The following is a 112,702-nucleotide window of genomic DNA, read 5'->3' on the forward strand; positions in this document are numbered from 1 at the left end:
CGAGGGCGCGCCGCTGTACGACCACCCCGACCTGCCGTCCGTCGAGCGGTCGGACCTCATCCCGCAGGCGCTGACGGTCCGCTCGCTCGAAACGCTCTCCGGCTCGCTGTCGGGGCTCCCGAACCGCGAGACTGGCCTGGTGTTCGACCACGCCGACCGCGAGAGCGACGCGGACATCGAGTACGACCTGGTCCCGACGGCCGAAATCGAACACATCACGGATTTCACCGGCCCGCAGCTGAGCTTCGAGTTCGCGGTCCCCGAGTTCGGCGAGGACGCCGTCTCGGGACACATCTCGACGACGGGCGCGCCGTGGGGCCAGCCCCGCTACGCGAACCCGGCGGCGGACATCTCCGAGCCCAACCACCGCTCGGCGCTCGCCGACCGCTACGACGCAATCGGCGACGCGGCGGCCGTAAACACCGTCGTCGCCAGCGTTTCGGAGGCCGTCGCCAGCGTCGACGCGCCCGAAGACGAGGGCGTGACCACGCAGACCTCCGAGTTCGAGGCCGTCGCCCTGCTGGAGAGCGACCCCGAGGCGGTCCCGACCTTCGGCGGGGTCGCCGCCGTCAGGGACGTCCCCGCGGGCGACCACCGGCTGACGGTCAACCGGGCCGGCGCGGCCCCCCACAGCGAGTCGGTGTCGGTCGCCGACGACGGGCGCCCCACGGCGGCCGGCGTCGATGGCGAGATACCGCTGGTCGCCCGCGAGAACGCCCGGAAAGTAGAGATAGACCCCGCTGACGCCGACAGCGAGCTCCGCCGCTTCGCCGTCGAGGACGACTTCGGCGGCCGGCTCTACGACGCGCCGCTCGACGGCCCCGACGCGGCCTACGTCCACCGGGGCGGTGCCTACACCACGGAGGTCAGGGACACCGACGACGCGGTCGGGGCCGCCCGCGTCAACCCCGACCCGGACTCCGACGACCCGGTCCGTCTCGCGGACCCGAACACCGGGAAGGCGTCGCTCGCGACGTTCGTCGCGGACATCGCGGCGGAGACGCAGGCGCAGGTGGCCGAAATCCGGGACGGCGATTCCGACGACGACGATGACGACAGCGACGGGCGGGAGAACGCTATCGGCGGCCTCACCCAGGCGCTCGGTGCCGTCGTCGAGGCGGCCGAGCGGGCCGCCCAGCGGGCCGAGGACGGCGACCGCGGAAACGCGGACCGGCAGCTCGAGACCGTCGCCGCCCGGCTCGAACGGGTCAGTACGAAGATAGCCGAGGCCAGCAACGACATGCCCGACCCGCTGTCGGCGGCCGCCCGGAACCGCCTCGACCAGGCGACGCGGCGGACCGAGCAGGCCCGCGACCAGTCGAAGCTCTGATAGTAATTCTCGTAGGTTATCACCGGATAGCGCCGACGCCAGGGGTCGGCGCGTACCGGCAATCGCTACAAGAATCACTACGAGCCACGGACGGCAACCAGTTTACTCCTGGGACCACAGGGGCCGATATGGCAGACGAACTCGCCTGGGAGACGCTCACGACGGACATCGCCTACAGCTGTCCGGGGTTCGACATCGTCCACGAGGACGTCGAGTTGCCCGACGGCACCGAGACCGACTTCGACTTCCTGCGGGAGGGCGACAGCGTCGTCGTCCTCCCCCTGACGCCGGATGGGGACGTGGTCGTCATCGAGGAGTGGCGCCAGGCCGTCAAGCGGGTCAACCGCGCGCTGCCGGCCGGGAGCATGGAAGCCGACGACGCGGCACCGCGCGACGCCGTCGACCGCGAACTCCGCGAGGAGACCGGCTACGAGGCGGAGCGCGTGCGCCATCTCTACACCGCCGAGCCCGCCAACGGCTACGCCGACTCCGTGTTCCACTACTTCCTCGCGGAGGGGTGTGAACCGACCGCCGAGCAGGAGCTCGACTTCGACGAGTCCATCCGCGTCGAGACGGCGGCGTTCGACGAGCTGCTCGAATCGGTTCGGTCCGGCGACCTGCGGGACGGTCGCTCGGCGGTCGGTCTCATGTACTACGCGCTGTTCGAGCGGTGACCGTCTGAGACATACCGGTCGCAGGAACGATGGCTGTAGAACTACGGCCTGTGTCCTTGCCCGATGTGTCCCGCCGAGTAGCCCGGGAACACAACCCTTAGGCGCTCCCCCCGCCGACACCGTGCAATGACGAACTTCGAGGTCCGCCAGTACGACGCCGCGGGCCGCCTGGGCGAACTGGAGGTCCCCCGCGCCGGCGTCACCGTCCAGACGCCGACCATCCTCCCCGTGGTCAACCCCCACGTCCAGACGGTCGACCCGGCCGACCTGGCGTCAGAGTTCGGCGCCGAGATACTCATCACGAACAGCTACATCCTGCACGGCTCCGACGAACTGCGCGAGCCGGCCTTGGAGCGTGGCCTGCACGACCTGCTGGGTTTCGACGGCGCCATCATGACTGACTCGGGCTCGTTCCAGCTCGCCGAATACGGCGACATCGACGTGACCACGGAGGAGATACTCCAGTTCCAGCAGGACATCGGGAGCGACATCGGGACGCCCGTCGACATCCCGACGCCGCCCGACGTCGACCGCGAGCGGGCCGAGTCGGAACTCGAAACCACGCAGGACCGGCTGGAGCGAGCCGCGGCCGCCGACACCGGCGAGATGCTCGTCTCGGCGCCGGTTCAGGGGTCGACGTATCCCGACCTGCGCGAGCGGGCGGCCAGCCACGCCAAGACCGCCGGGCTGGACGTGTTCCCGCTTGGCGCCGTCGTCCCGCTGATGAACGAGTACCGCTACTCGGACCTCGCCGACGTCGTCGCGGCCTGCAAGCGCGGGCTCGGCGAGGTGGGGCCGGTCCATCTGTTCGGCGCGGGCCACCCGATGATGTTCGCGATGGCCGCCGCGCTCGGCTGTGACCTGTTCGACTCGGCGGCGTACGCGCTGTACGCCCGCGACGACCGCTATCTCACGGTGCGGGGGACCGAGCTGCTGGACGACCTCGCTACCTTCCCCTGTCACTGTCCGGTCTGTACGGACCACACGCCCGACCAGGTCCGCGGGCTGGACGACGACGCCCGCCAGGACCTCCTGGCCCGTCACAACCTCCACGTCACCTACGGCGAGATTCGCACCGTCAGACAGGCCATCCGCTCGGGGAACCTGCTGGAACTGGTCGATTCGCGGGCCCGCGGGCACCCGACGATGCTCGACGGCTACCGCACGCTGCTCGACCACGCCGAGCAACTGGAGCGGACCGACCCGGTCTCGAAGGACGCCTTCTTCTACACCTCGGCCGAGAGCGCCCGCCGGCCCGAGGTACTGCGCCACCAGGAGCGGCTGGACCGCTTCGACCTCGACGCCGACGAGGTGTTGCTGACCGAGGGGGGCTCGAACTCCCGCTACGACGAGACCTGGGGGGTTCTGCCCCCCTTCGGGCCGTATCCCCGCGAACTCGCCGACACCTATCCGCTGACCGCGGAAGTCCCCGAGCGGACCGACCGCGCGGCCTGCGAGGCCGCCGCCGACGGCGTCGCCCGGCTGGTCGCGTTACATCCGGACACCTCGTTCACGCTGGTCCACGACGACTGGCCCGCGACGGCGCTGGACCGGGTGCCCGAGGGGGTTCGGCTGCGGGACCTGCACGCCCGGGAGTGAGCGAACCCCGGTTTCGCCGGCGGCTCTCTGGAGTGGCGCCGGCATCGCCCGGTAAGCCGCGGCGCTCTTGAGCCTCGGCGGTCAACACGTCCCATGAAGAAATCCATCGACGAACACGCCGACCGGTTCTCCGAGCACGCCGCCGACTACGACGAGAGCCAGGACTCGCCGGAGTACCGCGCCTGCGTCGACCTCGTCGTCGGCCACGCCGCTCCCGGCGCCGACGACGTGGTCCTCGATATCGGGACCGGGACGGGCGCTATCGCGCTCAGCGTCGCCGACGACGCCGGGCGCGTCATCGGCCGGGACATCAGCGAGGGGATGCTCGAACGGGCCCGCGAGAAGGCCGACGAGCAGGGACTTAGCGTCGAGTTCGGCGAGGGGCGGTTCCGCGAACCGGGGGTCCCCGAGGGCGTCGCCGTCGACATCGTCACCTCGAACTTCGCGATGCATCACCTCAGCGACGCCGAGAAGCGCGAGGCCATCGACACGCTCGCCGCGCTCGGTCCGCGCCGCATCGTCCTCGGTGACGTGATGTTCTTCGGCGAGCCGAACCCCGAGGACCCGTTCTACAGCCCCGAGGTTGACGACCCGGCGACGGTGGGCGTCCTCGCCGATGCCTTCACCGACGCCGGCTACGGGCTGACGGCGGTCGAGATGGTCTCGGAGCAGGTGGGCGTCCTCGTCGCCGAGCCCCTGGACTGACCGGGCAGCCGACTACTGCTCGGGCTCTTCCAGCCGGCTCCCGTCTCGGGGACAGTAGTCGTAGGCCTCGGAGGTGGCCTGAAAGCCACAGTGGGGACACTCCTGGACGATAGTCGGGCCGTCGCCGCCGAAGCCGCGAAAGAGGAAGGGGACGAACGGCAGGAACAGGAAGACCAGCAGCGTGTCGAAGTACACCCACAGCGCCGCCGAGAGGAGCAGGCTCACGAGCAGACCGACGGCTGCCGTCAGGGTGCGTGACCCGACCATACTCGTCTGTCGCCGCTCGACGGCGAAAAACACCGCGATGTGGCACCCGTCTCTCGATGCCGCGTGAGACTCCCTTTCACACTACGATTAGCTTTAACAGCCAGTGAACGGAACCGTCGAGTATGGTCCCCCATCCTGACGATTCGCGTGGCTGCCCCAAGTGCGGACACACGGAGACGGAGGTCGGTGAAATCTCGACGACCGGCGGCGGCCTCTCGAAGATGTTCGACATCCAGACGAACAGCTTTAAAGTGGTCTCCTGTACCGGCTGCGGGTACTCGGAGCTCTACCGCGATCAGAGCTCCGGGAGCAGCGACATCGTCGACGTCTTCCTCGGCTGATGGCGGTAGTCAGCCCCCTCTTTGCGGTCGTCGGCCTGCTGCTCGCGGTCGGTGTCCCGCTGGTGCTGTACGCGCTCGTGCGGTCCGAGCACGACCAGCGCGAGACGATGGACCGCGAAGACGCCGAGCTGGCGGCCCGGCGGGACAAGTAGCGCTGCCGCCCGGGGCCGCCTGCCCGTCAAAGGCAAGATAGTTGGTCGCCCGCGGCCGACGTGCGGGCATGACCGACTACTTCGAGGTCCACGAGCGCGACGGGGCCGCCCGGGTCGGCGAGTTGCGACTCGCCGAGTCCGTGCCGACGCCAGCCCTGGTCGACGACGTGGACGCAGACACGCCGGGGGCGGTCCACACCGTCCTCGACGACGCCGGGGGCCGCTGGCCGTCCGAGCCGGACGCCCCGGAGGGCGACGACTCGGCGGTGACGATTCTCCCACACCGCGGGCTCCCCGCCGGGACGCCTGACGAAGTGGCCGAGGCCTTCGGTGACGACTACCCGGACGCCGACTTCCCGTCGGGCGCGGTCGTCTCGCCGAAAACCGCCGGCGACCACCCCGCCGATGTCACGGTCCTGTCCGGCGCACCGGGTGTCACCGGCCACGGCTCGGCCTTCGTGGACGCCGTGACGACCGTCAAGGAGGCCGTCCCGGCCGACACCGCGCTGTACCTCCCCGGCGTCGCCACGCCCCGGAACGTCGCCACGCTGGTCTACGCCGGCGTCGACCTCGTGGACCCGCACCGGGCCGTAATTCGCGGGACCGAAGGCCGGTATCTCACCACCGACGAGGCGTACTTCCTGGAGGACCTCGACGAGCTCCCGTGTGCCTGTCCCGCCTGCCAGCAGCCCCGCGAGTCCTTCGACCGGAGCGACTGCGCCGAACACAACGTCCACGCGCTGGCGGCCGAACTGTCCCGCGTCCGCCGGCGAATCCGTGACGGGCGCCTGCGAGACTACGTCGAGGGGCAGGCCCGACAGGACAACTGGCTCACCGCCACCGTCCGCCTCCTCGACCAGCGCTACGGCTACGTCGAGCAGCGGGCCCCGCTGATTCGCCGGGCGGAACTGACCGCCACGACGGAGGACGCCATCCGCCGCGTCGAGATTCAGCGCTTCGCCCAGCGGGTGACAGAGCGTTACACGCCCCGATTCGACGACCGGCCGCTCGTGTTGGTCCCCTGCTCGGCCCGCAAGCCCTACAGCGACTCCCAGAGCCACAAGCAGTACCACGACGCCATCCAGTGGCGCGCTCACGTCGTCTCGATGACCTCGCCCATCGGCGTCGTGCCACAGGAACTGGAGCTGACCTACCCCGCCCAGCACTACGACTCCGTGGTGACGGGCAACTGGTCGGCAAACGAGATAGAGTTCGTCTCACGGGTGCTTGAGCGCTATCTCGAAGACGCAGACTACCCCGAAATCATCGCTCACGTCCCCGGCGAGGGGTACCGGGACATCTGTGAGCGCGTCGCCGACTCGCTCGGCCGGGAGTTTACCTACACCGTCCGGGACCACCCGACGACGGCGGACTCGCTTGGCAACCTCGCGGCGGAGCTGGAGGGGTGGGACACCTACCAGAAGTCCGCCCGCGAACACCGGACCATCAAAGCCATCGCGGACTACCAGTTCGGAGAGGGCGCCGGCGACGAGCTGTTCCCCGACATCGGCACACAGGGCCGCTACCCGCAGCTGCGGGCCGACGACGCCGACGGCGAGCAACTCGCCGCCCTCGCCCAGCAGTACGGCGTCCTCTCGCTGACGACGGCGGGCGCGCGCCGCTGGGTCGACAGCGACGTACCCACGAAGACCGTCGAGATAGAGCCGTTCGTCCCCCACGGCTCCGTGCTCGCCCCGGGCATCGTCGACGCCAGCGACGACATCCGCGTCGGCGACGAGGTCGTGGTGCGGGGCGACGCCGCCTTCGGCGTCGGCCGCGCCCAGATGCACGGCGCCGAGATGCAGTCGTCGACGCGTGGCATCGCCGTCCAGATGCGCCACACTGAGGAGCTGTAGGGACCGAGCCGAAACCGCCTATGGACCGACCGACACGCCGGTACGTTCCCGCGGGGGCGTTCGCGCTTCTCCTCCTCGCCGTCTCGCTGCTGCCCGCGTCCGAGACCGGCGGTCCGACGCCCGGACTGTTCGGTATCGCACTGGACAAGTGGGTCCACGCCGGTAGCTATGCTGTCCTCACAGCCCTCCTCTCGCGGGCCCGCGACAGCCGGACAGTCCGGGCAGTCGCGCTGGCGGCCGTCGTCGCCGTGGGTTACGGCGGCGGAATCGAACTCCTGCAGGGGCTGGTTCCCTCCCGCGGGACGAGCCTAGCCGATATGGGCGCCAACGCCGTCGGAGCGGTCTGCGGCGGCGGTCTCTGGCTGGTGCTCGCCGCCCGAGTCGACGCGCTCACCGAGCGCGTCCGAGCGTAGAGGCTTTACGCGCCCGTGGGCAAAGCGGCGTAATGAGCAAGCCCAGTCCCGACGTCTACGAGCAGGGTAAGGGGATGGACGCCCACAACGCGGTGATGCGCGAGGTCCGCTCGCGCAACGACTCCACCTACGACCCACGCGAGCCGACCCGCGTCTGGCTCGACGAGGACAACACGCCCGACGGCGTCTACCAGAGCCTGACTATCATCCTGAACACCGGCGGCTGCCGGTGGGCCCGCGCGGGCGGCTGCACGATGTGCGGGTACGTCGCCGAGTCCGTCGAGGGCGGCAGCGTGGCCCACGAGGACCTGATGGCCCAGATTCAGCACTGTCTCGACCACGAGGCGGAGAACGCCGAGGACCTCTCGGGGCTCATCAAGATATACACCTCCGGGAGCTTCCTGGACGAGCGCGAGGTGCCCGCGGAGACGCGGCGGGCCATCGCCGACACCTTCGCCGACCGCGACCGCATCGTCGTCGAGTCGCTGCCTGACTTCGTCGAGGACGAGCGCGTCTCCGATTTCGTCGACGCCGGCCTGGAGACGGACGTGGCTGTCGGGCTGGAGACCGCCACGGACAGGGTGCGTCACGACTGCGTGAACAAGTACTTCGACTTCGCGGACTTCGAGGCCGCCTGCGCCGAGGCCAGGGATGCGGGGGCCGGCGTCAAGGCCTACCTGCTGATGAAACCGCCGTTCCTCACGGAGCAGGAGGCCGTCGAGGACATGAAATCGTCGGTGCGACGCTGCGCCGCCGTCGACGGCTGTCACACCGTCTCGATGAACCCCTGTAACGTCCAGCGCTACACGATGGTCGAGGAGCTCTACCACGACGGCGGCTACCGCCCGCCGTGGCTCTGGTCGGTCGCCGAGGTGCTGGAAGAGACGGCCGACGAGGACGTCATCGTCGTCTCGGACCCCGTGGGGCACGGCTCCGACAGGGGCCCGCACAACTGCGGGGAGTGCGACGACCGCGTCCAGCGCGCTATCAAGGACTTCGACCTGCGCCAGGACCCGAGCGTCTTCGAGCAGGTCGACTGCGAGTGCGAGGCGACCTACGAGGCCGTCCTGGCGCGGGAACACAGCTACGCGGCGCCACTGGCACGGTAGTCACGATGTCCGGCCTGACCGATACGACTGATTCGACCGACGCGCGCTTGCCGGCGGGGCTCGCCGCAGTCGGCGCGGCCGCCACGACGGCCCTGCTCGTCGCCGTCCCGCTCATCGAACTCCTTGCGACCGAGTTCTCCGCGCTCGTCGCGCTCCCGCTCGGGCTGCTGGCCGGGCTTGCCACGCTCGTCGGGGTCGCGTTCAACTTCGGGGACCTCCACCCCGTGCGGCGCCGGGCGCTGCTCGCGTACGCGGCCTTCGGCCCGGCCGTGGTCCTGGTACTGCTTCTCGCCTACGTGAACGTCGGCCGCGACCTGTTCACCGTCGAGGTGGCCGTCGGCGTCGGCCTGGCCGCGACGGCCGCGGTGTACGTCGGACTCGGGCTCTCCGAGCGCGACAGCGGGGCGTAACAGACGGCGACAGCGTGGTGTACGGCCCCGCCGCTCACAGCGTCTCGTCGGGGGCGTGCTTCTCCCGCATCCGTTCGGCCTCCGTCACGTAGCGCTCGCGGGTCGCCGCGTCGTCGACGGTCCCCAGGTTATCGGGGTCGACGGGCATCGATACCGGCGTCTCGCGGTGGTCACCGGTGTAGGAGGTCAGCGCCCGCTCCTTCCGGAACTCCCGCCGGCCGTCCGGGGTGGCGTAGGTCAGGATAATCATGTTCTGTTCGTCGTCCCCGTAGGTCCGTTCGACGAGCCACACGCGGACGGACTCCCCGGCGGCCGCTGTCTCGTCACTGTCCATACCGTCCACTAGGCCGTCGAACGAAAAGAGTATGGTGGACGTTCTCACACCGTGAGACGACCAGTTTCACTTTCACTCCGGTAGGCTGGCGTTTTTACCAACTGGTGTCCTATTGGTTCGTAGGGGCCGCGGACCATGTCACACGCTCCACTGGCCCCATCCTATCCCTTTGGACGAACCGCGTAGCGGCCGCTGGGCGGTTCCCGGCTCCGTGAAAACGGCGTGTACCCTCAGTCGGCGAACCCGGAGAGCACCGGCTGGCCGTCGGTACGGCCGAGGTCCTCGAGCGAGGCCCGCTCGGGGTGGGGCATCATGACCGCGACGTGGTCGCGCTCGCCGGTGACGCCGGCGACGGCGTGTTTCGAGCCGTTGGGGTTGGCCTCGGGGGTGACCTCGCCCTCGGCGTCGCAGTATTTGAACAGTACGCGCCCCTCGGCTTCCAGCTCGTCGAGGCGGTCGTCGGGAATCTCGTAACGGCCCTCGCCGTGGGCGATGGGGAGTTCGATGACCTCGCCCTCGTCGTACTGGCTGGTCCAGGGCGTCTCGGCGTTCTCGACGCGCAGGTGGACGTGCTCACACTGGAAGCGGGCGCTCTCGTTGGTGGTGAACGCGCCGGGGGTCAGCGACGACTCACAGCCTATCTGGGCGCCGTTGCAGACCCCCAGTACCGGCGTCCCCTCGTCGGCGGCCTCGCGGACCTCGGCCATAATCGGCGAGCGGGCCGCCATCGCGCCGGCTCTGAGATAGTCGCCGTAGGAGAACCCGCCCGGGAGCATGATGCCGGTGGTGTCGGCCGGAAGCCCGTCCTCGTGCCAGACGAGCTCGGCGTCAAAGCCCATGGCGTCGAGCGCCTGGACGGAGTCGCGGTCGCAGTTCGAGCCGCCGAACCGGATGACGGAAATCGTCATTCCGCTTGCGTGACCTCCACGGTGTAGTCGTGGATGGTCGGGTTCGCCAGCAGCCGCTCGGCCATCTCCTCGGCGCGGTCTGCGGCCGCGTCGGCGCCGTCGGCCTCGATGTCCAGTTCGAACACGTCGGCCGAGCGCAGGTCGTCCAGTTCGAACCCGAGGCGTTCGAGCGAGCGCTGTGTGGTCTCGGCCTCGGGGTCGAGGACCCCGCGTTTCAGCCGGACCGTGACGGTCGCGGTAAAGGCGGTCATTACTGAGCACCGGGCGGGCGGCGGAGAAAACGCTTGTGTTATTCGAGCGCCGGCACGGCCGTCCACTCGCCGGGCTGGTCGGGCAGGCCCTTCACTCGGAGCTCGACGGTCCCGTCGCGCTCGCGCACGTCGATGCGGCCGTCGAACGGCTGGGCGATGCTGGTGACGACCTGCTCCTCGTGGGCCGACGGGTCGATGGCACAGACGCCCAGCCCGTCGGCGGTCCGGATGCGGGACGTGACCGTGTTGATGAAGCGAAAGACCGGCCGGACGTCCTCGCTGTACACCAGCAGCGGCGTCAGCGTGTAGATGCCAGTCCGAACCGTGTCGTAGCCGCGCGCGTACACCTGCTCGTACTGGCCGGAGTACTCGATACCGATACCGGTCAGGTCGCCCGGCGAGCCGACCGAGGCGACGAAGTCGCCGAGGTCGCCGTCCCGCTCCTGCGTGCAGCTGACGACCCGGACCCGCTCGCGGTCTATCCGGCCGCCCACATCCTCGAAGGTTCTGAGCACCTTGCGGGCGCTGGTGTCGGCGGTGATGATGAGGACGCCGTCCTCGCCCAGCAGGAGCCGGAGCAGGAGTTCGCGGGCGCCTTCGAGCGTCGGCCCGGCCAACAGCAGGTTCGTCCCGGAGGCGACGCTCTCCAGCGGGAGTCCGGGGAACTCGTAGCGGCTGCCGTGTTGGGCCGCCATCTCACTCGACCCCCGCTCCCAGCCGTCGTCGCAGCGACAGTTGCTCCTCGACTTCGTCGGCAAAGCGCCTGAGGTCGTCGCGCTCGGCTCGCGTGTACGACCGCGGCTCGCCGTGGATACAACAGACCGCGCCCAGGGCGTTCCCGTCCTCGTCGGTGATGCGGGCGCCGGCGTACGAGCGGATTTCGAGCTCCTCGAGCCGGTCGACCCCGGTGAACCGGGGGTCCTCCTGGACGTTCTCGACGACCATCACCTCGTCCGTGAGGATGGTGTGGGTGCAGATGGTGTCCTCGCGGGACAGCGTCCGCCAGTTCGCCCCCTCGCAGGCGATGAACCGCTCCTCGTGGGCGTCGACCAGCCCCACGAAGGCCACGTCGATGTCGAAGTGGGAGGTTATCAGCGACGTCAGCCGCTCGAACGTCTCCAGTGCGGACAGCTCGTCGACGTCGTACGCTTCGACGGCGTCCAGTCGCTCGGCCTCGTTCTGCGGGACGGGGTAGGCCGCCTGGGTCGCCTCGGCGGCCGCGGCCTTGACGACGTCCACGAGGCGGTCGTGGGACTGCGGGACCGTCCGCGGGACGTACTCGACTATCTGGTCGCGCCCGCCCCGGGGCAGGTCGGACGGCGGTTCGCTCGTAAAGAAGAGGCAGGGACAGTCCGGGTAGCGCTCCCGGACCATCTCGACCAGGTCGAACCCGTCCCCGTCCGGCAGGCTCGCCGTCGTTACGACACAGCCGACGCTGTCGTCCATGGCGGCCTCGGCGGCCGCGATGGACCCGCACGCACGAACTTCGAATCCGGCGGTATCCAGTGCGTCGACCGTCACAGCCCGTGTCTCGTCGTCGCCGTCGACACAGACGACGGTCGGCAACTCGGCTCTCACGTGCTCGCAATGCAACTGGAGGAACTAAGCTATATCGCCCGCGTAAAACGAAGCCTTTTGCACCGCCCCCGCCGAACGAACTGCCAATGACTACCGAGACACCACGGAGGTGCCGGCTATGAGACACTCGTTCACGGAGATAACTGTCGTCGGTGAGGACGACACGGGGCTCATCGCCGAAGTCACCTCCCTGCTCTTCGAGCGCTCCATCAACATCGAGGACCTGGACCAGGCGGTCCGGGAGGGCGTCTTCCGGATGACGATGCACGTCGACACCGCCGATATGGTGACGACGGAGGAGAAGCTCCGCGAGGACCTGACCGAACTGGGCGAGGAGCTGGGCGTCGACGTGCAGGTCCGGTTCCCCGCCGACCGCGAGACCCAGTCCATCGCCGTCCTCGTGACCAAGGAGTCACACTGCCTTGAGGCGCTGTTCGAGGCGTGGGCCAACGGCGACCTCGGCGCCGACATCGAGGTGGTCATCGGCAACCACGACGACCTCGAACCGCTCGCACAGAAGTACGACGTCCCGTTCCACGACATCGGCGACGAGAAGGGCACCCCCGACGAGGAGCAACTGCTCGACCTGCTCGCCGAGTACGACGCCGACCTCATCGCCCTGGCTCGGTACATGCGCATCCTCTCGCCCGACGTCGTCTTCCGCTACGAGAGCCGCATCATCAACGTCCATCCGAGCCTGCTGCCAGCCTTCCCCGGCGCCTCGGCGTACATGCAGGCCATCGAGGAGGGGGTCCGTATCGCCGGCGTCACGGCCCACTACGTGACGACCGACCTGGACCAGGGGCCCATCATCACCCAGCGGGCGTTCAACGTCCCCGACGACGCCACCGAGGAGGAGCTCCAGAAGCTCGGTCAGCCCCTCGAAGCCGAGGCGCTCATCGAGGGCATCAAGCTCCACCTCAACGACGAGGTGACGGTCCACCGCGGCCGGACGAAGCTCCGGGACCCCGAGAACACCGACGCACAGCTCGGCGCGCCGGAGGACCTCGACGACCAGAACCCCGACCGACCCATCGACGGCCTCGGCGAGTTCGTCGCCGACGGGGACGAACTGGAAGCCGAAGTAGACGATTAATACGCGGTATCGACCGGGAGAGGGCGCCAAAACCCGAAGCGGGTGACCGACAAAGCCCGCGACGGCCACCGCCACTGCCGGGCGTGTCCACGCCCGCACACGCTCCGGTAAGTTCTCTATACCGGTCTAAACGACCGACGGGAGTGACATGGCCGTCCGGACAACCCTGCTGTGATGGCGTTACAATCAGTCGTCGCGGCAGGAACAGTCGGACAGTTCGCCCCGCTCCAGTTCGGGGGTAACCTCCTCTGGCTCGCGGTCGTCTTCCTCGTGCTCGCCCTGGTCGCGGGCGTGCTCGGCGCCCGCGGCGTCGCCGGCCTGAGTATGGACATCGCAAAGTGGCTGGTCATCATCTTCGTCGTCCTCGCCGTCGTCTCGTTCCTGCTGTAGCGGCCCGTCGGGCGGGCGGCGTTTCGTTACAGGTCCCGCACGGCGTCGACGGCCGCATCGAGGGACGGGGCCTCGAAGACGTCGCCGCCGACGTAGGCGTTCGTCCCGGCGCAGTAGAGGTCCCGCGCGGCCCCGATGACGGCCTCGTCAAGCGGCGCCGGTGACTCGTCACAGAGGGACTTCCAGTCGGCGACTCCCTCGGCGGTGGCCCGCTCCTTCGCGGCGCTTACGGCCTCGACCCACGCCAGCTGGGTCCGCTTGTGGTACTGGCGGACGACCTCCTTCGAGACCTGCTGCCCGTCGTAGGCAAAGCGGTTCTCGTCGAAGGTGCCGACCACGTCGGCCACCCGGACTTCCCCGTCGTGGTAGAGGCACTCTATTTTCCCGTCCTCGTGGACGAGGTCGGCCTCGGCGGCGGTGTCGGTGACGAGGCGGTCGACGGCCAGGGCCAGCTCCTCGAGCCGGTCGAGGCTCGCCTTCCCGGCGATGCGCTCGGCCTCCGCCCGGTCGAGATAGCGGTCCTGTTCCTCGTACTTCGTGGAGAACTCCACGATTGGCTCGTCCAGTTCGACGACGCGGTCGGGCCACGAGTCGAACGCCAGCCCGTGGTCGGCGGGGTCGGTCCGCCGGCGCAGCGACGAGCCGGTGCCCACGCGGTTGCGGAAGACGATTTCGAGCGGAATGAGGTAGTTCTCGCCGGCCTCGTCGTGGTAGGCGTCGTAGTCGTACGTCCCCTCGCGCTCGGGCAGGTCCGGGACCTGGGTCAGCGAGATGACCATCTCCTCGGGCGGCGTGCCCGCCGCGAGGGCCTCGTCGAGGTCGAGTATCGCGCCGTCGGGCTCGGTCCGGACCCCCTCGTAGTGGGTCGCCACGTCGCGTTCCTCCAGCAGCTCGAAGTTGTACGCGCCCATCGTACACAGCGAGGCTCCCTTGTCCGGAATCTCGTCTGGCATCTTCCCCCAGTCGAACACCGAGTAGTCGTCCGTGAAGGCAAACGAGCCGCGCCCGAGGTCGGTGGCGGTCGCCGGCTCGTCGACGCGGAACTCCTTGACGCTCGTCATTGCCGGCGCTTTGGGACGGGTGACAAAGACGTTTCTCATACCGCGACCGGCGGCGCGGCCTCAGTCGCCGTCGGCCGGCCGTCTGGCCCGGTCGTCGACGTCCGCTATCGGCGGCATGGCGCGCTTGTGTGCGGTCTCCTTGCACATCGAGACCAGCCGCTGGGCCGTCGACCGGTCGATATCCAGCGCCGCCGCGGCGTCGGTGACCGACTCCCCCTCCTCGACGACCCGGTACAGCAGCGAGTCGATGACGTCGTAGGTCGCCCCGAGGTCGTCGGCGTCGGTCTGACCCGGATACCGGCCCGTCGCGGGCACCTTCTCGACGATGGGGTCGGGGAGCCCGAGGTGGTCGGCGAGCGCCCTGACCTCCGTCTTGTAGAGGTCCCCCAGCGGGAACAGGTCGGCGGCGCCGTCGCCGTACTTCGTCACGTAGCCAAGCAGTAGCTCGGAGCGGTTCGCCGTGCCGACGACCAGGCGGTTCCGCCGGTTGGCGGCGTAGTACGCACAGCACATCCGTAGCCGGGCGACGGTGTTGTGGCGGGCGCGGTCCGGCGTCGGCGTCGGCCCCCGGGGCTCCTCGCCCGCCAGGTCCGGGGCGAGCTGCTGTTCGAACCCCTGGAGCAGCGGCTGGAGGTGGGCCCGCTGGAACTCGATGCCGAGGTGGTCGGCGACGACGCTCGCCTCCATGGTCGCCGAGGCGTCGGTCTTGTGACAGGGCAGGCCCAGGCCGAGGACGCGGTCGGAACCGAGCGCCTGGACGGCCAGCGTCGCCGTCACCGTCGAGTCGAGCCCGCCGCTCATCGCGACGACGACGCCGTTCGCGCCGGCCGCGTCGACGCGTTCTCGAAGGAACGCGCGAACGGTCGAGCCGACCGCCGTCGCGTCCGCCCCGCCTTGAACGAAGGGAGTTGCGTGTTTCTGTGGTCTGTCGTTCATAATTGTGCGAACGTGTTTTTTCTTCGCTCAGATAACTCGGATGGCGATATATACGACTACTCCTTAAACACATGAAACACTCCGGAACACTGCCGTAGTCGCCGGTAGCGGCCACTGCCAACCCGGCCGGTGTCGATGGGAACCGCTTTGTTTCGGGGCGTGTACGGACCGCACAATGCCTTTGCTGGTCGACGTTGGTATCATCCTCGCCGCGACGGTCGCCATCTGGAAGGGCAGCGACTGGCTGGAGGCGGCAAGCGAGCGGCTCGCGGCCTACTATGGGCTCCCCGACGTGGTCCAGGGCGCCATCATCGTCGCCGTCGGCTCGTCGTTCCCGGAGCTATCGACGGTGGTCGTCGCGGCCCTGGGCGGGTCGATGCCGCTGGGCGTCGGCGCCATCGTCGGTTCGGCTATCTTCAACGTCCTCGTCATCCCGGCCGTCGCCGGTATCACCACCGACGGCGACGTCGACTCGAACCGCACGCTCGTCTACAAGGAGGCGCAGTTCTACATGCTCGCCGTCTCCGTCCTGCTCATCACGTTCGCGCTGGCGGTCATCTACTACCCGGCCACGGCGTCGCTTTCGGGGACCGTCACCCGCCCGCTCTCGGCTATCCCGCTTGCGCTCTACGGCCTGTACGTCTTCATCCAGTACCAGGACACCGCCGACCACGAGAGCGACCCCGACACGGCCGCGGGTATCGACGCCCGCCGCCAGTGGGCCTTCCTGCTGGCCGGGCTGGCCGTCATCCTCGTCGCGGTCGAGAACCTCGTCCACTCGGTCGGGGTCATCGGCCGGACGTTCGGCCTCGACGAGTTCCTCCTGGGCGTGACCGTCCTCGCGGCGGCGACGAGTCTGCCGGACACGCTGGTCAGCGTGCGCGCCGCCCGCGACGGCAACGGCGTCACCTCGCTCGCGAACGTCCTCGGGTCGAACACGTTCGACCTGCTGGTCGCCATCCCGGCCGGGGTCCTCATCGCCGGCGCCTGGACCGTCGACTTCGCGATGGCGGTGCCGATGTTCGGCGTCCTCACCGGCGCGACTGTCCTTCTCTTTACCGCGCTCCGGACGGACCTCGCGCTCTCGACGCCGGAGTCGTACGCGCTGCTGGCGGCCTACCTCCTGTTTGTCGCCTGGGTCGTCGCCGAGACGGCCGGCCTTGTCGGTGGCATCTTGCCTAATTGAGCCTGTGACGGGGGTGCGGTTCGCCCGTGTCCGCGTTCGTCCCGGGCCCGGCATGTGAGGGTGGAACCACACGCTTTTCTCGCTCGTCCCCGTCTCTCCTGTAATGTCGGACGCGACGCTGCCGGCGGGCGGGTTCGCCCAGCAGCCGGTCACCGACCAGTCCTTCGAGAACGCGCTGGCGAAGGCCAGAGACGGCAAGCGACTGACCGTGGCCGACGGCGTCGAACTCATCACTACCGGGACCGACGTCGAGGGTATCCACACCGGTCGCAAGGAACAGGTCCTGGAGGCCGCCGACCGCCGCCGCGCGGAGGTGGTCGGCGACGAGGTCACCTTCGTCGCGAACCTCAACAACAACGTCACCACCGCGTGCAACACGGGCTGTCTGTTCTGTAACTTCAAGGACCGCTCCGAGCAGTTCCGCAGCGACTACCAGCAGGACCACGGCGGCTTCACGAAGACCCCCGCCGAGTCCCGCGAGATAGTCGGCGACGCGGTGGACCGGGGTATCTACGAGGTGTGTTCCGTCTCGGGGTTACACCCCGCGCTCGCGCTGGACGACGAGCACATCGAGATGCTCGAAGCCAGCGACCGGGAGGACCTGAACTACCGGCCGGCGAGCGAGTACGACACGGACCCGGGCACCTACTGTGAGCAGATTCGGGCGATGGATGTCGGGGACGTCCACGTCCATTCGATGACCCCGGAGGAGGCCTACCACGCCCGCCGAGGGACTGACTGGTCCTACGAGGAGGTGTTCCGGCGGCTCAAAGACGCCGGGCTGGACAGCGTTCCGGGGACGGCCGCCGAGATTCTCGTCGACGAGGTGCGGGAGGTCATCTGTCCCGGGAAGATAGACAGCGCCGAGTGGCTCGAAGCGATGGAGGCCGCCGCCGACGTGGGCCTCGGAACGACGGCGACTATCATGTACGGCCACGTCGAGAACGCCCGCCACCGGGTCGAACACCTCCGGAAAGTGCGGGCGCTACAGGACCGGACCGGCGCCATCACGGAGTTCGTCCCGCTCTCGTTCGTCCACGAGGAGACGCCGCTGTACGACCGCGGGATGGTCGAGGGGGGCGCCAGCGACGACGAGGACGAACTGATGATAGCCGTCTCCAGACTGTTCCTTGACAACATCGACCACATTCAGTCCTCGTGGGTGAAATACGGGGACAGCGGGGGGCTGAAGATGCTCACCTGCGGCGCCGACGACTTCATGGGGACCATCCTCTCCGAGGAGATAACCAAGCGGGCCGGCGGCGACTACGGGGAGTTCCGCTCCGTGCGGGAGTACGCCGACATGATAACCGCTATCGGCCGCACGCCGGTCGAGCGGTCGACGGACTACGAGCAGCGCCGCGTCGTCGACCCGGAGGCGGACGTACTGGGACCGACGCTGGGCCCCCGCGCCGACGGGACGCCGCTGCTCCGCTGATTCCTGAAAAGGGGTACAGTCGCTCGTCGGTACAAAATCCCCCGGGAGGGCTGTCAGAGGCACACCCGGGTACGTTCTTGAGTAAATCCCGGACGGTATTATAGGTATCACCTAGCTATCTAGGTGCCCGCGGGATAGGCACGCCACACCGTGTCTCTGCGTCCGGCGGCAAACACCGGCGGCCCGCGTCGCTTTCCGGTCAGTCGGAGCTGACCGGCGTCGTCGGGTTCTCGCCCCGCTCCAGCACCGCCCGGAACCGACGGCCGGCCGCCCCCTCGGCGCCGATGGCCCGCTCGATGGCCGGCGGACACCACCCCGCCTCGACGAACCGCTCGTAGACCGGCAGCCGCTCGCACAGCGGGACGCCCGCGGCGTCGGCGACGGCCTCCAGCTCCTTGACCGCCGGCCAGGCGTAGTCGGGGTTGATGTGGTCGTCGGTCACCGGCGACACCCCGCCCAGGTCGTCGATGCCACAGTCGACGAGCTCGCGGGCCGGCGCGAGGTTGGGCGGGACCTGGACCGACACGTCCGCCGGCAGTCCGGCACGGGCCATCGCCGTCGCGCGCCGCATCGTCGCCAGGTCCGGCGACCCGCCGCGCCACCGCTCGTTCTCGACGACCGGCTGGACGATGACCTCCTGGATATGCCCGTAGCGCTCGTGCATCGCCGCGATGGCGAGGATACTCTCGGCCCGGTCGCGCCAGTCCTCGCCGATGCCCACCAGGATACCCGTCGTGAAGGGGACGCCAAGCTCCCCGGCGGTCCGAATCGTCGCGAGGCGCTGGCCCGGCGACTTCGCCCGCGGCCCGCCGTGGGCCTGCACGTCGGCCGTCGTCTCCAGCATCACGCCCATCGAGGCGTTCACGTCCGCGACGGTGGCCATCTGCTCGCGCGTCTGGTCGCCCGGGTTCGCGTGGGGGAGCAGTCCCTCGGAGAGCGCGATTTCGCAGGCCTCGCGCAGGTACTCGTGGACGCTCCCGTGCCCCAGCGAGTCGAGCTGGTCGTACAGCTCCGTGTAGCGGTCGTCGGGGTCGTCGCCGAACGTGAACAGGGCCTCCGTACAGCCCGCCGCGGCCCCGGCCCGGCAGGTCTCGCGTATCTCCTCGGGCGACATGAGCGTCGCCTCTCCCGGCGGGTCGTAGTACGTGCAGTAGGTGCAGGTGTACCGGCAGGCGGTCGTCAGAGGGACGAAGACGTTCCGGCAGTAGCTCAGTTCGGGCGCCGCCTCGACGTCCTCGGGCATCACCGACAGCAGCCGCTCGATGTCCCGCTCGTCGATGGACAGGTCGACGTCGTATTCGCCGGCGCCCGGAATCACGTCCCCGAATCCGTGGCCGACGGACAAAAGCGTCTAGTAACTGTGGCTGGCTCAGAGAGCACGGCTCCTCAAAACAGCCGGAAAGCCCCGCCCAGTGCTGTTTGACCAACTGGCTACGGGTGGGGCTCTCTGGCTGTCTGCGTTCGTTGTCGTGGGTCCACATCTGGCGCCCCCGAAGCGTTGAAACGTCCTAGTACGCTACTGACTAGCATGAGTGTCTCAGGTCTGTGTGAAATCTGCCAGCGGCCGGACGTCGAACACGGCTGTGACCGCTGCGGGCAACTGGTCTGTGAGCGCCACTGGGACCGACAGCTCGGGGTCTGTATCGAGTGCAGCAGTCAGGTCGGCGGCCGCGGGGGACAGGATTCGACGGAGAACCTCCCGGACGGGGTCGACACCTACCGTTTCTGACGCTCAGCGGTACTGGTTGAGCTGGTCTTTCAGCTGCTTCGCCGACCGGCCGGCGGCCTCGAAGAACTTCTCTGGGTCGCCGCGGTCGGCCGCCTCTTCGCCCGCGAAGATGATACCGCGGGAGGAGTTGACCAGCCCGACGCCGTCGGCCAGCCCGTGTTCGACGGCCGCCTCGGCGTCCCCGCCCTGGGCGCCGACACCGGGGACGAGGAAGGGGATGTCGGGGACGAGCTCTCGGATGTCGGCGAGTTCCTCGGGGTTGGTCGCGCCGACGACGAGGCCGACGTTGCCGTTGTCGTTCCAGAGGTCCGCGAGGTGGACCACCCGCTCGTACAGCTTCTCGCCGGAGGCCAGTTCGAGGTCCTGGAGGTCGGCGCCGCCGGGGTTGGAGGTGCGCCCGAGGACGAACACGCCCTTCTCGGCGCGCTGGAGGAACGGTTCGAGCGAATCCCGCCCCAGGAAGGGGTTGACGGTGATGGCGTCGGCCGCGGGGCCGCTGTCGTCGGAGAGAATCTCCGCGTACTGGCGGGCGGTGTTCCCGATGTCGCCGCGCTTGGCGTCGAGCAGGACTGGCACGTCTTTCCCGTGCGCGTACGCGATGGTCTCCCGGAGCGCCCGCCACCCGTCGGCGTCCTCGTAGAACGCTGCGTTGGGTTTGTAGCAGGCGGCGTGTTCGTGCGTCGCGTCGATGATACGGCGGTTGAACTGCCAGCGGGGGAGGTCGGCGTCGGCCACCGCGTCGGGCAGGCGGTCGGGGTCGGGGTCCAGCCCCACCGAGACCACGCTGTCGGCGACCGCGATGCGGTCGGCCAACCGGTCGAAGAAGTTCATACCTACCGGGCCGATGGGCACGGATACAAGCGTTTCCCTCTCCCCCGGCTATCGTTTGTGATAATTCGAACCGGCAGTACTTTATACTGGCTGAGAAACCACCCGCCATGGACCGTTCCCTGGACGTGGGGCACGTCGCCGAGACGCTCCCCGACCTGAGCGAGGCCCTCTCGGACTCGCGGCTCAGGCCCGCCGGAGTCGTCGTCGGTTTCGCCCTGTTGACCGTCGGTGCACTGCTGTCGATGGCCCCGACGACCGGCCAGTGGGCCTTCTGGTCGAACGCTGTCGCCGCCACGCTCGTCTTCGTGAGCGTCCCGCTGTTCTGTGTCGGCCTCGCCGCCCCGGACCCGCCCGAAGGCTCCCGCTTTCACTTCGGTGTTGACCTCTCGCGCAAGCAGCGCCAGGCGGTCGCCGCCGGTTCGCTGTGTATCACGCTCTCGCCCGTGGTCATGGCGCTCGGGTCGCCGCTGGGCATCTCGACCGTGGTGCTGGCGATGGCCGCGACGCTTTCCTTCGTCGGGGCGTCGCTCGTGCTGACCGGCTTCATCGCCTGGACCAGCGAGACGCTGGCCGGCCCGGCGTAAGGGGCCGCCCCTACTGCAGCGACGCCGCGACCGCGTCGACCAGTGCCTTGACCGCGGCCCCACTGTGGGCCACGACGACCCGTCCCTCCTCTTCGACAGTCACGTCCCCGCGCTCGCTCTCGAACGCCGTCGACCGGGAGAGCTCCAGCCGCGCCGTCGTCTCGGTCACGCTGACGGTCCCGAGGGCGTCGCCGTCGGCCGCGATGCGGAACGCGAACGCGCCCTCGGCCGTCGGCTCGACGTCGGGCTCGGCGTCCTCGACCGACACCGCGCCCAGGGGCCCCCGTTCTAACCCCGTCAGCTCCGACGCGAACAGCTGCCCGATGCGTTTCCCGTCGGTGATACGGTCCTCGACCATCAGAGCCCCTCCCTGACCTCGGCGGCGATACCGCTCACGTCGACCCCCTCGCTGCGGGCGTAGACGACTGCCGCCGCGTCGAGGGTCACGCCCAGTTCCGACTGGCGCTTGTTGATGTCCGCGACGGCCGTCTGCTTCTCGACGCCGGCCTCGACGACCGCGTCCAACACCTGTTCGAACGTCGACCGGGACTGGAGTATCTCCTCGCCCGGCCGGAACCCGTCGGGAATCGCCGTCGACGACGCGTCGAAACCCGTGACCAGCGCGTCGTCGTCCCGTTCGAGAAGCCCCTCGCTGGTGGCCACGTCGACCAGCGTCTTGGCCTGGTCCGGTGAGAACCAGTTGCGGTCCAGCGACAGCGCCACGACGAACTCGCTCTCGGCCATCCGGTCGGTCCCCCGCTGGCGAAACGGCGCGGCCACGGCCGTCTTCAGACTCATCTAGTGAACGGGTCGGCGGGTTCGGGGGTAACGGTTGCGATTGCGAGCAGCTACGGCTGGAGTTGAGTACGTCCCCGAATCACGAAATGGTACGACCAGAGGGCGGGACTTTCTGGCTGTTCCTCCCGGTCACGCAGGTGCGTAGGCAGTCGTCGCAGACGCCTTCGGTCCACCGGCCGACCCCGGTAACTAGCATCGAACGCTTCAAGTAGCCGCTCGGCCACGTACCGGGTATGCAAGACCAGGGACGCTCCCCACGCAAGCGGACAGGCGGCCGACGGCGACCGAACCACAAGAAGAAGAAACACGAGCTGGGACGCCAGCCCACCGAGACCCAGGTCGGCGACCAGAAGCTCAAGGTCGTCCACTCGCGGGGCAACACGAGCAAGGTCCGCGCCGTGACGACGAACGTCGCGTCGGTCGCCGACGGCGGCGAGACCGTCGAGGCCACCATCGAGCAGGTCACCGAGAACCCCTCGAACCCCAACTACGCCCGTCGTAACATCATCACGAAGGGCGCCATCGTCGAGACGAGCGAGGGCCAGGCGCGGGTCACCTCCCGTCCCGGCCAGGACGGCCAGGTCAACGCCGTCCTCGTCGAGTAACGCCCCCGTCTCTTTTCCGTTTTCCACCGTCCAGTAGCGACGCTACCCGTCGCGACCGCGCCCGCACCGACTCCGGGACACTCACGAGCAGTACGTACTGATATATACCGCTATTATAAAGCATCTAAGCCGGCTGTAGCCTCGAATCAGTCAAGACTCCCGTAACCGCCATGACCACTCAACCGACGTTCGCTCCGACGCTCGACGCACCGACACGGCGTATCGACTCCAGCGCGTGGGACGACATCTACGTCGTCGGCGACATCCACGGCTGCCGTGGCTCCCTGGAACGGCTGCTCGACGAACTCGACCTGACCGACGACGACCTCGTCGTCTTCGTCGGCGACCTCGTCCGGAAGGGCCCGGACAGCAAGGGCGTCCTGGATATCGTCCGGGAGCGGCCGAACCTGCTGAGCGTGCGGGGGAACAACGAGCAGAAGCTCATCGACGGCCGGAAGACCATCGACGCGCTGACCGACGAGGACTACGACTACGTCGAGTCGCTCCCGGTAGCCATCTCCTGGGACGACGCCCTCGTCGTCCACGGCGGTATCAACCACCGCAAGCCCGTCGTCGAACACACGCTGACCGAACTGCTGAACAACCGGTCGCTCGTCCCAGGCGGGAGCTACGACCGACCTTACTGGTTCGAGACGCGGCGGGAGTCCCCCCGCGTCTTCTTCGGCCACACCGTGCTGGCAGAGCCGTTCGTCACCGACCACGCCGTCGGGCTCGACACCGGCTGTGTCTACGGCGGGCAGCTGACGGCCTACGACTACCGCGACGACGAACTGGTGACGGTCGAGCCCCCCGAGACCTACGTCTCGCGGTCGGCGGACAGCATCGTCGAACCACGGCTCGCGGAGCCCGCGGAGGGACAGTGACAGACGACGTCGGCGTCCCGGCGTACGACCCGGACGGAGTGGACCTGACCGACCCCGACCTCTACCTGAACCGGGAGCTCTCCGAACTGGCCTTCCAGCGGCGGGTCCTCCACGAGGCCCTGGACGAGCGGAACCCGCTGCTGGAACGGGTCCGCTTTCTCTCTATCGTCACCAGGAACCTCGACGAGTTCGTGATGAAGCGCATCGGCGGGCTGAAACAGCAGATACAGGCCGGTGTCACCGAACGCACCGCCGACGGCCGCACGCCGGCCGAGCAGTGGGAGGAGTGCCACGACGCGCTTGCCCCCATGTTACGCCGGCAGGCGGAGTGTTACCGCGAGACGCTCCGGCCCGTGCTGGCCGAGGCCGGCATCGACATACTGGACTACGACGACCTCTCTCCGGCCGAACGCCGGCGGATGCGCGACTACTTCGAGGAATCCGTCCTCCCCACACTGACGCCGCTCTCCTTCGACCCGGCCCACCCGTTCCCGTTCATCTCGAACCGGTCGCTGTCGCTCGCGGTGTTGACCCGCCCCGAGCAGGGCGACCCGACGTTCACCAGAGTGAAGATACCGCCCAACCGGCCGCGGCTGGTGCAGCTGGACGGCGACAGCCGCTACGTCCCCCTGGAGGAAGTCGTCCGGGAGAACCTGGACCTGTTGTTGCCCAACGTCGACATCGTCGACACGGCGCTGTTCCGGCTGACCCGGAACGCCGAGGTACGGCGCGACGAGGAGGTCGCGGAGGACCTCATCGACATGATAGAGGAGGTCCTCGAACAGCGCCGCTTTGCCAGCGTCGTCCGCATGGAGATAGACGCCGAGGCCCACCCCCGCATCCGCGATACGTTACAGGAGCAACTGGACCTCGAAGACCGCGAGATATACGACCTGGAGGGGCCCCTGGACTACCGCGCGTTCGGGGCCCTGACCGACCTCGACCGCCCCGACCTCAAACTGGAGTCGTGGACGCCCCAGCCCCATCCGCGGCTCCGCGACCCGGACTCGACCGCGCTCGCACAGACCGACGCCGAGCGCGCTCGGACCATCTTCGACGACATCGACGAGGGCGACGTTCTCCTCCATCACCCCTACCACGACTTCGGCGACACCGTCCAGCGGTTCCTCTCCGAGGCGGCCAACGACCCGGACGTGCTCGCGGTGAAAGCGGCCATCTACCGGACGGCGAGTGACTCACAGGTCATCCAGTCGCTCATCGAGGCCGCCGAGAACGGGAAGCAGGTGGCGGTGATGGTCGAACTGAAGGCCCGCTTCGACGAGCAGAACAACCTGGAGTGGGTCCGGCGACTGGAGGAGAACGGCATCCACGTCGCCTACGGGACCATCGGGCTGAAGACCCACACGAAGACCGCGCTCGTGGTCCGTGACGACGACGACGGGGTCAACCTCTACTCCCACGTCGGCACCGGCAACTACCACTCCGAGACGGCCAAAGGGTACGTCGACCTCGGGCTGTTGACGGCCGACCGCGACATCGGCCAGGACCTCGTCACCCTGTTCAACTCCTTCACCGGGCCGGCGCTGGACGAGGAGTTCCGCAAACTGCTCGTCTCGCCGGTGACGATGCGGCGGGAACTCACCCGGGCCATCCGTCGGGAGGCCCGCCACGCACAGGCGGGCCGGCCCGCGCGCATCGTCGCGAAGGTCAACGGGCTGGAGGACCCCGACATCGTCGAAGAGCTCTACCGGGCCTCGATGGCGGGCGTCGACATCGACCTCATCGTCAGGGACATCTGTCGGCTCCGGCCCGGTATCGAGGGCATCAGCGAGAACGTCTCCGTCCACTCGGTCGTCGGCCGCTTCCTGGAACACTCCCGGATCTTCTACTTCGAGAACGGCGCGCGGGCGGCCCGGTCGTCGGAGATGGACGACCCGCCCCAGGGCGGCGAACCCGACTACTACATCGGCAGCGCCGACTGGATGACCCGAAACCTCGACTACCGCGTCGAGGCGGTCACGCCGGTCGAGGACCCGGCCCTCAGGCGGCAACTGAAGTTCAACTTAGACCTCGTCCTCGCGGACAACCGCAAGCGGTGGGTGATGGAGAGCGACGGTAGTTACAGCCAGCAGTACCCCCGCGACGGGGAGCCGGTGGTCAACACGCAGGAAATCCTGATGCGCGAGACGCTGAAAGCCCGCCGCCAGGAGGACGTAACCGTCGGGTTGCCGGCGGACTACCCGGTCGACAGCGACATCCTGGTGGGTGGTGACGTGTCGGACGAGCAGGCCGGTAGTTCGACTGCGGCCGACGACGCGCCGGCCACGGACGACGGCGCCTCCGCCTCGGAAAACGCGCCGGACGAAGTGGAAGCGACCGACGGCGGCGCGACCGACACGCTCGAACGGCACGCTAACCGCTGGTATCGGCCGGACAGCCGGACCTACGACTACGCGGTTCGGACGCCGGACGGTGGGCGGCGATATCTGAAAACGAGAGACGGCGCGGTACAGGCGCTCGAACGGTACTACGACTAAGGTCGCGGCGCGGCTTTCTGGAGGGCGCTCTCGGCGATGTTGCCGCCGTAGTCGGCGGTCCGGGACAGGGAGTCGACGATGCGGCCGAGAATCTGAGCGCTCTCGGGGTCGGCCTTGCGGACTTTGCTGTCGATGTCGCGGGCGGTCTCGTCGACCGCCGGGATGCGGCTCTGGGCGTCGTTGGCCTGCTCGACCGCTTCGTCGGAGTCCTCGGTCAGCAGGGCGTCCATCGCCATCTCGGGGACGGTGGTCGCCTCCGATTCGAGCTGGCGGAGCAGGTCGGCGGTGTCGCCGCTTATCTCGCCGATCTCCATCGAGAGGCTCGCTATCTTGGTGGCGTGGTCGGCGATGCGTTCGAGCTGGCGGGCGCTCGACTGGTAGTCGAAGACCGTCTCCCGGGGGAAGCCGATCTCGTTTGCCGCCGTCGGATTGCGGAGGACGGTGCGGAACACCCGCGAGACCATGTACCAGAGGCGGTCGACGTCGTCGTCGCGCTGCATCACGTTCGCGGCGAGGTCGTCGTCGTCCTCGATGAGCGCCTCGACGGCGTCGGAGAGCATGGTCAGGGAGACCAGCCGCATGCGCGTGATGGCGTTGTGAATCGACAGCTCCGAGGAGTCGAGCAGGTCCTGGAGGACGATGCGGTCGGAGGTCTCCTCGATGACTTCGAGGCCGACCAGCCCCTGGGTGGCGTCCCGGATGATACGCCGCTGCTCGGCCGTGATGCGGGTCGCCTCCAGCTGGATGACGTCGAAGCCGCTGACGTACATCGTCATCACCGCACGCGTGAGCTCGTGCGGGTTTTCGAGCCCGTCGATGTCGAGAGCCCCCTCGACGCGGTCCTCGTCGTGTTTCGGTGCGAGCAACAGCAGGTCCTCCTCCGCGTGGAACTCGACGACGCTGCCCGCGCTCACGTCGTTTGATGTTGCCCAGTCTTTCGGTAGCGACACGGTGTACGTCGAACCGCCCGTCACCTGCACCTTGCGAGTTTCCATGTATGTTGGTATAACCCCTCCTCCGTATAAATCCACCTCTATCTATATATTTTCTGTACATGAACCCATAACCGCTGCTTACGGACGCGAAATGGGCTAATAACGGGGGACAGCTTCTCAGATGGTGCCGGGCCTCCGTCCAGAGCTCTGGTCGAAACAATTCCAGAAAACCTTCGATTGGGGCGCTCTATGGTGGTATTCGCGTATTGTCCATAATTCATAGTGTTTTCTATGAGGGCACTTGTCACCCCACGACTATATAGATATACTGAGGCAACATAGTAGGGTATTTATTCAAATCAGCGATTCCAACAAACGATGAGACGCGAGACAGCGCCACGAGTGTCGCGACGCAATTTTTTACTCGGCGCCGGCACGACCGGGGTGGCTGCCCTCTCGGGCTGTATCCAGCGTCGGTCCGAGTACGACGGTGGGGATGGGGAGACCGGGGGGCCAGTGACGGGGGAAATCGCTGTCGCCGGCAGTAGCACCGTCTTTCCGCTCACCAGGACGATGCGAGTCGAGTTTCAGAAGGAGTATCCCGAGGTCGACATCTCGGTCTCCTCGACCGGGACCGGTGGCGGGTTCGGGAACTTCTTCTGTACCGGTGATAGGGCGCTGAACAACGCGAGTCGGCCGATAAAGGACAGCGAAGTCGAGCAGTGCGGGGAGAACGGCATCGAACCGGTGGAGCTGCGCGTGGCCACCGACGCGATGACCGTCGTCGTCAACAACGACGCCGACTGGGTCGACTGTGTCACCGTCGACGAACTGGCCCAGATCTGGGGGCCCGACGGCGCGGACCGGTGGAGCGACGTCCGCGAGGACTGGCCCGACGAGCCCTTCGAACTGTACGGCCCCGCGTCCACGTCGGGGACGTTCGACTACTTCACCGAGAGCATCATCGGCGAGGAGGACGCCCATCGGGAGGACTACCAGCCGACCGAGGACGACAACACCATCGTCACCGGCGTCAGCGGCGACGACCACGGGATGGGCTACTTCGGCTTCGCCCACTACCAGGGCAACAGCGACGCGGTGAAAGCCCTCGAAATCGAGGACCCCGAGACGGAGAACGGTTGTGTCGCTCCGACGCTCGAAAACGCCGCGGCCGGCGACTACACGCCGCTGTCGCGCCCGCTCTTCCTCTACGTCTCCAGGGACGCGCTCCAGCGGCCGGCCGTCAGGGAGTTCTGCCGGTTCTACGTCCGGAACGCGACGAGTCGGGCGCTCGTCTCCGACGCCGTCGGCTACGTTCCCCTGACCGAGGAGCAGCGCTCCATCCAGCGCGGGCGTCTCGAACACGCTATCGACATCGCAAACGGCAGGGCAACAGAATGAGCACCGAAACGCCTGACATCGAATCCGGCCGGTCGACCGCGAGCCGAAGCGGCCGTGAGCAGCTCTATCGGGGGATATTCCTCACGTGTGGCATCCTGTCTGTCCTCACGACGGTCGGCATCATCGTGGCGCTGCTCAGTGACGCCGTCGCCTTCTGGTCAGCCGTCCCGATAACCGACTTCCTCCTTGGGACCGAGTGGAGCCCGGACATCGGTGGCACGTACGGCGTCCTCCCGCTGGTGAGCGGGACGCTCATCATCACCTTCGGGTCGGCGCTCATCTCACTGCCCATCGGCGTCCTCACCGCGATATATCTCTCCGAGTACGCCAGCGACCGGGTCCGGTCGATACTGAAACCGACCCTGGAGATTCTGGCCGGCGTGCCGACCGTCGTCTACGGCTTTTTCGCGCTGGTCTACATCACGCCGCTGCTGGAGGGGGCCTTCCCCACTATCAGCACGTTCAACGCGCTCTCGGCCTCCATCGTCGTGGGCATCATGATTATCCCGATGGTCTCCTCCATCAGCGAGGACGCGATGAGCTCCGTCCCGGACTCGCTGCGGGAGGCCAGCTACGGGCTCGGGGCCACGAAGTTCGAGGTCTCGACGACGGTCGTCGTCCCGGCGGCCGTCTCCGGCATCGTCTCCTCCTTCATCCTCGCGCTCTCGCGGGCCATCGGCGAGACGATGGCCGTCACCATCGCCGCCGGGGCGAAGTCACGGCTCGTCAACCCCCTCGACCCCGGCGCCGCGTTTCTGGACTCCGTCGAGACCATGACCGCCGCGATGATCAACATCGGCAAGAGCGACGTGGACCCGGGCTCGACGACGTACAAGAGCCTCTTCGCCATCGGGCTGACGCTGTTTGCCATCACATTCGCGATGAACGTCGTGAGTAATCTGGTCGCCCAGCGGTACCGGGAGGAGTACGAGTAATGGCGACCGAGAACACCGACGGCTTCGGACGCGTCAGCCGGGTCCGCGGAATCGTCTTCGAGAACCTCACGCTCGCGGCCTCGGCCGTGGGCGTGGTCGCGCTCCTCCTGTTGCTGAGCTACACGATTCTGGACGCCGTCCAGCCGTTCACCGCCTCGACGGAGTGGTATCTCCTCATCTTCGGGGCCGTCGTGGTCCCGACGCTGGCCGTCGGGGCCTACTGCTGGCGCCACCCCGCCGCCGGCACCGTCGGCGTGCAGGCCACCGGGGCGACCCTCGCCGGGACGGCCCTGGCCACGCTGCTTGTCGTCTGGCTCGGCGGCCAGTTGGCACTGCTCGTACTGGTCGCCGTCGTGGTCCCGACCGCGGGGACGCTCGCTTACCTCTCCACGCGACGCCAGGCGCTGACCGTCGGCCTCCAGACCGTCGGCATCGTCGTCGTCGGAGGCGGCATCGCCTCGGTGGGCTCCTTCTTCGCCGGACAGCAGGCGACGCTCGTCTTCGCCGTCGCCGTCGGCCTCCCGGCGGCGCTGCTTGCCCGCTTCTTCCTCGCGAAACCGGCGGTCGGCCACGTCGGGGTGTTCGCAACGGCCTACGGAGTCGTCGGCGCGGTTCTCGCCGCCGTCGCCGTCGAGGTGGCTGCGGTCGCGGGCTTCCCCGTCGACGCCGCCACCGCCAACGGCCTGTACGCGCTGGGCGTCCTGCTCGGCGTCGGCGCCTACGCCGCCCCGCAGCTCCGTGACCGACGGGCCGGGCTCGCCGGGCTCGGCGCGCCGTTCATCCTGCTGGCCGGGGCCGCCGCCGGCGTGGCATTCCACCGGGTGTTCGTCGTCACGACAGGGCTCACCGCGGCGCTGTACGCCGTCACGGCCGTGCTGCCGGCCGCCGCCTTCGGGCTCCACGTCGTCCGGACGGCCAACGAGGGTCGCATCGGACTCGCCCTGCCGGTAGTCACGGCCGTCGGAGCGGCCCTGGCGCTGGGGTTCAACGACCGCTATCTCGTCCTCGCGCCCAACGCCGAACTGGCGTTCGGACTCGCCGTCCCGCTGGGGCTGGTGGCCTATGCCCGGTACGTCTTCGACCGTGACCGTCCGGGCCGCACCGGGGTCCTCGCCCCCGTGGTCGTCGGCGGCGGGCTGCTGGCCGCGCTGGCGGTCGAACGCGGGTTGGGCATCGCCGGCCCCGACAGCTGGCTCGACCGGCAGTTCCTGACCGCCGGCTCGCACTACCAGCCCGAACTTGCCGGCATCCACCCCGCACTGGTCGGCTCGCTGTATCTCATGTTCATCGTCACCTTCGTCGCGTTCCCGGTCGGGGTCGGCGCGGCCATCTACCTCGAAGAGTACGCGCCGGACAACCGGTTCGCCCGCTTCCTCGAGATAAACATCTCCAATCTCGCCGGCGTCCCCTCGGTGGTCTACGGGCTACTCGGCGTCGCCGTGTTCATCCGCTACGGCGGGCTCCGCCTGGGAGCGGTCGTCGCCGGCGGCTTTACCCTCTCACTGCTGATTCTCCCCATCGTCATCATCTCCGCACAGGAGGCCATCAGGTCGGTGCCCGACTCGCTCCGGAAGGCCTCCTACGGGATGGGCGCGACGCGCTGGCAGACCATCCGAAACGTCGTGCTCCCCCGAGCGATTCCCGGCATTCTCACCGGCACTATCCTCTCGCTGGGCCGGGCGGTCGGCGAGACGGCCCCGCTCATAATGGTCGGGCTCGCCGCCGTCAGCAACGTCCCTGGCTCGCTGACGGGCCAGGGGACCGCGATGCCGCTCCAGGTCTTCTCCTGGGCGCTCGAACCCGGAACGCTGTTCCGGGAGAACGTCGCCGCCGCGGGGTCGATGACGCTGCTGGTCGTGTTGCTGTCGATGAACGCCGTTGCAATCATCATTCGGAATAAGTATCAACGTGAACAATGACTAGTAATTACAGCCCACAGACCGCGAACCGGACCCGACTGACCGACGACACCACAATCCATGGCATCTGAAATGAACAGCGAGACGAGCGAGGAGCGCACGGAGGAACCGCTGACGAGCACGGAACCGGACGTGACGACGGACGTCAGCCAAACGTCGTCGCGAACGATTCTCGAAGCGCGTGACCTCGACGTGTTCTACGGGGAGACCCAGGCGTTACAGAGTATCGACCTGCCGATTCCCGAGAAGCAGGTGACCGCGATGATAGGTCCCTCGGGCTGTGGCAAGTCGACGTTCCTGCGGTGTATCAACCGCATGAACGACCTCATCGACATCGCCCGCGTGGAGGGCGAACTCACGTTCAACGGCAAGAACGTCTACGACGACGACGTCGACCCCGTCGCGCTGCGCCGGCGCATCGGGATGGTGTTCCAGCACCCCAACCCCTTCCCCAAGAGCATCTACGACAACGTCGCCTACGGGCTCCGGATACAGGACCGCGACGTCGACATCGACACGGTGGTCGAGGAGTCCCTGAAGAAAGCGGCGCTGTGGGACGAAGTCAAGGACCGCCTCGACGAGTCCGCGCTGGACCTCTCGGGTGGGCAACAACAGCGTCTCTGTATCGCCCGGGCCATCGCTGTCGACCCCGAAGTCGTGCTGATGGACGAGCCCGCCTCGGCGCTCGACCCAATCGCCACCTCGCAGATAGAGGACCTCATCGAGGAGCTGGCCGAGGAGTACACCGTCGTCATCGTCACCCACAACATGCAACAGGCGGCCCGAATCTCCGACAAGACCGCCGTCTTCCTCACCGGCGGGGAGCTGGTGGAGTTCGACGATACGGACAAGATATTCGAGAACCCCGAGAGCCAGCGCGTCGAGGACTACATCACCGGCAAGTTCGGGTGAGACCGGCGTCGTCGCCGGCGGTGCTGTCGTAGCGCGGTCCGCGTCTTCTCTCCGTCATTGACTCAGCTATCCCGCTGACCGGCGAAAACGGAATACTGCGGTCGGATACTCCCGGCGGCGGTCACTCCTCGCTCTCGTATGGCTCACCGACGGCCGCGGGCGTCCGCGTGGAGCCCCAGACAGTGAGGACGACGACAACGGCGGCGTACGGGAACAGGTTGACGAGCCTGTTTGGCACGTCGATGCCGGCCGTCTGGAGCTGAATCTGTAGCATGTCCAGGCCGCCGAAGACGAGCGCCGCGAGGGCCGCCCCGAGCGGGTTGTAGTTCCCGAACAGGTAGGCGACGATGCCGATCCAGCCGCGGCCGCTGACCATCGTCTCGCCGGTCCCGGTGAACGACCCCGCCTGGGCGAGCAACACCGCGCCGCCCAGGCCGGCCATGACGCCGGAGAAGATGACGGCGGCGTACCGAACGCGCGTGACGCTGATTCCGGCCGTGTCGAGCGCCTCCGGGTTCTCGCCGGCCGCCTGAATCCAGTACCCGTACCGCGTGTCGTTGAGGAACTTCCAGGCGGCGACGGCCAGGACGGCGGTGACCATCACCAGGGGGGACGTATCGAAGAGTATCGGTCCCACTACCGGAATCTCCGAGAGCACCGGGACAGTCAGGTCGTTGATACTTTCGAGGCTCGGGCTGTTCCGGCTGTCCCAGACGAGCACCGCCATGAATGGCCCGAACCCGAGACCGATGAACCACAGCGCCAGCCCCGCCACTATCTGGTCCGCTTCGTACCTGATCAACAGGACGGCGAAGGCGACGGCGAGCACCAGGCTGACCAAGACCGACGCGAGGATCGCGAGCCAGACGTCGCCCTGGCCGGGCGAGCCCCCGCTGATAATCCACATCATCGTCGCAGCGGTGGCCGCCCCGAATATCATGAACCCCTCGACGCCGATGTTGAACACGCCGCTCTTCTCGGCGTAGAGCCCGCCGATAGCCGTCAGCGCGATGGGGGTGGCGGCCTGGAGCGAGCGCTCCACGAACCCCGTCGTGACGATTTTCCGAATCTGTAGGTCCATCGCTACCGTCGCCACAGCCAGGGCGGCGACGACAGCGACGATACCGGCGATTCGCAGCCGCTTGCCGGCAGCGTAGTCGGCGACGCTCATCGGTTCTCACCGCCCAGTCCGGTCCGCTGTGCGGCCATGCGGAATAGCTCCGGCACGGAGACGAACAGGATGACGAGCCCGATGACGCCGTCGATGAGCTGGACGGGAACGTCGGTGTAGATGCCGATGTGGGAGCCGGCGGAGTCGAGGCCGCCGAACAGCAATCCGGCCGGAACGATGCCCAGCGGATTGTTCGCGGCGAGCAGGCTCACGGCTATCGCGTCGAACCCGTACGTGCCGATGCCGCTCGGGTCGGTGTAGTAGCCCTGAATCATGATGGCAAAGACCGCGCCGGCGACGCCCGCCACCATCCCCGACAGCGTCATCGTCAGGACGACCGTCCGCTTGGCGCCGACGCCCGAGTACGTCGCCGCCGACTCCTGGTGGCCGCTCGTCACCATGTCGTAGCCGAACCGGCTGCGTTCCATCACGACGAAGATGACCGCGACGGCCGCGAGCGCGATGCCTAACCCGATAATCGAGAACCCGGGGCTGTCGAACACGATGCGGGGCAGGGAGACGTACTCCGGGATTCGCTCCGTGTTCGGCGCCGTGTTCCCTTCCCCGCGGAACGGGTTCTGGACCAGCCACCCGACGACGCCGGTCGCGATGAAGTTCAACATGATGGTGGTGATGATGACGTTCGCGTTGGCGTAGGCCTTCAGCGCGCCGGGCAACGCGCCGTAAGCGCCGCCCGCACACGCCCCCGAAACGAAGCCGACCAGGAGCAGGCCGACACCGCCGACGGCCCCTTCGGGCAACAGCGGCGCCGTCCAGATTATCGACATGATGGTCGCGAAGCCGCCGACGACGAACTGCCCCTGGACGCCGATGTTGAACACGCCGGCCCTGAACGCGACCGCGACCGCGACGCCGGTCAGGATGAACAGCGTCGAGAACCGCAGCGTCCGGGCGATAGCCGACTGCCCGCCTATCGCCCCCTCTATCATGCTGGTGATGAACTGCGCCGGGTCGTACCCGGCCGCTGCGACGATGGTGACGCCGATGAGCAGGGCCAGCGCCGTCGAGGCCGTCGCTATCGCCAGCCGTTCGATAACCGAGGCGCGCAGCATGTGTCCGGCCGCCCTATCGAGTGCATCGGAGAGCCGTTCCGACGCGGGGCTCACGACCGCACACCCCCGTCGGCGCTTTCGGCGTCGTGGCCGGCCATCAACATCCCGAGCTCTTCTTCGGTCGTCCCCTCCGGGTCGACCGTCGCCATGAACTCGCCCTCGTACATCACCGCGATGCGGTCCGAGAGCTTCTGTATCTCGTCGAGCTTCGAGGAGACGACGACGATTCCCATCCCCGCCTCGCGCAGTTCCAGCAGCCGGTCGTGGATGAACTCGATGGACCCGATGTCGACCCCACGCGTCGGGTGGGACGCTATCATCACGTCGGGGTCGTGTTCTATCTCCCGGCCGACGATGAACTTCTGCTGGTTCCCGCCGGAGAGTGACTTCGCCTCGGCGTCTTCGTTCGGCGGCTGCACGTCGTACTCACGGATTATCTCCTCGGCGTGTGTCCGCACGGCCGCCCAGTCTATCATCCCGTTGTCGACGAACGGCTCGACGGTTTGGTTCCCCAGCAAGGCGTTGCGAACGAGGGTGTAGTCCTGAACGAGCCCCTCCGTCGTCCGGTCTTCCGGGATATAGGCGATGCCGGCGTCGATACGCTGTCGGCGGTTCGTGTCGGTGATGTCCTCGCCGCCGAACCGGACCGACCCCGATTCGACGTCGCGGAGCCCGGTCAGTGCCTCGACGAGCTCGGTCTGGCCGTTCCCCTGGACGCCGGCGATTCCCAGAATCTCCCCTTCGCGGACGGTGACGTCGACGCCGCGCACCTGTTCGAGCCCCCGGCTGCCCCGTACGCGGAGCTGTTCGGCGTCGAGGACGGGGTCGCCCTTCGGCGGGTCCCGCGGCGGACGGTCGAACTGCACCTCCCGGCCGACCATCATCCGCGCAAGCTCCGACTCGGAGGTCTCGCCGGTCCGGACCGTGCCGATGGCCGCACCGTCCCGCAGGACAGTTATCTCGTCGGCCGCGCCGAGCGCCTCCCCCAGCTTGTGCGTGATGAATATCAGCGAGTGGCCGGCCTCGGCCAGCTCCGCCATCACGTCGAGCAGCTCCTCGATTTCCTGTGGGGTGAGGACAGCCGTCGGTTCGTCGAGGATGAGGATGTCCGCGCCGCGATAGAGGCTCTTCACTATCTCGACGCGCTGGCGGGCACCGAGGTCGAGTTCCTCTACCTTCGTGTCCAGAAACTGGTCGACTCCGAAGTCGTAGCGCGAGCAGATATCTTCGATGTCGGCACGGGCGGTCGACGTATCGACGAGACCGTTGCTGCTGGGTTCGTGACCCAGGATGATGTTCTGGAGCACGGTCATCGTCTCCACGAGCTGGAAGTGCTGGTGAATCATGCCGACGCCCGCGTCCATCGCGTCCCTGGGCGAGCCGAACGTCCGGGGCTCGCCGTCGACGTGAATCGTCCCGGCGTTTTCCTCGTAGAGCCCGTAGAGGACGCTCATCAGCGTCGTCTTTCCGGACCCGTTCTCGCCGAGGAGGGCGTGAATCGTCCCCTTCTCCAGCGTGAAATCGACGTCGTCGTTCGCTACGACGTCGCCGAACCGTTTCGTGATTCCCGCCATGCGGACGGCAGGCGTGTCCTCAGCAGTCATCGTCCTCCGTGGGAGCGTTCATAAATAACAAATAGATGGTTCGGGCGCCTCAGTTACAGCCGGAGGCGGAACACGGGACCTCGATATCGCCGCTCGTGATGCCGTCCTTGGCCTCCTGGATGTTCTGCGAGACGACATCGGGCATGTCCCCTTCGAACGCCTGCCCGATTACGACGTCGACGCCCTCCTCGTCGAGGCCGAGCGTGTTCGCGCCCGCGACGCTCTCGAAGTTGTCCTCGGCGACCGCCGCAGCGACCTCCCGGGTCCCCTCGTTGATGTACTTGACCGCGGAGCCGATGATGACGTCCTGGAACTCCTCGAGGGTCACGGACTGGTCCGCGTCGACGCCGATGGCGAAGCGGTTGTTCTCCTGGGCGGCCCCGAAGACGCCCTGTCCGGCCGACGCCGCGGCGTGGTAGATTATGTCCGCGCCGTTGTCGTACTGGGAGGAGGCGATGTTGGAAGCGGTGTCCGTGTCGCTGTAATTGCCGATGTACCCCACGTCGACGGTGATATCGGAGTTGACCCACTCCGCACCGGCCTTGTAGGACTCCTCGAACGCGTTGATGAGTGCCCCGTCTTCGCCGCCGACGAAGCCGATGTGTGCGTTACCGGGCTCGGTTGAGTTCCCCTCGTGGGAGAGTTCCTCCGTCGTCATCGTCCCGCCCAGGACGCCGGCGAGGTAGGACATCTCGTGGTTGGCCCACGTGTATCCGGTCACGTTTGGCTCGTCGACGTAGTCGTTGATGAGCATCCAGTTCTGGTCCGGGTAGTCCGCCGCGTTCTGCGTGAGGGCCTCGGTGTGGTTGTACGAGACCAGGACGATGAGGTCGTAGTCGCCGCTCTCGGCGAGAGTCGACTGGGTGGACTGGTAGTTCGACTGCTCGGTCTCCTCGACCTGGTTTATCTCGATGTCGTACTCCTCCTGTGCGGACTGGAGCCCCTCGACCGCCAGGTCGTTGAACGCGTTGTCGTCGAATCCGGCGGGACTGGAGACGATAGCGATGTTCGTCGCCGACTCCGAGTCACCGTCCCCGCCCATGCAACCGGCGAGCGTCGTTCCGGCGACGATAGCGGCTCCCGCCGTGAGTACGGACCGACGATTGACCGTGGCCGTCCCGTCAGTACCGCTCGAATCTCCATTATTGTCTGTTCCGGACATCACACTCCCGCAGATGATGTTCTACGTTAAATAATTAATCGTTAGTATATATGGATATTGAGAGTATACCGTATTCCTTTCTTAAATACGGAACGCAGTCAAACGGCTGTTTACACCGTTTCTGTGTGCTGAACGCAGCTAGTTGGTGATATATAGTCATACTTACCGTCTATCTCTCAGAAAATAAACCCTCTCACGCACGACCGAACGCACTCGCTCTATACACCCACGCTTCGCACCTGTGGAGGGTTAGCCGCCGCCGGTTCTCTATGGCAGTATACGATTTATGCGACCGGCGCACTCACTGACGGTGGCGTCGTAATGGGGACAACAACGGGCCCGAGCCGGATTACTGGGACAGCGTCGCTTCGGTGTCGATACCGTACACCGCTTTCGGGGTCTCGACGTGGGCGGTCCGTACGGCTTCGTCCTCTCCGTTCTCCAGCAGCCATCGGACACGACGGGGGACTGTCTTCGGTCCGAGCACCGCACCGGGCCGCTCCGGGTCGTCGATGTAGTCCGTCTCCATCAGGAACGGCTCGTCCTCCTCGATGGCTACCTCCAGTTCGTCCTTGTCAGCGAGTACCGACTTCGTCGGCCCCTGCAACCGACCGCCGGAGTAGTGCTTGACGACCTGCCGGCGGTTCATCCCCCGGTCTTCGGCCCACTGGGCGACCTGCTCGAAGTCCTCACCGCCCTCGGTGTGGAGCTGGACCGCGAAGTCGCCGGCGGCGGCCAGCTCGAAGGCGTGACACATCACCGCGTTCGAGGCGTCCCAGACGGTGTCGGTGACCTCGTAGTGTGGCCGGCCGGACTTGATAGCGAGAGCGGGGCCGTCCGTGACGTATTCGCTGGCCACATCGAGCCCTCGTTGCATGATATCACGGGCTCCTTCGGGAGTGTAGCCGTCCTCGACCAGCCGCGAGACCAGTCCCGGGTGCACCCCGAGAACCGGCCACGCGCGCCCGGGGAGGATTTCGGTCGCGTCCGCGGCGGCCTCGACCGTCAGGTCGAACGCCTCCCGGAAGGTGGCCTCGTCGGTGGCCGTCTCCACGAGGTGCCACGAGGGCTTGTTGAGCACGAGCAGGTGCGTCCCGCCGTGGTCGGCGAAGTCGTCGACGGCCTCGGTGTTGCGCCCGTTCACCGGGTCGAGATGGAGATGGTTGTCCAGTACCGGCGTCGACTCGATGTCCATACCCGAACTCGGGGGTCGCGGGGCAAAAACGCCACTGCTCTCCGGATTGGCCCGTCCTCCAGAACGGTCCGCAACGCGTCGTTCCCCGCTCATACTCGCTTCCACCCCTTCGAGGAACCTCGCTGCGCTCGACCGCCGGCACTGCTCTGTGGTTCGCTTTGCTCACCGCTTCGCTTCGAGGAACCTCGCTGCGCTCGGTTCCTCGCCTACTCCACGTCGGCCGACAACGAGAGCCCTTCCTGGGCCGCGTTCTGGAGCGCGGCCGATTTCCCGTGTTCACCGGGCGCCAGCGCCACGGTGCGGACGCCGTTGCGGGCGGCGACTTCCAGTGCGGGCTTGAAGTCCGTGTCCCGGGAGGCGACGACGAGTACGTCGATACGGTCGCTGGCGACGGCCTCGGTCGCGTCGACGGCCAGGCGCACGTCCACGTCGCCGCTTGTCGTTATCACTTCGAAGCCGCGGGCCTCACCAGCCTGGATGAGCCCCGGCGAGGCGTTCTCGTCGAGGTAGAGCCGCGTCGCGGCCAGGGGGCCGTAGGACTCGCCGATGGTCCGGACCTCGTCCAGGTCGACGTCGAACTCGCTGCGCAACACGTTCGGTCCGTCGACGTACAGGCCGACGCGCGTTCTGTCGCTGTCGTCGCGAAACCGACTGAGAAGGCTCATGTCGGCTTCTCGCCGGCGATTGGATTTAGCTCTGGTGTTTCGGCCCAGGGATTGGATGTGCGGCGATAAATCAACAGACGCTATATAGAACCGCGCAGCCGGACGCCCGACTCGCCTACCGCCGTATCGACTCGGATGTGCCGAGTGAACCCGATTCTGCCTCGTTCTCGAATGAACTCCCTCGGCCGGCGGCCAGCCGCGAGGAGAACACTGTGCTCGTCCAACAATTTAGGCCGGCCTAAGATTCGAAACCGCTTTAGTGTTTTAGGTAACCCTAAACGATATGCGAAGCAACATTGCCGGCTGCAGTGTCTCGACGCGGGCGGAGGGTGACCGATGACAGATGGCGGCGCCGAACCGACCCGGCGAGCGGCGCTGAAATACGGCGGGACGCTGGCGGCTAGTCTCGCCGCAGCGGGCTGTTCGGAAATCGCCGGGACCGGCGACTCCGAGACGCCGGACGGGGCGTACACGGTCTCGATGTCGCCGATGGGCGAGGTGTCGTTCGACGACCCGCCCGAGACCGTCTTCACGCGGCTCACACATCACGCCGACATGGCCTTTGCGCTCGGCCGGGGCGACGGGCTCACCGCGATGCACGCGCCCGACTACTACGATGGGCTGTGGAACCAGTTCGTCGAGCGGCTTCCGGGCGTGTCGCTCGACTGGACGGGGCTGTACTCCTCGTGGCAACCGAAAAAGGAGAAGCTGTACGGCCTGGAGAGCGACATCCACCTGGCCGACCCGGCGTGGGTGACCAAACAGGACGCCTGGAGCCGGTCCGACATCGACGAGATAGCCGACCGGGTGTCGCCGTGGTTCGGCAACTCGCTCTCGGACACCCACCAGGAGCCTGCCCCGGACTACGCCGAGGGTTACGAGTACTACACGCTCTGGGAGCAGTTCGAGCTGGTCGCCGAGGCGTTCCGGGAACGGGAGCGGTACGAGGAACTCGCGGCGGTCCACGACGACCTGCTGTCGACTATCGAGTCGGACATACCCGACGAGTCAGACCGCCCGTCGGCGGTGATGATTGCCTCCCACCAGATGGACGAGATATACGCCTACGCGCTGTCGAACCCGGGCTTTCTCACGTCCCACACGCGACCGCTCGGGGCGCGTGACGCCTTCGAGGGGTCGGTCGAGTCCGGGAGCGTCATCGATTCCGAGGCGCTGGTCGACGCCGACCCCGACGTGATTCTGTTCCTCGGCGGCTTCGAACCGGAGACGGACCTCACCGAACGGCGCGAGCTGTTCCGGGAGGACCCGGTCGCCTCGGAGATTACCGCCGTACAGGAAGAGCGCATCTACCCGCAGGGCGCGCGGTACCAGGGGCCGATACTCAACCTCTTCCAGCTCGAGATGACCGCCAAACAGCTCTACCCCGACCTGTTCGGCGAGTGGCCGCATTACGAGTCCGGGCCGTACCCGGAGATACCCGAGGACGAACAGCTGTTCGACCGCCAACGCGTAGCCGACGCGATAAACGGGAACCTCTGAGCATGTCTCAGACGACTTCCCCGGAGTACGACTACGAGGTCGCCGTCGTCGGCGGCGGTCCGGCGGGCGCGTCGGCCGGCGTGTTCTGCGCTCGGGAGGGGCTGGAAACGGTCGTCTTCGACCGCGGCCGCTCCTCGCTCAAGCGCTGTGCCCACCTGGAGAACTACCCCGGCTTCCCCGCGGGCATCGATGTCGGGACGCTGTACGACCTGTTGCACGACCAGGTCGAGACGGCGGGCTGTACCATCGTCCCGGATATGGTCGAGTCCCTGCGGCGGCCAGACACGGGCGATGGATTCGTCGTGGACCTGCAGGATGGGGAGCCAGTCACTGCCCGGCGCGTCGTCGCAGCCACGCGTTACGACGGGTCGTACATGCGTGGGCTGGACGACGACGACGCGATGTTCGAGACGACCGAGCACGACGGCGAGACCACCGAGTCGTTCGACCGAGGGTATCCGAACCACGACGGGACGACGCCGGTTCCAGACCTCTACGTGGCGTCGCCGTCCGAGGGGTCACAGCAGGCTATCGTCGCGGCCGGGCGAGGTGCACGCGTGGCCCGCAAAGTCATCACGGACGCGCGGGTCGACGCCGGCTGGTGGCCGGCGGTCGCCGAGGGCGTCGACTGGGTCCGACGCGAGGCCGAACTCGACGACGAGTGGGACGACCGCGAGACGTGGGGCGAGTGGTTCGACGAGTACTACGGCGAGGACGCCCCAGTCGACGTCGACTCGGACCGCTACCAGCGCGTCCGGGCGGCGGTTCTCGACGACAGGCTCTCGTCGTACATCGGGCCCGACGAGCGGGCCTCGCGAGCCGAGGCCGGTCAGGAGCGCCTGGCCGGTCACCTCGACCCCGAGGCCGTCGTCGCCGGCTGTGACGGGCGCGAACTGCTCGATGCGATGGACGACGACGTGATAGCGGCGCACCTCGACGGCGAGGCCGGTCCGCTGGGGGTGAACGCCGATGGCGAGTGAGACGCCGAGCGCTCGCACGACCCGCCGGGAGCGCTGGTTGGGCTGGTTCGACGGCTCGCTCGCGACGCTCTGTCTCGGGAGCCTGGCGGTCGTCGTCGTCGGCGCCCTCGTCCAGGTGAGCTACGGTGCCTACTCGATGACAATCGCGGAGGCCTGGGCGGCCGTGTTCGACCCGGACGTTATCTTCAGTCTCCGGGCGTGGGACGCGTTCCTCTGGGGGATGGCGGTTCCGGAGATGAGCACGGCGAGTCTCATCGTCTGGAACATCCGGCTGCCGCGGGTGTTCGTCGCCGTCCTCGTGGGGATGAACCTCTCCGTCTCCGGGGCCATCTTCCAGGCGGTCACCCGCAACGAACTCGCCAGCCCGTTCATCCTCGGCGTCTCCTCGGGCGCGGGGCTGATGATTCTGCTCACGCTGGTCGTCTTCACCGGGCTGACGGCGCTCCTGCCGCTGGCCGCCGCAGTCGGCGGCGCCTTCGCCTTCCTCATCGTCTACGGCATCGCCTGGAAGAACGGCACCTCGCCGGTCCGGCTCGTGCTGGCCGGCGTCATCGTCGGCACCATCTTCAGTTCCTTCCAGACGGCCCTGTTCTTCTTCGCCGACGACATCGGCGTCGTCCAGAGCGCCGTCGCGTGGACCACCGGTTCGCTGACCGGCACCGACTGGGAGCAGGTCCGGATGGCCCTGCCATGGACGGTCGTCGCGATGGGGCTGGCGCTTGTCGGCTCCCGACAGCTGAACGTCCTGTTGCTGGGCGAACGGACCGCGAAGTCGCTCGGGATGTCCGTCGAGAAGGTCCGCTTTGCTCTCTCGGGGGTCGCCGTGCTGGCCGCCGCCGCGAGCATCGCCGTCGCCGGCATCGTCGGCTTCGTCGGCCTCATCGTCCCGCACATGGTCCGCAACATCGTCGGGAGCGACTACAAGAAGCTCATCATCGGGTGTCTCTTCGCGGGACCGGCGCTGATGGTCGGGGCCGACGTCGGCGCTCGGCTCGGGATGAGCGTGCTCGCGGGGACGGACACCCAGATTCCGGTCGGTATCGTCACCGGGCTCGTCGGGGGGCCGTACTTCCTCTACCTGATGCGTCGACAGGACTCACTGGGGGAAATCTGATATAGGGACACATCGGCCCTCGGACCTCCGAAACGCCGCGGGCTACGTGAGCCAGGGCACCTTCCTCTTCGACGGAACAGTGGCCGAGAACATCCGCTACGGCCGCTTCGACGCGAGCGTCGAGGCGGTACGCGAGGCCGCTCGTGCCGCCAGCGCTCACGGGTTTATCGCGGAGATGCCGGCGGCTACCCCTTGCTCGAAGCGGGCGGCTTCTATGCGACGCTGTGGCGGGCCCGGGCCGGCGACGCCCACACTCTCGCCGCGGACAGTGTCAAAATTTAGGCTAGCCTAAAAACCGGTGCCGTTATATACCTTTTAGGCTAGCCTAAAAGCATGAGTGAGCGGAAACCAACACGGAGAGAGATGCTACAATACGGCGGCGCTGTGGCCGCCGGGGTGGGACTCACCGGGTGTTCGGACCTCGCCGGGCAGTCCGGTCCGGGGACGCCGACCGGGAGCGGGAGCTACACGGTCGAGATGTTCCCCGTCGGCGAGGTCGAGTTCGACGGCGTACCCGAGAGCGTGACCACCTACAACAAGGGCTGGGCGGACATGGTCGCCTCACTCGGGCAGGCATCGAAGCTCCGCACCGACCGGCTGAGCGCACCGACGCTGTTCTACGACCGGTTCGACATCGACTACGATTACGACTACCCCCCACTGTGGCAGGACGGCGGCTGGTCGAAGGAGACGTTCTACGAACGCGACGCCGACGCCTTCCTCATCGACCCGAACCTCCTGACGAACTGGGACGACAACTGGGACGAGTCCGACACCGAGGATATCGCCACGAAGGTCGGGTCCTTCTTCGGCTGTCACAACCGCCGTGTTCGCGGACAGTGGCAACAGGAACTGGGCTACCCCGAGAACGCTCCCTCGATGCTGGAAGCGTTCGATAAAGTGGGCACGGTGCTCGACGAGCGAGCCCGAACCGACGCGTGGCTCGACCTCCACGAGGAGCTGCAGTCGACGGTCCAGTCCCGGCTCCCCGACGGTGATGACACCCCCTCTATCGGACTCATCAACGGCGGTTCCAGCCCGGGCCAGGGCGAGTTCTACGTTCTCTACCTGGAGGACAACGGCTACGAGATGAAACCCTACCGCGACCTCGGACTGGTCGACGACGACGCCTTCGCAGGCGTCGAAACCGGGCAGTACGGCCTCACCGACTACGAGACCATGCTGGAGGTCGACCCCGATATCATCCTCGTCCACTGGGGCATCACGACCGGGTCGGTCACCTCCGGCGGCGACGGCGCCTTCGACGCCGAGCAGTTCCGCGCTGAGTACGTCGAACCCATGGAGAACGACGAGGTCGGCAGCGAACTGACCGCAGTTCAGGAGGGTCGCGTACTGCCGGGTCCCACGGCCGAACAGGGCCCGCTCATCAACGCCTTCCAGACGGAACTGACCGCCCGACTGTTCTTCCCCGAGGAGTTCGGCGAAGTCGACCTCGACGCTCCACTGGACGCCCCGGAATCTGAGCAGCTGTTCGACCGACAGCGAGTCGCGGACATCGTCAACGGAGACATCTGACAATGAACGACGACACCACACGAAACGGACCGACGCGCAGAGACACCCTCAAATACGGCAGTGCAGTCGCAGCGGGCCTCGGACTGGCTGGCTGTTCGGACCTCGCGGGCCAGCCCGGCGACAACGGGACGCCGACCGGGGCCGGCCAGTACACGGTGAACATGGCCCCGATGGGCGAGGTCCAGTTCGACTCGGTGCCCCAGCGATGGGCCGCCTACGACGGCGGATACGCTGATATGGCCGTCGCGCTCGGACAGGCCGACGGGCTGACCGGCGTCGGCGATGCCGACCGCTACTACCGCTACGTCTACGACGACCTCCCCGGCGTCAGCGTCGACGAAACGACCCTGTCGGCACACCCGGAAGTCCGGACGAGAGAGCAGTTCTACGACCTCGAAAGCGACGTGCATCTGTACGACCCACAGATGCTCGTCAACTGGTTCGACTGGAGCGAGTCGGACGTGGCGGAGATTCGGTCGGGCGTCGCCCCCTTCGTCGGGAATCTCATTTTCCGTCGGTCCGACGAGTGGCACGACTACCCCTACTACACGCTGTACGAGGCCTTCGAGAAAGTCGCGCAGGTCTTCCGGCAACAGGCGCGCTACGACGCGTTCGAACGGCTCCACGACGAGTTCATCGAGTCCATCCAGAGTCGGCTCCCGCCGGAGAGTGAGCGGCCGACCGTCTTCCTCACCTACGAGGGAACCACCGAGCCGTCGACGTTCTCGCCCTATCGACTCGACGACGCGGGGACGAGCAAGAAGCAGTGGCGTGACCTCGGTGTCTCGGACGCACTGGCCGAAACCGACGTCGAACAGCTCAGCTCCAGCGAGCGCTCGGAACTGGACTACGAGAACCTCCTGGAAATCGACCCCGAGGTCATACTGGTTCGGGGCCACGAGCGGAAGTCGCCGACCGAGTTCCGCGACACCGTCCTGTCGTACATGCAGGACCACCCCGTCGGAGGCGAACTGACCGCCGTCCGGAACGAGCGGGTGTACCGCGGCGGCTACCTCCATCAGGGACCGATTCACAACCTGTTCCTGACCGAACGGGCGGCGAAACAGCTGTTCCCCGAGGAGTTCGGGGACGTGACCGGCGATGCGGAGCTGTTCGACCGCCAGCGGGTCGCGGACATCGTCACGGGGGAGTTCGACCAGTGAGCGACCAAGACGCGGCAGCACCGACCCGACGGGAGGCGCTGACGGCCGCCGGGACGGCGGCTGCGCTCGGACTGACGGGCTGCTCGGACCTCGTGAACGGTTCCGCGTCCGAGCGACACACGGGGACACGGAGCCAACCGTACTCGGTGACGATTCCGCCTGCCGGGGAGGTCACGTTCGAATCGGTTCCCGATATCTGGGTCGCCGAGAACGCGAGCTGGGCCGATATGGGCGTCGCGCTCGGCGTCGGCAAGCCCAGCGCCGTCGTCCTCACCGGCGAGTACCGGACGTGGCCCTACGACGACATCCCCGGGCTCTCGACGAGCAAGGACGGCATCACCTCGCTGTGGCAGGACGGCATCACGCGAGAGCGGTTCTACGATATCGACGCCGGCGTCCACTTCATCGACCCGAACTACATGACGAACCTGATTCCCAACTGGAACCGGGAAGATGTCGACAACGTCAGCCAGAACGTCGCGCCGCTGTGTGGCAACACGAGTTTCTCGACGTACTCGTGGCACGACAGCTACCCGTACCTGTCGCTGTACGAGGCCACCGAAAAGGTCGCCCAGGTGTTCCAGCGGACGGCCCGATTCGATGCGCTCCGGACCCTCCACGACGACACCATCGCGGCGATACAGGACCGCCTCCCGCCGGAACGCGACCGGCCGGAAATCGCGCTCCTCTCGCCGGGGTCGACGGAACCGGAGCAGTTCTATCCGTACCGACTCGGCGACCGGACGGCCTACAAGCACTGGCGGGACCTCGGCGTGCGCGACGCCCTCGCGGGCTCCGACATCCAGAGTTTCACCTCGGACCGCGGCTCCATCGACTACGAACCGCTGTTGGATATCGACCCGGAGGTGCTCATGTTCTACACGGACAGATACCGGACTGCGTCCGACTTCCGGGACACCTACCTGTCGTTCATGCGTGAACACAGCACGGCGAGCCGTCTTTCGGCCGTCCAGACCGGAGACGTCTATCCGGCTGGCGGGATGTATCAGGGACCGATTCTCAACCTCTCGAAGACGGAGCGAGCGGCCACGCAGCTGTTTCCCGACGAGTTCGACCGGAGCGAGGAGCTGTTCGACCGCCAGCGGGTCGCGGACATCGTCAACGGCGACACGGACCCCTGACGGCGTCGCCCAATCCGGACACAGTACCGACGCCGCCGAATTTTCCGCCGCTCTGGAGCCCCGCTGTCCCGGCCGGAAGGTGATTTGCTATCGCGCTATACGATTTATCTGCTCGGCCGAAATCACCCCAGAAGGCCAACTCGTAAGGTCGCCGGGGGCGACCCACCACCTATGACACTCCGACGACCCCCACTGGCGGGGGTGTACGAGGGCGCGAGCCTCACCGACTTCGGCGGTTGGGAGATGCCCGTCGAGTTCGACTCTATCCGCGCCGAACACACCGCCGTTCGCGAGGCGGTCGGAAAGTTCGACGTCTCGCACATGGGCCAGGTGACGGTGTCCGGGCCGGACGCGCTCGAACTCACCCAGCGGCTGACGACCAACGACGTCGCCGAACTGGCGCCGGGCGACGCCCAGTATGCGGGCATCACCGACGAGGACGGGCGTCTCATCGACGACACCGTCGTCTACCGGTTGCCCGCCGTGTCCGACGACGACTACCTCTTCGTTCCCAACGCCGGCCACGACGGCGAGATGACCGAGCGGTGGGCCAGCCATCTGGACCGATGGGGGCTGGCGGCGACAGTGACCAATCGCACCGAGGAGTACGCGATGATAGCGGTACAGGGGCCCGACGCCGAGACACTGCTCGGGGCCGAGACGGCGCTGGCGCTCGGCTCGCTGGGCCGCTTCGAGGTGGCGAGCGGGGCCGTCGCCGGGGTGGACGCCCTGGTCGCGCGCACCGGGTACACCGGCGAGGCCGGCTTCGAGATACTCTGCCCGGCGGCCGACGCGGCGGCGGTGTGGACGGCCCTGGACTGCCAGCCCTGCGGGCTCGGGGCGCGGGACACCCTCCGCCTGGAGATGGGCTTTCTGCTCTCGGGGGAGGAGTTCCACCACCGCGACGAACCGCGGACGCCCTACGAGGCCGACATCGGCTGGACGGTCGCCCTCGATACGGAGTTCGTGGGGCGGGACGCGCTGGCCGCCCAGGCCCGGGACGGGGTCGACGAGCGGCTCGTCGGGCTGGAGCTACTGGACCGCGGGGTCCCGCGTCACGGCTACGCGGTCACCGACACCGAGGGCGAGGCGCTTGGCCACGTCACCAGCGGGACGATGAGCCCGACGCTGGGGGTCCCCATCGCGCTGGCGTACCTCCCGACCGAGTACGCCGAACCGGAGCGTTCCGTCGAGGTCGTCATCCGCGGCGAACCGAAGGAGGCACGTACCCGGGCGACGCCATTCATCGATAGATGAGCTTCGACGTACCCGACGACTGCCACTATCTGGCATCGCACGAGTGGGTCCGAACCGACGACGGCGCCGCCCGGGTCGGTATCTCAGACTTCGCACAGGACGAACTGGGCGACGTGGTGTTCGTGGAGCTGCCCGACGAGGGCGACGAGCTGACGGCTGGCGAGGAGTTCGGCGTCGTGGAGTCCATCAAGGCCGTCTCGGACATCTACGCGCCCGTCTCGGGGACCGTCACGGCAGTCAACGACGTCCTCTTCGACCGGCCCGAACTGGTCAACGAGGACCCGTTCGGCGAGGGGTGGATGCTCGAACTCGACCTGGCCGACGAGAGCGGGCTCGACGAGCTACTCGACGCCGACGCCTACCGCGACCAGATAGAGTAGGGGCGGGCCGCCGGGGGTCGAACCGGGATAATCATATGCAGGCGGTCGCAACGCTCACTCACCAATGTTCGTCCGCGGGACGGTACGCCGATTTTCGGGACAGCTACCATGACAAGCCCCTACGCCCCACATACAGACGCCGAGGCCCAGGCGATGCTCGACGCGGTCGGCGTCGACGACATCGAGGCGCTGTTCAACGTGCCCGACTCGGTTGCCTTCGACGGCGAGTTCGGTATCCAGTCGCGCGGCGAGCGCGAGGCGCGCCGAGAGGCGGCCAAATTGCTGGGTCGGAACGACGACCTGACCGAGTTCCTCGGCCGGGGGCACTACGCCCACTACGTGCCGAGCGTGGTCGACGACCTGGCGAGCAGGTCGGAGTTTCTGACCTCCTACACGCAGTACCAGCCCGAAGTCACGCAGGGGTTCCTGCAGGCCCTCTTCGAGTACCAGTCGATGCTGGTCGAGCTGACGGGGCTGGACGTGGCAAACTGCTCGATGTACGACGAGGCGACGGCGCTGGGCGAGGCGGCGACGCTCGCCCAGCGGGTCCGCTCCGTCTCCGGCGAGACGGTGCTGGTGCCCGACCACCTCCGGGAGGACAAGCGCGCCGTCCTCGAGAACTACGCCGACGGCCCCGGCCTGTCGGTCGAGTCGTATCCGATGGCCGACGGGCAGGCCGACGTTGACGCGCTCGCCGAGGCCGTCGACGAGGACGTGGTGATGGTGTACGCCGAGACGCCCACCGTTCGGGGCGTCATCGAGGAACGGCTCGCCGACATCGGCGCCCTCGCCGACGACCACGACGCGCTGTTCTGCCTGGGCACGGACCCCGTGGCGCTGGCGCTGCTCGAGCGGCCCGCCGACGTGGGCGCCGACGTGGTCGTCGGCGACGCCGCCTCGCTGGGGACGGGCACCGCTTACGGCTTCGGGCTCGGGATGTTCGCCACGCGCGAGGAGTTCCTCCGGCAGGTACCCGGCCGACTGGTCGGCGCGAGCGAGGACGGCGAGGGCCGCCGCGCGTACACGCTGACCCTGCAGACCCGCGAACAGCACATCCGCAAGGAGCGGGCCACTTCGAACATCTGTACGAACCAGGCGTGGGTCGCCCTGCGGGCCGCGATACACGCGGCCTGGCTCGGCCCCGACGGGCTCGTGGAACTGGCCGAGGACTGCGTGACCCGGCCGCGGGACCTCGCGGCCCGACTGGACGACGTCGTCGGTGTCCAGGCCCCGGTCCACGGCGGCCACCACTTCCGTGAGTTCGTCGCCCGGACCGACCAGCCGGCCCGCGCGGTCGCCGACGACCTCGCCGGGGAGGGCTATGCCGTCCACACCGTCGGCGAGCACCTGATTCAGGTCTCGGCCACCGAGGTGACCGCCGAGGCCGAAGATGGCCTCGTCGGGGCGCTCACGGAGGTGGCGAAATGACGACCTACGACCAGGCGAGCTGGGCCGACGAGGACGGCGAGCGCTACGAACCGCTGCTTTCCGAGAAAGCGACCGAGACGGTCGACATCGAGGACTCGCCCCTGCCCGACGAGCTGACGCGGGACTCGCTTGAGCTGCCAGCCCCCGCAGAGCCGGAGATAGCCCGCCACTACACCCGGCTCTCCCAGATGAACTACGGCGTCGAGAGCGGCCCCGTTCCGCTCGGCTCCTGTACGATGAAGTACAACCCCTCGTTTACCGAGGACATCACGGCGCTGCCGGCGGCCGCCGTCCACCCCGACCGCCCCGACAGCACCGTCCAGGGGACGCTCGCGCTCTGTTACCGGCTCCAGGACTACCTGGGGCGCATCGGGGGGATGGACGCGGTGACGCTACAGCCCCCCGCCGGCGCCGCCGGCGAGTTCACCGGCATCCGGGTCGCGAAGGCCTACCACGAACACAACGACGACGAGCGCTCGGAGGTCGTCATCCCGGACTCGGCCCACGGGACCAACTTCGCCACGGCGGCGATGGCCGGCTACAGCGTGGTCGAACTGCCGAGCGGCGAGGACGGCCGCGTCGACATCGAGGCCCTTGAGGCCGCCGTCGGCGATGAGACGGCCGCCCTGATGCTGACGAACCCGAACACGCTCGGGCTGTTCGAGCGCGACATCGAGGAGATAGCCGATATCGTCCACGACGCGGGCGGGCTGCTGTACTACGACGGCGCGAACCTCAACGCCCTGCTGGGGCGGGCCCGACCGGGCGACATGGGCTTCGACGTGATGCACTACAACGTCCACAAGACGTTCGCGACGCCCCACGGCGGCGGCGGCCCGGGCGCCGGTCCCGTGGGCGTCACCGAGGAGCTGGCGCCGTTCCTGCCGGACCCACACGTCCGCGAGCGCGACGACGGCGACGGCCGCGGCGACTACGAGCACTACCGCCCCGCCCACTCCATCGGCAAGGTCCACGGCTACTACGGCAACTGGCCGGTGCTGGTGAAGGCCTTCGCCTACATCAGCCGCCTGGGCGACTCCGGGCTCGCGGACGCCAGCGCGAAGGCCGTCCTGAACGCGAACTACCTCGCCGAGCGGATACCCTACGACGTGCCCTTCGGCCCGTTCCACCACGAGTTCGTCGCCAGCGCGGGCGAGCAGGACGCCGCCGACGTGGCCAAGGGGATGCTCGACCACGGCGTCCACCCGCCGACGACGAAGTGGCCCGAGACGGTGCCCGAGGCGCTGATGACCGAGCCGACGGAGGGCGAGAGCAAGCGGTCGCTGGACCAGCTGGCCGCCGCCTTCGAGGCCGTCCACGGCGAGGACGACGGGACGCTCGCCTCCGCGCCCCGCCGGACCGCCGCGGGCCGCATCGACCAAGTCTCGGCGGCCCGGAACCCGCGGCTCTCCTGGCAGGCGCTCGATTCTGACGACTGATAATCCCGGCCGCCCATTTATATGGGTGTAGGGGACAGTTCAGGTACTGACGCGCATGTCCGAACAGGCTATCGTTCTCCACGTTCGTCCGACCCCCACCGGCGGGGATGGCCTGTCACCCCTGTCCGAGGGGCTGGACCGACCGGTCCGGACCGCGAACGCCCCGGCGGCGGCGCTCGACGCTATCGACGAGGCCCACGTCGCCGCCATCGTCTGTGAACACGCCCCGGACGAGGGGCTGGACGGGCTGGCGGTCCTCGAAGCGGTTCGAGCCGACCGCCCAGAGATTCCCGTCGTCCTCGTGACCGACGAACCCGACGGCCGCGTCGCCGCCGCGGCGACCCGCCTCGGCGTGACCGAGTACGTTCATCGGACCGACACCGACCCCACGGAGCGGGTCCGGGAACTGGTTCGCGAGGCCTCGACACCTGCGACACGGGGTGGCCGCGAGCGGGAACTGGAGCGTAACAACGAGGCGCTGCACCGGCTGACCGAACTGGCGGCGACCGACGCGCTCTCCGACGAGGAGATACTCGACCGCGTCCTCGAACTCGGTGCCGACCGCCTCGGCCTCTCGCTTGGCTACCTGAGTCGCATCGAGGGGGACGAGTACGAGGTCGTCTCGGTCGCCGGCGACCACGACGTCATCCGGGACGGCGCCGTGACCGAGCTGTCAAACACCTACTGTCGCCGCATCGTCGCGGACGACCGCGAGCAGTTCGGAATCGCCGACGTGGCCGCCGAGGGATGGGAGGACGACGCGGCCTACCGGACTTCGGGGCTGGCCTGCTATCTCGGCGGGAAGGTGGTGGTCGACGGCGAGCTGTACGGGACGCTCTGTTTCGCCGACGAGGCGCCCCGGACCGACCCCTTCTCCGAGAGCGAGCAGACGTTCACGCGGCTGCTCGCCGAGTGGACGAGCCGCGAGCTGGAGCGCCGCCAGCGCAAGGCGGACCTCGAACAGTACGAGAACGTCATCGAGGCCGTCGACGACGGTATCTACGCGCTCGACGAGACGGGCCACTTCCGGCTGGTCAACGACGCCATGACGGAGCTGACCGGCTACGGCGAGGCCGAGCTGCTGGGCGCTCACACGAGCAGGATAAAGTCCGACGAGGTGGTCGAACGGGCCGAATCCATCGTCCGGGAGATGATATTCGACCGGGCGGACGACGAGGAGACGTTCGACCTGGCGATACAGCGGGCCGACGGCTCCTCGTTCCCCGCCGAAGACCACATGACGCTGCTGTGGGACGACGACGGCGAGTGGTTCGAGGGGACGGCGGGCATCATCCGCGACATCACCGCCCAGAAGGAACGTGACCAGCGGCTCTCCGGCCTGCTGGAGACGACGCGGTCGCTGATGCAGGCCCAGACCGCCGAGGACGTGGCCGAGACGGTCGTCGCGGCCGCCGAGTCCGAGCTCGGCTTCGACCTGAACCTCGTGCGGCTCTACGACGAGGAGACGGGGACGCTGAAACCGGTCGCCGCCACCGACGGGGTGCCCGACCGACCGGTGTACGACGCCGACGAGGCGAACCCGGGCAGGGCCTATCAGCGCGGTGAATCCGTCCGCGTCGACGACTTCAGCGAAGTGACAAACTACGACGACCGGGACGCAAACGCCGCGATGTACATCCCGCTCGACGGCCACGGGGTGTTGAGCGTCGCGACCTACAACACGGAGACCTTCAGCGACGCGGACGTCTCGGTCGCCGAGATACTCGCCTCGAACGCGGCGGCCGCGCTGGACCGAGTCGAGCGCGAACAGGAGCTGCTGCGCTACGAGACCGTCATCGAGAACGTCCGCGACATGGTGTACGTCCTCGACGACGACGGGCTGTTCCAGCTCGTCACCGAGCCGCTGGCCGACTGGCTGGGGTACGAGCGCGACGACCTCCGCGGGAGCCACCCGCGCAGCGTCCTCGACGAACAGTCCGTGGCCGTCTTCGACAGGCGCATCCAGGAGCTCCGCGAGGCCGGCGAGGACGGGACGATTCGGCTGGAGACGACGCTGTACAGCGCCGACGGCGAAGAGCATCCGGTCGAGATAGAGGTGTCGCTCATCGACGAGGCCGGCTTCCGCGGCACCGCGGGCGTCGTGCGCGACCGGACGGAGTTAGAACAGACCCGCGAGGAGCTGCGCGACGAGCGGGACCGCTTCTCGTACCTGTTCAACAACCTCCCGGACCCCGTCGTCGAGCTGGAGTTCGACGACGACGCGCCCCTCGTCCGGTCGGTCAACCCCGCGTTCACCGACGTCTTCGGCCTCGACCGACACACCGTCCTCGACGGCGAACTCGACGAGTACATCCTCCCGCCGAACGACGAGGCCAAGCGGGAGGCCGCCCGGCTCGACGAGCGGGGCGCGGAGGGCGAGACCGTCCAGGCCGAAATCCGCCGGCGAACCGCCGACGGCTTCCGGGATTTCCTCTTTCGCGGGGTCCCCTACCGACGGGACGGCAGCGTCTGGAGCTTCGGTATCTACACCGACATCACCGAGCAAAAAGAGCGCCAGCGGCGGCTGGAAGTCCTCAACCGCGTCCTCCGGCACAACCTCCGCAACGACCTGACGGTCGTCCTCGGGCTCGCCGACGAGCTCTACGAGGGGACCGACAACGAGCGCCACCGCGCGTTGCTGGACCGGCTCATCTCGAAGGCCGAACAGATAGCATCGCTCAGCGACCGCGCCCGCGAGATAGAGCGCTCGGTCAGGCGCGACGACGCCGACACGACCCCGGTCGAAATCACCGACGCCGTCGAGTCCGTCGCCAGGCAGTACGGCACCCAGCACGGGCTGTCGATTGCGGTTTCGACGCCGGACGCGCCGGTGATGGCCGCGGACGGCCGGCTACATCGCGTCGTCGACGAACTCATCGAGAACAGCCTCAAACACGCCGGCGACGACCCGACCGTGTCGGTCGAGGTCGACCCCTCGCCCGAGACGGTGTCGGTCACCGTCGCCGACGACGGGCCGGGCATCCCGGACCACGAACTCGACGTGTTGACCGGCACGGAACCGATTACCCAGCTGAGCCACGGGAGCGGGCTGGGGCTGTGGCTCGTCATCTGGGTGATAGAGTCCTACGGCGGGACCGTCCGATTCGAGAACACCGCCGACGGCGCGTCGGTCACGCTGACGCTCCCGCGGACCGATATCTAGGTCGCCGCGCGAATCTTCTCGGCCAGCACGCTGTACTGGTCGGTGCCGGTCCCCTTCTGGACGAAATCGGTCACGCCGGCGTCGGCGGCGTCCGGCCTGACGTCGGCCGGCTCGCGGGCGCTAAAGAGGAGAAAGGGAATCGCTCGCTCCCGCTCCCGAAGCTCCGTACACAGCTCCAGGCCGTCGAGCCGGGGCATCTTGTAGTCGCTGACGACGACGTCGTAGTCGTCGGTCAGCGCCATCTCCAGGGCGGTCTCCGGGTCGGCTTCGCTGGTCACCTCGAGGTCGTCCTCCTGCTCCAGAAATGTCTGGACGATTTCGAGTACGTCTCTGTCCTCGTCGACCAGGAGCACGTCGATACTCATCTACCGAGAATATCGCCTTCTGAAATAAAAACCCACGGTCACTGCATGGCTGAGAGCTCGACGGCGGCCTCGTAGTCCGCGCTCAGCCACGTCGACAGCCGCGCATCGCCCGTCGCCTCGGGCGGGTAGATGGTACAGCGGTCCGGCCCGTCCGCGTAGCGGACCACGGTCAGTGACAGTTCCACGTCAGGTCGGTCGGGAGCGTCCGCGGCCACCCCTGTCTGTTCCAGGCTCATCCTGCATGTGGACTCTCCGAGAGGGACGGTAAAACAGCTTCTAAGACCTCTCAGTACCGCTATATATGGCTATGCGCTCTGTCCGGTGTCGACCTCGCCGTCGATGCGGACGAAGCCGTAATCGCAGTTCCCGCAGTGCCACTTGACCTTCCGCCCGAGGTGCATCGACGTGCTCGCGACCTTCCAGAACTCGCTGTACTCCTCGCACTTCGGGCAGTAGTGCTCCAGTTCCAGGCTCATGGCCGCCTGTTGAACGCCGGTGCAATTGAAGCTCCCGGTTCCGGGAAACGCGGAGCCGCGGTCCCGGAGACGGCAGCGTCGGTGATGTGGGCGCGCCTGGTGCCGAACCGGGCCGTCAGCTCTCCGGGCACACCAGGCCACCCCCCGTGTGGGTCTGTGAACGGCCAGAACGGCCCGGTCGGCTGTTCCGCCGGGGACGAGTCGCCGGTCACTCGACGGAGTCCGCGTCCTTTCAGCCACGAGTGCCGGACCCGAACAGGCAAACCGCCAGCCCGCCTATAGAGCGTATGACCACGGTCGAGAGCGACCAGCTGCCACTCACCGCGCTGCAGGTCGACGCCGACGCGCTCCCGCCATCGCGGACGGACACCGCGACGTTTGGGATGGGCTGTTTCTGGGGGCCGGACGCCCGGTTCGGGGCGATGCCGGGCGTCGTGCGCACCCGCGTCGGCTACGCGGGCGGGACGGAAACGGAGCCGAGCTACTACGCGCTGGGCGACCACACGGAGGTCGTCCAGGTCGAGTACGACCCCGAGACCGTCGCGTACGAGGACCTGCTGGACGTGTTCTGGGCGAACCACGACCCCTTCGGCGGGGCCCACAAGCGCCAGTACCGCGGCGTCGTGCTGGCCCACGACGAGGCCCAGCGTGCGGCCGCCGAGGCGTCGGCAGCCGCCCTGGAAGACCGGACGGGACAGCCCGTCGGGACGGCCATCGAGGCGCTGGACTCGTTCACGCTCGCGGAGGACTACCACCAGAAGTACGAGCTCCGCTCGACGCCGGTACTGGGCGACGAACTCGAAGACGTCTACGGCCCGGCGCTGGTCGATTCGACGGTCGCGGCGCGGCTGAACGGCTTCGTGGCGGGTCACGGCGACGCCGACCGGCGGGCGTCCCTGCTCGCGGCGGTCGAACTGACGCCCGCGGCGCTGTCGGAACTCGAACGGCGGCTGTAGCGGCGGACCGCCATCGCTCCTTCGGCGAGAATATAAGGCCGTGGCAGCCCCAGCAGCGGTATGACCATCTACACCGGCCGCGGCGACCAGGGCCAGACCGACCTGCGGACGATGGACCGCGTCTCGAAGGACTCCCGGCGCATCGAGGCCTACGGGACCGTCGACGAGGTCAACGCCCTCGTCGGCGTCGTCCGGCCGACCGGGCACGACGACATCGACGACGACCTGCGGACCGTCCAGAACCACCTCCACATCGTCCAGGCCGACTTCGCCAACCCCAGCCCCGACGAGGACGACCCACAGATTACCGAGGCCCACGTCGAGGAGATAGAGGCCATGATCGACGAGGCCGACGAGGAGCTGGACCAGCTGGAGTCGTTCATCCTGCCGTCGGGCTCGGAACCGGGCGCGAAGCTCCACCACGCGCGGGCCGTCTGTCGCCGAGCCGAGCGCCGGTGTGTCTCGCTGGCCGCCGAGGAGGCCGGCGTCAACGAAACGGCCATCATCTACCTCAACCGGCTCTCGGACACGCTGTTTACCCTCGCGCGGCTGGTCAACAAGCGCGAGGGCGTCCGGGAGGAGAGCCCGGAGTACTGAGAGTCGAGTCCGGACATCGCCGACTGAGCGGTCACGGATTGCGGGTCAGCGGACCGTTACGGTCGGTTGGCGAGTGAGCGAGGGGCTGTATCGGCGCCCCCAGCGGGGACGGTCAGTTCGCGGTCTCGGCCAGGACGTCCCAGTCCTCCTCGCGGACATCGAAGCCCCGCGAGCGGAGCTCCGAGGCCAGCTTCCCGGCCTCGACGCCGCCGTAGCTTGCGGCCTGCTCCAGGGTGAGGGTGCCGCCGCGGTACAGTGTCAGGGCCGTCGTGAGGGAGGTGTATGACATCGTTTCCTCGTCTGAATCGTACTGCGCACAAGTCTTAAAGTTTCTCTGAGGATAAGTAGCATACCTCGGATATTAGTGCCCGTATAACTGGCTGAAAGAGCGGAATGAGGCCGAATATTTGGCTGTATGTTGTTCTCGGTGTTCCACGGTCGGAACTCCGGCTCGGCGACCCACGGGGCCGGCCCCGGTTCGCAATAGCAAAGTGACCGGCCCGGAACGGTGAGGTATGAAAGCGACCGCGAAGGCACACCCCATTCAGGGGCTGGTGAAGTACCACGGGATGCGCGACGAGGAGCGGCGGATGCCGTACCACGACAGCATCTCGGTCAGCACGGCGCCGAGCCGGACGAAGACCACCGTCGAGTTCGACCCCGCCCTCGACGCCGACCGCTACGTCATCGACGGCGAGACAGTCGAGGGGCGGGGCGCCGAGCGCATCGACTCGGTCGTCGACCACGTCCGCGACCTGGCCGGTATCGACCACCACGTTCGGTTCGAGTCGACCAACGACTTCCCGACGAACATCGGCTTTGGCTCCTCCTCGTCGGGCTTCGCCGCGGCGGCGATGGCGCTGGTCGAAGCGGCCGACCTCGACATGACTCACCCCGAGATATCGACGGTCGCGCGCCGGGGCTCCGCGTCCGCCGCCCGCGCGGTGACGGGCGCGTTCTCGCACCTCAAGACCGGCGTCAACGACCGTGACTGTCGCAGCGAACGCATCGAGACCGACCTCGAAGACGACCTGCGCGTCGTCGCCGGGATGGTCCCCTCCTACAAGGAGACCGAGGCCGCCCACAAGGAGGCCGCCGACAGCCACATGTTCCAGGCGCGCAAGGCCCACATCCAGCGCCAGATATCGGACATGCGCGACGCGCTCTACGACGCCGACTTCGGCCGCGCGTTCGAACTGGCCGAACACGACTCGCTCTCGCTGGCCGCGACGACGATGACCGGCCCCGCCGGCTGGGTGTACTGGCAGCCCCGCACCATCGAGATCTTCAACACCGTCCGGGAGCTTCGCACCGAGGAGGGGATTCCGGTGTACTTCTCGGTCGACACCGGCGCCAGCACCTACGTCAACACCACCGAGGAGCACGTCGACCGCGTCGAGGCCGCCGTCGCAGACTGCGGCGTCGACACGCGGGTCTGGCAGGTCGGCGGGCCCGCGGAGGTGCTGGACGAAGCCGACGCGCTGTTCTGAACTCGGTACCGCTTTCGCCCCGGTCTCGAAGATACGCGGGTGTCGCCCCGCTTTCCGACGCGGTCCCGTCGAAGCGCGTCGACGGGCCGCCGGCACGGAACGTCACGGTTCGCGCCGAACTCGAACCGCTCCCCCGAGACGACGCGGGCCTCGCGTCCAATGCGTTCGCCGAGAACGCCGGCTTCCCCGCACTCAACGTCTCCGTCGCGAAACCGGTCACACTGCTTGAGTGTAACTTCTACCGACTGTGGCCCGCTGACATCACCGGACGGACGTTCGAACCCGACGCTCGACGATTGACGGCGTGTACGATACGGAACTGTGTCTCCCGACGGCGATGAACAACCGATTTATATCCCCTACGCGCAGCAACTGTTCTGCCCACGACACGCCGTGAGGTCGCCTAAATCACACTCTCACTCTCGAGAAAGTAACGCCCTAGTTTCGCTCGAAACTGAAGCCCGCTCCGCCGTTACGCTGAACTGTTAGCACCGAGTTTTCGGATTCCTCAGCGACAGAGGTAGTGATTGAGCCCGTCACAAACTCTCGGAGACTGTTTTTCGTCGGTTTGCCAATTACAGTCACGTCGTAATGCGCAGATTCGTTGACGATCGCCTCGGCCACATCGGCCGCTTCGAGATGCCACGTGTTTAGGTCGATAGTTTCCGGGAGTCGCTCCCTGGCAGCTGCGAACAGTTCTGAAACCCGTGAAACCTCAGCATCGTCTTTTTCTTCGGACACGTGAAAGAGGTCGACAGGTGCGTCCGCGCCCGCCGCGAGAGCGCCGCCGACGACGACGCCTAGACCGGAATGTTTTCCTTCGGCAAGCGGTACGAGGACGGATGAAATCCCTGAGCGGGTTCGTGAGTCCGTGACCGAGACCACATCACACGACGCTTGTTTCCGCATCTGATCGGCCGCGTCGCCTCGAAGTCCTTCACCCAGTAGGTCGGGCGTGTGTTCATCGAGAACGACAAGCTGGATATTCCGCTGCTGTACGACGGAAATCGCTGTCTTGAGTGGGCTGTTCGTTTCTTCAGCGACCAAATGCGCATCAACAGTGTGGTTCTCGTCCAGATGAGTCTGCAGTAACTTCCGACCGATAAGGGTGAACTCCTCGGACCGGGCGGTGTCATCTGTGAGCAAATCCAATACGAGGAGTTCCCCATCTACTCCCTCGGCGATGTTTAGCGCTATCTCGAACGTGAACCTATCGTGACTGCTGAAAATCGGATAGAGAACGCGTGGTGGGGAATCAGGGCCCTCAGATCTCTCAAGGAACTCCTGGAGATTAGCTTCAGCATGAGTCATGACACGTACTGGCCGCTTATCAGTAATAAATCCGTTCTTCAGTTCAGCATTCCGTAGTGCAGAATCGATAAACTGCTGATAGCGCAGACGAGTAAAGAAACAGACGAATATTTGATAAAGGAGTCCGGTAGACTATTCAGTATGTTCCGGAACACAGCGACTGACGTTCACCGGACGCGAACCCGCGCGTGCCGGAGAGGGAGGGTGTAGCGTGCCGGCGTCACTGTTCTCCCATGTGCTCGTTCCTGTGGCCTCACCGGAGGACGCAAAGGCAACGGTTCGGGCTGTTCGTCCGTATGTTGAGTCTTCCGGGGGTACGATGACCGTGGTCAACGTCATCGAGAAGGCCGGCGGTGCACCTGATAAGGCATCGGTCGAACAGCGTGAGGACTACGCGCACGAGATGTTCGGTATCGTTCGGAGAGAGTTGGGGGACTCGAATCTCACGCTCGCCACCGAGATTCGCTATGGAACCGATGTCGCGGAGACGATTATCGAGACAGCTCACGACATCGACGCGACCGCGGTCGTCTTCACACCACGAGGCAGCAGCCGATGGGTCCGCCTGCTGACCGGTGATGTCGCGCTCTCACTGGTTTCGGACAGCGATGTCCCCGTAATCACACTTCCTGAAACCAAAGACGATGACTGAACAAGAACTCGCACGCGACCTCGGTTTTCTCGAGGCGTACACGATCGGCCTTGGAACAATGATCGGTGCCGGTATATTCGTCTTGCCGAGCATCGCCGCCGAACAAGCGGGTCCTGCGAGCATGGTGTCGTTCTTTTTCGGCGGATTGGTGTCTCTGCTCGCGGCGATTTCGCTCTCGGAACTGGCCACCGGAATGCCGAAAGCCGGCGGTAGCTACTACTACGTCAACCGGGCGCTTGGCCCCTTCTTCGGGAGTATCGTCGGGTGGGGGATGTGGGCCGGGCTGACCTTTGCGAGTGCCTTCTACATGATCGGATTCGGACAGTACCTGCTCCCCGGGCTCGGACAGTACGTCGGCTTCCTCGCCGGTTGGGGAGAAATTGGCATCACCGTCGCGGCACTCGTCATGGCGGCGCTGCTGACCGGCGTGAACTACTACGGCGTCAAGGAGACCGGGGCGCTCCAGAACGTCATCGTCCTCACGCTGGTCGGACTTATCATCGCGTTCCTCGGCATCGGCATCGTCGATGGCCCCACCATTCAGGAGTTCAATCCCAACGGGTGGCCGGCCGTCGCAGCCACCATCGGCACCGTCTACGTGACGTTCATCGGCTTCGAGGTGATTGCCACCAGTGCCGAGGAAATCAAGAACCCGAGCCGAAACCTCCCGCTGGCCATGATAGCGGCTGTCGTGACGCCGACGCTGATGTACGTCGGCGTGATGTTCGTCTCGACCGGGACGCTCTCCATCGAAGTGCTTGCGAACTCACAGATTCCGGTCGCGGACGTGGCGACCGAATTCATGGGTTCAATCGGTGCACTGGCGATGATCGTCGGGGCTGTGCTGGCGACAGTGTCGAGTGCCAACGCGAGTATCCTCTCGGCGGCTCGCGTGAACTTCGCTATGGGTCGTGACCAGATTCTCGTGAACTGGCTCAACGAGGTCCACGACCGGTTCCGGACGCCCTACCGGGCGATATCCGCGACGGGCATCATCACGCTGGTGCTCATCGCCATCGGAGTCGGCATCGGGACACTCGCCGAAGTGGCGAGTTTCATGTACCTGGTCACCTACGCACTCGTCCACGTCGCCGTCATCGTCCTGCGACGCGCGAACCCGGACGCCTACGACCCCTCGTTCCGGATTCCCGGCGTTCTGTATCCGGTCGTCCCGGTGCTCGGATTCGTGGCCTGTCTCGCGATTCTGCTCCAGATGAACACCGTAGTGCAGGCTATCGGTGCCGTCATCACCGTCTTCGGTGTTGTCTGGTACTTCGCGTACGCACGTGACCGGGCGCTCAGCCAGAGTCTTCTCGGTGAAGCGATTGCACCGGAACCGACGACAGCCGCGGACGGGCAGGGCAGCTACCGCGTCGTCGTCCCAGTGGCGAACCCCGAGACAGAACGGGACCTCCTCCGGATGGCAGCAGCCAGTGCATACGCAGACGACAGCGAGACCGCCGAGGTCGTCGCTGTGAACATCATCGAGGTCCCACAGCAGACTTCACTGGAACAAGACCTCACGTTCGAGGAAGCGCGCGTTCAACGGCAGCAGGAACTGCTTGACGCCGCCCGAGATATAGCCGATGACCTCGATGTCGGGTTGCGAACGCGTGCAATCGTCGGTCGGGACGCCGGGTCTGCGATTCTGGATGTCATCGAGGAGGAAAACGCAGACCACGTCCTTCTCGGCTGGCAAGGCAAACGGAGCCGCCGTGAACACGTCCTGGGCTCCACAATCGACCCTGTCATCGGCCACGCCCCGTGCGATGCGACGCTGGTGAAACTCGGGCCCGCCAAGGAACGCGCAAACGACATGATGGTCCTCGCAGGGGAGGGGCCACACGCTCCCGTCGCCGCCCGCCGTGCGGCGGAACTCGCCGATGCGGCCGGCGACACGGCGACGGTCACACTACTCAACGTCCAGGAGCCGGGCGAGGACGAAGACGGACTCACGCCACAGGAACGCGGGCAAGCCGTCATCGACGACCTCGTCGACAGAGCCGGAATCTCGGAGGACGATTACGAGAGCCGTATTGCGGTCGGTGAGGATATCGAAGCGACGATTCTCGCGGCCGCATCGGAGTACGATACCATCTGCGTGGGCGCCACACGCTCCGGGACAGTCTCACAGGCCGTGTTCGGGTCGCTGCCCGAGACGATCGGCGAACAGACTGACCGGACCGTAGTCATGGCCCGCGGACCCGAGACCTCTCCAATGTCGGTTCGTGACGCCATCGTTCGAAGACTGGAATCGTAGTCGCGACGGAGTGAAGCGAAAGAGGAATTGTGACTCCCCCTGTTAGTTCCCGTATGGGTCGGCGTCTCGACGAAGTCGACAAGCGCATCATTCACGCGCTAGAGCAGGATGCACGGAATATCTCGGCTCCGATGATCGCCGACGAGATGGATGTCTCCCCGGGGACGATTCGTAACCGCATCAACCAACTCGAAGATGCAGGTATCATCAACGGGTATCACGCCGAAATCGATTTTGAACGGTGTGAGGGCCGGATGACCAACTTATTCATTTGCAACACAGCCGCAAGCGAACGTGAGAACCTCGCCAGGAAGGCACTGACCGTTCCCGGTGTTGTCAACGTCCGCGAGCTCCGAACAGGCCGTGGGAACCTCCAGGTCAAGGCCGTCGGTGAGGAGATGAGCGACCTCACTCGGATTGCCCACCAGCTCAGCAAACTCGGCCTGGAAATCGAGGATGAAGACCTGATTCAGGAGGAGTATTTCACTCCGTACGAACCGTTCGGGCCGGACGGAACGACGAAACAGGGCGCAATGACCGACATGGTATCACTCTCCGGCGGTGCCGAAGTCATTGATGTGACGGTCAGTTCGGACGCACCGATCGTCGGTATGACACTCCGTAAAGCAAACGAGAAATCGTTGCTCGGTGAGGAGGTACTTATTATCGCCATTGAGCGGGAAGATGAGATGATAACGCCGAAAGGGGATACACAAATCCGCGCCGGAGACCTCATCTCCGTGTTCGCTCGGGACGGCGTCCCCGAAGAGACACTGGAATCGTTCGGCGAGACAAATCGCCCGGCGACGCTCTCTTAGTGACGAGATAGATTCGTTTTCTGGCTAAGTTACCGTCTCAGGCACGGATAATGAACGCGCCCGCCAACTGGATACTCTATGAATCTACCGTTCGGCTGGGCTCGACTGGTGCCCTTAGGTCGGGTCCGCGACCCCGGTGATTTCGAAGCGGGCCCCGCCCGACTCGCTGTCGGTGATAGCTATCTCCCAGCCGTGTGCCTCGACGATTTCCGCCACGATAGAGAGGCCGAACCCGGTGCCGCTCTCGGTGCTCGTATGCCCGGCCTCGAACACCTGCTCGCGTTCGCCAGCCGGGATTCCGGGCCCGTCGTCGGCGACGTAGAACCCGTCGTCGAGGTCGCCGACCGTAATCGTCACCTCGCCGCCGTCCTGACGAGCCTGTGAGTCGGGGCTCGTGGACCCGTGTTCCACGGCGTTCCGGACGAGGTTTCCGAAGAGCTGCCGGAGGCGGCTTTCGTCCGCGGAGACGGTACGCGTCGTCCGCACGTCGAGCGTCGCGTCGGCGGTTTCGACCATCGCCCAGCTGTCCTCGAGACAGGACGCAAGCTCGACGGGCTCCGTCTCGTCGATGGCTTTCCCCTGCCGTGCGAGCATCAGGATGTTCTCGATGAGCTCCTGCATGCGCTCGTGGGCGTTCCGAATCGTCTCGATGTGCGGGCTCTCGTGTTCGGTCGCGAGTAAGTCGACGTGCCCGCTCGCGATGTTGAGCGGGTTGCGGAGGTCGTGACTCACGACGTTCGCGAAGTCTTCGAGCTCCTGGGTCCGCCGTTCGAGCTCCTCCTGTGCCTGTTTTCGGTCGGTGATGTCCAGGTACGTCGCCAGGGACTCCTCGTGGGGCTCGCTGCCGAGCGGGGTCGCGGTGAGCAGGAACGTCCGCTGCTCGCCGGCCGCGGTCCGGCGCGTGACTTCCTCCCGGACCCGCTCACCGCGTTTGACCCGTTCGTTTATCCTGCGTGCCTGTCCCGACTCCGGGTCCTCGACGATGAGTTCGTCGAGCGGCGACGTTTCGAGCTGGCGGTCGGTGTAGCCGAACGTGTCCTTGAACGCCTGGTTCGTCCGTTCTACCGCTAACTCAGCGTCGTCGAAGGCGGTGATAACGAGCGGAACGGGGACGGCGTTCAGGAGGCTGGCGAACCGGTCACACTCCTGCTGGAGGTCCTCTTGCACCTCCCGGAGGTCGCTGATGTCCTGGTTGACGGCGACGAACCGGACGATATCGCCGTCCGTGTCCGTGACCGGGGAGATGGTCTGTTTGACGACGTACCGCTCGCCGTTCTTTCGCTCGTTCGTGAGCTGGCCTTCCCAGACGTTGCCGCCGAGAATGGTGTCCCAGAGCCGCTTGTAGAACCGGGCGCCGTGGACACCTGACTGGAGAATGCTGGCGTTGTTTCCGACCGCCTCCTCGGCGGTGTATCCCGTCTGGGTTTCGAACGCGTCGTTGACGTATTCGATTTCGCCCGACCTGTCAGTCCAGTATATCGCGTGGCCGGCGCTCTCGACGGCTTCCCGAAAGGCGCACAAATCCACTCTCGACAGATTGGTAGCGCCTTCCACAGAGACCATTGAGTAACGTAACCCTGTGGATAATCTTAAATTATTTGTAATTGTTCCGTCGGCCGCCGCGGTCACGGCTCGGGAACGGGGCCACAGCGGTCAGTGCTGGCTATGCCGACACGACCCCGGAACAGGATTATCCCTGTTCGGTTCTAACACCGGCTGATGTTAGTCGCCGTCTTCGGTGCCGGCTACGCCGGTCTGACGCTCGCGCGAACGCTCGAACGGACCCTCCCCGCCGACGCCGAACTCGTGGTCGTCGACGAGTCGACTGACCACCTCGTTCAGCACGAACTCCACCGGGTCGTCCGCCGGCCGTCGCTGGCCGACGAAATCACCGTCTCGCTCGCGGACGCGCTCGGCTGCGAGGTCAGGCAGGCGACGGTGACCGATATCGACGCCGACGCCGGGGAGGCGACGCTCGAACCGCCCACCGGGAGCGAGGAGACGCTCTCCTACGACGTGGGTGCGGTGTGTCTCGGCGCCCGGACGGCCTTCTACGGGCTGGACGGGGTCCGAGAGCACGCGACGCCGCTGAAGCGACTCGCCGACGCCCGCGAGATACGCCGTGACTTCCTGGACCTGACCGACGGCGACCGCGCGGTCGTCGGCGGTGCGGGCCTCTCGGGGGTACAGGTCGCGGGCGAACTGGCCGCGCTGGCCGACGAGAGGGGCGTCGACGCCGAGGTCTGCCTGCTCGAACAGGCCGCCGAGGTCGCCCCGGCGTTCCCCGACTCGTTCCAGCGAGCCGTCCACGACGCCCTGGTCGGGGCCGGCGTCACTGTCCGAACCGGGACCGCCGTCGAGCGGGCCGACGCCGAGAGCCTCTCCCTCGCCGACGGTGAGACCCTCGACTACGACCAGTTCGTCTGGACCGGCGGCATCACGGGGTCGCCGGCGCTCGACGACGACCGGCCGGTCGTCCGTGCGGACCTCCGCCTGGGCGAGGCCACGTTCGCGGTCGGCGACGCGGCCCGCGTCGTCGACAGCGACGGCGCGGCCGTCCCGGCCAGCGCGTCGGCGGCCATCCGGGAGGCGAGCGTCGCCGCCGACAACATCGCGGCCCTCGTGGAACACCGCCGCGAGGGAAGCGGCGGGTTCGAGCCGCGGCTCGCGCGCTACCGGTTCGACGTGCCCGGCTGGCTGGTCTCGGTCGGCGACGACGCCGTGGCGAAGGTCGGGCCCACCGTGTTGACCGGTCGCCCGGCGCTGGCGCTGAAGACGACCGTCGGCGCGGGCTACCTGGGGAGTGTCGGCGCGATTCGGGAGGCGACCGACCTCGTCAGGGAGGAACTGGGTATCGACGCCGGAGATGTCGAGGCGGCGCCCGACGACATCGTCGACGTCTCCGGGACGGAGTAAGGACGCGTCCCGGACCCCTCACTGCCCTCTGCGTGCGAGTAACGCGGCGGCGACGGCCGCGACGAGGGCACCGACGGCGGTGAAGCCGGGGCCGTCGCCCGCCGTCGTCCCGGTCGGTGTGGCGGTGCCGGTCGCGCTGACCGCCGCGTCCGGACCGAAGTAGAGCTGTCGGGTCAGATTGCGGGTCACGTAGACGACGCTGCGCGGGGCCGGCTGGTTGAGGTCACGGACGTTGACGCGGACCGTCGTGTTCGTCTGCCCCGCCCGCGTGCTCGCGAAGGGCTCCTCGCTCGCGAGGCCGGCCGTGCGCTCGGTGACGACGAGCACTTCCGGATTCAACTGCAGGACGACCTCGTCGCTCAGTTGCGGGTATCCCGAGTGGTCCCGCGCCGCGACGTTGTCGGCGCCTACGACGTCGAACAGCGTGTCGATGAAGGTATCGCCCCCGGCGACGTACCCCCCGCCCAGCGAGTACAGCACTTTCGGCCGGTCCTCGATGTCGGCGGTGAGGCTCCGGACGGCGTCGACGTTCGCGTTCATCCAGGTGTTCGTCTCGGCCGCGCCCTCGCAGTTGCCCGTCAGTCGGCCGATAGTCGTCGTCTTCTCGGCGATGTCGGCTATCGTCTTGGCCTCACGCAGGTGGTACACTTTCAGGCCCGCGTTGCGGAGGGCGTCCACGTCGCTCGCGCTCGCGTTCGGCGCGAGGACGAGGTCCGGGTTCGTCCCGGCCACCCGCTCGGCGCTGACGCCGAAGCTGGCCGAGACGTTCGTCCGGCTCTCGGCGCCCTCCAGGTAGGTGGCGTACTGGCTGAGCCCGACGACCTGGTCGCGGCCGCCGATCTCCCACATCGTCTGGGCGGCCGAGGGGTTCGTCGTCACCACTCGGTCGGGCCGCTCGTCGAGCGTTATCTCGGTCCCGGTCGCGTCGGTCAGCGTCACCGGGAACGCACAGTTCTGGCCGGACACCTGGGCGCTCGCGGCCGCCGGGGTCGCAAGCGAGGCGAGCACGAGGAGTCCGACGGCGAGTAGCGCGGGTCGTCGCATCGTCTGTCCGGGGGCGGAGTAACAATAAATATTTACCTACTGCAAGGCGGTTTTCAGCCGTGCGAACCCCCGGACGGACGGCCGCGTGGTCGCTGGCGCTTGCGGGGCTGCTCCTCGCCGTCGTCACGGTGAGCGCCGCCGTCGGCCCGGTGTACGTCCCGCCGGGCGACGTTGCGAGGATACTGCTCGACGCCGCCGCGGTGCCGACCGGGGTCGAGTTCTCCGGCGGGGCTGCCGACGTGACGACCGCGCCGGTCTTCGGGTTCGAGGTTTCACCGCTGCAGGAACAGATAGTGATGCAAATCCGGCTCCCGCGAATCCTGCTCGCCGCCGTCGTCGGCTTCTCGCTGGCCGCGGCCGGCACTATCATGCAGGGCATCTTCCGCAATCCGATGGCCGACCCCTCCATCATCGGCGTTTCCTCGGGCGCGGCCGTCGGCGCCGTCGGCTTCATCGTCGTCGGTGGGGCGCTCCCGTTCGGGCTGGGGCTGCGCGGGGCCGCCTTCGCCGGGGCGCTCGTCGCCGCCTTCGGCGTCTACCTCATCGCGACGGAGAACGGCCGGACGCCCGTCGCGACGCTCCTGCTCGCCGGCGTCGCCGTCCAGACGTTCCTCGGGGCAGTCGTCTCCTTTCTCCTGCTCAACGCCGGCGAGAGCGTCCGGCAGGCGCTGTTCTGGCTGATGGGCCACCTCAAGGGGGCGTCCTGGCCCGAGGTGTGGTCGAGCCTCCCCCTCGTCGTCGTCCCGTTCGCGCTGCTGTTGCTGTACGCCCGGGACCTGAACGTCATGCTGCTGGGCGAGGAAGACGCCGGCAGCCTGGGAATCGAGGTCGAGCGGACCAAGCGGATACTGCTCGCCCTGTCGGCGCTGGCGACGGCGGCCGGCGTCGCCGTCGCGGGCATCATCGGCTTCGTCGGCCTCATCGTCCCTCACGTGATGCGGCTGCTCGTGGGGCCGGACCACCGTATCTTGCTCCCCACGTCGGCACTCGCGGGAGCCTCGTTCCTCGTCGCGACGGACACGCTGGCCCGCTCGGGCAGCGCCGAGATACCGGTCGGCATCGTCACCGCGGCGCTGGGCGCGCCCTTCTTCCTCTACTTGCTGCGCCAGCGGGAGGTCCACGAGCTATGACCGACCCACAGACCGACCGCCGGGGCGACTCGGTGCCGATACTCAGCGCCGAGGACATCTCCGTCTCGCTCGGCGGGACAGAGATTCTCTCGGACGTGTCCCTGACCGCCGAGCGCGGCTCGGTCGTCGGCCTCGTGGGGCCCAACGGCGCCGGCAAGACGACCACGCTGCGGACGCTCCGGGCGACGCTCTCGCCCGACAGCGGGACCGTCCGCGTCGCCGGCGACCCAATCGAAGGGCTGTCCTCGAAGCAGGTGAGCCGGCGCGTCGCCAGCACGCCCCAGGCGACGACGCTCTCCTTCGATTTCACCGTCCGCCAGACCGTCGAGATGGGGCGGACCCCCCATCTCGGCCGGTTCGAGCGGGCCGACGGCGACGACGAGGACGCCGTCGCGGCCGCCATGGAACGGGCCGACGTGGCCCGCTTTGCCGACCGGCCGGTCACCTCGCTGTCGGGCGGTGAGCGCCAGCGCGTGTTGCTGGCCCGCGCGCTCGCTCAGGAGACGCCCGTTCTGGTGCTCGACGAACCCACGTCGAGCCTGGACATCAACCACGCCGTCAACACGCTGGAGCTGGTCGCCGGCCTCGCCCGGGAGGGCAAGACCGCCGTCGCGGCCATCCACGACCTCAATCTCGCGGCGCGGTACTGCGACGAGCTCGTCCTGCTGGCCGACGGCGAGGTCCGGGCCGCGGGCGAGCCCCGAGCGGTGTTGCAGTCGCCGACGCTGAAAGGCGCCTTCGACGCCGAGACGCTCGTCACCGACCAGCCGGGCGCCGACGCCCCGCTGGTGACGGCACTGCCCGACCGCGACCCGGTCGACCGGACCGTCCACGTGGTCGGCACGGGGCGACAGGCCGCCGCGGCCGTCGCCCGGTTGACCGCCGCCGGCGCGACCGCCTCGGTGGGCGTCGTCCCGGCCGGCGACGCGGCCGCCGAGCGGGCCCGAGAGCTCGACTGCGAGGCCGTCACCGTCCCGCCGTTCGCCGGCGTCGACGATGGCTCCCGCCAGCGGGCGACCGACCTGGCCCGGGCGGCCGACGCCGTCGTCCTCGCCGGCGATGTCGGCGACGCGAACCAGCCGGTCGTCGCCGCGGCCGACCGGGTCGTCGCCGTCGACGGGGCGGACGCCCCCGCTCTCGGGTCGCGGACGACCGTGGCGACCGTCGACGCGCTGCCCGAGGCCGTCGCCGGACTCCCGGCTTCACCGCCCGACGCGAACCGGCGCGTCGAGTCACGGGAACAGCAAGACCGATAGCGCCCGGGGCCCAACCCCGGCCGTGGACGACACTATCGCGTGGCTCCGCGACCGGCCGTACTACGAGGGCCAGATAGTCGACGAGCGGACGGTGCCAGGTCGGGGGGCGACGACCGCCGACTGCGACCTCGACGCGCGGCTCGCCGACGTGCTCGCCGACGAGGGCATCACCGACCTCTACGCCCACCAGACCGCGGCCATCGAGGCGGTTCGCGGCGGCGACAACGCCGTCCTCGCGACAGAGACGGCGAGCGGCAAGAGCCTGGCCTACACCGTCCCCGCCTTCGAGCGGGCGCTGGACCGGCGCGCGACCACGCTCTACGTCGCCCCCCAGGTCGCGCTCATCAACGACCAGACCGGGACGTTATCGGACCTCGCACAGGGGCTGGGTTTTGCCTCCGGCGTCTCGGTCGCCCAGTACACGGGCCGCCAGTCGAAGAGCGAGAAGGAGGCCATCCGCGAGCGCCAGCCGACCGTCCTGCTGACGACGCCGGACATGCTCCACTACGGCATCCTCCCCCACGCCCACCGGCTATGGGACTGGTTCTTCCAGCGCCTGGAGACCGTCGTCATCGACGAGGTCCACGGCTACCGGGGTATCTTCGGGAGCCACGTCTCGCTCGTGATGCGCCGACTCGCCCGCATCGCCGAGCGGTTCGACAGCGACCCCGAGTGGGTCTGTTGCTCCGCCACCATCGGTAACCCCGTCGACCACGCGGCCACCGTCACCGGCCAGCCCGAGAGCTCCTTCGCGCTGGTCGACGAGGACACCTCCGCCAGCGGCCCGCGCCACTGGCTGCTGTGGAACCCGCCCGAGTACGACACCGGGGAGGGGTGGGGGTCCGGCCGCCGCAAGTCCAGCCACGTCGAGACCAAGCGGCTGTTCGTCGACCTCGTCGAGCGGGGCCTGCAAACCGTGGTGTTCGCGGGCTCGCGCCAGACCGCCGAACGCTACGCGGGCGATAGCGCCGACGAACTCCGCTCCCGGGGCCACCACGACCTCGCTGACGGCGTGGGCGCCTATCAGGCCGCGCTGACGAACGAGAAGCGCCGCGAACTCGAATCGCGGCTCCAGTCGGGGGACCTCCGCGGCGTCTGGTCGACCAGCGCGCTGGAACTGGGCGTCGACGTGGGCGGCCTCGACGCCGTCCTCATCGACGGCTACCCCGGCACGCGGATGCGGGCCTTCCAGCAGGCCGGCCGCGCCGGGCGGGGCACCGACCCCGCGCTGGTCGCGCTCGTCGGCGGCGAGGACCAACTCGACCAGTACGTCCTCCGGAACCCGGCGACGCTGTTCGAGAAGCCAGCCGAGCAGGCCGTCACGAACCCCGAGAACGACCAGCTCCTGCCGGACCACGTCCTGGCGGCGGCGGGCGAGAACTGGCTCTCCCCCGACGACGACCGCCACTTCGGGGGGACGTTTCCGGACGTGGTCGCGGACCTCGAATCGGCCGGCAAACTGGATCGCCGGAGCACGGACGAGGGGGTCCGCTGGACCTCCAACGGCCGACCACACCACGACATGAGCCTCCGCACCGTCGACGACCGCGAGGTGAAGCTGGTCGCGAAGGGCGACGTCATCGCGACGCTTCCTTTCGAGGACGCCCTTCGCGACGCCCATCCGGGCGCTATCTACCACCACCAGGGCCGTCGCTACGAGGTGACCGACCTCGACCTCTCGGCCGGCGTCGCCGAGCTCGACCGGACGTGGGCGGACTACTACACGCGCGTGCTCCACGACAAGACCATCACGGTCGAGGCCGACTTGCGCGAGCGGCCGCTGCCGACCCGCGAGGACGTGCCGGTCCGCTTTGCCTCGGTGACGATGCGCAAACAGATCACGGGCTACGAGCGCCGCGACGGCTCCTCGGGCGAGGTGCTGGGACAGCGCCCCCTCGACCTCCCCGAGACCAGCCTGGAGACGAAGGCGATGTACTACACCGTCCCCGACGACCTCCAATCGGAGATTCTGGCGGGGGCGTACGGGGAGGCGGACGAGGCGGCGCCCGGCGGGACCGATGCGGCCACCGACGGGGGCGCGGCGGGCGACTTCCCGGGGGCCATCCACGCCGCCGAACACGCAATGATATCGATGTTCCCATTCGAATACCTCTGTGACCGGGGAGACATCGGCGGGCTCTCAACGCCCGAACACCCCCACACCGGCGAACCGACTATCTTCATCTACGACGGCTACCCCGGCGGTATCGGGCTCAATCGGGCGGCTTACCGCGACGTAGCGCCGCTTATGCAGACGACGCTGTCGATGCTGCACTCCTGTGACTGCGAGTCGGGCTGTCCAGCCTGCGTCCAGTCGCCCCACTGTGGCAACGCCAACGACCCGCTGGACAAGGGCGGCGCGATACACCTGCTCGACGGGCTGTGCTCACCCTGACGGGTCCTCGTCCGGCGCCGCCTCGTGGACCGTCACCTCTCCGGAGAGTTCGGTCCCCGAGTCCTCACTGAGGTCGATACCGGCGGCCCTGCAGGCCTCGTGTGCGTTCCGGATGAACGCCGCCCGGACCGCGGGCACGCGGTTCTTGCGCTCGACGGGGAGCCAGATGCGCGCAATGATGAGCACGGAGCTCGCGGTCAGTTCCTCGACGGCGACGGTCGGTCTGGGCCGCTCGGCGACGTGGTCGAGGTCGCGTGCGACGTTGCGGATGATACCCTGGACCTCGTCGAGGTCCACGCTGTAGTCGACGCCGAACGTGTAGGAGATGCCGACCGGGTCGGTCACCGTCTCGTTGGTCACCGCCGTCGTCGCCAGTTCGCTGTTCGGGACGATGATGCGCTCGTTGTCCAGCGTCCGCACGCGGGTCACGCGCAGGTCGATGTCGACGACCGTCCCCCGGTTGCCGTTCCACTCGATGGTGTCGCCGACGTTGAGGTCGGGGTCGCTGACGATGAACGCGCCGGAGACGAAGTTCCCGAGCACGTCCTGTGCGGCCAGCCCGACGGCGACGGTGATACCGGCCGCGACGAGGGTCGTCCCGGCCAGGCTCCCCCGAAAGCCGGCCGTGCTCGCGCCGACGATGACGCTTCCCACGACGGCCAGCAGGTGGACGCCGCTGACCAGCGCGCTCTGGACGGTCCGGTTGAACTTGGAGCGCTCAAGCCCCCAGCGGACGCCGGGGACGACCAGCAGGCGACCGGCCGCATAGAGGAGCGCCACGACGGCGAGAAACGTGGCGCCGTCCTCGGCGAGCTGTGCGTACACGGAGACGATATCGACACCGGGGGCGCCGGGCAGCTGCATACCGGCCTTTTGCGGCCCCCACACCATGAATCTCGGGCGCCTGCGGCGATTTCGCCGCGGCGCTACGCCCCCGAGAGCCGCTCGAAGGCGGCCCACGAGGGGTCGCTGTCGGGCGCCGACAGCCGCTCGCCGTCGACGAAGACGCCGTCCCCGTCGGTCACCGAGCCCACCACCGCGGCGGCCGTCCCGCGGGCGCGGAGCGCCTCGACGACGCCCGCGCTCGCGTCCGGGTCGACGGCGCACAACAGCGTGCCGGCGCTCGACACCGTCCAGGGGTCGACGTCGATGGCCTCACACACCGCCTCGACGCCCGGGGCGAGCGGCATCCGTTCGGCCTCGATGTCGAACCGCACCCCCGCGCCGCTGGCCATCTCCACCAGCCCGCCAGCGACGCCGCCCTCCGTCGCGTCGTGCATCGCGGTGACACCGCCGGCCTCGAAGGCGGCCCGGGCGTCCGCGACGGCCGCGATGTCGTCGACGCGCTCCTGTGCGGTCGCGACGGTCTCCGGGGACAGCCCGAGCCGTTCGGGGAAGAGCGTGGCGAGCAGGCCCGTGGCCTCCGCGCCCGGACCGGTGGTCACGACGATGTTGTCGCCCGGTGTCGCGCCGTCCGGTCGGACGACGTCGTCGTGGTCCCCGACGCCCAACACGGTGGCCCCGCCGACCCACGAGGTGTCGATGCCTGGATAGCGGGCCGTGTGCCCGGAGACGATGCTCACGCCGAGGCGCTCGGCGTGGTCCGCGAACCCGGTCCAGCACGCTTCGAGGTCGTCGTCGCTCCAGGACGGCGGCAGTGTCAGGCTGACGGCGAGATGCGTCGGCGCGACGCCGGAGACGGCCACGTCGGCCAGGACGACCTCCAGCGCGAACCGGCCGGCCCGTCGCCAGCCGAGTTCGGGCAGCATCGATATCGGGTCGGTCGCGACGACGACGGCCCGGTCGCCGACGTCCAGCACGCCGAAGTCGACGCCGTGGCGCGGCCCGAGCGCCACGTCCCCGCGGCCCGCGCCCAGGTTTGGATAGATGACCTCCTCGAAGACCTCGCGGTCTATCTTCCCGAAGTCGCTCATTGTCGCATGCTCGACCGAGGCCGCCTAAAGCGTCCCGGCTCGCCCGGCGCTCACAGCACCTGCGTGTCGGCCGCGTCGAACCCGAGCGTGACATCGCCCGAGGGCGGCTCCGACGCCGTCGACTTGCACTCGATGCGCCGGCCCCGCCAGCGGCAGTGGACCCGGTAGGCGTCGCCGAGGAACTCGACGGTCTCGACCGTCGCCGCGAGCGTCGTCGCCGTCCCGTCCGCCCCCTCGCTCAGCGTCATCGCCTCCGGGCGGACGGCCACCGTCACCGACTCCCCGGGCGCCACGGCGGCGCCGGCCGGCAGCGGGAGCGTCGCGTCCTCGACGGCCACGCCCTCGCCGTCGGCGGTGACGGTGCCGTCGAAGAGGTTGTTGTCCCCGACGAACTCAGCGACGAAGCGCGAACCGGGCGCCCGGTAGACGGTCTCGGGGGGCGCGACCTGCTCGACCCGGCCGTTCTGCATGACGGCCACCCGGTCGCTGAGCGCCAGCGCCTCGGCCTGGTCGTGAGTGACGTAGACGGTCGTGATGTCGAGCTCCCGCTGGATGGTCTTTATCTGGACCCGGAGGCGCTTGCGGAGCTGGGCGTCCAGCGCCGACAGGGGCTCGTCCAGCAGGAGCACGTCGGGCTCGGGGGCGAGCGCACGCGCCAGCGCGATGCGCTGTTGCTGCCCGCCCGAGAGCTGGTCGGGCGACCGGTCGGCGACGCCGGCGAGGTCGACGAGGTCGAGCAGTTCGGCCACGCGCTCGTCGTCCTCGACTTCGAGGTCGTGAAAGCGCAGGCCGTAGGCGACGTTCTCGCGGACGCTCATGTGCGGGAACAGGGCGTAGTTCTGGAACACCATGCCGACGTTGCGCGCCTCCGGCGGCGCGTCGGTCACGTCGCGGCCGTCGATAGCGACGCGTCCCTCGGCGGTCTCGGTCAGCCCGGCGATGGAGCGAAGCATCGTGGTCTTTCCACAGCCCGACGGGCCGACGAGGGTGAAAAACTCCCCCTCGCCGATGGACAGCGACACGTCCCGGAGCGCCGTCACGCCGTCGAACTCCGCCCGTATCCCCTCGACTTCGACGCCGGGGTCAGTCACTGGGCCCACCCCCTGCCGACGCGGTCGATGAGGACGAAGCTGACGGTCGTCACCGCGAGCAGGACGGTGCCCATCGCCGTCGCGGGCCCGAGGTTCGGCCCGAGCGAGCGGTTGCCGGTGTACCGTTCCAGCGCGACCGGCATCGTGGCGCTGTCGACCCCTTCGGCCAGCAACACCGTGGAGTCGAACTCGCCGACGCTGATGGCGAAGGCGAAGGCCGCCCCCGCGATGAGCGCCGGCACGACGAGCGGGAGCTCGATGTCAAGCAGCGCAGTCGTGCGGTCGGCCCCGAGCGCGCGGGCGGCGTCGACGAGCCGGTCGTCGATGCTCCCCAGTGCCGGCGTGACGTTCCGGGAGACGAACGGGTAGGCCGCGACGGCGTGGGCGGCGACGATGGCGACCGGGCCGGTGACGGTGAGGCGGTAGCCAAAGAGCGTCGTCCCGAAGACGAGCGTCCGGAGCATCCCCAGCCCGAGGACGATGCCGCTGACGGCCAGTGGCGCCGTCAACAGCGCCTCTGAAAGTCGGGAGCCGCGGCTGTCGCGGGTGGCGACGACAGAGACGACGACGCCCATCGGGAGCGCCAGCACGAGCGCCCCGGCGCCGAACAGCAGCGAGTTCGTTATCGCCGGCAGCGGGCGGACCGTCCCCGCGGCCGTCGAGGCCTGCTGGGCGAGCAGGAACTCGTAGTAGCCAAGCGTGAACTGCCCGCCGGGCGTCGTGACGCTCTCGACGACGAGACTCACGAGCGGGCCGACGAAAAGCACCAGCGCGGCGCCCGCGTAGGCGAAAAGCGCCAGCCGCTTCGGGTCGACCAGGGACCGCGGGCCGGCGACGAGCGGTATCCGCGCCCGCCCACGCGACTCGCCGCGCGCGTTCAACTGCGTGGCCTCGAAGCGCAGATAGACGTATATCAGCCCCAGCGAGAGCGCCGTCTCGATGGCCCCCAGCGTCGCCGCCTCGGCGAGAGCCAGGCTCTGGACGCGGGCGAAGAGCCACACCTCCACGGTCGCGAGTTCGAGCCCGCCAAGCGCCAGGACGATGGGGAACGACATGAACGTGAAGACGAACGTCAGCACCGACGCCGTCAACAGCGCCGGGAGCAGCTGTGGCAGTATCACGTCGTAGAAGGCCCGGAACGGCGAGGCCCCGAGAGTGCGCGCGGTCTCGACCCGGGCCGGGTCGACCGACTCCCAGGCGGCCGTCACCAGCCGCGTCACGAGCGGCGCGTTGTAGAAGGCGTGTGCCAGCACGATGATTTCGAGCGTGAACGTCAGCTCGACCGGTCCGAGGCCGGCGGCGCCGAGTACGTCGTTTACCAGCCCCGTCCGGCCGAACATCGCCAGGAAGCCGACGGCGACCATGATGGAGGGGAGGACGAAGGGGAGGATGGTCACCGAGCGGACGAACCGGCGACCGGGGAACTCGAACCGGGCGAGCAGATACGCGCCAGGGAGCCCGACGACGACGCTGGCGACCGTCGAGAGCAGCGCCTGGTAGGCGGTAAAGGCGAACAGCTCGTGGTAGAACGGGTCGCCGACCACCGAGCGGACCGGCGAGAGCGTGAACTGCGCGCCGTCGTACACGGCGCTGAGGAGGACGCTCCCCACGGGGTAGTAGAAGACTGCGACCAGCGCCGCCAGCGTGGCGGCGACGCCGACCGGCAGCAGGCGGCCGTCCCGGAGCGCCATTCAGCTGCTCGCTATCTCCCGGGCCCAGTCCTCTATCCAGCCGTCGACGTTGCCGGCGAGTTCGTCGTAGCCGAACGTGACGGGCTCTGGCGGTTCCAGGGCGTACTTGCCGAAGTCCCCGCCGGGCTCGACGCCCTCGACAGCCGGGAACTGGACGTTACGGACGGCGATTTCGGACTGTGCCTCCTCGGTGAGGACGAACGACATGAACTCGCGGGCCAGCTCGGCGTTGTCGGCGTCGGCGAACTGGGCCATCCCCTCGGGGTTCGCGTACCCCTGGTCGTTGAGGAAGCCGACCTGGTGGCGGGACACGTCCACGTCCTCGCCGTGGTAGTACACCTGGTCCGTGGAGTAGGAGACCACCATCGGCGCCTCCTCGTTCGTGTAGGCGTTGTACGCCGGCTCCCAGTCGGAGAGTATCTGGACCCCGTTGTCCGAGAGACCACGCCAGTAGTCCAGGTAGCTGTCGGGGCCTTTCTCGTGGATGGTCCACAGCAGGAAGGCGCGGCCGGGGTCGGACTGCTGGGCGTTCTGGGCGATAAGGGCGTCCTCGTAGTCCGGCTCAAGTAGCGCATCGAAGGTACCGGGGTTCTCGACCTCGCCCTCGTCGTAGACCAGGCTGATGTAGCCGGTGTCGTAGGGAATCACGCGGCCGTCCGGGTCGAAGTTGAGTTCCGACTTGACCGAGTCGGCGCCCTCGACGTCGGCCGTCGCGAACAGCTGGCCGTCCAGCTGCTCGTCCGCGCGGACGAGCTCGCCCGTGTTCAGCCCGAGGAACATATCGGCCTCGATGGGCGCGCTCTCCGACTTGCGCTGGATGAACTGGTTGAGGCCGTTCTCGGGCGTCCTGAACTCGACCGTCGCGTCGTGTTCGGATTCGAAGTTCGACTTGAGCCAGCTGCCCGCCGACCCGTCGCCGGTAAAGGAGGAGTAGGTCGCGACCGTGAGCGTGTTGTCCGACTGGTTCGGCGTGTTCGTCTGGTTCACGGGTTCGGCGCTACAACCCGCCAGCGCTATAGCCCCCGTCGCGCCGACACCCGAGAGAAACGTTCGTCGCTTCATGTTCCGGTGGTTACACCGAGTAATACTTGAACCCTCGCTTTCCCACTCAAGCGCTCTACGGACTGAATACGGCCAATAGAGCGGTCAGAACCGCCGCTGTCGGAAACGAACATCGAAGCATACTCACTCCGGTCGCAGATTTCAGTCTCCCCGTCCGCCGGGCGGGCTCGCTGTCGTTCACCCGACCCGTTCGTCGAGAATCAACCTCGTCTTCGTACTCACCACGTCGTCCAGCTCCCGGGCCTTCGTGATGAGGTCGTTGACCGCGCCGGTGTCGGCCGCGTCGACGACGACGACGATGTCCTCCTCGCCGGAGACCTGCCAGACGAAATCGACCGCGGGCCACTCGGCGATGTGGTCGGTGACGGCCTCCGTGTCGACGTTGACGTCGACGCCGACCTCTATCATGGACTTGACGTTGCCGGTACGGGTCGCCACGGTGAACCGCTCGATGATGCCGTCGTCGACCAGCCGGTCGACGCGGTTGCGCACCGTCCCCTCGGAGGTCCCCACCTGATCCGCGATCTCCGTGTAGGGCGTGCGGGCGTCCCGCCGGAGTATCGACAGAATTTCCCTGTCCAGTTCGTCCATCGAGATGTGACGGTTCCGCCCCGTCCGACTTGAGGATTACGAAAATCGTAACTCGGCTTCGAAAGCAATCCTTATGGCCGCGAATCCTGTACGCATCTCGTAATGGCTGACGCATACGTGGCGCTGGAGGGTGACCGTGTCATCGAGGCGCGCGCACGCGCTCCGGGTTCGACACGCGGCGAAGTCGTGTTCACAACCGCCTACACCGGGTACGAGGAGAGCCTGACCGACCCGTCCTACGAGGAGCAGATTCTGACGTTCTCCTACCCGCTCATCGGGAACTACGGCGTCCGGGAGGAGCGCTTCGAGGACGACCGCGTCCACCCCCGCGGCGTCGTCGCCCGCGAGCTGACCGACGACGTGGCCGAGTGGCTCGAATCCGAAGGCGTGCCCGCCGTCGACCACCTCGACACCCGCGACATCGTCACCGAAATCCGCGACGAGGGGGCGATGAAATGCGGCATCGCCGCCGGCCCGGACGCGACCGAGCAGGACGCGCTGGACGAGCTCCACCAGTGCAAGCACATGTCCGACCACGTCGACATCGGTGCGCAGGTCTCCGTCGACGAGGTTGAGACCTACAACGAGGGCGGCGACGGCTCGACCGTCGCGCTGGTCGACTGCGGCGCCAAGGGGTCGATAATGAGCTCGCTGGTCGAGCGCGACGCCGTCGTCCACGTCTTCCCCTACGACGCCAGCGAGGCCGACATCGAGGCCGTCGACCCGGACCTCCTCTTTATCTCGAACGGCCCCGGCGACCCGGAGAACTTCGAGCAGGCCGGCGAACTCGTCGAGACCTACGTCGGGGACGTGCCCCTGGCGGGCATCTGCCTCGGCCAGCAGGTCGTCGCCAACGCCCTGGGCGGCGAGACCGAGAAGATGGAGTTCGGTCACCGCGGCGTCAACCAACCCGTGCGTGACCTCCGTACCAACCAGGTCGTCATGACGACCCAGAACCACGGCTACACGGTCGCCGACCCGGGCGACAAGCTCGACGTGACGCAGGTCAACGTCAACGACGACACGCCGGAGGGTCTGGAGAACGACGACTTGGGCATCATCACGCGCCAGTACCACCCCGAGGCGAACCCCGGGCCCCACGACTCGCTTGGCTTCTTCGACGACGTGCTGGGGATGGCCGAGGAGTAGTTGCGCTAAGCGCAGCGAAGCGCAACTGAACCGTCGAACGGCGAGCGTAGCGAGCCGTGAGGAGTAGGAGAGCCCGAGCGTAGCGAGGGGTCTCCGAACAGGCGAGCGGGGAGCGCAGCGACCCGCGAAGAGTAGAAGAGCCCCGAGGGGGCTTCGAGCAGCAAGTGGGATGCGTAGAGAGGGACCTGACCGAGCGGCGCGTAAAGCCGCTCACTCCGACTCGTCGACCGGCAGACCCCGGTACATCACCGTCTGGTCCTCGTCGCCCGTCGTCGTGTCCTCCGACTGCTGTTGGACCGGGCGGCCGCGGTAATGGACGCGGTTTGCGTCGTCGTCGCTGTCTATCTCCTCGGGGTCCTCCTGCTGTCGGTCCTCGATGAACGCCGCCACCGACGCGAGCAGGTCCGCCTCGGTCCCCCGGTTGACCCAGCAGTGGTATATCTTCCGCGGCGTCTTGAGCGCGAGCCGATGGGCGCGGAGACCGGTCTTGTAACTCGCGTCGGCGATGGACTCGTGCGGTATCTCGATGGCCCGGTCGGTCGACCCCTGGCCGACGAGACAGAGCGTCCGCCGACCGGTGACGAGGACCACCGTCTCGTGGTCGCGGGCGGGCGAGACCGTGTTCCGCTTGGAGCCGAGCCCGATACCGCGTTTGGCGTTCGAGAGGACGTACGCGGGCGACTCCGCCGGTTCGAGATACGAGACGGGGGGCTCGTGCAGCGGCGGCGTGGCGAACCGACCCTCGGCGCCGGACAGCAGCGGCGCTGTCACCGAGTCACTGGGGGCGATTTCCGCCAGCGTCTCCGCCCGGTCGTAGGTGGCCCGGTCCGTCATCGCGCTCCAACCCTCTCGGTAGGTCCCTGCGTTCTCACGTACGCGGAGTCGCGTTTGCTTCTAATCATCCTTCTGTATGTAGTGTTATTACTCTCAAAGGACATTATTTGTAGGGAGACGGAGTGAATTGTAGACCGTATGGCGAACAACGGTCGGCCGGGCTCCTGTATCACTTAGCCGTCGCTTTCTCCGCGTCACCGTCCCCGGGGCCGAAGTCCGTATCCAGGGTGACGACGACTTCCGTCCCGTCGCCCGTGTCGGTGAACTCCAGGTCGCCGCCGAGCATCGTCACGCCCCAGGAGGCGACCCAGAGGCCGATGCCGGTCGAGTGCTGTAGCTCCGTCTCCGTCCCGTCCTGTATGGGCGTCAGTTCGTGGGCCTCGATACCCGGCCCATCGTCGCTGATACGGATTTCGAGCGCATCGCCGAGGTCGGCGAGCGCGACGCGGACGTGGGGGCTGTCGGTGTGGTTGTGCGCTACCGCGTTCTCGACGAGCGAGGAGACCACGAGCGTCAGGACTCGCGGGTCCGTTCGGAGCGCCGTCTCCACCCGCTGGTGGATATCGATGTCGACCGTGGCCTCGGGGAACTCCGCTCCGATGTCGGCAGCGGCGTCGGCGACGAGCCGGGAGACGTCGACCGACCGCGTCCGGGTCTGACTCCCGCGTATCCGCTCGAACTCGCGGGCCTTGTCCCCGGTCGCGAGCAGGCGGTCCGCGCTCTCACCGATGGTCGCGGCCGACGCCCTGACTTCCGGGTCGTCGGTCCGCTCGGCGACCATGTCTGCGTGGCCCATGATAACGGTCATCTCGTTGCGGAGGTTGTGGCGGATGACGCGGTTGAGGACGTCCAGACGCTGTTTGCGCTCGTGTTCCTGGGTCACCTCCTGAAGGACGACCGTCCGCCCGACCTCGGTCCCGGCGGGGTCGGTCAGCGCCGCGGTCGCGACGGTGAACTGGCGCTCCCGACCGGCCGACGTGATGGTGACGGACTCCCAACCGCCGTCGGGACCGCTCTCGACCGGGACGATGGCTTCGAACGGGTCGCCCAGGACGGCGCCGCGGTCGAGGTCGAATATCTCGACGGCGGCGTCGTTGACCGTCACCACCCGGTCCGCCCGGTCGAGCGCGAACAGCGGCGTCGGGATGTCGTCGACCGCCGACCGCTCCGCGGCTCGCCGGGTCGTCGGATTGGTTTCGAACATGTCCTTCTCGACGAAGGCGTAGCCGTCGAGCATCAGGTGGAGACAGAACAGCGCCGGCGAGAGAATGAGCTGTGGGTACGGTCCGAACCCGAAGAGCCACGGGAGCGAGCCGGCCGCGGGCGGGACGACGCTGAGCGCGACGGCGATGGCCTCGCCGCGGTAGAGGGGGCCGTAGCTGACGACCGTCTCCACGAGCAACAGCACCCCGACTCCGGCCGATAGCAGCGTGAACACGAGCATCGCGTAGCCGACCGGTTGCAGCGCGTAGCTGGCCGTCGCCAGCCGGAACACCGGGTCGAGGCGAAACCCCGTCCATAGCAACGAGTGGGCGGGGTGGGTGAGCAGGAGCCCCGAGCCGACCACTGGAACCGAGAGCACCGCCAGCCCCGGCCAGTTGCGCGCGAGGGCGGTCCGGCCGGTGTACGCCAGCGCGAACAGCAGAAAGAGCGGCCCGGTCCAGATGCCGCCGACCAGCCACAGCGCGGTCAGATGCTCGCGCAGCGGCAGGTCGGTGACCAGCAGCGCCACCCCGTAGGTCAGACACCAGAGGCTCACGGCGAGCACTGACGCGATGAACCACGGGACGCCCGGGCTCTCTCTGTGACGGTAGAGGTAGCCCGCCAGCGCGAGCGCACCGACACCGGCGCTGACCGAACTGCCGACCACCAGTCCCCCGATACCAACGAGCAAGCTTCTGTATACTTAGTGTGACTACGTTATAGCCGTTTTGTAATGAATCTGAGAAAGAACGTAACCGGGCGTCCCGCTACTGCCTGCGGTCACAACTCCGTTCCGAGGGCCGTGTCACAGGCCCCATCACCGGTGGTCCGTCCCGCTATTCGCTGCCCCAGTCGCGCGTCGTCTTCGGGCGCTCGCTGATGGCCTGTACCGCCAGGGGCTGGTCCGCGGAGTTGATGGCTTCCAGCGCCGCCTCGGTGCTCTCGCGGGTCGAGAAGTAGGTGACCGTCTCCTCGACACACGCTTCGAGCACATCGCGGTCGCGGGAGGCCACCAGGTCGATTTCGTCGGCCTGGATGGCCTCGACGACCGCGTCGGTGTCCTCGAAGTCGTCGAGGTCCACCACGTCGAAGTGGTCCTCGTAGCCACGCACGCCGAAGTCGACCAGCGCGGTCCCCTCCAGCGGGATGTCCTTCCCGACGCACATCTGTGCCTTCTGGTAGGCCTTGCCGAAGGAACCGGCGGTGCCCATGACCTCGCCGGTCGATTTCATCTCCGGGCCGAGACGCGGGTCCGAGCCCGGCAGGCGGTCGAACGGCAGGACGACCTCCTTGACCGAGACCTGCTCGGGAATCTGTTCCTCGATGTCCATCTCGGCCAGGCTCTCGCCCGCCATCACGCGGGCGGCGATTCGGGCGATGGGGACGCCGGTGGTCTTCGAGATGAACGGCACCGTACGCGAGGAGCGCGGGTTCGCCTCCAGGACGTACACCTCGCCGTCACGCACAGCGAGCTGGACGTTCAGCAGGCCGACGGTGTCGAGCGCCTCGGCGATGTCCTCGGTGACCTCGCGGATGCGGGGCATCACGTCCTTTATCTCCTGGGAGCGGGGCGGAATCATGCACGCCGAGTCGCCGGAGTGGACGCCGGCGGTCTCGACGTGTTCCATGACGCCGCCGATGAGCACGTCGTCCTCGTCGGCGACGGCGTCGACGTCCAGTTCGACCGCGTCGGCGAGGAACTCGTCGACCAGGATCGGCTTGTCCGGGGAGACGCGCACGGCCTCCTCGATGTAGGTTTCGAGGTCGTCGTCGTTGTAGACGACGTCCATCGCGCGGCCACCGAGGACGTACGAGGGACGCACCAGCACGGGGTAACCGATGTCGTGAGCGAGGTCGAGCGCCTCTTCCTTGCTTGTCGCCGTCCCGCCCTCGGCCTGCGCGATGCCGAGGTCCTCCATCAGCTTGTTGAAGCGGTCGCGGTCCTCGGCGAGGTCCATCGCCTCGACCGAGGTCCCGAGAATCTCGCAGTCCAGCCCGCGGCGCTCCAGTTCGTCCTCCAGGGGCGCGCCGATGTCGACGGAGGTCTGGCCGCCGAACTGGACCATCACGCCGTCGGCGCCGGTGGATTCGGCCACGTCGGCCACTTCCTCGGCGGTGACGGGCTCGAAGAACAGCCCGTCGGAGGTGTCGTAGTCCGTCGACACCGTCTCGGGGTTGTTGTTGACGACGTGGGCGTCGATGCCCATCGCCTCCAGGGCCTGGACCGCGTGGACCGAACAGTAGTCGAACTCGACGCCCTGGCCGATGCGGATGGGGCCGCCGCCGACCACGACGACGCTCTCGACCTCGGGGTCGACGAGTAGCTCGTTGCGGTCGATGCCCGAGATGGGGTCCCGCGTCGAGTAGTAGTACGGCGTCGTCGCCTCGAACTCGCCGGCGCAGGTGTCGACGAGCTTGTAGTCCCGATGGACGGTCTCGCTCTCGACGTCCTCGATTTGCACACCGCTTCCGTCGGTCGCGGCCTCGATGTCGGCCGCGCCGCCGTCCTCGGCGTCCAGCCCGGCCGGGAGCCAGGAGACGTGGGTGTCGTTGAACTCGCCGCCCGCGAGCGCGGTTATCTCCTGGTCTGTGAAGCCGGCCGCGGCGGCGGTCTCGTAGTCGCCCGCGATGGCGGCTTCGGCGGCGTCGGCGACCTCCTCGAACCGCTCGACGTACCACTCGTGGATGTCGGTCAGGTCGACGATTTCCTCGACCGTGTAGCCGCGGAGGAACGCCTCGAAGATGGCGTAGGGACGGTCGGGGGAGGGACGGACCAGATACTCCGATTCGAGTTCGTCGTCGGGGACCGTCTCGAAGTCCACGGCAGGCGTGTACTCAGAGGAGCGCAGTGCCTTGAGGAGGGACTCGGGGAAGGTCCGGCCGATGGACATCGCCTCGCCCGTCGACTTCATGGCCGTCGACAGCTCGAAGTCGGTATCGGTGAACTTGTCGATGGGCCAGCGGGGAACCTTCGTGACGATGTAGTCGATGGCTGGCTCGAAGGCGGCGGTGGTCTCGCCGGTAATCTCGTTCTCGATTTCGTGGAGGCGCTTGCCCAGGGCGACCTTCGCGGTCACGCGAGCGATGGGGTAGCCGGTCGCCTTCGAGGCCAGCGCCGAGGAGCGGGAGACGCGGGGGTTGACCTCGACGACGCGGTACTCGCCGCCGGGCGTCCCGTCGTCGCGCCAGGCGTGCTGGATGTTACAGCCGCCCTGGATGCCCAGTTCGCGGATGACCTTCAGCGCGGAGTCGCGCATCTGCTGGTGGCCCTCGTCGGGGATGACCTGCGAGGGCGTGACGACCGTCGACTCCCCGGTGTGGATGCCCATCGGGTCGATGTTCTCCATGTTGCAGATGATGATACAGGAGTCGTCGGCGTCGCGCATGACCTCGTACTCCAGTTCGACCCAGCCGGAGATGGACTCGGTGATGAGAACCTCGCTGTTGCGCGAGAGGCGAAGCCCCTTGCGGACGCGCTCGACCAGTTCCTCGAACTCGTCGACGACGCCTGAGCCGGAGCCGCCGAGCGTGTAGGTGGTGCGGGCGATGACCGGGAGGCCGCCGACCTCGTCGACGGCGTCCTGAACGCGCCCGCGGAACGCCTCCTCGTCGAAGTCCGTCACGGACTCGTCCTCGTCGAGCGAGATAGTCGTCGAGGCGGGGACCGGCTCGTCGATCTTCTCCATGCGCTGGCGGAACAGGTCGCGGTCCTCGGTCGCGTAGATGGTGTCAAGCGGCGTCCCCATCACGTCGACGTCGAACTCGTCGAGGACGCCCTCCTCGGCGAGTTCGGCGGTGACGTTGAGGCCGGTCTGGCCGCCCAGGCCGGCGATGACCCCGTCCGGGTTCTCCTTCCGGATGATCTCGGTGATGGCCTCGGTGTTGATGGGTTCGAGGTACACCTTGTCGGCCATGTCCGGGTCGGTCATGATGGTCGCCGGGTTGGAGTTGACCAGTACCACGCGCGCGCCCTCCTCCTGGAGCGCCCGACAGGCCTGGGCGCCGGAGTAGTCGAATTCGGCCGCCTGGCCGATCTTGATGGGGCCGCTCCCGATAAGCAGGATTGTGCGGTCTTCCTCGGCTGTCATTACCCGATTCGAACCTACACATCGTAATAAGCCCGGCGAAACGGTACGCTTCTCGAAGCTCGATTTCGAATATCGTAATGCCAGGGGCTCACACGGGGGTCCCTCCCACCCCTACTGGCTCTCGCCGGTGACGTCGTAGCGGTAGGGCTGGTCCCGGATGACCTCGACTTCGCCGGTCTGGGCTCGCCGCCCGAGTACCGTGGCGATCCGGTGGGCGCTGTCGAACTCCTCGTCGTGGTCCTCCAGCAACTCCAGAATCTCGCGGGCCGTCAGGGGACCGTCTGTGTCGGCCTCGGCAAGCACCGACCGGATGCGCTCGAACTCGCCGTGGCGGATGGCCATATCCACATTCAGTAGCCGAAACCCCATATAACACCGTCAGACTGGTGTCTGACGCCGATTTAGGCGAAATCGGGGGACGGCGACGGGACCCGTTCTGCAAGTGGTTGTCATACGTCGTCGGCACACACGTCAAACACCGGTCGGGTAGTTACCACGCCGGAGAGCGACGTATGGCCTTATTTTTCAGGGATGGGCTCCGGGTGCGCTTGCTTCACACCGCCGAGTCGTGTTCGTCCTCGAAGCACCGAAGACGAGCATAGCGAGTCTTCGAGGTCTCACTCGTTTCACTCGTGAGACTCCCGCTGGAACGTCTCGTCCGAACACGACTCAGACCGCCGAGTCGTGTTCGTCCTCGAAGTACCGGTGAGCAAGCTCACCGTTGTCCCACTCGCCGGGCTCGCGGGTCGCCGCCTGCTCGCCGCTCGTGGGACTCCCGGGGGATTTCTCGTCCTCGACGATTCACACCGCCGAATCGTGCTCGTCCTCGAAATCCCGCTGTGCGCGGTACTGGTCCACGAACTCCTGTATGTCGAACTCAAGCATCTGGGCCTCGAACTCCGCGGCCATCTCGTCGTCCTCGGCGTGGGAGACGGCGTGGTCCATCAGGTCGACGATGAGCTCGACGACGATTTCGTGGAGCCTGCGGGCGTCGAAGTCGGTCACCCAGGCCATAGAGAAGCCGACCGCGCCGTCCTCCGTCGCGTCGGCGACGGCGACTTTCTCGGGGAACTCCTCGATGACGACCCCCATGAGGTGGGCCATCGTGAACTCGTCGTGGTCGTCGGCCGGCTCGATGGTCTCGGTGAGCACCTGCTCCAGGAACTCGGGGACGAAGCGGGCGAGCGGGTGCATGTCCAGCACGACGGCGTGGCTCGCCCCGCAGGCGCAGTCGTACTCGCGCATCCCCAGGTCGAGGTCGTCGTGGGTACTGATGACCTCGCTACAGGGGAGTTCGAGCTCGGACTCGCGGCCGCCGGGCACGCGCGGTTCTGCCATTACTCCGAGTTGTCCACTCGCGGGGTTAAAGTCCGCGATACGGCCCGGTCAGGCGGCCGACTCGCGGGCGCTGGTACGGACCTGGAGGTAGGCGTCCGTGACGACGGCGATGCCGAGCGTCTGGAAGACGGCCCCCAGCACCGTCGACAGCAGGCGGGTCAGAACGGTCACGGGGAGGCCCGCGACGGCAGCGTCTCCGCCGGCCAGTCCCGCGACCAGACTCGGGAGGCCGCCGACCAGTCCGAAGAGCCCGAGCACGACCAGCAGAATCACGATGGAGGCGGGGTCGTCCATGAACCGCGCGAAACTGTTCCGCACCGTCTCGCCGTAGCCGCCGTCGTTCAGGGCTATCTCCTGGCGGAGGTAGACGAAGACGGTCAGCAACACCAGACCGGCCAGCGGCCCGACTATCGACCCGACGAGCGTCGTCGCCACGCCGCCGAGCTGGCCGACGACCGGGAGGACGGACTGAAACAGCAGCGTCGTCAGCGCGACCGCCCCGCCCAGTCCGACCGCCATGACGGCCCGGTCGCCGAACGCGTCCGTCTCCGTCTCCGCCGGACCGGCAAAGGACCGTATCGCCCAGTAGCGGACCAGCTCGCCGGCCAGCGCGACGAGGACGACCAGCACGACGGCCGCCGGGAGTCCGACGCCCAGCGCGAACGGCGACCCGCCGAAGGAATCAACCATGGCACGCTGTTCGGCCGTGTACGCCCCGCTCTCGAACACCAGCGTCAGCAGCTCCGCGGAGAGGCTCTCGTCGGCGACGAGCGAACCGAGGCTGTACAGGAGAAAGACCGACCCGACGAGGAGGCCGTCCTCCCCGGTGAGGTCGTCGATACCGCTCCGGAGGGCGTCACCGATGTCCAGGGACATATTTCCGACTGTTCGTCACTGGACAATAAAAGCCACCGCTCGAAACGCGCCGCGCCGGGCGTTTACGGCCAGTCGTCGCGCTGTTCGTCCCCGTCGTTGGCCGTCGCCTCGGGGGCCTGGGGCTCGCCCAGCTCCCAGTCGGCCGCCTCGGCGGCGTCCGTGACCGGGAGGAACTCCCAGCCGGCCGTCTCGGCCAGCTCGGCGTCGGCCTCGCCGGCGCCGACGAAGACGTGCCGGTCGGTGTCGAACTGCTCTTTGACGTTCTCCAGACTCTCCTGGCGGCCGCGCGGCCCGGAGAAGAAGTCCTGTCTGATGCGGTGTTTACGCGTGAAGTTCGTCACGACGTAGGTGGGCTGTTCGGAGATGACGCCGACGTACTCGGACCACTGGCGCGCGTCGGTGAACACGCTGTCGGGGTAGGCCAGCTCCTTGAGGGCGTCGAGGTCGAACGCGAGTGTCATGTCGCCGCTGCCACCGTCCATAGCGGTAGTTCCGCCCCGTATCGAAAAAAGGGCGTCGTTCCCGTTCGGGGTCGCCGGCGGCACTAGTCGTCCAGGTGACTCGTGTCGCCGGAGAACGCCAGCCGCCAGTCGTCCCCGACCAGGAGCGTAAGCCCACACGGCGGCACGCTGACGCCCGACCCGACGACGCTACCGCCGGCGCCGGTCCTGTTCGTCCAGCATCTCGGCTTTCGCCTGTATCTGGGCCATCTCGCGGGCGGCCTCCCCGCGGCCGCCGTCGGGCCCGTGGCTGTAGTTGACCGACCAGTCAAGCATGGAGCCGGCGAACCCGCCGCTCGCGCCGTTCTCAGCGTCGCCGGAACCGCCACTGGCGACGTGCTCCCGGAGCCGTCGGTACAGGCGCCCAATCATATGTGGTATTTCCGAACGAAAACGCAAAAAGATGGCGGGAAGTTAGAAACATACGCCAAAACGACGGACCGCCCGTTATTCAGCGGGCGCGGCGGTGTTTGCCTTCACTTCTTCGAGGTCGACCTCTTTCTCCAGGAGCAGTTCCTTCTGGTCTGCGACCTTCCGCTCCTCGCGGATGAGCTTCTTGAACGTGGACTGCTGGGAGAGGTCGCCGATGAGCACGCCGCCGATGAGCTGGCCGTTCTCGAAGGCCAGTCGGCGCCACTCGCTGTCGGAGTATTTCCGTTCGGCCTCGTCGTCCCCGCGCGTGGGGTGACCGAAGGAGAGGAAGGGGAAGTCGAAGTGGGTAATGGAGTAGGAGGAGACCCAGCGGAACTCCTTCTCCTCGGCGTCTTCGACCATGTTCGTCCCGGCGACCGACCCCTGCTCCTTGGCGGAGCCCCAGGCCCCGTTCTGCGCGCGGGCGTTGAGGATGGTGTCGTAGAACTGGGTCAGGTCGCCCGCGGCGTAGATGTCCTCGACGTTGGTCTGCATGTACTCGTCGACGACGACGCCGTCGTCCAGTTCGAGGCCCGCGCCGTCGAGGAACTCGGTGTTGAAGTCCAGCCCGATGGCGACGCCGGCCCAGTCCCCGTCGAACTCCTCGCCGTTGGGGTCGACCGCGCCGGTGACGTGGCCGTCGTCGTCGACCGTGAAGTGGTCGACACCGGAGTCGAAGACGGGTTCGACGCCGTTCTCGCGCAGGGCGTCATGGATGATTTCGGCGCCGTCGCTGGAGAGCGCATAGCGCCACCAGCGGTCCCCGCGCATCAGGTACTTCGCGTCGATGCCCTGGGCCGCACAGACGGCCGCGAGGTCGATACCCAGCAGGCCGGCGCCGACGATGACGCCCTGGTCCGACTCCTCGGCGTGCTCGCGGATGCCCCGGGCGTCCTGGAACGTCCAGAAGTGGTGGACGCCCTCGGCGTCGCTGTTCTCGACGGGGAGCTGGGCGGGCGTCCCGCCCGTCGCAACCAGCAGCTTGTCGTACTCGTAGGTGTCGCCCTCGTGGGTGTGCACCTCGTGAGCGACCGGCTCGATCTCCGTGACGTGGGTGTTCATCTGGAGGTCGATGTCGCGCTCGTCGTACCACTCGGGCTCGTGAATGGAGATGGGCGCCTCGGGCAGTTTCCCCTTGGCGAACTCCTTGATGAGAATCCGGTTGTAGAGAGCTTCCCCCTCGTCGGTGAGGACGGTCACCGATGCGTCTGGGTCCGCTTCCCTGATTGTCTCGGCCGCGGACGCACCCGCGATGCCGTCACCGATAATCACGTGCGACGTGCTCATATTCGGACGCTTCGGCACCATGCCTAATGTGGATTGCTATCTCCGTATCGTTTGCGAGAGGGCGATGGTTCCACTGTTACATGTTAGCAGCAACCACGATATCGGCCGCCACTCTGGCGGCCGAGCGGCCGGAGACGGACGCTGTGGACCGCTCGTACCGCGGCCAGCCGGGCCTTTCATACCGCTCGAATCCTAACGCAGAAGCGATGAAACTCCGTCAGAACGTCAAGCACTTCGCGGCCAAGCAGGCGCTGACGCTCCCGGTCGTCGGCGAGCGAGTCAACGACCGACTCGTGGACCTCCACACGAACGTCTTCATCGACAAGGCCGACCCCGAGCGGGCCGACGAGCGACGGGACCACCTCGACGACTTCTTCGACGCGACGATGGACACCTACCTCGCCGCGCTCGAAGCGGGGTATCCGGAGGCCGAGGCCCGCGAGATAACCCACGTCCAGGCCAACTTCGACTTCTACAACCACGGCTGGACGGAGATGATGGAGTTCCCCAGCGACGAGCTACAGGCCCACTACGACCGCTACGAGGACTTCTTCGGGAAGCACGGCATCACGATTTCGGACCCGCTGGGCGAGTTCCGGCCCCGGGGCGGCGTCGCCGAAGCGCCGTCGACGCCGGCGAAACTGGACGACCCCGACCACCCCCACGCGGTGGGCGGGTTCGCCGACGACGTCTACGTCGAGACGGAGGACGGCGAAGTCGTCGTGGGCGGCCAGGAGGAGCCCGAGGACGTCGACCCGAGCAAAGCGCCCGGCGCCGAGTAGAACGAGCGCGCGCCCGAGACGGCCTTAGACACCGTCGATTCGGTCCGCCACCTCGTAGCCGGCGACGATACCGCCGTTGAGCGACCGCTCGGGGTACTGGGCCTCGGAGGCCATCCCGGCGTAGTAGACGCCGTCGGCGACCTCGGCGGAGAGGTCGTAGGGGACGACCATGTCCTGGTACCCGCGCTCGTAGACGGGCGCGGTACGGGGGTTGCGGGCCGTCTTCACCCAGTTGACCGACCCGCGGTCGAACTCGGGGAACAGCGACTCGATGCCCGAGAGCCACGTCTCCCGGACCTCGTCGTCGTCCTGCTGCCAGACGTCCTCTTCGGGGGACTGGATGTAGCGGGCGACGTAGAGGAGGTGGTCGCCCCCGTACCGCTCGCGCTCGACGAAGTTCGTGTGTTCGATGAGCGCGCCGAAGGGGGCCTCGTCGGCGATGTTGAGCCAGTACGTGTCCATCAGCGGCTCATCCATGCTGATGACCGAACACACCGTCCCCTGGAAGTCGATGTCACAGGGGTAGCCGGTGAGCTCTTCGAGGACGTCGGGCATCGCCGCGACGACGACGCCGTCGACGTCGTGGTCGGTCTCGCCGTCGGTCGTGAGCCCCGACACCGCGCCGTCGTCGGTCTGAATGTCCGTCACGCGGGTCCCGGTCTCGATGTTCTCCCGCCCCACCGCCTCGACCAGCGCGTCGAGCAGCCGGCCGAAGCCGCCGTCCAGATAGCCGAGAATCTCCCCCTTGAGGAGGTCACGCTCCCCGCGGAACTTGATGCGACCCAGCAGCCAGGCGGCGCTGACGTCGGCCTTCCGGGAGCCGAACTTCGCGTCCAGCAGCGGCTCGAAGAAGGTCTCGTAGACGTTCTGGGTGGTGTGTTCGCGGGCGAACTGTTCGACGGGAACGTCCTCGAAGTCCTCGAGCCGCTCGTAGGTGTCGAAGGAGGGGACCCCGCCCCGGACGTCGATGTCCAGTGTCAGCATCCCCAGGCGGAACTTGTCGTACAGGCTCCAGTGGGGGAACGAGAGTATCTCCCAGGGCTTGTCCATCGGGTGGACGACGCCGTCGACGTAGTAGGCGTTCTTCCCGATACGCCACTCGACGTCCTCGCCCAGACCCAGCTCCTCGGCGAGTTCGACGATGGTCTCCTCCGATTTCGAGAGGTGGTGGTAGAACTTCTCGATGGGGTCGCCGTCGGTCTCGTACACCGCGGCCAGTCCCCCCACGTCCTCGCTCGCCTCGAAGACGCGGACCTCGTGTCCGCGCTGCTGGAGCCGATACGCCGCTGCGAGGCCCGCGACGCCGCCGCCGACGACACCGATCATACCTCCCGGTTTCAGCCGTTGTGGGATTTACTTTGCGTTTCGAGCGCCGGGACGTCCGCGCCGGCGGTGTCCGGACTGGACGCGGCCTCCGCCCGTTGGAACTCCAGAATCGCGACGGCGCCGTGGGGGTCGTTGTCCTCGTACCACACCTTCCCGCCGTAGAGGTCCATCATCACCGAGACGAAGTAGAGGCCGAAGCCGCCGGCGGTCTGGTCGTTTGAGATAGAGCGTTCGAACATCCGCGTCTTCAGCTCGTCGCTGATGCCGGGGCCGTTGTCGGCGACGCGGACCTGTATCCAGTCGCCGGCGTCGCGCGTGTCGATTTCGACGTGGGGGCGGTCGCTGGTGTTGTGCTCGACCGCGTTCTCGACGATGCTCCCGATCACCTCCTCGGCGAGGTGGTTGGCCAGTACCCGCTCGTCGTCTATCGCCATGTCGACCGTGACGCCGCTGTCTTCGACGGCCGATTCGACGGCGGCCTGCATGGCGGCCGAAAGCGAGATGGGCTCCAGCTGTTCGCTCTCGCTGGCGGTGACCGTCTCGTTGATGTCCTTGATGGCGTCGCTCATGTCGTTCAACCGCTCGCACCACTTGGTGATGCTGTCGATGTGGTGTTCGTCGCCGCTGTCGACGCTGTCCCGGAGGTAATCGGCCCGTCCCTGGACCACGAGCATCCCGTTGCGAATCGAGTGTCTGAGAGCGCCGTTGAAGAACTCTATCTGGTCGTTGCGGCGCTTCACGGAGTTTCGGCTCCCTCTGAGTTCGCGCTGGCGCTGGACCTGTTCGAGCGCGACCTGGGTCGTCTGGGCGAGTATCCTGGCGTACTGCTGGTCCTCGGTGGGGTAGCTGTCGTCGGCCGAGGCGATGGCGAGGACGCCGTGTTCGCCCATCGGCACCATCAGCGCCCGCTCCATCGACCCCCCACACCCCTCGCAGTCGGCGATGCGCTGCTCGCCGCTGTCGAAGGTCCGCCAGACGTTGTGGTCGGACATCGTCTCCGGGCAGATGGTCAGGTCGCTGGCGGTCCCCTCGATGACGTCGCTCACCGCGGCCGGTTCGAGCCGGCCGTCGTCGGTGGCCAGGAAGACGGCGGCGGCGTTCTGGTCCAGGACACGCGTCGCGAAGCTCACCGTCAGTTCGGCGACGCGCTCGGGCTGGTCGGCCTCGATGAACTGGCGGGTGGCCGCCTGCAGCGCCTCCAGCCGGTCCTGGCGCCGCTGCTGGCCGGTGACTTCCCGCAGCACGACCAGCCGGCCCCGCACGCCGCCGTGTTGGTCCGTGATGTCGCTGGTCTGTGGGTCGTAGTAGGACAGCGGGTCCCCGAGCGCGAACACCTCGTTCCGCTCGACGTCGTCGAGCAGCCCCTCGCTGACGTCGTCGACGGGGCGACCGCCGAGCTCGTCGGTCCCCAGAAGCGACGCCGCGGCCGCGTTGTAGTCGATGATTCGACCCTCGGTGTCGAGTGCGAGCACCGGGTCGGGGAGCTCGTCGACGAGCAGGTCTCCAGCAAGCGGCGCGACGGAGACGAAGTCGTAGCGCAACAGAGCGACCCCCACGAGGACGCCGTTGAGCGCGAACGTCAGCGGCGTGACGTCGATTCCGGGGTGGGGCGTCGCCCCGAGGACGAACAGCCCGTGGACGCCGGCGGTCAACAGCCCGGCCGTGAGGATGACGAACGTCTGCTTGCGATAGAGGTTCCGCGACCGGAGCAGGAACTCCCCGAACAGGAGGTAACCAGCCGCGATGAAGCCGAAGTGGAGCGCCATCTGTGCGACGTACCCCACCCCGGTCTCGCTGATAAACAGCGTCAGCCCGGTCTCCGTGTGACGGATCACGCCGGCGGTGACCAGCCCGTGGACCGGATTCGACAGCGCCAGCAGGCCGTACAGCGACGGCGCCAGCAACAGGCCAGCGAGCCGGGCGGGCGTCAGCCACGCTTCCCGGCCCGTGTACGAGAGCGCGAAGACGACCCACAGGCCGATGATGAGCCCGGAGGTGAGCCGCGTGAGCGGGAACACGACCGCCGCTACCGCGGGGTCCGAGGCGGTGAGCCAGGCGATGTTCAGCAGACACCAGCCGACTGCGGCGACCATCAGCCAGGCGAACGGGCCCGCCCCTGGTATGGACCGGTCCCGCCACGCACTCACCGCCAGGGTCCCGCTGACGAGCGCACCCGCTGCGCTCCCGGCGACGAGTATCCCGACGACATCGGCGTGCATCCTTCTACTGTCCGCTTCAATCTCGGCTTTTTATCACTTTGGGCCGTATTCTCAATCCTGAGAGCGTCCCCGACGACCCGCTACCTTTTTTATCACACTGCAAAAATTCGCAGGCATGCTAACTGTCCGGGCGCCGGCCACCAGTGCGAACCTCGGCAGCGGCTTCGACGTCTTCGGCGTCGCGCTGGAGCGCCCGGCCGACGTCGTCCGCGTCTCGAAGGCCGACCGGACGACAATCGAGGTGACAGGCGCCGGCAGCCAGTTCATCCCCGAGGACCCCGAGAAAAACACCGTCGGCGCCGTCGCCGAGGCGCTGGACGCCCCCGCGCACATCCAGATAGACAAGGGGGTCCGCCCGGCCTCGGGGCTGGGCTCGTCGGCCGCCAGCGCCGCCGCCGCGGCCGTCGGCCTGAACGAACTGTACGACCGCGGCCACACCCGCGAGGAACTGGTCCCCATCGCCGCCAAGGGTGAGGCCGTCGTCTCCGGCGACGCACACGACGACAACGTCGCCCCGTCTATCCTGGGCGGTTTCACCATCGCCACCGACGCCGGCGTCCGGCAGGTCGACGCCTCCATTCCCCTCGTGGCGTGTCTCCCCGACATCGTCGTCTCGACCCGGGACGCTCGCCGCGTCGTCCCCGAACACACCCGCGTCGAACAGCTCGTCGAGACCGTCGGCAACGCCGCCACCCTGACGACGGGGATGCACCGCGACGACCCCGGACTCGTCGGCGAGGGGATGCACGACAGCGTCGTCACGCCCGCGCGGGCGAAGCTCATCGACGGCTACGAGTCCGTGCGGGAAGCCGCCCTGGAGGCCGGCGCGACCGGCGTGACGATTTCCGGCGCCGGCCCCTCGGTGCTTGCGGCGTGTTACGAGGGGTCCCAGCGCGCGATTGCGAGCGCGATGCTCGACACGTTCGGCGAACACGGCGTGGACGCGCGCGCCTATCAGAGCCGCATCGGTCGGGGCGCCCGGATTTTCTGACGGCGGTCCTCCGAGTGGCCACGGCGTTCCGTGCCGAATCGAACGGAGCTGTCCGGGCCGGTTCTCGACGTTTTGAGGGCTCTACTGGTGAGTCTCGTCCAATCGAATCGTCCCGTCCCCCGATATCGAGACGCTGTGGTCCCGATAGCTAAAGGCGACGTAGACGGACTCGTCGGCCGACTCTATCACGGTTTCGAGGACGCCCGGGTCGACCACGTTGCCGAGCGGCGGGAGTTCCGCGGGGTCTTTCCCCTCCGCCTCGGCCAGGCGCCGTATCAGAGCAGTCGATATGCTCATATGCACCTCTTGGTATGTATCGTAAAAACAGTTACATATCCTACACTGAGCTGGCGAACGTAATATACTCCGAACGGTCATCGACACGCGGTCGGAATGCGGTCCGGGCAGCTCGGGACGGATTCCCCGTCGCGACGCGCACTTCGCTGTTCGCTCGTGCGGCCGCCGGCAGTGTCACCCGCCCTGGACGAACTCGTTGCGCGTCTCTACCAGCACGTCCTCGGCGTGCCCGTCGGGGTCGTAGCGGTCCGGGTCGTACACCCGCTTGACCTCGCCGTCGGCCAGGACGAAGGTGTAGCGGTCAACGCGACCGCTGCTCGTATCGAGACCGAAGGCCTCGCCTATCTCGCCGTCGGGGTCGGCGAGCAGGTCATAGAGGACGCCCATCTCCTCGGCGAACTCGTCGTGGCTCTCGACGGAGTCCATCGAGACGCCGTAGACGGCGATGCCGCCCTCGCGGAACTTCGGCATCGTCTCCTGGAAGTCACGGGCCTCGATGGTACACCCCTCGGTGAAGTCCTCGGGGTAGAAGTAGACGACTGTGGGCTCCGAGAAGTCGGGCGTGACCGTCTCGCCGTACTGGTTCTGTGCGCTGATATCGGGGGCCGGGTCGCCGGGTTCGAGCATAGCGGAGCCACGGCCTCGGCGGCTTTACCGATTTGGGCCGCGGAAGGTGTGTCGCGGGCGTCCATCGCAGGGAAGGTGGGCGCGGGCCGTCAACGGGAGATAGTGTTTCTGGGCTCGAACCGACGAGTCACCATGACATATACAGCAACCTGCGTAACATTTATTCTATATATTCTAGCTAATTAGTAACATGGGCAAAAAGTACGACTTCGTGTACTTCCGTGGCGGTGTCGAGGTCGAAACCGAAGAGGGCGGAAACCAGTACGTCGCCCGCGGCCGGCTGAGTCGTCTCCTGTGGATGGTGTACGGGGTCGTTTTCGCGGCGCTGTTGGGGTTTTTGACGCTGTTCGCTGACGGGCTGTTTTCCCGGGCCTTCTGGGTGGTCGGCATCGCTTCGTTACTCGGCGGTGTCGTCGCCGAGCCCATACTGGGAGGCCGGCGCTCGGACGTGAAAGACGTGGACGACAACACCTACGTCGAACTCATCCCGGTGACCCGGGGAATGGCAGTCGCGGCGACGATGCTCGCGACGTGGATGGGCGTCACGATGATATTCCAGTTGGTCAACCCCAGAAACGCGGCCCAGTACGCCCGAACGACCGGCTGGATTCTGGAGCTCACCGCGCTCGTCCCGTTCGGAGAAGTCATCTTCGGCGCGTTCTGCCTGCTCATGGCGTGGGGACTCTCGAGTATCGCTCGCAGTGGGTACACAGAAATCGTCCCAGCGTCCGAATAGGTGCGCTATCGGCGCGGGGCGCCTGACGAGGCGGGGCTGTGTGGCTGAGTCTCACGTCATACCCGGCCGCGTTTGGACAACCCTTTAACCTCGCCGTCGGAACTCGCGAACATGTCGCAGCCACGACTCCTGATTCTCGGTCCGCCGGGAGCAGGTAAAGGGACACAGAGCGCGAACATCGCCGACGAGTACGACGTGGCTCACATCACGACCGGCGACGCGCTCCGGGCGAACAAGGACATGGACATCTCCGACATGGACACGGAGTACGACACGCCCCGCGAGTACATGGAAGCGGGCGACCTCGTCCCCGACGCCGTCGTCAACGCAATCGTCGACGAGGCCCTGAACTCCGCCGACGGCTTCGTCCTGGACGGCTACCCGCGGAACCTGGAGCAGGCCAAGGAGCTGGAGGACATGACTGACCTCGACGTCATCCTCTCGCTTTCGGTCTCCCGCGACGAACTGGTCGACCGGCTCACCGGCCGCCGCGTCTGTGACGACTGCGGCGCGAACTACCACGTCGAGTTCAACCAGCCCGAAGAGTCGGGCGTCTGTGACGACTGTGGCGGCGAACTCATCCAGCGCGACGACGACAACGAGGAGTCGGTACGCAACCGACTCGACGTCTTCGAGGAGAACACCGCCCCCGTCATCGACCACTACGAGGACCACGACGGCTTCGTCGCCGTCGACGGCGAGCAGACCCCCGACGGGGTCTGGGCTGACATCGAGGCGGCGATCGACGGGCGGACAGAATAAAGTTCATACGTCGCCGTCGCTTTCCCCCTCACAATGGCACGAACCGCGCCGAAAGTAGAGCGACTCGCTGACGACGGTGAAGCGCTCACCGACGCGCTCGCCCGGGTGCTCGATGTCGCCGAGGAGAAGGGGACCGTCACCTGGAGCGACGTCAGCGACGACATGAGTAGCGGCGAGTGGGGGCGGCTCATCGAGTCGGGCCTGCTCGTCGACGCCGACGGCGACGGCTTCGTCATCGAGGACCCGGAGGCCGTCCGGGACGCGCTGTCGGAGACCGACGCCGACCCCGCGGAGGAGGACGACGACGGGTGGAGCCAGTGGGACAAACTGGCCGCGCTCGGGACTGTCGGGCTCTTTGCCGGCTACTCCATCAACTCCATCCGGAACGCCATCGGCGGGACCATCGACATCGCGCTCGGCCCGCTGGCGGAGGTGCTTCCCTTCTACGTCCTCATCCTGGTCCTGGCCGTCTTCACCGGGGCGACCTCCTCGATTCTCCAGGACAACATGATGGACATGTCCGGGATGGGCGACCACCAGGAGAAGATGGAGAAAATCAAGGAGCGGCGCAAAGAGGCCAAAGAGCGGGGCGACGACGAGGCCCTGGAGCGCATCGAGGAGGAGCAGATGGAGCTCATGACCGACCAGATGGGCATGTTCAAACAGCAGTTCCGCCCGATGGTCTGGATCATGCTCATCAACATCCCCGTGTTCCTCTGGATCTACTGGATGGTCTTCGGTCCCGGGCTGACCATCTCCTCGCCCGTCATGACGCTGCCCATCTTCGGCGAGGTCGAGAGCTGGCGCCGGGGGCTCGTGGGCCCGATGCAGGCCTGGATCGTCTGGTACTTCCTGTGCTCGCTGTCCTTCACCCAGATTATCCGGAAGGCGCTGGACGTCCAGACCTCGCCGACTGCCAGCTAACCCCGCCCCCTCTTTTCCGCGGTCTCCGGCAGTCCTTGCCCGTCGCTATCAATCCTCCCGCGGCTCGGCTCCCGGCAACAGCGAGACACAACTCCTTTTATCCGTAACCCCGGAGAGCTACCATGTTGATTACCGTCTCCGGTCCCGCGGGCAGCGGGAAGAGCACGCTCGCCCGGAGCCTGGCCGACGCGCTGGACTACGAACACGTCTCCGGCGGCGACATCTTCCGCTCGCTCGCCGAGGAGCGGGGGATGACGCCCCTGGAACTGAACAAGGCCGCCGAGGAGGACGCCCAGATAGACCGCGACCTCGACCGGCGGCTCCGCGACATCGCCGCAGAACGCGACGACCTCGTCCTGGAGTCGCGCCTCGCCGGCTGGATGGCCGGCGACCACGCCGATATCAAACTGTGGCTCACCGCGCCGCTCGACGTCCGGGCCGACCGCATCGCCCAGCGGGAGAACAAGCCCTTCGAGCAGGCCCGGACCGAGACCGAGGAGCGAAGCGTCAGCGAGGCCCAGCGCTACAACGAGTACTACGACATCGACTTCGACGACCTCTCGATTTACGACCTCGCCATCAACACGGCCCGCTGGGACCCGCCGGGGACCCTGAGCATCGCGCTGCACGCCGTCGACTCCTTCGACGCCGACGCGGACGAGGGCCAGGCCCCCGTCGAGGGCATCCGCTACGAGTTCTGATGGTCCGCGCCCCGCCCGACGAGCGAAGCGTCGACGACCTGCTCGCCTTTGGCGTCGTCAACCTCGACAAACCGCCCGGCCCCTCGGCCCACCAGGTCGCCGCGTGGGTCCGCGACGCCACTGGCCAGGACCGGGTCGCCCACGGCGGGACCCTGGACCCGAAAGTGACCGGCTGTCTCCCCGTGCTGCTGGGCGACGCCGCCCGCGCCGCGCGCATCTTCGACGACGCCGTCAAGGAGTACGTCGCCGTCCTGGAACTGCACGACAGCGCGCCGCCGGACTTCGACGCGGTGGTCGCCGAGTTCGAGGGCGAGATCTACCAGAAGCCACCGCGCAAGAGCGCCGTGAAGCGCCAGCTCCGGACCCGCCGGATTCACGACCTCGACGTGCTGGAACGGAGCGATCGCCGCGCCCTGCTGCGGGTCCGCTGTGCCTCGGGGACGTACATCCGCAAGCTCTGTCACGACATCGGGCTGGCGCTGGGCACCGGCGCCCACATGGGCGACCTGCGCCGGACCGCGACCGGGCAGTTCGACGACCGCTCGCTCGTCTCGATGCACGACCTCGTCGACGCGCTGTCCTTCGCCGAGGACGGCGACGAGAGCGCGCTTCGGGAGTCCGTCCGGCCCGCCGAGCACGCGCTGGCCCACCTGCCACGGCTCGTCGTCGCACATAGCGCCGCCGAGGCCATCGCCGACGGGGCGCCGGTGTACGCGCCGGGTGTTCTCGCGGCCCGGCCCGCCGAAGTCGGCGGCGCTGTTCCCACGGCGGGCGAACTGGTGGTCTGTGTCACGCCCGACGGGGCGGCCGTCTCGCTGGGCACGCTGGTCGGCGACCCCGAGGCCGAATCGGGGACCGTCGCCGAACCCGAGCGGGTGTTGGTCTGACACACGGCGGGTGCGAAACGACACCCTTAATTAACGAACCCTCCTCCTCCAAATCACGGGACCGTGGGGTAGCGGTATCCTCGGCGGATGGGGTCCGTCGGACCTGAGTTCGAATCTCGGCGGTCCCACTTCAACTTCCTACAGACGCCGACACCTGTACGCTTAGGTGTGCGAACAGCAAAGTTCCTTCTGAGCTTCGGCTGAAATTCACTCGCTCTATACCCGTCTTACAGCGCGGAGAGGCGTCGATGTGTAGCCCAAGCGGTCAGCCCGTCGGACAGGTCGCGCTCCGACTCGCCCGCGCTGGGACAGTATTGCCCCGCGGTTATCGGTCCAGTGCCCGCAGTAACGCGGACCGATGGAACGCGACCGACGCCGCTCGGCCTCGTTCCGGGTACCCGGTGTTCGTCACAACCCCCCGTGAGTCGACGGCGCTGTCGGCGATGGCGACGACCCTGTGGACAGGTCTCGGGGTCGGTACTGGCCGCACTTCCCCGTACCCCTCTCGGAGCGCCGCTCGCAGCGGCTCCGGCTCGTCGACGTACCAATCGGCGACGAGGTATTCGGTCTTGGCCAGCGCCAGGGCGGGTGGCGCGGCCATCGGCCGCTCCCAGTCGAGGACGGCCGAGACGGCGCCGTCGGCCACGAGCGCGTTTCCGGGCCGGAGGTCCCAGGGGAACAGCCTCGGGGTCGCGCGGTCGATTGGCGCGGCGTCGAGACAGTCGCTCAGTCGGTCCCGAAGCGGGTCAAACTCGGGGGGCAAGCGGCGCACGGCCCGGCGGCCGTACTCGACGAGCCAGGGGTCCCAGTCGGGACCGGCCGCGACGAGGCGGTCGTCGCCCCTCGGGTCCGCCGCTCGTGTGAGCCCGCCACAGCTGTCGAAGGAAAACGCGGCGTGTAGCTGGCCCAGATACCGGCCGAACTGTCGGGCGATGTCGCGGCGCACGGCCGGCGGGCTGTCGGTGAACGCGGCATGGAGGTCCGTTCCCGACCGGAACTCGGTGACTGCGTAGGCCTGTTCGTCGACCGTTCCGGCCGCCAGCACCGCCGGCACCGGGACGTCCGTCCGGGCGCGGACCGCCCTGGTGAGGGCCGCCTCGGTCCGGACCGCTTCGATGGTCTCCGAACACTGGACGACAAGCGGGGGGTGTCCGTCGAACCGGACCACGGCAGTCGGCCGGGTGCCGGCCGCCACGTGGTCTACTCCGACGACCGTCCGCTGGGGGTAGTGGCGGTCGACGATAGCGGTGGTCAGCGAGCGGTTCATCGGGCCCGTCTCACTGGAGTATCGCGGGGAGGTCGGCGAGCGATTCGAGGACGTACTCGGGGTCGTAGGGCTCGGGTCCGTCGCTGTCGTCGAGATACGCCGCGGCCAGCCCGGCGTTGTGGGCGCCGGCCACGTCGTAGCCCAGCGAGTTGCCGACGTACAGGGCACATTCGCCGCTGCCTTCGAGGGCCGACAGCGTTTCCTCGAAGGGCGCGGCGTGGGGCTTCCGGCGGGGCATATCGCCGGCGTAGACGACGGCGTCGACCCGGTCGGCCAGCCCGGTGGCATCGACCTTGTCGGCCTGTCGGGACTGGGGCCCGTTGGTGAGGATAGCGGTCGGCGCGGTCTCTCGGGCGGCCGACAGCGCCCGTTCGGTGCCCGGGCGAAGGGCCACCTGCGCGTTGTCGACGCCGTCGACGAACGCCGAGGCGAGCCCGATTGCGTCGACCCGACGGTCGTGCTGGGCGGCGAGTCGGGCGAAGCCGGCGCCGAGATACCCCACCTCGTCGGCGGGGTCCGGCGGACCGTCGAGCGCTGCCCACAGCTCCGCCGGGGCGCCGAACGGTTCGACGCCGACCCGCTCGAATGCCCGCTCGTACAGCGCTGCGGTGTCCTGTGTTCGCTCGACCAGCGTCCCGTCGAGATCGAAGAGAACGGCGTCAAACGTCACGATACGGTACTGTCGGACCGAACGGCAAAACCCCTTGTGCCCGGTTCGCCCGGCCGCTCACGGTCGGACCGCTGGGCCACAGCGGTACCCCGGTCCGGACGGCCTGTAGCGGTTCGAGGGGCCGATTACCGGGCGACGACGGCCGTGGAGAGGTACCTTTTTTCCGGTCCCTCCCACAGGGTACTGACAGATGCACGGGGCCCACTGTCTCACCATCGCCGGCGGCAAGGGTGGCTGTGGCAAGACCACGGCGGCGGTAAACACCGCGTACGCGCTCGACGCCGCCGGGTTCGAGGTCGTGGTCGTCGACACGGACCTGGCGATGCCGAATCTGCATACGGTGCTCGGTACGAGCCACGAACCGACGATACACGACGTGCTGGCCGATATCCACCCCCTCGAAGCCGCTATCGACACGAGCGACGACGTCGCAGCGGTGTACGGTGACCCCTCGCTGGACCGCTACACGGACGCCGACCCCGCCGGGCTCAAGACGGTGTGTGACCGCCTCGGGACCGCCTTCGACGTCGTCGTCCTCGATACGGGCGCGGGCGTCACCCACGCGACGATGGTCCCCTGCGGACTGGCCGACGACGTCGTCCTCGTGACGACGGCCAAGGAACACGGCGTGGCCGACACCTCCCGGACCAAGGAGATGGCCGAACGCGTCGACAGCCACGTTCCCGGCGTCGTCGTCACCCGCGCGGACGGCGAGACGGGCCGGGACATCGCCGAGCGCCTCGAAACCGAGTTGCTCGCGGCTGTCCCCGACGAGCCCGACGTGTTCGGGACCGAACCGGTCGTCAGGCGCGCCCCCGACTCCGCCGGCGCCGCCGCCTACGGTCGCGTGGCCGACGCGCTCGCCATCGATTGACGGCCGGACGGCGCGAGCGGTCACCGCGGCGATGCAAACGCCTTACTGACGGTCAACCGTACTGTCCGCCCATGGACGACGACGTCGTCCTCCCGTTCGACGGCAGCGACGGTCGTCACGGTCGGGGAGCCAGCGTAGCGCTCCCGGCCCACAAACCCTTTTGAGTGCCCCTCTCGAAGCCTCCACCGATGTCTCTCGAAGATCATGTCGAGGAACTCGCCTCCGACCTCGACGTAGACAAAGAGGAGGTCAGACGCGACCTGGAGAACCTGGTGAACTACTCGGTGCCGATGGACGAGGCCAAGCAGAGCCTCCGCCGGAAATACGGCGACGGCGGCGGCAGTTCGGGGCCGTCGAGCAAGGCCATCGGCGAGGTGACCACCGACGACTCGAACGTGACGGTCACCGCGGTCGTGCTCACGTCCGGCCGTCGGTCCATCCAGTACAACGGCGACCAGCACGTCATCCGCGAGGGCGAACTCGCCGACGGGTCGGGGACCATCTCCTACACGGCCTGGGACGGCTTCGACGGCGACCTCGAACCCGGCCAGACCGTGCAGTTCGGCAACGCCGGGGTCCGTGAGTGGGACGGCAAGCCCGAGCTCAACCTCGGGGAGAGCACCGACGCGACCGTCGTCGACGAGCGGCTGGACGTCGACGCCGAGGTCGGCGGTGAGGCCGCCCTCAAGGACCTCGAACCCGGCGACCGCGGCATCACCGTCGAGGTGCAGGTCCTGGAGTGTGAGACCAAGACCATCGACGGCCGCGACGGCGAGACCGAGATTCTCAGCGGCGTGCTGGGCGACCCGACCGGCCGGCTCCCCTTCACTGACTGGGAGCCCCACGCCGAAATCGAGGAAGGGGCGTCGGTCCGCATCGAGGAGACGTTCGTCCGCGAGTTCCGGGGCGCCCCGTCGGTGAACGTCTCCGAGTTCTCCACTGTGACGGCGCTGTCGGACCCCGTCAGCGTCGCCGAGGACGCCCCGCGGATGTCGGTCGGCGAGGCCGTCGAGAGCGGCGGCCAGTTCGACGTCGAACTCGTCGGCAACGTCATCCAGATTCGGGACGGCTCGGGGCTCATCGAGCGCTGTCCGGAGTGTGGCCGCGTCGTCCAGCAGGGCCAGTGTCGCTCTCACGGCGCCGTCGAGGGCGAGGACGACCTGCGGACGAAGGCCATCCTCGACGACGGGACCGCGACGGTCACCGTCATCCTCGACGACGAACTCACCGAGCAGGTCTACGGCGGCGACCTCGACGACGCCCGCGAACACGCCCGCGACGAGATGGACAAGGGCGTCGTCGCCGACCGCATCGCCGACCGCGTGGTCGGCCGCGAGTACGTCGTCCGCGGCTCGCTGTCGATAGACGAGTACGGCGCCAACCTGAACGCGAGCGAGTTCAGCGAGTCGACCGCCGACCCGGCGGAGCGTGCGAAGGCCCTGCTCTCGGAGGTGGACGCATGAGCGAATCCGAAGACAGCGGGCCGGGCCGACGCGAGGTGGCCCACCGCCTCTTCGCCGCGGAGTTCGAGGACAGCGAGTTCTCCTACTCCGAGTCCGACGAGGAACGCGCCCCGAACTACGTGGTGACGCCCACGGGCGCACGGGTCAACCGCCTGTTCGTCGTCGGCGTCCTCACCGAGCTAGAGCAGGTCAACGACGACGTGCTCCGGGCGCGCATCGTCGACCCGACCGGCGCGTTCGTGGTCTACGCCGGCCAGTACCAGCCCGAGGCGCTGGCCTTCCTCGAAGCGGCGACGCCGCCGCTGTTCGTCGCGGTGACGGGCAAGGCCCGTACCTTCGAACCGGAGGACGGCGACCGCGTGTTCACCTCCGTCCGACCGGAGTCCATCAGCGAGGTCGACGCGGAGACGCGTGACCGCTGGGTCGTCCAGGCCACCGAGCAGACCGTCGCCCGCGTCGGCCGGCTGGCGAGCGCCCGACAGTCCGGGCTGTCGGGCGACGCGCTCCAGCAGGCGCTCGTCGCGGCCGGCGTCGCCGAGAGCGACGCGGCCGGCGCCACGCTGGCGCTGGACTACTACGACACGACCGGCGACTACCTCCGGGCGGTGCGGGAGCTGGCGCTCAACGCCGCCCGCGTCGTCGCCGGCGAACGCGACGAGGCAGGCTCGCTGTCGCTGTCGCCCGGCGACGGCACGGACGAGACGCTGGCGGCGCTGGCGACGATGGACCTCGACGCGCCGTCGGCCGACCCGAGCGAGGAGACAGACGACGTTGTGCCGAGCGAGGCCTCAGACGAGCCAGAGCCGAGCGAGGAACCGGACGAGGCCGAGGCACCGACCACTGAACACGACGAGGCGCCGGCCACCGACGACGCCGGCGGAGAGTCCGCGGTCTCCGAGACTGCGGACGCGGACAGCACGGCCGAACCCACGACGGAACCGCCGTCGGAGTCGTCGAGCGACCCGGTCGAGACGGCACCGGCGACGAGCGACGCCGACGAGCTCCCCGAGTCGACCGAGCCGGCGGCGGCCGACTCGACGGCGTCGGGCGACGAACCGACGACAGAACCGACGGCGTCCGCGAGCGCGTCGGCCGGCGAGCCCGGCTCACCGTCGACGGACGATACCGAATCGGGCGGTTCGCTGGGCGACTTCGAGCCGTCGGACGACGCGACCGACGCCGACGGGACCGAAGACGACGACGTGGGCGAGTTCGACCCGGAGTTCGAACTCGACGAGGACGAACGCGAGGAGATAGAGGAGGAGTACGGTACCGCCTTCCAGAGCGGGACGGAGGTCGACGACGCCGGCGAGGCCGGCATCGAGACGCCCGACCCCGAGGAGCTGGCCGAAGCGGAAGCGGCGTCCGGGGCCGAGCCGGAAGCGGCGTCCGGGGCTGACGAAGTCGGCGAGCCGGCGACCGACGCCGGGGCGGCCGGTGACGGGAGCGAGGCGGACAGCGCGGCCGAACCGGCCGAGGACGTCGACCTCGAAGACGCGGTGATGGACGTGATGACCGACCTGAACGACGGGAGCGGCGCGGACCGCGAGGCGGTCATCACCGAGGTCGTCGAGACATACGGCGCGGACCGCGCGGCCGTCGAGGACGCCGTCCAGGACGCGCTGATGGGCGGGCGCTGCTACGAGCCCGACGACGGGAAGCTGACGCCCATCTGAACGCCGAGCCGCGCCGCTTTTCTCGTCCGGTCGCCAACCGTCGAGCGATGCGCGTCGAACCAGTTCCGGGCGTCCCCGCCGCCACCGTCGACACCGACGGCGAGCGACTGCTCGCGCTCGCGGACTACCACGCCGGTATCGAGGCCGGGCTCCAGTACGAAGGGGTGGAGCTCCGCTCGGCCGCGAGCGAGCGCCGGACGCGGTTGGTGGCCGCGCTCGACCGGACCGATGCCGACCGGCTGGTTGTCGTCGGCGACCTCGGCCACGCCATCGGCTCGCCCTTCGAGAGCGAGCGCGAGGAACTCGAAGCGCTGTTCTCGGCTCTGTCCGTCCCAGTTACCCTCGTGAAAGGGAACCACGACGGTGAGATGGAGCCGGCGCTCGATGACCTGGACGCGGACGTGACCGTCACGCCCGCTCACGGGACCACCGTCGGCGACGTGGGCTTTGCCCACGGCCACACCTGGCCCGCGCCGTCGGTCCTCGAATCGAGCGTCGTCTGTATCGGCCACGAACACCCGGTGGTCCGGCTGGAGGACGAGGTCGGCGGCACGCGGAAAGAGCGGGCCTGGCTCCGGGGGAAACTCGACGCCGGACCGTTCGCGGACCACTACGACCGGTCGCTCGACGCCGCCGGCGACCTCGTCGTCTTTCCCGCGTTCAACGACCGGTCGGGCGGGACCTGGGTGAACGTCCCCGGACAGGAGTTTCTCGCGCCGTTTCTCCCGGACGGGCTGGCCGACGCGGAGGCGTTCCTCCTCGACGGCACGCGGCTGGGCGACTACCGGACTGTCTGAAAAGCGGGGTCGGCCTACTCGGCCAGGCCGTCTTCGAGCCGCCGGACGAGCGATTCGTTGCCGAGGAACGTCTGGGTCCGGTCGTGGATACCGTCGGGCTCGACGTCGAGCAGCGACTGGCTCCCGTCGGAGGAGGCGCCGCCGGCGGCCTCGACGAGGTAGGCGAGCGGCCCCGCCTCGAAGTGGACGCGAAGCTTCCCGTTGGGGTATTTGTCCGTCACCGGGTAGCCGAAGATGCCGCCGTACTCCAGTACCTGCGCCAGGTCGGCGACGGTTGCGCCGCCGTAACGTGGTTTGAGTTCGCGGGCGAACTGCTGGGCCAGCTCGTTCATCGCGTCGCTTCGCTGGCTCCACTTGCCGGCCATCCCGACGACCGTGGCGTCATCCGGCAGTGTGAAGGTCCCCCACCGCTCGCTGTGACCGTCCCGGAGGAGATACTCCTGGACCACGTCGCGGTCCTCCCGGGCGATAGTCAGCGTGGTGTAGGGGCCGTACAGCACCATCATCGACGCGACGAGGTCGCGACCGCTCGCGGGCAGGTCGCCGTCGTAGACCCCGACGATGGTCCCCACGGAGTTGTTCGACGCCAGGTTCGAGGAGCCGTCGAGGGGGTCGATGGCGATGGTGTGCCCCTCGCCGAGGTCGACGACCGACTCGCGCTCCTCGCTCGCGTAGCCGCCGACGCCCTCGATGGCCGACAGCGCGTCGAAGTAGAGGTCGTCGGCCCAGACGTCGCCGCCGACCTGTTCCTCACCGCTCGGGTTCTCGCCCGCCGACCGGTGGGCGTAGTTCGCGAGGTTGCCGCTGACGTAATGGGAGGTGTCCTTTACCGCGCGTTCTATCTCGTCGAGGGTGTTCATCGGTTCCCCTCCACCCGGTTAGCGCTGTCGTCCATGATAGTTCTACATCGTGCCGGGGAGGCCTTAAGCCTACACGTGCGGCTTCGGCGTGAGGGCCTCGAAGGGCTGGTCGGCGAGCCACTCACAGAGCTTACAGAGGTTCGAGCGGGCGGCTTCGAAAAGCTCCTTCCCCACGGCCGCGGAGGCGTCGGTCTGGTCGCCCAGCACGCCGTTTTCGGTGTTGTCGATAGCGTCGTAGAACGTGGTGGCGCCGTACTTGCCCATGGTGTCCTCGTCGAACTCGACGAGCCCGCCGTCGCGCGCCTCGGCGATGCGGTCCTCGTGGACCAGCTCCCCGGCCAGATGCTGGATGAGCGAGGTCTCCTTGGGGCCGCCGTGGGGGCCGGGAGTCTCGAAGACATCCTCGATGCGCTCGGTGATGGACTCGTCCCACATCCACTCGATGGCGTACATCGTCCCGTCGTCGCGCAGCCGCCGGCCGACCTCCCGGAGGTGTTCGACGTTGCCGCCGTGGGCGTTGACGAAGATGACCCGGTCGATGCCGTGATAGGCGAGGTTCCGGGTGATGCTCTCGACGTAGTCGCGAAACGCCGGGGCGTCGGCCCACATCGTCCCGTGGAACTGCCGGTGGTGCGGGCTGACGCCGACGTTGATGGTCGGGGTACAGAGATAGCCCGTCTCCGCGGCCGCGGCGCGGGCGAAGGACTCGGCGATGATGTGGTCCGTCCCCTCGGGGAGGTGGGGGCCGTGCTGTTCGGTCGAGCCCAGCGGGACCAGCGCGAGCGACTCCGATTCGAAGTACGACTCGAGGTCGGGCCAGGCCTCGTCTGCGAGGTACATACGGGGTCATACGGGGCCAGCGACTTGAACAGTCCGGCGGCGGGCCCTACGGCTTCGACTCCGCCGGGCGGAGGTACTCCTTCCCCCACGCGGCCATCTCCCCGATGACGGACTCCAGGGAGGCGCCCCGCTCGGTCAGGGAGTACTGGACCCGGAACGGCTGTTCGCTGACGACCTCGCGGTCGACGAGCCCGTGTTCCTGCAGGTCCTCCAGGCTGTCCGAGAGCACCTTCGAGGAGATGCCGTCGACGTTCTCCTTCAGCTCGTTGAACCCGGAGGGGCCGTTCTCCAGGAGGCGATGGACGATGACGGGATGCCACTTCTTCCCGATGATAGCCGCCGTCGTCGTGATGGGACACCACTCTTCGCCCGCACACCACACCGCCAGCGGTTCGCTCGCCTCGTCGCTCATACCCGACAGTTCGCCGGCCAGCCACTAATAGTTACGTCTCGTAACTGGATGACGCTACGTTACCGCTCCCCCGTCGACGTGGCCGTGTCGTCGGTCCGCACCGCCAGTCGGCGCCCGCCGTCGGAACCGCCGACCCGGGGTAACTCAACAGTTAGGTGACAGGCGACCCACCTCCCGATATGAGCGACCCGTTCGTGGTCGTCGGCGGCGACGCCGCCGGCCTCAGCGCCGCGAGTAAGTTCACCAGAGAGACTCCCGACCGCGATGTCGTCGTCTTCGAGAAGGGCCGGTGGGTGTCGTACGCCCACTGTGGCACCCCGTACTACGTCAAAGGCGAGGTCGACCGGCTCACCGACCTGCTGTCACTCTCGCCCGAGGACGCGGCCGAGCGCGGCATCGACCTCCGGCGGGAACACGAGGTCGTCGCCGTCGACACCGACGCCGGGACGGTGACGGTCGAGGGCGGCGGCGAGCGCTTCGAACAGCCCTACAGCGACCTCCTGGTGGCAACCGGGGCCCACGCCGTCACCGACCCAATCGACGGCTTCGACCGCGATATGGCCTTCACCATGCACGGGCTGGACGCGGCCGCGGCCGTCAGGGCCGCGCTGGCCGACCCCGACGAGGCGGCCGTCGACACCAGTATCGAGTACGTCGACGCCGCACTCGTCGACCACTACGCGGCCATCGAACCGCCCGAACACGTCGCCATCGTCGGCGGCGGCTACGTCGGCGTCGAGATGGCCGAGGCCTTCCGCGCCCACGGGCTGGAGGTCCACCTCTTCCAGCGCGGGAGCCACCTGCTCTCGCCCTTCGGCGAGGCGGTCTGTGAGCGCGTCGCCGACCACCTCCGCGAGCAGGGGGTCGCTCTCCACCTGAACACGGCCGTCGAGGAACTCGCCGGCGGCGACCGCGTCGAAGCGGTCGTCCACGACGGCGGCCGCGTTCCCGTCGAACTCGCCCTCGTGGGAATCGGCGTCGCGCCCAACACCGAACTGCTCGCGGACACGTCGGTCGCACTCGGCGAGTCGGGCGCCGTCGCCGTCGACGACTACGGCCGGACGAGCGTCGAGGGTGTCTACGCCGCCGGGGACTGCGCCGAGGACGACCACGCCGTCACCGGCGAGCCGGCGTGGGTCCCGCTGGGGCTGACTGCCAACCGCGCCGGCCGGGCCATCGGCCAGACCGTCGCCGGGGACCCGGAGCCGGTCGGCGAGGTGGCCGGCACCGCCGTCGTCAAGGCGTTCGAACTGGAGGCCGGTCGGGTCGGGCTCCTCGACCACGACGACGCGCGCGCGGCCGGCTTCGACCCCGTCAGCGAGACCGTCACCGCCGGCTCGCGGTCGGGCTACTACCCCGGCAACGAGGAGACGACGGTGCGCCTGACCGCCGACCGGGAGACGGGGCGGGTCATCGGGGGCGCCATCGTCGGCAAGGACCGCGCGGCCGTCCGCATCGACACGCTGGCGACGGCGCTGGAATCGGATATGACGGTCGGGGAACTCGAACGGCTCGACCTGGCCTACGCCCCGCCCTTCAGCCCGGTGTGGGACCCGATACTCGTCGCCGCGAAGGTGTTGCGCGGGGACCTCGACTAGTCACCACGCCGCCTCCAGCACGCCGACGATGTCCTCGCGCGTCGGGTCCAGTCCGGGCGGCGCGTTCGCCATGAACGCGTCGGCGAGGACGGCCTCGGCCACGGCGGGGAACTCGTCGCGGTCGGGCCCGTCCACGTCCCGGAGTCGGGTCGGGAGGCCGAGCCCGGCAGCGACGCCGGCGACGCGGTCGACCACCGCGGCCGCGGGGTCGTCGGCGTCTTCGACGTCCAGCGCCTCGGCCAGCAGGTCGCGTCGGCCGTCGACGGCGTCGAACAGATACGAGAGCGCGTGGGGCGCGACGACGGCGTGGGCCGCTCCCTGCTGCACGTCGTACGTGCGCGTGAGCCCGTGGCCCAGGGCGTGGATGAGCGACAGCGTCGTCCCGTCGGGCCGGGAGATGCCGTACTGGACCAGGAGAACGCCCTGCGTGAGTCGCTGGTGGGTCCTCTCGTCGGCCTCGCCGGCACCGAGCGCCTCCAGCCCGTCAGCCAGCAGCCCGAGGCCCCGCATCGCGGTCGCGTCGGATATCGGCGCGCTGTTCCGGGCGTACAGCGTCTCGATGCCCTTATCGAAGCCGTTCATCGCCGACCCAGCGAGAACCCCTTTCGGGGTCGTCGCCAGCAGCACCGGGTCGTAACAGGCGGTCGCCGGCATCAGCTCGGGGTCGTCGACGGCGCCGCTTCCGGGCTCGGCGACGGGACAGGTCGCCGGGTCGGCGGTGACGCCGGCCACCTGCGAGAGGTCCGCGCCGGCAAGCGTCGTCGGCACCGTGACGACCGGCGGGAGACCCGACTCGGGAATTGAGAGGGTCCCGCGCTCGACCAGTTCGGCCCCCACCGCTTCGGGGTCTCGGTCGGTCGCGACCAGCACCGACAGCACCGTCGCCACGTCGAGGCTGCTCCCGCCGCCGAGGGCGACGATACAGTCCGCGTCGGCCTCGCGATACAGTGACAGCGCCTCGTAAGCCGTCCCGAGGCGCTTTCGCGGCGTGGTCCCGGCGAAGACACCGGCGAGTCGGTCGCCGAGACCCGCGCGAACGGGGTCCATCACCACCGGCGTCTCGCCGACGGTCGACCCCGTGACGACGAGCGCGCGCTCACGGCCGAGTGACGCCACCTCGCTCCCCAGTTGTGAGACACAGTTCGGGCCGTACCTGACGGTGGCGGGGTCGTACTCGAAGCGGAACGGGTCGGCGAGCGAGTCGGTCATCGCGCGGACCTCCGCATCGGCTCGACAGTGTGGAACGGGGGCAGTTCTGCTGCCATTGTTCGCCGTAGGTGGCCGGCACTTGAGTGGCTTATCCCCCCTACACCTCGAAGCCGTCCAGCGACGCGGCGAGGTCGCCGAGGTCCCCGAGCAGCCCGGCCAGTCGCTCGACGCTCTCTTTCCCGGTGCGGTCGGGGTTCGCCAGCACCCGAACTCGTTCGGTCCCGAGCGGGACGAACTGGAGGCCAAGCGACGCGGCCGTCGTCCGCAGCGCCAGTCCGGCGTCGGCCTCGCCGGCCGCGACCGTCCGGGCGGGGCTCTCGGTGGCCCCCACGGTCAGGTCGTAGCCGTCGATGGCGTCGGTCACCTCGCCCGGCGACACGCCGCGCTCGTCGGCCAGCTGGGTCAGTTGGGCGTCGAGACTGTGGCGCAGGCCCGACCCGCCGTCACGGTTGACGAAACGGGCCGCGCCGTCGACGAGGGCCGCGAGGTCGGACACGTCGCTGTCCGGAGCGACGGCGAGCCCCCACTCGCGCGTCCAACCGCCGAGCGCCTCGCCCGGTTCGTCGTCCGCCTCCGGGCCGGCGACGACGGCCACGTCCGGGACCGACTGCCGGAGCCGACGCCGGCCGTCGGCCGTCCCCGTCGGCAGGTACCGCGGCGCGTCGAGGCGGTCGAGCAGGCGGCTCCACAGCGGGTCGTCCTCCCCGACGCCGAACAGCGTCGGGACGCGTACGTCCGGCGAGAACAGCGTCACCTCGACGCGTTCGCCCGCAGGCAGTCGCTCCGTCCCCGGCTCGACGGCGACGGTGCCGTCCGCGTCGACCAGGCTCGTCGTCGCGCCGCTCCCCTTGTCGACCGGGTAGACGAGCGTCGAGCCCGCGCCGTCCTCGACGAGCCCGACGGGCATGTACCGCAGGCGCCCCTCGGCGTAGCGTTCCTCGACCGCCATCTCGCCGGTGACGGTCGCGGTCCGGGGCTCGGGGAGCCCGGCCGCCTCGCGGAGCGCGGGCACGACGAACACCCGGA

The 112,702-nt window shown here is 67.9% G+C and carries 109 protein-coding genes and 1 tRNA gene (2 of these 110 only partly in view); 58 read left to right on the plus strand and 52 right to left on the minus strand.

The window, feature by feature from the left end:
* The 4 genes from NJQ98_RS16800 to NJQ98_RS16815 all read left to right on the plus strand — a co-directional run.
* On the plus strand, positions 1-1,330 hold the 3' portion of the coding sequence (locus NJQ98_RS16800) for a hypothetical protein (RefSeq protein WP_262181019.1). Its footprint begins 716 nt before the window's first position; only the last 1,330 of its 2,046 coding nucleotides appear in the window; its start codon lies off the left edge, out of view; the stop codon is at positions 1,328-1,330.
* Positions 1,331-1,458: 128 nt separating this feature from the next.
* Complete coding sequence (locus NJQ98_RS16805; RefSeq protein ID WP_262180773.1) at positions 1,459-2,004, plus strand: NUDIX hydrolase; 546 nt, start codon at positions 1,459-1,461, stop codon at positions 2,002-2,004.
* Positions 2,005-2,130: 126 nt separating this feature from the next.
* On the plus strand, positions 2,131-3,603 hold the full coding sequence (tgtA, locus tag NJQ98_RS16810; protein WP_262180775.1) for a tRNA guanosine(15) transglycosylase TgtA: 1,473 nt from the start codon (positions 2,131-2,133) through the stop codon (positions 3,601-3,603).
* A gap of 93 nt (positions 3,604-3,696) precedes the next feature.
* Positions 3,697-4,308 carry a class I SAM-dependent methyltransferase gene (locus tag NJQ98_RS16815; RefSeq protein ID WP_262180777.1) on the plus strand — a complete coding sequence of 204 codons (612 nt, stop codon included), beginning with the start codon at positions 3,697-3,699 and terminating at the stop codon, positions 4,306-4,308.
* Between the two features lie 12 nt (positions 4,309-4,320).
* On the opposite strand, the gene NJQ98_RS16820 is transcribed toward NJQ98_RS16815, so the two are convergent.
* On the minus strand, positions 4,321-4,575 hold the full coding sequence (locus NJQ98_RS16820) for a hypothetical protein (protein ID WP_262180779.1): 255 nt from the start codon (positions 4,573-4,575) through the stop codon (positions 4,321-4,323).
* A gap of 122 nt (positions 4,576-4,697) precedes the next feature.
* Between NJQ98_RS16820 and NJQ98_RS16825 the strand changes: the two genes are divergently transcribed.
* From NJQ98_RS16825 to NJQ98_RS16850, 6 genes are all read left to right on the plus strand, one after another.
* Positions 4,698-4,916 (plus strand): zinc ribbon domain-containing protein, encoded by a 219-nt coding sequence (locus tag NJQ98_RS16825; protein ID WP_262180782.1) that lies wholly within the window; start codon positions 4,698-4,700, stop codon positions 4,914-4,916.
* Complete coding sequence (locus NJQ98_RS16830; protein ID WP_262180784.1) at positions 4,916-5,068, plus strand: DUF8143 family protein; 153 nt, start codon at positions 4,916-4,918, stop codon at positions 5,066-5,068. Before NJQ98_RS16825 ends, NJQ98_RS16830 begins: the two co-directional genes overlap by 1 nt.
* A 68-nt stretch (positions 5,069-5,136) precedes the next feature.
* A complete protein-coding gene (gene arcS, locus NJQ98_RS16835) occupies positions 5,137-6,924 on the plus strand; it encodes an archaeosine synthase subunit alpha (protein WP_262180786.1) in 1,788 nt (595 codons plus the stop codon).
* Between the two features lie 20 nt (positions 6,925-6,944).
* Positions 6,945-7,337, plus strand: a complete 393-nt coding sequence (locus NJQ98_RS16840) for a VanZ family protein (RefSeq protein WP_262180788.1) — start codon at positions 6,945-6,947, stop codon at positions 7,335-7,337.
* Positions 7,338-7,369: 32 nt separating this feature from the next.
* The gene (locus tag NJQ98_RS16845) at positions 7,370-8,446 is read left to right on the plus strand and encodes an archaeosine biosynthesis radical SAM protein RaSEA (protein WP_262180790.1); all 1,077 of its coding nucleotides are present in this window, start codon (positions 7,370-7,372) and stop codon (positions 8,444-8,446) included.
* Between the two features lie 5 nt (positions 8,447-8,451).
* The gene (locus tag NJQ98_RS16850) at positions 8,452-8,856 is read left to right on the plus strand and encodes a DUF8147 domain-containing protein (RefSeq protein ID WP_262180792.1); all 405 of its coding nucleotides are present in this window, start codon (positions 8,452-8,454) and stop codon (positions 8,854-8,856) included.
* A 34-nt stretch (positions 8,857-8,890) separates the two neighbouring features.
* On the opposite strand, the gene NJQ98_RS16855 is transcribed toward NJQ98_RS16850, so the two are convergent.
* The 5 genes from NJQ98_RS16855 to NJQ98_RS16875 all read right to left on the minus strand — a co-directional run bounded on the left by NJQ98_RS16855 (position 8,891) and on the right by NJQ98_RS16875 (position 11,927).
* On the minus strand, positions 8,891-9,190 hold the full coding sequence (locus tag NJQ98_RS16855) for a DUF7967 family protein (RefSeq protein ID WP_262180794.1): 300 nt from the start codon (positions 9,188-9,190) through the stop codon (positions 8,891-8,893).
* A gap of 230 nt (positions 9,191-9,420) precedes the next feature.
* The gene (gene purQ, locus NJQ98_RS16860; protein ID WP_262180796.1) at positions 9,421-10,098 is read right to left on the minus strand and encodes a phosphoribosylformylglycinamidine synthase I; all 678 of its coding nucleotides are present in this window, start codon (positions 10,096-10,098) and stop codon (positions 9,421-9,423) included.
* Entirely contained in the window at positions 10,095-10,349 is a 255-nt protein-coding gene (purS, locus tag NJQ98_RS16865) for a phosphoribosylformylglycinamidine synthase subunit PurS (RefSeq protein WP_262180798.1), read from the minus strand. The genes purQ and purS overlap by 4 nt, the downstream gene beginning before the upstream one ends.
* A 38-nt stretch (positions 10,350-10,387) precedes the next feature.
* Positions 10,388-11,044, minus strand: a complete 657-nt coding sequence (locus NJQ98_RS16870) for a DUF7504 family protein (protein WP_262180800.1) — start codon at positions 11,042-11,044, stop codon at positions 10,388-10,390.
* A gap of 1 nt (position 11,045) precedes the next feature.
* The gene (locus tag NJQ98_RS16875) at positions 11,046-11,927 is read right to left on the minus strand and encodes a GAF domain-containing protein (RefSeq protein WP_262180801.1); all 882 of its coding nucleotides are present in this window, start codon (positions 11,925-11,927) and stop codon (positions 11,046-11,048) included.
* Between the two features lie 118 nt (positions 11,928-12,045).
* Between NJQ98_RS16875 and NJQ98_RS16880 the strand changes: the two genes are divergently transcribed.
* The gene (locus NJQ98_RS16880) at positions 12,046-13,023 is read left to right on the plus strand and encodes a formyltetrahydrofolate deformylase (protein WP_262180803.1); all 978 of its coding nucleotides are present in this window, start codon (positions 12,046-12,048) and stop codon (positions 13,021-13,023) included.
* Between the two features lie 174 nt (positions 13,024-13,197).
* The gene (locus NJQ98_RS16885) at positions 13,198-13,413 is read left to right on the plus strand and encodes a DUF1328 domain-containing protein (RefSeq protein ID WP_262180805.1); all 216 of its coding nucleotides are present in this window, start codon (positions 13,198-13,200) and stop codon (positions 13,411-13,413) included.
* A gap of 26 nt (positions 13,414-13,439) precedes the next feature.
* On the opposite strand, the gene NJQ98_RS16890 is transcribed toward NJQ98_RS16885, so the two are convergent.
* Complete coding sequence (locus NJQ98_RS16890) at positions 13,440-14,474, minus strand: phosphoribosylaminoimidazolesuccinocarboxamide synthase (RefSeq protein ID WP_262180807.1); 1,035 nt, start codon at positions 14,472-14,474, stop codon at positions 13,440-13,442.
* 60 nt (positions 14,475-14,534) lie between these two features.
* The gene (locus NJQ98_RS16895) at positions 14,535-15,410 is read right to left on the minus strand and encodes an NAD+ synthase (RefSeq protein ID WP_262180808.1); all 876 of its coding nucleotides are present in this window, start codon (positions 15,408-15,410) and stop codon (positions 14,535-14,537) included.
* Positions 15,411-15,585: 175 nt separating this feature from the next.
* Between NJQ98_RS16895 and NJQ98_RS16900 the strand changes: the two genes are divergently transcribed.
* Positions 15,586-16,596: a sodium:calcium antiporter gene (locus NJQ98_RS16900; protein WP_262180810.1), complete on the plus strand. Its 1,011-nt coding sequence runs from the start codon at positions 15,586-15,588 to the stop codon at positions 16,594-16,596.
* A 103-nt stretch (positions 16,597-16,699) separates the two neighbouring features.
* A complete protein-coding gene (gene cofH / locus NJQ98_RS16905; RefSeq protein ID WP_262180812.1) occupies positions 16,700-18,034 on the plus strand; it encodes a 7,8-didemethyl-8-hydroxy-5-deazariboflavin synthase subunit CofH in 1,335 nt (444 codons plus the stop codon).
* Between the two features lie 199 nt (positions 18,035-18,233).
* On the opposite strand, the gene cofG is transcribed toward cofH, so the two are convergent.
* Positions 18,234-19,352 (minus strand): 7,8-didemethyl-8-hydroxy-5-deazariboflavin synthase subunit CofG, encoded by a 1,119-nt coding sequence (gene cofG, locus NJQ98_RS16910; protein WP_262180814.1) that lies wholly within the window; start codon positions 19,350-19,352, stop codon positions 18,234-18,236.
* 210 nt (positions 19,353-19,562) lie between these two features.
* Here cofG and NJQ98_RS16915 point away from each other — a divergent pair, with 210 nt between their 5' ends.
* Positions 19,563-19,763: a hypothetical protein gene (locus NJQ98_RS16915; protein ID WP_262180816.1), complete on the plus strand. Its 201-nt coding sequence runs from the start codon at positions 19,563-19,565 to the stop codon at positions 19,761-19,763.
* Between the two features lie 3 nt (positions 19,764-19,766).
* Here NJQ98_RS16915 and pyrF read toward each other — a convergent pair whose 3' ends face one another.
* Positions 19,767-20,594: an orotidine-5'-phosphate decarboxylase gene (gene pyrF / locus NJQ98_RS16920; protein WP_262180819.1), complete on the minus strand. Its 828-nt coding sequence runs from the start codon at positions 20,592-20,594 to the stop codon at positions 19,767-19,769.
* A gap of 107 nt (positions 20,595-20,701) precedes the next feature.
* On the opposite strand from pyrF, the gene NJQ98_RS16925 reads away from it, so the two are divergent.
* Positions 20,702-21,178 (plus strand): hypothetical protein, encoded by a 477-nt coding sequence (locus NJQ98_RS16925; protein WP_262180821.1) that lies wholly within the window; start codon positions 20,702-20,704, stop codon positions 21,176-21,178.
* Between the two features lie 10 nt (positions 21,179-21,188).
* On the opposite strand, the gene NJQ98_RS16930 is transcribed toward NJQ98_RS16925, so the two are convergent.
* Together NJQ98_RS16930 and NJQ98_RS16935 are read right to left on the minus strand one after the other, a co-directional pair.
* Positions 21,189-21,536, minus strand: coding sequence for a DUF7993 family protein (locus NJQ98_RS16930; RefSeq protein WP_262180824.1), 348 nt, complete (start codon positions 21,534-21,536; stop codon positions 21,189-21,191).
* A complete protein-coding gene (locus NJQ98_RS16935) occupies positions 21,536-21,976 on the minus strand; it encodes a DUF2240 family protein (RefSeq protein WP_262180827.1) in 441 nt (146 codons plus the stop codon). The genes NJQ98_RS16930 and NJQ98_RS16935 overlap by 1 nt, the downstream gene beginning before the upstream one ends.
* A gap of 233 nt (positions 21,977-22,209) precedes the next feature.
* Here NJQ98_RS16935 and NJQ98_RS16940 point away from each other — a divergent pair, with 233 nt between their 5' ends.
* The 3 genes from NJQ98_RS16940 to ppk1 all read left to right on the plus strand — a co-directional run bounded on the left by NJQ98_RS16940 (position 22,210) and on the right by ppk1 (position 25,963).
* Positions 22,210-22,581: a 30S ribosomal protein S8e gene (locus tag NJQ98_RS16940; protein ID WP_262180829.1), complete on the plus strand. Its 372-nt coding sequence runs from the start codon at positions 22,210-22,212 to the stop codon at positions 22,579-22,581.
* 170 nt (positions 22,582-22,751) lie between these two features.
* Positions 22,752-23,465, plus strand: a complete 714-nt coding sequence (locus NJQ98_RS16945; RefSeq protein WP_262180832.1) for a metallophosphoesterase family protein — start codon at positions 22,752-22,754, stop codon at positions 23,463-23,465.
* Complete coding sequence (ppk1, locus tag NJQ98_RS16950; RefSeq protein WP_262180834.1) at positions 23,462-25,963, plus strand: polyphosphate kinase 1; 2,502 nt, start codon at positions 23,462-23,464, stop codon at positions 25,961-25,963. The genes NJQ98_RS16945 and ppk1 overlap by 4 nt, the downstream gene beginning before the upstream one ends.
* Here the strand turns inward: ppk1 and NJQ98_RS16955 are convergent.
* Positions 25,960-26,958 carry a phosphate uptake regulator PhoU gene (locus NJQ98_RS16955; protein ID WP_262180837.1) on the minus strand — a complete coding sequence of 333 codons (999 nt, stop codon included), beginning with the start codon at positions 26,956-26,958 and terminating at the stop codon, positions 25,960-25,962. The genes ppk1 and NJQ98_RS16955 overlap by 4 nt on opposite strands.
* 318 nt (positions 26,959-27,276) lie before the next feature.
* Here NJQ98_RS16955 and NJQ98_RS16960 point away from each other — a divergent pair, with 318 nt between their 5' ends.
* Genes NJQ98_RS16960 through pstB form a run of 4 tightly spaced genes read left to right on the plus strand, consistent with a single transcriptional unit; the run spans position 27,277 to position 32,065 of the window.
* The gene (locus tag NJQ98_RS16960) at positions 27,277-28,299 is read left to right on the plus strand and encodes a PstS family phosphate ABC transporter substrate-binding protein (RefSeq protein ID WP_262180838.1); all 1,023 of its coding nucleotides are present in this window, start codon (positions 27,277-27,279) and stop codon (positions 28,297-28,299) included.
* On the plus strand, positions 28,296-29,234 hold the full coding sequence (gene pstC, locus NJQ98_RS16965; protein WP_262180840.1) for a phosphate ABC transporter permease subunit PstC: 939 nt from the start codon (positions 28,296-28,298) through the stop codon (positions 29,232-29,234). The genes NJQ98_RS16960 and pstC overlap by 4 nt, the downstream gene beginning before the upstream one ends.
* Positions 29,234-31,153 (plus strand): phosphate ABC transporter permease PstA, encoded by a 1,920-nt coding sequence (pstA, locus tag NJQ98_RS16970; RefSeq protein ID WP_262180842.1) that lies wholly within the window; start codon positions 29,234-29,236, stop codon positions 31,151-31,153. The genes pstC and pstA overlap by 1 nt, the downstream gene beginning before the upstream one ends.
* A 60-nt stretch (positions 31,154-31,213) precedes the next feature.
* Positions 31,214-32,065 carry a phosphate ABC transporter ATP-binding protein PstB gene (gene pstB / locus NJQ98_RS16975; RefSeq protein ID WP_262180843.1) on the plus strand — a complete coding sequence of 284 codons (852 nt, stop codon included), beginning with the start codon at positions 31,214-31,216 and terminating at the stop codon, positions 32,063-32,065.
* 121 nt (positions 32,066-32,186) lie between these two features.
* Here pstB and NJQ98_RS16980 read toward each other — a convergent pair whose 3' ends face one another.
* From NJQ98_RS16980 to NJQ98_RS17005, 6 genes are all read right to left on the minus strand, one after another.
* A complete protein-coding gene (locus tag NJQ98_RS16980; RefSeq protein WP_262180845.1) occupies positions 32,187-33,236 on the minus strand; it encodes an ABC transporter permease in 1,050 nt (349 codons plus the stop codon).
* Positions 33,233-34,309 (minus strand): ABC transporter permease, encoded by a 1,077-nt coding sequence (locus tag NJQ98_RS16985; RefSeq protein ID WP_284438656.1) that lies wholly within the window; start codon positions 34,307-34,309, stop codon positions 33,233-33,235. Before NJQ98_RS16985 ends, NJQ98_RS16980 begins: the two co-directional genes overlap by 4 nt.
* 50 nt (positions 34,310-34,359) lie before the next feature.
* The gene (locus NJQ98_RS16990) at positions 34,360-35,913 is read right to left on the minus strand and encodes an ABC transporter ATP-binding protein (RefSeq protein WP_262180849.1); all 1,554 of its coding nucleotides are present in this window, start codon (positions 35,911-35,913) and stop codon (positions 34,360-34,362) included.
* Positions 35,914-35,962: 49 nt separating this feature from the next.
* The gene (locus tag NJQ98_RS16995) at positions 35,963-37,075 is read right to left on the minus strand and encodes a substrate-binding domain-containing protein (protein WP_262180850.1); all 1,113 of its coding nucleotides are present in this window, start codon (positions 37,073-37,075) and stop codon (positions 35,963-35,965) included.
* A gap of 349 nt (positions 37,076-37,424) precedes the next feature.
* Positions 37,425-38,270 (minus strand): TatD family hydrolase, encoded by an 846-nt coding sequence (locus NJQ98_RS17000; protein ID WP_262180852.1) that lies wholly within the window; start codon positions 38,268-38,270, stop codon positions 37,425-37,427.
* Between the two features lie 206 nt (positions 38,271-38,476).
* Entirely contained in the window at positions 38,477-38,935 is a 459-nt protein-coding gene (locus NJQ98_RS17005; RefSeq protein WP_262180854.1) for an NYN domain-containing protein, read from the minus strand.
* 336 nt (positions 38,936-39,271) lie between these two features.
* On the opposite strand from NJQ98_RS17005, the gene NJQ98_RS17010 reads away from it, so the two are divergent.
* The 11 genes from NJQ98_RS17010 to NJQ98_RS17065 all read left to right on the plus strand — a co-directional run bounded on the left by NJQ98_RS17010 (position 39,272) and on the right by NJQ98_RS17065 (position 54,037).
* Positions 39,272-40,435 (plus strand): ABC transporter substrate-binding protein, encoded by a 1,164-nt coding sequence (locus NJQ98_RS17010; RefSeq protein WP_262180856.1) that lies wholly within the window; start codon positions 39,272-39,274, stop codon positions 40,433-40,435.
* Positions 40,436-40,437: 2 nt separating this feature from the next.
* Positions 40,438-41,415, plus strand: a complete 978-nt coding sequence (locus NJQ98_RS17015) for an FAD-dependent monooxygenase (protein ID WP_262180857.1) — start codon at positions 40,438-40,440, stop codon at positions 41,413-41,415.
* Positions 41,405-42,529: a FecCD family ABC transporter permease gene (locus NJQ98_RS17020; protein WP_262180859.1), complete on the plus strand. Its 1,125-nt coding sequence runs from the start codon at positions 41,405-41,407 to the stop codon at positions 42,527-42,529. Before NJQ98_RS17015 ends, NJQ98_RS17020 begins: the two co-directional genes overlap by 11 nt.
* Positions 42,530-42,862: 333 nt before the next feature.
* Positions 42,863-44,065 carry an ABC transporter substrate-binding protein gene (locus tag NJQ98_RS17030; RefSeq protein ID WP_262180861.1) on the plus strand — a complete coding sequence of 401 codons (1,203 nt, stop codon included), beginning with the start codon at positions 42,863-42,865 and terminating at the stop codon, positions 44,063-44,065.
* 2 nt (positions 44,066-44,067) lie between these two features.
* Complete coding sequence (locus NJQ98_RS17035; protein WP_262180862.1) at positions 44,068-45,228, plus strand: ABC transporter substrate-binding protein; 1,161 nt, start codon at positions 44,068-44,070, stop codon at positions 45,226-45,228.
* Positions 45,225-46,370, plus strand: coding sequence for an ABC transporter substrate-binding protein (locus NJQ98_RS17040; RefSeq protein ID WP_262180864.1), 1,146 nt, complete (start codon positions 45,225-45,227; stop codon positions 46,368-46,370). The genes NJQ98_RS17035 and NJQ98_RS17040 overlap by 4 nt, the downstream gene beginning before the upstream one ends.
* Positions 46,371-46,541: 171 nt before the next feature.
* Positions 46,542-47,627 (plus strand): glycine cleavage system aminomethyltransferase GcvT, encoded by a 1,086-nt coding sequence (gene gcvT / locus NJQ98_RS17045; protein ID WP_262180866.1) that lies wholly within the window; start codon positions 46,542-46,544, stop codon positions 47,625-47,627.
* Positions 47,624-48,007 (plus strand): glycine cleavage system protein GcvH, encoded by a 384-nt coding sequence (gene gcvH / locus NJQ98_RS17050; protein WP_262180868.1) that lies wholly within the window; start codon positions 47,624-47,626, stop codon positions 48,005-48,007. Before gcvT ends, gcvH begins: the two co-directional genes overlap by 4 nt.
* 108 nt (positions 48,008-48,115) lie before the next feature.
* On the plus strand, positions 48,116-49,435 hold the full coding sequence (gene gcvPA / locus NJQ98_RS17055) for an aminomethyl-transferring glycine dehydrogenase subunit GcvPA (protein ID WP_262180870.1): 1,320 nt from the start codon (positions 48,116-48,118) through the stop codon (positions 49,433-49,435).
* On the plus strand, positions 49,432-50,874 hold the full coding sequence (gene gcvPB / locus NJQ98_RS17060) for an aminomethyl-transferring glycine dehydrogenase subunit GcvPB (RefSeq protein WP_262180872.1): 1,443 nt from the start codon (positions 49,432-49,434) through the stop codon (positions 50,872-50,874). The genes gcvPA and gcvPB overlap by 4 nt, the downstream gene beginning before the upstream one ends.
* A gap of 55 nt (positions 50,875-50,929) precedes the next feature.
* A complete protein-coding gene (locus NJQ98_RS17065) occupies positions 50,930-54,037 on the plus strand; it encodes a PAS domain S-box protein (RefSeq protein ID WP_262180873.1) in 3,108 nt (1,035 codons plus the stop codon).
* Here the strand turns inward: NJQ98_RS17065 and NJQ98_RS17070 are convergent.
* The 3 genes from NJQ98_RS17070 to NJQ98_RS17080 form a co-directional block, all read right to left on the minus strand.
* Positions 54,034-54,402 (minus strand): response regulator, encoded by a 369-nt coding sequence (locus NJQ98_RS17070; protein ID WP_262180875.1) that lies wholly within the window; start codon positions 54,400-54,402, stop codon positions 54,034-54,036. The two genes, NJQ98_RS17065 and NJQ98_RS17070, sit on opposite strands and share 4 nt — an antisense overlap.
* Before the next feature lie 38 nt (positions 54,403-54,440).
* On the minus strand, positions 54,441-54,638 hold the full coding sequence (locus tag NJQ98_RS17075; RefSeq protein WP_262180878.1) for a DUF7511 domain-containing protein: 198 nt from the start codon (positions 54,636-54,638) through the stop codon (positions 54,441-54,443).
* 69 nt (positions 54,639-54,707) lie between these two features.
* Complete coding sequence (locus tag NJQ98_RS17080; RefSeq protein WP_262180880.1) at positions 54,708-54,878, minus strand: DUF7838 family putative zinc beta-ribbon protein; 171 nt, start codon at positions 54,876-54,878, stop codon at positions 54,708-54,710.
* A 287-nt stretch (positions 54,879-55,165) separates the two neighbouring features.
* Between NJQ98_RS17080 and msrA the strand changes: the two genes are divergently transcribed.
* Together msrA and NJQ98_RS17090 are read left to right on the plus strand one after the other, a co-directional pair.
* A complete protein-coding gene (msrA, locus tag NJQ98_RS17085) occupies positions 55,166-55,834 on the plus strand; it encodes a peptide-methionine (S)-S-oxide reductase MsrA (RefSeq protein WP_262180881.1) in 669 nt (222 codons plus the stop codon).
* Between the two features lie 60 nt (positions 55,835-55,894).
* Complete coding sequence (locus NJQ98_RS17090) at positions 55,895-56,431, plus strand: cob(I)yrinic acid a,c-diamide adenosyltransferase (protein ID WP_262180883.1); 537 nt, start codon at positions 55,895-55,897, stop codon at positions 56,429-56,431.
* 112 nt (positions 56,432-56,543) lie between these two features.
* Here NJQ98_RS17090 and NJQ98_RS17095 read toward each other — a convergent pair whose 3' ends face one another.
* Positions 56,544-56,720, minus strand: a complete 177-nt coding sequence (locus NJQ98_RS17095) for a DUF7317 family protein (RefSeq protein WP_262180885.1) — start codon at positions 56,718-56,720, stop codon at positions 56,544-56,546.
* 226 nt (positions 56,721-56,946) lie between these two features.
* Here NJQ98_RS17095 and mvaD point away from each other — a divergent pair, with 226 nt between their 5' ends.
* The gene (gene mvaD / locus NJQ98_RS17100) at positions 56,947-57,921 is read left to right on the plus strand and encodes a phosphomevalonate decarboxylase MvaD (RefSeq protein ID WP_262180887.1); all 975 of its coding nucleotides are present in this window, start codon (positions 56,947-56,949) and stop codon (positions 57,919-57,921) included.
* Between the two features lie 438 nt (positions 57,922-58,359).
* Here mvaD and NJQ98_RS17105 read toward each other — a convergent pair whose 3' ends face one another.
* A complete protein-coding gene (locus NJQ98_RS17105) occupies positions 58,360-59,232 on the minus strand; it encodes a universal stress protein (RefSeq protein ID WP_262180889.1) in 873 nt (290 codons plus the stop codon).
* Between the two features lie 235 nt (positions 59,233-59,467).
* On the opposite strand from NJQ98_RS17105, the gene NJQ98_RS17110 reads away from it, so the two are divergent.
* The 3 genes from NJQ98_RS17110 to NJQ98_RS17120 are packed head-to-tail and all read left to right on the plus strand — an operon-like array spanning position 59,468 to position 62,962.
* A complete protein-coding gene (locus NJQ98_RS17110; RefSeq protein ID WP_431357506.1) occupies positions 59,468-59,884 on the plus strand; it encodes a universal stress protein in 417 nt (138 codons plus the stop codon).
* Complete coding sequence (locus tag NJQ98_RS17115; protein WP_262180893.1) at positions 59,877-62,144, plus strand: amino acid permease; 2,268 nt, start codon at positions 59,877-59,879, stop codon at positions 62,142-62,144. The genes NJQ98_RS17110 and NJQ98_RS17115 overlap by 8 nt, the downstream gene beginning before the upstream one ends.
* A 53-nt stretch (positions 62,145-62,197) precedes the next feature.
* The gene (locus NJQ98_RS17120) at positions 62,198-62,962 is read left to right on the plus strand and encodes an Lrp/AsnC family transcriptional regulator (RefSeq protein ID WP_262180895.1); all 765 of its coding nucleotides are present in this window, start codon (positions 62,198-62,200) and stop codon (positions 62,960-62,962) included.
* A 114-nt stretch (positions 62,963-63,076) separates the two neighbouring features.
* Here NJQ98_RS17120 and NJQ98_RS17125 read toward each other — a convergent pair whose 3' ends face one another.
* Complete coding sequence (locus NJQ98_RS17125) at positions 63,077-64,483, minus strand: sensor histidine kinase (RefSeq protein WP_262180896.1); 1,407 nt, start codon at positions 64,481-64,483, stop codon at positions 63,077-63,079.
* Between the two features lie 198 nt (positions 64,484-64,681).
* Here NJQ98_RS17125 and NJQ98_RS17130 point away from each other — a divergent pair, with 198 nt between their 5' ends.
* A complete protein-coding gene (locus NJQ98_RS17130; protein ID WP_262180898.1) occupies positions 64,682-65,878 on the plus strand; it encodes an NAD(P)/FAD-dependent oxidoreductase in 1,197 nt (398 codons plus the stop codon).
* 18 nt (positions 65,879-65,896) lie between these two features.
* Here NJQ98_RS17130 and NJQ98_RS17135 read toward each other — a convergent pair whose 3' ends face one another.
* Positions 65,897-66,922, minus strand: coding sequence for a PGF-CTERM-anchored ABC transporter substrate-binding protein (locus NJQ98_RS17135; protein WP_262180900.1), 1,026 nt, complete (start codon positions 66,920-66,922; stop codon positions 65,897-65,899).
* A gap of 59 nt (positions 66,923-66,981) precedes the next feature.
* Between NJQ98_RS17135 and btuC the strand changes: the two genes are divergently transcribed.
* The 3 genes from btuC to NJQ98_RS17150 are packed head-to-tail and all read left to right on the plus strand — an operon-like array spanning position 66,982 to position 71,703.
* Entirely contained in the window at positions 66,982-68,052 is a 1,071-nt protein-coding gene (gene btuC, locus NJQ98_RS17140; RefSeq protein WP_262180902.1) for a vitamin B12 ABC transporter permease BtuC, read from the plus strand.
* The gene (locus NJQ98_RS17145; RefSeq protein WP_262180903.1) at positions 68,049-69,308 is read left to right on the plus strand and encodes a heme ABC transporter ATP-binding protein; all 1,260 of its coding nucleotides are present in this window, start codon (positions 68,049-68,051) and stop codon (positions 69,306-69,308) included. The genes btuC and NJQ98_RS17145 overlap by 4 nt, the downstream gene beginning before the upstream one ends.
* A gap of 22 nt (positions 69,309-69,330) precedes the next feature.
* Positions 69,331-71,703: a DEAD/DEAH box helicase gene (locus tag NJQ98_RS17150; protein WP_262180905.1), complete on the plus strand. Its 2,373-nt coding sequence runs from the start codon at positions 69,331-69,333 to the stop codon at positions 71,701-71,703.
* Here NJQ98_RS17150 and NJQ98_RS17155 read toward each other — a convergent pair.
* The 6 genes from NJQ98_RS17155 to NJQ98_RS17180 form a co-directional block, all read right to left on the minus strand.
* Positions 71,695-72,567 (minus strand): mechanosensitive ion channel family protein, encoded by an 873-nt coding sequence (locus NJQ98_RS17155; protein WP_262180907.1) that lies wholly within the window; start codon positions 72,565-72,567, stop codon positions 71,695-71,697. The two genes, NJQ98_RS17150 and NJQ98_RS17155, sit on opposite strands and share 9 nt — an antisense overlap.
* A 62-nt stretch (positions 72,568-72,629) precedes the next feature.
* Positions 72,630-73,637, minus strand: a complete 1,008-nt coding sequence (locus tag NJQ98_RS17160) for an AIR synthase family protein (RefSeq protein WP_262180908.1) — start codon at positions 73,635-73,637, stop codon at positions 72,630-72,632.
* Positions 73,638-73,687: 50 nt separating this feature from the next.
* Positions 73,688-74,728 carry an ABC transporter ATP-binding protein gene (locus tag NJQ98_RS17165; RefSeq protein ID WP_262180910.1) on the minus strand — a complete coding sequence of 347 codons (1,041 nt, stop codon included), beginning with the start codon at positions 74,726-74,728 and terminating at the stop codon, positions 73,688-73,690.
* On the minus strand, positions 74,725-76,419 hold the full coding sequence (locus tag NJQ98_RS17170; RefSeq protein ID WP_262180912.1) for an ABC transporter permease: 1,695 nt from the start codon (positions 76,417-76,419) through the stop codon (positions 74,725-74,727). Before NJQ98_RS17170 ends, NJQ98_RS17165 begins: the two co-directional genes overlap by 4 nt.
* On the minus strand, positions 76,420-77,481 hold the full coding sequence (locus NJQ98_RS17175) for a thiamine ABC transporter substrate-binding protein (protein ID WP_262180913.1): 1,062 nt from the start codon (positions 77,479-77,481) through the stop codon (positions 76,420-76,422). It abuts the gene before it with no gap.
* A 177-nt stretch (positions 77,482-77,658) separates the two neighbouring features.
* On the minus strand, positions 77,659-78,072 hold the full coding sequence (locus NJQ98_RS17180) for an Lrp/AsnC family transcriptional regulator (protein WP_262180915.1): 414 nt from the start codon (positions 78,070-78,072) through the stop codon (positions 77,659-77,661).
* Positions 78,073-78,174: 102 nt separating this feature from the next.
* On the opposite strand from NJQ98_RS17180, the gene carA reads away from it, so the two are divergent.
* Positions 78,175-79,221, plus strand: a complete 1,047-nt coding sequence (carA, locus tag NJQ98_RS17185; RefSeq protein WP_262180917.1) for a glutamine-hydrolyzing carbamoyl-phosphate synthase small subunit — start codon at positions 78,175-78,177, stop codon at positions 79,219-79,221.
* 210 nt (positions 79,222-79,431) lie between these two features.
* Here the strand turns inward: carA and NJQ98_RS17190 are convergent, their stop codons facing one another.
* The 9 genes from NJQ98_RS17190 to NJQ98_RS17230 all read right to left on the minus strand — a co-directional run bounded on the left by NJQ98_RS17190 (position 79,432) and on the right by NJQ98_RS17230 (position 89,758).
* Positions 79,432-80,055, minus strand: coding sequence for a hypothetical protein (locus tag NJQ98_RS17190; RefSeq protein WP_262180919.1), 624 nt, complete (start codon positions 80,053-80,055; stop codon positions 79,432-79,434).
* Between the two features lie 169 nt (positions 80,056-80,224).
* Positions 80,225-81,949, minus strand: coding sequence for a histidine kinase N-terminal 7TM domain-containing protein (locus NJQ98_RS17195; protein ID WP_262180920.1), 1,725 nt, complete (start codon positions 81,947-81,949; stop codon positions 80,225-80,227).
* Positions 81,950-82,094: 145 nt separating this feature from the next.
* Positions 82,095-85,346, minus strand: a complete 3,252-nt coding sequence (carB, locus tag NJQ98_RS17200) for a carbamoyl-phosphate synthase large subunit (protein WP_262180922.1) — start codon at positions 85,344-85,346, stop codon at positions 82,095-82,097.
* Between the two features lie 111 nt (positions 85,347-85,457).
* A complete protein-coding gene (locus NJQ98_RS17205; RefSeq protein ID WP_262180924.1) occupies positions 85,458-85,688 on the minus strand; it encodes a hypothetical protein in 231 nt (76 codons plus the stop codon).
* 459 nt (positions 85,689-86,147) lie between these two features.
* Positions 86,148-86,684 carry a DUF5815 family protein gene (locus tag NJQ98_RS17210; RefSeq protein WP_262180926.1) on the minus strand — a complete coding sequence of 179 codons (537 nt, stop codon included), beginning with the start codon at positions 86,682-86,684 and terminating at the stop codon, positions 86,148-86,150.
* A 48-nt stretch (positions 86,685-86,732) separates the two neighbouring features.
* The gene (locus NJQ98_RS17215) at positions 86,733-87,560 is read right to left on the minus strand and encodes a hypothetical protein (protein ID WP_262180928.1); all 828 of its coding nucleotides are present in this window, start codon (positions 87,558-87,560) and stop codon (positions 86,733-86,735) included.
* 62 nt (positions 87,561-87,622) lie between these two features.
* Positions 87,623-88,042 (minus strand): DUF7124 domain-containing protein, encoded by a 420-nt coding sequence (locus tag NJQ98_RS17220; RefSeq protein ID WP_262180930.1) that lies wholly within the window; start codon positions 88,040-88,042, stop codon positions 87,623-87,625.
* Between the two features lie 168 nt (positions 88,043-88,210).
* Complete coding sequence (locus NJQ98_RS17225; protein ID WP_262180932.1) at positions 88,211-88,432, minus strand: hypothetical protein; 222 nt, start codon at positions 88,430-88,432, stop codon at positions 88,211-88,213.
* A gap of 75 nt (positions 88,433-88,507) precedes the next feature.
* Positions 88,508-89,758, minus strand: a complete 1,251-nt coding sequence (locus NJQ98_RS17230) for an NAD(P)/FAD-dependent oxidoreductase (RefSeq protein WP_262180934.1) — start codon at positions 89,756-89,758, stop codon at positions 88,508-88,510.
* 206 nt (positions 89,759-89,964) lie between these two features.
* On the opposite strand from NJQ98_RS17230, the gene NJQ98_RS17235 reads away from it, so the two are divergent.
* Complete coding sequence (locus NJQ98_RS17235) at positions 89,965-90,540, plus strand: DUF6149 family protein (RefSeq protein ID WP_262180936.1); 576 nt, start codon at positions 89,965-89,967, stop codon at positions 90,538-90,540.
* A 24-nt stretch (positions 90,541-90,564) separates the two neighbouring features.
* On the opposite strand, the gene NJQ98_RS17240 is transcribed toward NJQ98_RS17235, so the two are convergent.
* Positions 90,565-91,866, minus strand: coding sequence for an NAD(P)/FAD-dependent oxidoreductase (locus tag NJQ98_RS17240; protein WP_262180938.1), 1,302 nt, complete (start codon positions 91,864-91,866; stop codon positions 90,565-90,567).
* Positions 91,867-91,877: 11 nt separating this feature from the next.
* Positions 91,878-94,085, minus strand: coding sequence for a sensor histidine kinase (locus NJQ98_RS17245; RefSeq protein WP_262180940.1), 2,208 nt, complete (start codon positions 94,083-94,085; stop codon positions 91,878-91,880).
* Between the two features lie 115 nt (positions 94,086-94,200).
* Here NJQ98_RS17245 and NJQ98_RS17250 point away from each other — a divergent pair, with 115 nt between their 5' ends.
* On the plus strand, positions 94,201-95,076 hold the full coding sequence (locus tag NJQ98_RS17250; RefSeq protein WP_262180942.1) for a homoserine kinase: 876 nt from the start codon (positions 94,201-94,203) through the stop codon (positions 95,074-95,076).
* 81 nt (positions 95,077-95,157) lie between these two features.
* Here the strand turns inward: NJQ98_RS17250 and NJQ98_RS17255 are convergent, their stop codons facing one another.
* Positions 95,158-95,373 (minus strand): HalOD1 output domain-containing protein, encoded by a 216-nt coding sequence (locus NJQ98_RS17255; RefSeq protein WP_262180944.1) that lies wholly within the window; start codon positions 95,371-95,373, stop codon positions 95,158-95,160.
* 174 nt (positions 95,374-95,547) lie between these two features.
* Positions 95,548-96,000 carry a peroxiredoxin gene (locus NJQ98_RS17260; RefSeq protein WP_262180946.1) on the minus strand — a complete coding sequence of 151 codons (453 nt, stop codon included), beginning with the start codon at positions 95,998-96,000 and terminating at the stop codon, positions 95,548-95,550.
* A gap of 190 nt (positions 96,001-96,190) precedes the next feature.
* Here NJQ98_RS17260 and NJQ98_RS17265 point away from each other — a divergent pair, with 190 nt between their 5' ends.
* The 6 genes from NJQ98_RS17265 to NJQ98_RS17290 all read left to right on the plus strand — a co-directional run bounded on the left by NJQ98_RS17265 (position 96,191) and on the right by NJQ98_RS17290 (position 100,138).
* Entirely contained in the window at positions 96,191-96,736 is a 546-nt protein-coding gene (locus NJQ98_RS17265; protein WP_262180948.1) for a hypothetical protein, read from the plus strand.
* A 111-nt stretch (positions 96,737-96,847) separates the two neighbouring features.
* Entirely contained in the window at positions 96,848-97,498 is a 651-nt protein-coding gene (locus NJQ98_RS17270; RefSeq protein ID WP_262180950.1) for an adenylate kinase, read from the plus strand.
* 33 nt (positions 97,499-97,531) lie between these two features.
* Entirely contained in the window at positions 97,532-98,422 is an 891-nt protein-coding gene (locus tag NJQ98_RS17275; protein ID WP_262180951.1) for a DUF106 domain-containing protein, read from the plus strand.
* A gap of 122 nt (positions 98,423-98,544) precedes the next feature.
* The gene (gene cmk / locus NJQ98_RS17280) at positions 98,545-99,123 is read left to right on the plus strand and encodes a (d)CMP kinase (protein ID WP_262180953.1); all 579 of its coding nucleotides are present in this window, start codon (positions 98,545-98,547) and stop codon (positions 99,121-99,123) included.
* On the plus strand, positions 99,120-100,010 hold the full coding sequence (locus NJQ98_RS17285) for an RNA-guided pseudouridylation complex pseudouridine synthase subunit Cbf5 (RefSeq protein WP_262181020.1): 891 nt from the start codon (positions 99,120-99,122) through the stop codon (positions 100,008-100,010). Before cmk ends, NJQ98_RS17285 begins: the two co-directional genes overlap by 4 nt.
* 57 nt (positions 100,011-100,067) lie before the next feature.
* Positions 100,068-100,138: transfer RNA gene (locus NJQ98_RS17290), tRNA-Pro, on the plus strand.
* A gap of 197 nt (positions 100,139-100,335) precedes the next feature.
* Here NJQ98_RS17290 and NJQ98_RS17295 read toward each other — a convergent pair.
* Together NJQ98_RS17295 and NJQ98_RS17300 are read right to left on the minus strand one after the other, a co-directional pair.
* Positions 100,336-101,277 (minus strand): phosphotransferase family protein, encoded by a 942-nt coding sequence (locus NJQ98_RS17295; protein WP_262180955.1) that lies wholly within the window; start codon positions 101,275-101,277, stop codon positions 100,336-100,338.
* 10 nt (positions 101,278-101,287) lie between these two features.
* Positions 101,288-101,950 carry an HAD family hydrolase gene (locus tag NJQ98_RS17300; RefSeq protein WP_348533584.1) on the minus strand — a complete coding sequence of 221 codons (663 nt, stop codon included), beginning with the start codon at positions 101,948-101,950 and terminating at the stop codon, positions 101,288-101,290.
* Between the two features lie 187 nt (positions 101,951-102,137).
* Between NJQ98_RS17300 and NJQ98_RS17305 the strand changes: the two genes are divergently transcribed.
* The 4 genes from NJQ98_RS17305 to NJQ98_RS17320 all read left to right on the plus strand — a co-directional run bounded on the left by NJQ98_RS17305 (position 102,138) and on the right by NJQ98_RS17320 (position 106,757).
* Positions 102,138-102,821, plus strand: coding sequence for a MinD/ParA family ATP-binding protein (locus NJQ98_RS17305; RefSeq protein WP_262180959.1), 684 nt, complete (start codon positions 102,138-102,140; stop codon positions 102,819-102,821).
* 188 nt (positions 102,822-103,009) lie between these two features.
* A complete protein-coding gene (locus tag NJQ98_RS17310) occupies positions 103,010-104,284 on the plus strand; it encodes a Single-stranded DNA binding protein (RefSeq protein WP_262180961.1) in 1,275 nt (424 codons plus the stop codon).
* Complete coding sequence (locus tag NJQ98_RS17315) at positions 104,281-105,960, plus strand: hypothetical protein (RefSeq protein WP_262180963.1); 1,680 nt, start codon at positions 104,281-104,283, stop codon at positions 105,958-105,960. Before NJQ98_RS17310 ends, NJQ98_RS17315 begins: the two co-directional genes overlap by 4 nt.
* Positions 105,961-106,007: 47 nt before the next feature.
* Positions 106,008-106,757, plus strand: coding sequence for a metallophosphoesterase (locus tag NJQ98_RS17320; protein WP_262180965.1), 750 nt, complete (start codon positions 106,008-106,010; stop codon positions 106,755-106,757).
* A gap of 14 nt (positions 106,758-106,771) precedes the next feature.
* On the opposite strand, the gene NJQ98_RS17325 is transcribed toward NJQ98_RS17320, so the two are convergent.
* From NJQ98_RS17325 to NJQ98_RS17335, 3 genes are all read right to left on the minus strand, one after another.
* Positions 106,772-107,617, minus strand: a complete 846-nt coding sequence (locus NJQ98_RS17325) for a class 1 fructose-bisphosphatase (RefSeq protein WP_262180967.1) — start codon at positions 107,615-107,617, stop codon at positions 106,772-106,774.
* A 69-nt stretch (positions 107,618-107,686) separates the two neighbouring features.
* Complete coding sequence (locus tag NJQ98_RS17330) at positions 107,687-108,457, minus strand: creatininase family protein (protein ID WP_262180969.1); 771 nt, start codon at positions 108,455-108,457, stop codon at positions 107,687-107,689.
* Between the two features lie 46 nt (positions 108,458-108,503).
* Entirely contained in the window at positions 108,504-108,869 is a 366-nt protein-coding gene (locus NJQ98_RS17335; protein ID WP_262180971.1) for a winged helix-turn-helix transcriptional regulator, read from the minus strand.
* Positions 108,870-109,048: 179 nt separating this feature from the next.
* Between NJQ98_RS17335 and NJQ98_RS17340 the strand changes: the two genes are divergently transcribed.
* On the plus strand, positions 109,049-110,467 hold the full coding sequence (locus NJQ98_RS17340; RefSeq protein ID WP_262180973.1) for an FAD-dependent oxidoreductase: 1,419 nt from the start codon (positions 109,049-109,051) through the stop codon (positions 110,465-110,467).
* On the opposite strand, the gene NJQ98_RS17345 is transcribed toward NJQ98_RS17340, so the two are convergent.
* Positions 110,468-111,676, minus strand: a complete 1,209-nt coding sequence (locus tag NJQ98_RS17345) for an iron-containing alcohol dehydrogenase family protein (protein WP_262180975.1) — start codon at positions 111,674-111,676, stop codon at positions 110,468-110,470.
* A gap of 97 nt (positions 111,677-111,773) precedes the next feature.
* Positions 111,774-112,702 carry the end of a molybdopterin biosynthesis protein gene (locus tag NJQ98_RS17350; RefSeq protein WP_262180977.1) on the minus strand. It continues 949 nt past the right edge of the window, so only the last 929 of its 1,878 coding nucleotides appear in the window; its start codon lies beyond the right edge, outside the window; the stop codon is at positions 111,774-111,776.

Origin of the sequence: Haloarcula laminariae, assembly GCF_025457605.1 — an archaeon.
Classification (GTDB): Archaea; Halobacteriota; Halobacteria; order Halobacteriales; family Haloarculaceae; genus Haloarcula; species Haloarcula laminariae.

Bases quoted from the DNA above. Each gene is read 5' to 3' on its own strand.
- NJQ98_RS16915 (WP_262180816.1), top strand. From the start codon at position 19,563: ATGAGTGTCTCAGGTCTGTGTGAAATCTGCCAGCGGCCGGACGTCGAA.
- NJQ98_RS17170 (WP_262180912.1), bottom strand. From the start codon at position 76,419: ATGGCGCTCCGGGACGGCCGCCTGCTGCCGGTCGGCGTCGCCGCCACG.
- gcvT (WP_262180866.1), top strand. From the start codon at position 46,542: ATGACACTCCGACGACCCCCACTGGCGGGGGTGTACGAGGGCGCGAGC.
- NJQ98_RS17000 (WP_262180852.1), bottom strand. From the start codon at position 38,270: ATGGACATCGAGTCGACGCCGGTACTGGACAACCATCTCCATCTCGAC.
- arcS (WP_262180786.1), top strand. From the start codon at position 5,137: ATGACCGACTACTTCGAGGTCCACGAGCGCGACGGGGCCGCCCGGGTC.
- cofH (WP_262180812.1), top strand. From the start codon at position 16,700: ATGTCGGACGCGACGCTGCCGGCGGGCGGGTTCGCCCAGCAGCCGGTC.
- NJQ98_RS17155 (WP_262180907.1), bottom strand. From the start codon at position 72,567: ATGCAGCTGCCCGGCGCCCCCGGTGTCGATATCGTCTCCGTGTACGCA.
- NJQ98_RS17080 (WP_262180880.1), bottom strand. From the start codon at position 54,878: ATGAGCCTGGAACTGGAGCACTACTGCCCGAAGTGCGAGGAGTACAGC.
- NJQ98_RS16940 (WP_262180829.1), top strand. From the start codon at position 22,210: ATGCAAGACCAGGGACGCTCCCCACGCAAGCGGACAGGCGGCCGACGG.
- NJQ98_RS17215 (WP_262180928.1), bottom strand. From the start codon at position 87,560: ATGTCCCTGGACATCGGTGACGCCCTCCGGAGCGGTATCGACGACCTC.
- NJQ98_RS17255 (WP_262180944.1), bottom strand. From the start codon at position 95,373: ATGAGCATATCGACTGCTCTGATACGGCGCCTGGCCGAGGCGGAGGGG.
- NJQ98_RS17320 (WP_262180965.1), top strand. From the start codon at position 106,008: ATGCGCGTCGAACCAGTTCCGGGCGTCCCCGCCGCCACCGTCGACACC.
- NJQ98_RS17210 (WP_262180926.1), bottom strand. From the start codon at position 86,684: ATGGCAGAACCGCGCGTGCCCGGCGGCCGCGAGTCCGAGCTCGAACTC.
- NJQ98_RS17120 (WP_262180895.1), top strand. From the start codon at position 62,198: ATGGGTCGGCGTCTCGACGAAGTCGACAAGCGCATCATTCACGCGCTA.
- NJQ98_RS16805 (WP_262180773.1), top strand. From the start codon at position 1,459: ATGGCAGACGAACTCGCCTGGGAGACGCTCACGACGGACATCGCCTAC.
- NJQ98_RS17325 (WP_262180967.1), bottom strand. From the start codon at position 107,617: ATGAACACCCTCGACGAGATAGAACGCGCGGTAAAGGACACCTCCCAT.
- NJQ98_RS17020 (WP_262180859.1), top strand. From the start codon at position 41,405: ATGGCGAGTGAGACGCCGAGCGCTCGCACGACCCGCCGGGAGCGCTGG.
- NJQ98_RS16890 (WP_262180807.1), bottom strand. From the start codon at position 14,474: ATGACGAGCGTCAAGGAGTTCCGCGTCGACGAGCCGGCGACCGCCACC.
- NJQ98_RS17145 (WP_262180903.1), top strand. From the start codon at position 68,049: ATGACCGACCCACAGACCGACCGCCGGGGCGACTCGGTGCCGATACTC.
- NJQ98_RS17030 (WP_262180861.1), top strand. From the start codon at position 42,863: ATGAGTGAGCGGAAACCAACACGGAGAGAGATGCTACAATACGGCGGC.
- NJQ98_RS16980 (WP_262180845.1), bottom strand. From the start codon at position 33,236: ATGAGCGTCGCCGACTACGCTGCCGGCAAGCGGCTGCGAATCGCCGGT.
- NJQ98_RS16900 (WP_262180810.1), top strand. From the start codon at position 15,586: ATGCCTTTGCTGGTCGACGTTGGTATCATCCTCGCCGCGACGGTCGCC.
- NJQ98_RS17305 (WP_262180959.1), top strand. From the start codon at position 102,138: ATGCACGGGGCCCACTGTCTCACCATCGCCGGCGGCAAGGGTGGCTGT.
- tgtA (WP_262180775.1), top strand. From the start codon at position 2,131: ATGACGAACTTCGAGGTCCGCCAGTACGACGCCGCGGGCCGCCTGGGC.
- gcvPB (WP_262180872.1), top strand. From the start codon at position 49,432: ATGACGACCTACGACCAGGCGAGCTGGGCCGACGAGGACGGCGAGCGC.
- NJQ98_RS17345 (WP_262180975.1), bottom strand. From the start codon at position 111,676: ATGACCGACTCGCTCGCCGACCCGTTCCGCTTCGAGTACGACCCCGCC.
- purS (WP_262180798.1), bottom strand. From the start codon at position 10,349: ATGACCGCCTTTACCGCGACCGTCACGGTCCGGCTGAAACGCGGGGTC.
- NJQ98_RS17315 (WP_262180963.1), top strand. From the start codon at position 104,281: ATGAGCGAATCCGAAGACAGCGGGCCGGGCCGACGCGAGGTGGCCCAC.
- pstC (WP_262180840.1), top strand. From the start codon at position 28,296: ATGAGCACCGAAACGCCTGACATCGAATCCGGCCGGTCGACCGCGAGC.
- NJQ98_RS16855 (WP_262180794.1), bottom strand. From the start codon at position 9,190: ATGGACAGTGACGAGACAGCGGCCGCCGGGGAGTCCGTCCGCGTGTGG.
- NJQ98_RS17275 (WP_262180951.1), top strand. From the start codon at position 97,532: ATGGCACGAACCGCGCCGAAAGTAGAGCGACTCGCTGACGACGGTGAA.
- NJQ98_RS17175 (WP_262180913.1), bottom strand. From the start codon at position 77,481: ATGAAGCGACGAACGTTTCTCTCGGGTGTCGGCGCGACGGGGGCTATA.
- NJQ98_RS16880 (WP_262180803.1), top strand. From the start codon at position 12,046: ATGAGACACTCGTTCACGGAGATAACTGTCGTCGGTGAGGACGACACG.
- NJQ98_RS16935 (WP_262180827.1), bottom strand. From the start codon at position 21,976: ATGAGTCTGAAGACGGCCGTGGCCGCGCCGTTTCGCCAGCGGGGGACC.
- NJQ98_RS16990 (WP_262180849.1), bottom strand. From the start codon at position 35,913: ATGACTGCTGAGGACACGCCTGCCGTCCGCATGGCGGGAATCACGAAA.
- NJQ98_RS16850 (WP_262180792.1), top strand. From the start codon at position 8,452: ATGTCCGGCCTGACCGATACGACTGATTCGACCGACGCGCGCTTGCCG.
- NJQ98_RS16830 (WP_262180784.1), top strand. From the start codon at position 4,916: ATGGCGGTAGTCAGCCCCCTCTTTGCGGTCGTCGGCCTGCTGCTCGCG.
- NJQ98_RS17115 (WP_262180893.1), top strand. From the start codon at position 59,877: ATGACTGAACAAGAACTCGCACGCGACCTCGGTTTTCTCGAGGCGTAC.
- pstA (WP_262180842.1), top strand. From the start codon at position 29,234: ATGGCGACCGAGAACACCGACGGCTTCGGACGCGTCAGCCGGGTCCGC.
- NJQ98_RS17005 (WP_262180854.1), bottom strand. From the start codon at position 38,935: ATGAGCCTTCTCAGTCGGTTTCGCGACGACAGCGACAGAACGCGCGTC.
- NJQ98_RS16845 (WP_262180790.1), top strand. From the start codon at position 7,370: ATGAGCAAGCCCAGTCCCGACGTCTACGAGCAGGGTAAGGGGATGGAC.
- NJQ98_RS17250 (WP_262180942.1), top strand. From the start codon at position 94,201: ATGCTAACTGTCCGGGCGCCGGCCACCAGTGCGAACCTCGGCAGCGGC.
- NJQ98_RS17190 (WP_262180919.1), bottom strand. From the start codon at position 80,055: ATGACGGACCGGGCCACCTACGACCGGGCGGAGACGCTGGCGGAAATC.
- NJQ98_RS16895 (WP_262180808.1), bottom strand. From the start codon at position 15,410: ATGAACGACAGACCACAGAAACACGCAACTCCCTTCGTTCAAGGCGGG.
- pstB (WP_262180843.1), top strand. From the start codon at position 31,214: ATGGCATCTGAAATGAACAGCGAGACGAGCGAGGAGCGCACGGAGGAA.
- NJQ98_RS17340 (WP_262180973.1), top strand. From the start codon at position 109,049: ATGAGCGACCCGTTCGTGGTCGTCGGCGGCGACGCCGCCGGCCTCAGC.
- NJQ98_RS17135 (WP_262180900.1), bottom strand. From the start codon at position 66,922: ATGCGACGACCCGCGCTACTCGCCGTCGGACTCCTCGTGCTCGCCTCG.
- NJQ98_RS17010 (WP_262180856.1), top strand. From the start codon at position 39,272: ATGACAGATGGCGGCGCCGAACCGACCCGGCGAGCGGCGCTGAAATAC.
- NJQ98_RS17295 (WP_262180955.1), bottom strand. From the start codon at position 101,277: ATGAACCGCTCGCTGACCACCGCTATCGTCGACCGCCACTACCCCCAG.
- NJQ98_RS17230 (WP_262180934.1), bottom strand. From the start codon at position 89,758: ATGAGCACGTCGCACGTGATTATCGGTGACGGCATCGCGGGTGCGTCC.
- NJQ98_RS17205 (WP_262180924.1), bottom strand. From the start codon at position 85,688: ATGGCCATCCGCCACGGCGAGTTCGAGCGCATCCGGTCGGTGCTTGCC.
- NJQ98_RS17335 (WP_262180971.1), bottom strand. From the start codon at position 108,869: ATGAGCGACGAGGCGAGCGAACCGCTGGCGGTGTGGTGTGCGGGCGAA.
- purQ (WP_262180796.1), bottom strand. From the start codon at position 10,098: ATGACGATTTCCGTCATCCGGTTCGGCGGCTCGAACTGCGACCGCGAC.
- NJQ98_RS16985 (WP_284438656.1), bottom strand. From the start codon at position 34,309: ATGCTGCGCGCCTCGGTTATCGAACGGCTGGCGATAGCGACGGCCTCG.
- NJQ98_RS17095 (WP_262180885.1), bottom strand. From the start codon at position 56,720: ATGTCATACACCTCCCTCACGACGGCCCTGACACTGTACCGCGGCGGC.
- NJQ98_RS17180 (WP_262180915.1), bottom strand. From the start codon at position 78,072: ATGGACGAACTGGACAGGGAAATTCTGTCGATACTCCGGCGGGACGCC.
- NJQ98_RS17265 (WP_262180948.1), top strand. From the start codon at position 96,191: ATGGGCAAAAAGTACGACTTCGTGTACTTCCGTGGCGGTGTCGAGGTC.
- mvaD (WP_262180887.1), top strand. From the start codon at position 56,947: ATGAAAGCGACCGCGAAGGCACACCCCATTCAGGGGCTGGTGAAGTAC.
- NJQ98_RS17130 (WP_262180898.1), top strand. From the start codon at position 64,682: ATGTTAGTCGCCGTCTTCGGTGCCGGCTACGCCGGTCTGACGCTCGCG.
- NJQ98_RS17235 (WP_262180936.1), top strand. From the start codon at position 89,965: ATGAAACTCCGTCAGAACGTCAAGCACTTCGCGGCCAAGCAGGCGCTG.
- NJQ98_RS16815 (WP_262180777.1), top strand. From the start codon at position 3,697: ATGAAGAAATCCATCGACGAACACGCCGACCGGTTCTCCGAGCACGCC.
- NJQ98_RS17330 (WP_262180969.1), bottom strand. From the start codon at position 108,457: ATGTACCTCGCAGACGAGGCCTGGCCCGACCTCGAGTCGTACTTCGAA.
- NJQ98_RS16995 (WP_262180850.1), bottom strand. From the start codon at position 37,075: ATGTCCGGAACAGACAATAATGGAGATTCGAGCGGTACTGACGGGACG.
- cmk (WP_262180953.1), top strand. From the start codon at position 98,545: ATGTTGATTACCGTCTCCGGTCCCGCGGGCAGCGGGAAGAGCACGCTC.
- gcvH (WP_262180868.1), top strand. From the start codon at position 47,624: ATGAGCTTCGACGTACCCGACGACTGCCACTATCTGGCATCGCACGAG.
- NJQ98_RS17310 (WP_262180961.1), top strand. From the start codon at position 103,010: ATGTCTCTCGAAGATCATGTCGAGGAACTCGCCTCCGACCTCGACGTA.
- NJQ98_RS17035 (WP_262180862.1), top strand. From the start codon at position 44,068: ATGAACGACGACACCACACGAAACGGACCGACGCGCAGAGACACCCTC.
- NJQ98_RS17220 (WP_262180930.1), bottom strand. From the start codon at position 88,042: ATGGACGGTGGCAGCGGCGACATGACACTCGCGTTCGACCTCGACGCC.
- NJQ98_RS17015 (WP_262180857.1), top strand. From the start codon at position 40,438: ATGTCTCAGACGACTTCCCCGGAGTACGACTACGAGGTCGCCGTCGTC.
- NJQ98_RS16945 (WP_262180832.1), top strand. From the start codon at position 22,752: ATGACCACTCAACCGACGTTCGCTCCGACGCTCGACGCACCGACACGG.
- pyrF (WP_262180819.1), bottom strand. From the start codon at position 20,594: ATGAACTTCTTCGACCGGTTGGCCGACCGCATCGCGGTCGCCGACAGC.
- NJQ98_RS17075 (WP_262180878.1), bottom strand. From the start codon at position 54,638: ATGAGCCTGGAACAGACAGGGGTGGCCGCGGACGCTCCCGACCGACCT.
- NJQ98_RS16930 (WP_262180824.1), bottom strand. From the start codon at position 21,536: ATGGTCGAGGACCGTATCACCGACGGGAAACGCATCGGGCAGCTGTTC.
- carB (WP_262180922.1), bottom strand. From the start codon at position 85,346: ATGACAGCCGAGGAAGACCGCACAATCCTGCTTATCGGGAGCGGCCCC.
- NJQ98_RS17260 (WP_262180946.1), bottom strand. From the start codon at position 96,000: ATGCTCGAACCCGGCGACCCGGCCCCCGATATCAGCGCACAGAACCAG.
- NJQ98_RS16960 (WP_262180838.1), top strand. From the start codon at position 27,277: ATGAGACGCGAGACAGCGCCACGAGTGTCGCGACGCAATTTTTTACTC.
- NJQ98_RS17090 (WP_262180883.1), top strand. From the start codon at position 55,895: ATGACCATCTACACCGGCCGCGGCGACCAGGGCCAGACCGACCTGCGG.
- NJQ98_RS17240 (WP_262180938.1), bottom strand. From the start codon at position 91,866: ATGATCGGTGTCGTCGGCGGCGGCGTCGCGGGCCTCGCAGCGGCGTAT.
- NJQ98_RS17270 (WP_262180950.1), top strand. From the start codon at position 96,848: ATGTCGCAGCCACGACTCCTGATTCTCGGTCCGCCGGGAGCAGGTAAA.
- NJQ98_RS17160 (WP_262180908.1), bottom strand. From the start codon at position 73,637: ATGAGCGACTTCGGGAAGATAGACCGCGAGGTCTTCGAGGAGGTCATC.
- gcvPA (WP_262180870.1), top strand. From the start codon at position 48,116: ATGACAAGCCCCTACGCCCCACATACAGACGCCGAGGCCCAGGCGATG.
- NJQ98_RS17245 (WP_262180940.1), bottom strand. From the start codon at position 94,085: ATGCACGCCGATGTCGTCGGGATACTCGTCGCCGGGAGCGCAGCGGGT.
- NJQ98_RS16840 (WP_262180788.1), top strand. From the start codon at position 6,945: ATGGACCGACCGACACGCCGGTACGTTCCCGCGGGGGCGTTCGCGCTT.
- NJQ98_RS16925 (WP_262180821.1), top strand. From the start codon at position 20,702: ATGGACCGTTCCCTGGACGTGGGGCACGTCGCCGAGACGCTCCCCGAC.
- carA (WP_262180917.1), top strand. From the start codon at position 78,175: ATGGCTGACGCATACGTGGCGCTGGAGGGTGACCGTGTCATCGAGGCG.
- NJQ98_RS17105 (WP_262180889.1), bottom strand. From the start codon at position 59,232: ATGACTCATGCTGAAGCTAATCTCCAGGAGTTCCTTGAGAGATCTGAG.
- NJQ98_RS17065 (WP_262180873.1), top strand. From the start codon at position 50,930: ATGTCCGAACAGGCTATCGTTCTCCACGTTCGTCCGACCCCCACCGGC.
- NJQ98_RS16955 (WP_262180837.1), bottom strand. From the start codon at position 26,958: ATGGAAACTCGCAAGGTGCAGGTGACGGGCGGTTCGACGTACACCGTG.
- NJQ98_RS17225 (WP_262180932.1), bottom strand. From the start codon at position 88,432: ATGATTGGGCGCCTGTACCGACGGCTCCGGGAGCACGTCGCCAGTGGC.
- NJQ98_RS16870 (WP_262180800.1), bottom strand. From the start codon at position 11,044: ATGGCGGCCCAACACGGCAGCCGCTACGAGTTCCCCGGACTCCCGCTG.
- NJQ98_RS16825 (WP_262180782.1), top strand. From the start codon at position 4,698: ATGGTCCCCCATCCTGACGATTCGCGTGGCTGCCCCAAGTGCGGACAC.
- NJQ98_RS16885 (WP_262180805.1), top strand. From the start codon at position 13,198: ATGGCGTTACAATCAGTCGTCGCGGCAGGAACAGTCGGACAGTTCGCC.
- msrA (WP_262180881.1), top strand. From the start codon at position 55,166: ATGACCACGGTCGAGAGCGACCAGCTGCCACTCACCGCGCTGCAGGTC.
- NJQ98_RS16820 (WP_262180779.1), bottom strand. From the start codon at position 4,575: ATGGTCGGGTCACGCACCCTGACGGCAGCCGTCGGTCTGCTCGTGAGC.
- NJQ98_RS17070 (WP_262180875.1), bottom strand. From the start codon at position 54,402: ATGAGTATCGACGTGCTCCTGGTCGACGAGGACAGAGACGTACTCGAA.